87 protein-coding genes and 1 tRNA gene (1 of these 88 cut by a window edge) are annotated in these 85,679 nt (G+C 41.7%); 50 read left to right on the top strand and 38 right to left on the bottom strand.

Going from position 1 to position 85,679, the window contains the following annotated elements; genetic code table 11:
• Positions 1-232 precede the first annotated feature (232 nt).
• A complete protein-coding gene (locus tag PR766_RS06100; RefSeq protein ID WP_036979330.1) occupies positions 233-703 on the top strand; it encodes a GNAT family N-acetyltransferase in 471 nt (156 codons plus the stop codon).
• 326 nt (positions 704-1,029) lie between these two features.
• Here PR766_RS06100 and PR766_RS06095 read toward each other — a convergent pair whose 3' ends face one another.
• Both PR766_RS06095 and PR766_RS06090 read right to left on the bottom strand, forming a co-directional pair.
• Positions 1,030-1,266, bottom strand: coding sequence for a helix-turn-helix domain-containing protein (locus tag PR766_RS06095; protein ID WP_006661912.1), 237 nt, complete (start codon positions 1,264-1,266; stop codon positions 1,030-1,032).
• A gap of 126 nt (positions 1,267-1,392) precedes the next feature.
• Positions 1,393-2,088, bottom strand: coding sequence for an aspartate/glutamate racemase family protein (locus tag PR766_RS06090; protein WP_154636644.1), 696 nt, complete (start codon positions 2,086-2,088; stop codon positions 1,393-1,395).
• A 392-nt stretch (positions 2,089-2,480) separates the two neighbouring features.
• Between PR766_RS06090 and sra the strand changes: the two genes are divergently transcribed.
• From sra to PR766_RS06065, 5 genes are all read left to right on the top strand, one after another.
• Positions 2,481-2,699, top strand: coding sequence for a stationary-phase-induced ribosome-associated protein (gene sra / locus PR766_RS06085; protein ID WP_224050982.1), 219 nt, complete (start codon positions 2,481-2,483; stop codon positions 2,697-2,699).
• Positions 2,700-2,961: 262 nt separating this feature from the next.
• On the top strand, positions 2,962-3,741 hold the full coding sequence (locus PR766_RS06080) for a YaeF family permuted papain-like enzyme (RefSeq protein WP_006660029.1): 780 nt from the start codon (positions 2,962-2,964) through the stop codon (positions 3,739-3,741).
• 447 nt (positions 3,742-4,188) lie between these two features.
• Positions 4,189-4,617, top strand: coding sequence for a universal stress protein (locus tag PR766_RS06075; RefSeq protein WP_006660028.1), 429 nt, complete (start codon positions 4,189-4,191; stop codon positions 4,615-4,617).
• A 124-nt stretch (positions 4,618-4,741) separates the two neighbouring features.
• Positions 4,742-5,080 (top strand): hypothetical protein, encoded by a 339-nt coding sequence (locus PR766_RS06070; RefSeq protein WP_006660027.1) that lies wholly within the window; start codon positions 4,742-4,744, stop codon positions 5,078-5,080.
• Positions 5,081-5,258: 178 nt separating this feature from the next.
• Positions 5,259-5,708 (top strand): universal stress protein, encoded by a 450-nt coding sequence (locus PR766_RS06065; protein WP_006661909.1) that lies wholly within the window; start codon positions 5,259-5,261, stop codon positions 5,706-5,708.
• A 56-nt stretch (positions 5,709-5,764) separates the two neighbouring features.
• Here PR766_RS06065 and PR766_RS06060 read toward each other — a convergent pair whose 3' ends face one another.
• Complete coding sequence (locus PR766_RS06060) at positions 5,765-6,058, bottom strand: DUF5339 domain-containing protein (RefSeq protein ID WP_006661908.1); 294 nt, start codon at positions 6,056-6,058, stop codon at positions 5,765-5,767.
• 246 nt (positions 6,059-6,304) lie between these two features.
• Between PR766_RS06060 and PR766_RS06055 the strand changes: the two genes are divergently transcribed.
• Positions 6,305-6,712: a hypothetical protein gene (locus PR766_RS06055; RefSeq protein ID WP_230086865.1), complete on the top strand. Its 408-nt coding sequence runs from the start codon at positions 6,305-6,307 to the stop codon at positions 6,710-6,712.
• Positions 6,713-6,728: 16 nt separating this feature from the next.
• Here PR766_RS06055 and PR766_RS06050 read toward each other — a convergent pair whose 3' ends face one another.
• Entirely contained in the window at positions 6,729-7,358 is a 630-nt protein-coding gene (locus tag PR766_RS06050) for a TetR/AcrR family transcriptional regulator (RefSeq protein ID WP_036962216.1), read from the bottom strand.
• A gap of 148 nt (positions 7,359-7,506) precedes the next feature.
• Here PR766_RS06050 and PR766_RS06045 point away from each other — a divergent pair, with 148 nt between their 5' ends.
• From PR766_RS06045 to phoH, 4 genes are all read left to right on the top strand, one after another.
• Positions 7,507-8,319, top strand: coding sequence for a threonine/serine ThrE exporter family protein (locus tag PR766_RS06045; RefSeq protein WP_006660022.1), 813 nt, complete (start codon positions 7,507-7,509; stop codon positions 8,317-8,319).
• Positions 8,319-8,780, top strand: a complete 462-nt coding sequence (locus tag PR766_RS06040) for a threonine/serine exporter (RefSeq protein ID WP_006660021.1) — start codon at positions 8,319-8,321, stop codon at positions 8,778-8,780. Before PR766_RS06045 ends, PR766_RS06040 begins: the two co-directional genes overlap by 1 nt.
• A 323-nt stretch (positions 8,781-9,103) precedes the next feature.
• Positions 9,104-10,057: an endonuclease gene (locus PR766_RS06035; RefSeq protein ID WP_154636665.1), complete on the top strand. Its 954-nt coding sequence runs from the start codon at positions 9,104-9,106 to the stop codon at positions 10,055-10,057.
• Between the two features lie 489 nt (positions 10,058-10,546).
• Entirely contained in the window at positions 10,547-11,332 is a 786-nt protein-coding gene (gene phoH / locus PR766_RS06030) for a phosphate starvation-inducible protein PhoH (RefSeq protein WP_006660018.1), read from the top strand.
• Positions 11,333-11,383: 51 nt separating this feature from the next.
• Here the strand turns inward: phoH and PR766_RS06025 are convergent, their stop codons facing one another.
• The 4 genes from PR766_RS06025 to PR766_RS06010 form a co-directional block, all read right to left on the bottom strand.
• On the bottom strand, positions 11,384-12,223 hold the full coding sequence (locus PR766_RS06025; protein WP_006660017.1) for a siderophore-interacting protein: 840 nt from the start codon (positions 12,221-12,223) through the stop codon (positions 11,384-11,386).
• Between the two features lie 151 nt (positions 12,224-12,374).
• The gene (locus tag PR766_RS06020; RefSeq protein ID WP_036975873.1) at positions 12,375-12,554 is read right to left on the bottom strand and encodes a DUF2474 domain-containing protein; all 180 of its coding nucleotides are present in this window, start codon (positions 12,552-12,554) and stop codon (positions 12,375-12,377) included.
• Positions 12,511-13,521, bottom strand: coding sequence for a cytochrome d ubiquinol oxidase subunit II (gene cydB / locus PR766_RS06015; protein ID WP_006660016.1), 1,011 nt, complete (start codon positions 13,519-13,521; stop codon positions 12,511-12,513). The genes PR766_RS06020 and cydB overlap by 44 nt, the downstream gene beginning before the upstream one ends.
• Positions 13,511-14,848, bottom strand: coding sequence for a cytochrome ubiquinol oxidase subunit I (locus tag PR766_RS06010; RefSeq protein ID WP_036962294.1), 1,338 nt, complete (start codon positions 14,846-14,848; stop codon positions 13,511-13,513). The genes cydB and PR766_RS06010 overlap by 11 nt, the downstream gene beginning before the upstream one ends.
• Before the next feature lie 244 nt (positions 14,849-15,092).
• On the opposite strand from PR766_RS06010, the gene PR766_RS06005 reads away from it, so the two are divergent.
• Positions 15,093-16,511, top strand: a complete 1,419-nt coding sequence (locus PR766_RS06005) for an aminotransferase-like domain-containing protein (RefSeq protein ID WP_006660014.1) — start codon at positions 15,093-15,095, stop codon at positions 16,509-16,511.
• Between the two features lie 52 nt (positions 16,512-16,563).
• On the opposite strand, the gene PR766_RS06000 is transcribed toward PR766_RS06005, so the two are convergent.
• A complete protein-coding gene (locus PR766_RS06000; protein ID WP_154636643.1) occupies positions 16,564-17,175 on the bottom strand; it encodes a LysE family translocator in 612 nt (203 codons plus the stop codon).
• 150 nt (positions 17,176-17,325) lie between these two features.
• Here PR766_RS06000 and PR766_RS05995 point away from each other — a divergent pair, with 150 nt between their 5' ends.
• On the top strand, positions 17,326-17,850 hold the full coding sequence (locus tag PR766_RS05995; protein ID WP_006661901.1) for an Lrp/AsnC family transcriptional regulator: 525 nt from the start codon (positions 17,326-17,328) through the stop codon (positions 17,848-17,850).
• A gap of 118 nt (positions 17,851-17,968) precedes the next feature.
• On the opposite strand, the gene PR766_RS05990 is transcribed toward PR766_RS05995, so the two are convergent.
• Positions 17,969-18,427 (bottom strand): hypothetical protein, encoded by a 459-nt coding sequence (locus PR766_RS05990; RefSeq protein WP_006661900.1) that lies wholly within the window; start codon positions 18,425-18,427, stop codon positions 17,969-17,971.
• 119 nt (positions 18,428-18,546) lie between these two features.
• Complete coding sequence (locus PR766_RS05985; protein WP_006661899.1) at positions 18,547-18,978, bottom strand: SgcJ/EcaC family oxidoreductase; 432 nt, start codon at positions 18,976-18,978, stop codon at positions 18,547-18,549.
• 193 nt (positions 18,979-19,171) lie between these two features.
• Here PR766_RS05985 and PR766_RS05980 point away from each other — a divergent pair, with 193 nt between their 5' ends.
• On the top strand, positions 19,172-20,167 hold the full coding sequence (locus tag PR766_RS05980) for an acyltransferase family protein (protein WP_006660009.1): 996 nt from the start codon (positions 19,172-19,174) through the stop codon (positions 20,165-20,167).
• Between the two features lie 87 nt (positions 20,168-20,254).
• Here the strand turns inward: PR766_RS05980 and PR766_RS05975 are convergent, their stop codons facing one another.
• The 3 genes from PR766_RS05975 to PR766_RS05965 are packed head-to-tail and all read right to left on the bottom strand — an operon-like array spanning position 20,255 to position 24,830.
• On the bottom strand, positions 20,255-21,490 hold the full coding sequence (locus PR766_RS05975; RefSeq protein WP_006660008.1) for a c-type cytochrome: 1,236 nt from the start codon (positions 21,488-21,490) through the stop codon (positions 20,255-20,257).
• Positions 21,487-22,038, bottom strand: a complete 552-nt coding sequence (locus PR766_RS05970; RefSeq protein ID WP_006660007.1) for a (2Fe-2S)-binding protein — start codon at positions 22,036-22,038, stop codon at positions 21,487-21,489. Before PR766_RS05970 ends, PR766_RS05975 begins: the two co-directional genes overlap by 4 nt.
• Positions 22,035-24,830, bottom strand: a complete 2,796-nt coding sequence (locus PR766_RS05965) for a xanthine dehydrogenase family protein molybdopterin-binding subunit (protein ID WP_006661897.1) — start codon at positions 24,828-24,830, stop codon at positions 22,035-22,037. Before PR766_RS05965 ends, PR766_RS05970 begins: the two co-directional genes overlap by 4 nt.
• A gap of 207 nt (positions 24,831-25,037) precedes the next feature.
• Here PR766_RS05965 and PR766_RS05960 point away from each other — a divergent pair, with 207 nt between their 5' ends.
• The 7 genes from PR766_RS05960 (at position 25,038) to PR766_RS05930 (ending at position 33,294) form a co-directional block, all read left to right on the top strand.
• Positions 25,038-25,604, top strand: a complete 567-nt coding sequence (locus PR766_RS05960; RefSeq protein WP_006660005.1) for a nucleotidyltransferase family protein — start codon at positions 25,038-25,040, stop codon at positions 25,602-25,604.
• A 19-nt stretch (positions 25,605-25,623) separates the two neighbouring features.
• Positions 25,624-26,610, top strand: a complete 987-nt coding sequence (locus PR766_RS05955; RefSeq protein WP_154636642.1) for an XdhC family protein — start codon at positions 25,624-25,626, stop codon at positions 26,608-26,610.
• Positions 26,611-26,803: 193 nt separating this feature from the next.
• The gene (locus PR766_RS05950) at positions 26,804-27,370 is read left to right on the top strand and encodes a cytochrome b/b6 domain-containing protein (protein ID WP_230086864.1); all 567 of its coding nucleotides are present in this window, start codon (positions 26,804-26,806) and stop codon (positions 27,368-27,370) included.
• A 1,222-nt stretch (positions 27,371-28,592) separates the two neighbouring features.
• Positions 28,593-29,282, top strand: a complete 690-nt coding sequence (locus tag PR766_RS05945; protein ID WP_154636641.1) for an ROK family protein — start codon at positions 28,593-28,595, stop codon at positions 29,280-29,282.
• Position 29,283: 1 nt separating this feature from the next.
• Positions 29,284-30,324, top strand: a complete 1,041-nt coding sequence (gnd, locus tag PR766_RS05940; protein ID WP_224050988.1) for a phosphogluconate dehydrogenase (NAD(+)-dependent, decarboxylating) — start codon at positions 29,284-29,286, stop codon at positions 30,322-30,324.
• Positions 30,321-31,757 carry a glucose-6-phosphate dehydrogenase gene (gene zwf / locus PR766_RS05935; protein ID WP_006659998.1) on the top strand — a complete coding sequence of 479 codons (1,437 nt, stop codon included), beginning with the start codon at positions 30,321-30,323 and terminating at the stop codon, positions 31,755-31,757. The genes gnd and zwf overlap by 4 nt, the downstream gene beginning before the upstream one ends.
• A gap of 157 nt (positions 31,758-31,914) precedes the next feature.
• A complete protein-coding gene (locus tag PR766_RS05930) occupies positions 31,915-33,294 on the top strand; it encodes a sugar porter family MFS transporter (protein WP_006661892.1) in 1,380 nt (459 codons plus the stop codon).
• 534 nt (positions 33,295-33,828) lie between these two features.
• Here the strand turns inward: PR766_RS05930 and ychF are convergent.
• Positions 33,829-34,920 carry a redox-regulated ATPase YchF gene (ychF, locus tag PR766_RS05925; RefSeq protein ID WP_006659996.1) on the bottom strand — a complete coding sequence of 364 codons (1,092 nt, stop codon included), beginning with the start codon at positions 34,918-34,920 and terminating at the stop codon, positions 33,829-33,831.
• A gap of 103 nt (positions 34,921-35,023) precedes the next feature.
• The gene (gene pth / locus PR766_RS05920) at positions 35,024-35,614 is read right to left on the bottom strand and encodes an aminoacyl-tRNA hydrolase (RefSeq protein ID WP_006659995.1); all 591 of its coding nucleotides are present in this window, start codon (positions 35,612-35,614) and stop codon (positions 35,024-35,026) included.
• 311 nt (positions 35,615-35,925) lie between these two features.
• Here pth and PR766_RS05915 point away from each other — a divergent pair, with 311 nt between their 5' ends.
• Positions 35,926-36,198, top strand: coding sequence for a DUF2583 family protein (locus PR766_RS05915; protein ID WP_006659994.1), 273 nt, complete (start codon positions 35,926-35,928; stop codon positions 36,196-36,198).
• A gap of 352 nt (positions 36,199-36,550) precedes the next feature.
• Here the strand turns inward: PR766_RS05915 and prs are convergent, their stop codons facing one another.
• From prs to lolB, 3 genes are all read right to left on the bottom strand, one after another.
• Complete coding sequence (prs, locus tag PR766_RS05910) at positions 36,551-37,498, bottom strand: ribose-phosphate diphosphokinase (protein ID WP_006661866.1); 948 nt, start codon at positions 37,496-37,498, stop codon at positions 36,551-36,553.
• Positions 37,499-37,566: 68 nt separating this feature from the next.
• Positions 37,567-38,442 carry a 4-(cytidine 5'-diphospho)-2-C-methyl-D-erythritol kinase gene (gene ispE, locus PR766_RS05905; RefSeq protein ID WP_006661865.1) on the bottom strand — a complete coding sequence of 292 codons (876 nt, stop codon included), beginning with the start codon at positions 38,440-38,442 and terminating at the stop codon, positions 37,567-37,569.
• Positions 38,439-39,110, bottom strand: a complete 672-nt coding sequence (lolB, locus tag PR766_RS05900; RefSeq protein WP_006661864.1) for a lipoprotein insertase outer membrane protein LolB — start codon at positions 39,108-39,110, stop codon at positions 38,439-38,441. The genes ispE and lolB overlap by 4 nt, the downstream gene beginning before the upstream one ends.
• Before the next feature lie 494 nt (positions 39,111-39,604).
• Between lolB and hemA the strand changes: the two genes are divergently transcribed.
• From hemA to PR766_RS05865, 7 genes are all read left to right on the top strand, one after another.
• A complete protein-coding gene (hemA, locus tag PR766_RS05895; protein ID WP_006659990.1) occupies positions 39,605-40,867 on the top strand; it encodes a glutamyl-tRNA reductase in 1,263 nt (420 codons plus the stop codon).
• A 31-nt stretch (positions 40,868-40,898) separates the two neighbouring features.
• The gene (gene prfA, locus PR766_RS05890; protein WP_006659989.1) at positions 40,899-41,981 is read left to right on the top strand and encodes a peptide chain release factor 1; all 1,083 of its coding nucleotides are present in this window, start codon (positions 40,899-40,901) and stop codon (positions 41,979-41,981) included.
• The gene (gene prmC / locus PR766_RS05885) at positions 41,981-42,814 is read left to right on the top strand and encodes a peptide chain release factor N(5)-glutamine methyltransferase (RefSeq protein ID WP_006661863.1); all 834 of its coding nucleotides are present in this window, start codon (positions 41,981-41,983) and stop codon (positions 42,812-42,814) included. Before prfA ends, prmC begins: the two co-directional genes overlap by 1 nt.
• 24 nt (positions 42,815-42,838) lie before the next feature.
• Positions 42,839-43,648, top strand: coding sequence for a transglutaminase family protein (locus PR766_RS05880; protein WP_006661862.1), 810 nt, complete (start codon positions 42,839-42,841; stop codon positions 43,646-43,648).
• Between the two features lie 44 nt (positions 43,649-43,692).
• On the top strand, positions 43,693-44,547 hold the full coding sequence (gene kdsA / locus PR766_RS05875) for a 3-deoxy-8-phosphooctulonate synthase (RefSeq protein ID WP_006661861.1): 855 nt from the start codon (positions 43,693-43,695) through the stop codon (positions 44,545-44,547).
• A gap of 12 nt (positions 44,548-44,559) precedes the next feature.
• Positions 44,560-45,462, top strand: coding sequence for a TIGR01212 family radical SAM protein (locus tag PR766_RS05870; protein WP_154636640.1), 903 nt, complete (start codon positions 44,560-44,562; stop codon positions 45,460-45,462).
• Between the two features lie 70 nt (positions 45,463-45,532).
• The gene (locus tag PR766_RS05865; protein WP_006659984.1) at positions 45,533-46,285 is read left to right on the top strand and encodes a tetratricopeptide repeat protein; all 753 of its coding nucleotides are present in this window, start codon (positions 45,533-45,535) and stop codon (positions 46,283-46,285) included.
• 94 nt (positions 46,286-46,379) lie between these two features.
• Here the strand turns inward: PR766_RS05865 and dauA are convergent, their stop codons facing one another.
• The 6 genes from dauA to PR766_RS05835 form a co-directional block, all read right to left on the bottom strand.
• Positions 46,380-48,095, bottom strand: a complete 1,716-nt coding sequence (gene dauA / locus PR766_RS05860) for a C4-dicarboxylic acid transporter DauA (protein WP_006659983.1) — start codon at positions 48,093-48,095, stop codon at positions 46,380-46,382.
• A gap of 280 nt (positions 48,096-48,375) precedes the next feature.
• Positions 48,376-48,774 (bottom strand): hypothetical protein, encoded by a 399-nt coding sequence (locus PR766_RS05855; RefSeq protein WP_154636639.1) that lies wholly within the window; start codon positions 48,772-48,774, stop codon positions 48,376-48,378.
• On the bottom strand, positions 48,771-50,111 hold the full coding sequence (locus tag PR766_RS05850; protein ID WP_154636638.1) for a phosphatase PAP2/dual specificity phosphatase family protein: 1,341 nt from the start codon (positions 50,109-50,111) through the stop codon (positions 48,771-48,773). Before PR766_RS05850 ends, PR766_RS05855 begins: the two co-directional genes overlap by 4 nt.
• A gap of 161 nt (positions 50,112-50,272) precedes the next feature.
• Positions 50,273-52,039 carry a bifunctional alpha/beta hydrolase/class I SAM-dependent methyltransferase gene (locus PR766_RS05845; RefSeq protein ID WP_039862095.1) on the bottom strand — a complete coding sequence of 589 codons (1,767 nt, stop codon included), beginning with the start codon at positions 52,037-52,039 and terminating at the stop codon, positions 50,273-50,275.
• A gap of 9 nt (positions 52,040-52,048) precedes the next feature.
• A complete protein-coding gene (locus PR766_RS05840) occupies positions 52,049-52,672 on the bottom strand; it encodes a CDP-alcohol phosphatidyltransferase family protein (RefSeq protein WP_154636637.1) in 624 nt (207 codons plus the stop codon).
• A 232-nt stretch (positions 52,673-52,904) separates the two neighbouring features.
• Positions 52,905-53,729 carry an AraC family transcriptional regulator gene (locus tag PR766_RS05835; RefSeq protein ID WP_154636636.1) on the bottom strand — a complete coding sequence of 275 codons (825 nt, stop codon included), beginning with the start codon at positions 53,727-53,729 and terminating at the stop codon, positions 52,905-52,907.
• A gap of 152 nt (positions 53,730-53,881) precedes the next feature.
• Here PR766_RS05835 and PR766_RS05830 point away from each other — a divergent pair, with 152 nt between their 5' ends.
• From PR766_RS05830 to PR766_RS05810, 5 genes are all read left to right on the top strand, one after another.
• Complete coding sequence (locus PR766_RS05830; RefSeq protein ID WP_006661854.1) at positions 53,882-54,832, top strand: 4-hydroxyproline epimerase; 951 nt, start codon at positions 53,882-53,884, stop codon at positions 54,830-54,832.
• A gap of 8 nt (positions 54,833-54,840) precedes the next feature.
• Positions 54,841-56,088 (top strand): NAD(P)/FAD-dependent oxidoreductase, encoded by a 1,248-nt coding sequence (locus PR766_RS05825; RefSeq protein WP_154636635.1) that lies wholly within the window; start codon positions 54,841-54,843, stop codon positions 56,086-56,088.
• A gap of 15 nt (positions 56,089-56,103) precedes the next feature.
• Entirely contained in the window at positions 56,104-56,970 is an 867-nt protein-coding gene (gene dapA, locus PR766_RS05820; protein ID WP_006659975.1) for a 4-hydroxy-tetrahydrodipicolinate synthase, read from the top strand.
• Positions 56,971-56,981: 11 nt separating this feature from the next.
• Positions 56,982-58,466 (top strand): aldehyde dehydrogenase, encoded by a 1,485-nt coding sequence (locus PR766_RS05815; protein WP_036962256.1) that lies wholly within the window; start codon positions 56,982-56,984, stop codon positions 58,464-58,466.
• Positions 58,467-58,550: 84 nt separating this feature from the next.
• Positions 58,551-60,065 carry an alanine/glycine:cation symporter family protein gene (locus PR766_RS05810; protein ID WP_036979345.1) on the top strand — a complete coding sequence of 505 codons (1,515 nt, stop codon included), beginning with the start codon at positions 58,551-58,553 and terminating at the stop codon, positions 60,063-60,065.
• A 13-nt stretch (positions 60,066-60,078) separates the two neighbouring features.
• On the opposite strand, the gene PR766_RS05805 is transcribed toward PR766_RS05810, so the two are convergent.
• Positions 60,079-60,166: transfer RNA gene (locus tag PR766_RS05805), tRNA-Ser, on the bottom strand.
• 341 nt (positions 60,167-60,507) lie between these two features.
• On the opposite strand from PR766_RS05805, the gene ghrA reads away from it, so the two are divergent.
• The 3 genes from ghrA to PR766_RS05790 all read left to right on the top strand — a co-directional run bounded on the left by ghrA (position 60,508) and on the right by PR766_RS05790 (position 63,174).
• Positions 60,508-61,449, top strand: coding sequence for a glyoxylate/hydroxypyruvate reductase GhrA (gene ghrA / locus PR766_RS05800; RefSeq protein ID WP_006659971.1), 942 nt, complete (start codon positions 60,508-60,510; stop codon positions 61,447-61,449).
• A 365-nt stretch (positions 61,450-61,814) separates the two neighbouring features.
• Positions 61,815-62,375 carry a TorD/DmsD family molecular chaperone gene (locus tag PR766_RS05795; RefSeq protein ID WP_006659969.1) on the top strand — a complete coding sequence of 187 codons (561 nt, stop codon included), beginning with the start codon at positions 61,815-61,817 and terminating at the stop codon, positions 62,373-62,375.
• A 79-nt stretch (positions 62,376-62,454) separates the two neighbouring features.
• On the top strand, positions 62,455-63,174 hold the full coding sequence (locus PR766_RS05790; protein WP_154636634.1) for a YnfC family lipoprotein: 720 nt from the start codon (positions 62,455-62,457) through the stop codon (positions 63,172-63,174).
• A 124-nt stretch (positions 63,175-63,298) separates the two neighbouring features.
• On the opposite strand, the gene PR766_RS05785 is transcribed toward PR766_RS05790, so the two are convergent.
• Positions 63,299-63,859, bottom strand: coding sequence for a lipoprotein (locus PR766_RS05785; RefSeq protein ID WP_006661850.1), 561 nt, complete (start codon positions 63,857-63,859; stop codon positions 63,299-63,301).
• Between the two features lie 39 nt (positions 63,860-63,898).
• Positions 63,899-65,104, bottom strand: a complete 1,206-nt coding sequence (mdtH, locus tag PR766_RS05780) for a multidrug efflux MFS transporter MdtH (protein WP_154626683.1) — start codon at positions 65,102-65,104, stop codon at positions 63,899-63,901.
• Positions 65,105-65,645: 541 nt separating this feature from the next.
• Between mdtH and rimJ the strand changes: the two genes are divergently transcribed.
• Positions 65,646-66,233, top strand: coding sequence for a ribosomal protein S5-alanine N-acetyltransferase (rimJ, locus tag PR766_RS05775; protein ID WP_036965661.1), 588 nt, complete (start codon positions 65,646-65,648; stop codon positions 66,231-66,233).
• A 78-nt stretch (positions 66,234-66,311) separates the two neighbouring features.
• On the top strand, positions 66,312-67,850 hold the full coding sequence (gene murJ / locus PR766_RS05770) for a murein biosynthesis integral membrane protein MurJ (RefSeq protein ID WP_006661847.1): 1,539 nt from the start codon (positions 66,312-66,314) through the stop codon (positions 67,848-67,850).
• Between the two features lie 71 nt (positions 67,851-67,921).
• Here murJ and amtB read toward each other — a convergent pair whose 3' ends face one another.
• The 3 genes from amtB to argS all read right to left on the bottom strand — a co-directional run bounded on the left by amtB (position 67,922) and on the right by argS (position 71,528).
• A complete protein-coding gene (gene amtB, locus PR766_RS05765) occupies positions 67,922-69,214 on the bottom strand; it encodes an ammonium transporter AmtB (protein WP_006659962.1) in 1,293 nt (430 codons plus the stop codon).
• 12 nt (positions 69,215-69,226) lie between these two features.
• Positions 69,227-69,565, bottom strand: a complete 339-nt coding sequence (locus PR766_RS05760) for a P-II family nitrogen regulator (RefSeq protein ID WP_006659961.1) — start codon at positions 69,563-69,565, stop codon at positions 69,227-69,229.
• Between the two features lie 232 nt (positions 69,566-69,797).
• Positions 69,798-71,528, bottom strand: coding sequence for an arginine--tRNA ligase (argS, locus tag PR766_RS05755; RefSeq protein ID WP_006659960.1), 1,731 nt, complete (start codon positions 71,526-71,528; stop codon positions 69,798-69,800).
• A gap of 190 nt (positions 71,529-71,718) precedes the next feature.
• On the opposite strand from argS, the gene PR766_RS05750 reads away from it, so the two are divergent.
• The 3 genes from PR766_RS05750 to PR766_RS05740 all read left to right on the top strand — a co-directional run bounded on the left by PR766_RS05750 (position 71,719) and on the right by PR766_RS05740 (position 73,940).
• Entirely contained in the window at positions 71,719-72,273 is a 555-nt protein-coding gene (locus PR766_RS05750) for a VOC family protein (protein WP_154636633.1), read from the top strand.
• A gap of 177 nt (positions 72,274-72,450) precedes the next feature.
• Complete coding sequence (cutC, locus tag PR766_RS05745) at positions 72,451-73,212, top strand: copper homeostasis protein CutC (protein ID WP_006661844.1); 762 nt, start codon at positions 72,451-72,453, stop codon at positions 73,210-73,212.
• A 299-nt stretch (positions 73,213-73,511) separates the two neighbouring features.
• Complete coding sequence (locus PR766_RS05740; RefSeq protein WP_006661843.1) at positions 73,512-73,940, top strand: hypothetical protein; 429 nt, start codon at positions 73,512-73,514, stop codon at positions 73,938-73,940.
• A 105-nt stretch (positions 73,941-74,045) separates the two neighbouring features.
• Here PR766_RS05740 and cmoB read toward each other — a convergent pair whose 3' ends face one another.
• From cmoB to PR766_RS05715, 5 genes are all read right to left on the bottom strand, one after another.
• Positions 74,046-75,017 (bottom strand): tRNA 5-methoxyuridine(34)/uridine 5-oxyacetic acid(34) synthase CmoB, encoded by a 972-nt coding sequence (gene cmoB, locus PR766_RS05735; RefSeq protein ID WP_006661842.1) that lies wholly within the window; start codon positions 75,015-75,017, stop codon positions 74,046-74,048.
• Positions 75,018-75,019: 2 nt separating this feature from the next.
• On the bottom strand, positions 75,020-75,769 hold the full coding sequence (gene cmoA / locus PR766_RS05730; RefSeq protein ID WP_154636632.1) for a carboxy-S-adenosyl-L-methionine synthase CmoA: 750 nt from the start codon (positions 75,767-75,769) through the stop codon (positions 75,020-75,022).
• A gap of 94 nt (positions 75,770-75,863) precedes the next feature.
• Positions 75,864-76,262 carry an MAPEG family protein gene (locus PR766_RS05725; protein WP_006659953.1) on the bottom strand — a complete coding sequence of 133 codons (399 nt, stop codon included), beginning with the start codon at positions 76,260-76,262 and terminating at the stop codon, positions 75,864-75,866.
• 92 nt (positions 76,263-76,354) lie between these two features.
• Positions 76,355-76,759, bottom strand: coding sequence for an NUDIX hydrolase (locus PR766_RS05720; protein ID WP_036963543.1), 405 nt, complete (start codon positions 76,757-76,759; stop codon positions 76,355-76,357).
• A gap of 53 nt (positions 76,760-76,812) precedes the next feature.
• Positions 76,813-77,148 (bottom strand): DUF4377 domain-containing protein, encoded by a 336-nt coding sequence (locus tag PR766_RS05715; RefSeq protein ID WP_036963545.1) that lies wholly within the window; start codon positions 77,146-77,148, stop codon positions 76,813-76,815.
• A 452-nt stretch (positions 77,149-77,600) separates the two neighbouring features.
• Between PR766_RS05715 and aspS the strand changes: the two genes are divergently transcribed.
• The 7 genes from aspS to PR766_RS05680 all read left to right on the top strand — a co-directional run bounded on the left by aspS (position 77,601) and on the right by PR766_RS05680 (position 83,674).
• Complete coding sequence (gene aspS, locus PR766_RS05710) at positions 77,601-79,370, top strand: aspartate--tRNA ligase (RefSeq protein ID WP_154636631.1); 1,770 nt, start codon at positions 77,601-77,603, stop codon at positions 79,368-79,370.
• Positions 79,370-79,804, top strand: a complete 435-nt coding sequence (gene nudB / locus PR766_RS05705; protein WP_006659949.1) for a dihydroneopterin triphosphate diphosphatase — start codon at positions 79,370-79,372, stop codon at positions 79,802-79,804. Before aspS ends, nudB begins: the two co-directional genes overlap by 1 nt.
• Positions 79,805-79,833: 29 nt before the next feature.
• A complete protein-coding gene (locus tag PR766_RS05700; protein ID WP_006661839.1) occupies positions 79,834-80,577 on the top strand; it encodes a YebC/PmpR family DNA-binding transcriptional regulator in 744 nt (247 codons plus the stop codon).
• 225 nt (positions 80,578-80,802) lie between these two features.
• On the top strand, positions 80,803-81,324 hold the full coding sequence (ruvC, locus tag PR766_RS05695) for a crossover junction endodeoxyribonuclease RuvC (protein ID WP_006659947.1): 522 nt from the start codon (positions 80,803-80,805) through the stop codon (positions 81,322-81,324).
• Between the two features lie 84 nt (positions 81,325-81,408).
• Positions 81,409-82,026 (top strand): Holliday junction branch migration protein RuvA, encoded by a 618-nt coding sequence (gene ruvA, locus PR766_RS05690; RefSeq protein ID WP_006659946.1) that lies wholly within the window; start codon positions 81,409-81,411, stop codon positions 82,024-82,026.
• A gap of 16 nt (positions 82,027-82,042) precedes the next feature.
• On the top strand, positions 82,043-83,053 hold the full coding sequence (gene ruvB / locus PR766_RS05685) for a Holliday junction branch migration DNA helicase RuvB (protein WP_006661838.1): 1,011 nt from the start codon (positions 82,043-82,045) through the stop codon (positions 83,051-83,053).
• A 258-nt stretch (positions 83,054-83,311) separates the two neighbouring features.
• The gene (locus tag PR766_RS05680; protein ID WP_154636630.1) at positions 83,312-83,674 is read left to right on the top strand and encodes a hypothetical protein; all 363 of its coding nucleotides are present in this window, start codon (positions 83,312-83,314) and stop codon (positions 83,672-83,674) included.
• Positions 83,675-83,757: 83 nt separating this feature from the next.
• Here the strand turns inward: PR766_RS05680 and znuB are convergent, their stop codons facing one another.
• Together znuB and znuC are read right to left on the bottom strand one after the other, a co-directional pair.
• Positions 83,758-84,543: a zinc ABC transporter permease subunit ZnuB gene (znuB, locus tag PR766_RS05675; protein ID WP_006659943.1), complete on the bottom strand. Its 786-nt coding sequence runs from the start codon at positions 84,541-84,543 to the stop codon at positions 83,758-83,760.
• Positions 84,536-85,303, bottom strand: coding sequence for a zinc ABC transporter ATP-binding protein ZnuC (gene znuC / locus PR766_RS05670; protein ID WP_154636629.1), 768 nt, complete (start codon positions 85,301-85,303; stop codon positions 84,536-84,538). Before znuC ends, znuB begins: the two co-directional genes overlap by 8 nt.
• 73 nt (positions 85,304-85,376) lie before the next feature.
• Between znuC and znuA the strand changes: the two genes are divergently transcribed.
• Positions 85,377-85,679, top strand: the 5' end (the start) of a protein-coding gene (gene znuA, locus PR766_RS05665) for a zinc ABC transporter substrate-binding protein ZnuA (protein WP_154636628.1). The gene runs 657 nt beyond the window's last position; the window shows 303 of its 960 coding nt (coding positions 1-303); it begins with the start codon at positions 85,377-85,379; its stop codon lies off the right edge, out of view.

Here is an 85,679-nt window from a genome sequence, read left to right as displayed (position 1 = left end):
TCAGCTTCTCAGTAGAGAATGGCGCAAAAGGTCCAGCGGCTGTAAACGTCGTAGCTCTTTAATATACCAGCTTAATACAGCGCTTAAAATTTCAAACCCCTGCCAATTGGCGGGGGTTTTTCGTTTATAGCTATCAGTAAATCGCATCCACATAAACTAATTGTTGCAGTAGTGTCATTCTCTTCAGGTAATGGTATGGTGAAATTTTCATAATCACCAAAAAGGTGTGACCATGAATATGCTTTCAGCCACAGAAGAATGGAATAAGAATGATTATCTGATCAGCACAGATAAAAACAGATTAGATATTCACGCGATACAACACTATCTAACAAGATCTACGTGGGCGAAAGGCATTGATGTTGAAACCGTTCGTTTATCTATTGAGCATAGTCTTAATTTTGGTGTTTATCGTAATGAGGTACAAATAGGATTTGCCCGTTTAGTCACAGATTACTCAACTTTCGCTTATCTTTGTGATGTATATGTGCTTGAAGAATATCGAGGGCAGGGGCTTGGCAAATGGCTGATAAGTTGTATTCATAGCCATCCAATTTTTCAAAAACTACGTAGAATCACTCTATTTACAACAACCGCAGCATGGCTATATGAACAATTTGGTTATGAGCCTGTCAACAAACAAAATTATACATGGACGATTAATCGACCTGATATTTATATTCATGAAAAAAGTAAAAGTTGATTAAATAACTCAATGTAAATTTAAAAACTCACTTGAGGCATAATTTGCTCTTAATCCTATAGTTATATTTACCTAGTCAAGATATTGTACTCAAAAGAGGAGAATAAGTATGCCTGTATTTAGTCCAATAGAAATAATCGCGGACGTTATGATGAGCACGATTAATATGGTTGCAGTACCTTTTGAGTACCTACTTTATAGTGGGAAAATCTCAGAGATATTTATGATGGGTGTATTTTATATGTAACACTAGAGAGTAAAATTAAGAAATAACGTTTAGCATAAAGTCAGGTATGGCGCTTTATGCTAAATAAAAGATGAAAGCTCTATTTTTCTGGATTTAAATACGCTTCAAAAAATAATTGAAGGTCAATTTTTAATATTGAACTTAATGCGACAAGATGCTCAATATAGATAGACACTGAACCTTCTTCATAGTGGGAGTACACTCGCTCTGAGACGGAAATTGCTTGGGCGATTTCCGTGGTAGTCATTTGGCGCGCGAGCCTCTCTTTTTGGATAAATTTACCCAACGAGAGGTTGTTGGGTTTTCTTTCGTTCATAATTCCCTATCCTAGAATAATCGTGAAGCAATAAGTAACATATTTGCTTTGATTTTTCATAGGGGAATATCTGTATTTTGTGATGGTTAGGATAATTAGTGAAAATTATCCTAAGATTCATTCAAATTAAGCTTTCAGTGCATATTCTACCGCACATTGTGCGTGAATAGCTGTCGTGTCAAATACAGGTACAGAAGTATCGCCAGCATTCACCAGTAGGGTGATCTCAGTACATCCTAAGATAATTCCTTCAGCGCCATGTTCGACAAGTGTTTTCATGATGCGTTGGTATTCAGTGCGTGAGGTATCGGAGATGATCCCTAAACAGAGTTCATGATAGATAATATCATGGACGATTTTTCTATCTGCTTCATTTGGGGTTATCACCCTTAAATTAAATTTATCGGTCAGACGATCTTTATAAAAGGCTTGTTCCATCGTAAACGCAGTACCTAACAAACCAATAGTTTTAATGCCAGACTGCGTTATTTTTTCACCTGTAGCGTCAGCGATGTGTAGGAATGGAAGTTTTGATTTTTCCTCAATTTGAGGGGCAACTTTATGCATTGTATTGGTACAGAGAACCAAAAAGTCAGCACCAGCAGCTTTTAAGCTCGCTCCTGCACTCGCTAAATGTTCACCGGCAAGATCCCATTGTCCATGGGATTGAAAATGCTCAACTTCAGCAAAATCAATGCTATATAAAATAACTTTTGCAGAATGCAGCCCACCTAGTTGTTGCTTTATGCCTTCATTGATCTGTTGATAATAGAGTTGAGTTGATTCCCAACTCATACCTCCAATCAATCCTATAGTTTTCATTTATTGACGCCTCGTATGCGTTTTTTCCTTACTATACTGAGTGAATTTATTGGGAGTCAATGAATTAACTTAAGTTTTTATCAGTGGCGGTAAATTATTAGAAGTTTAATTTATCAACCTTAAAATAAGAAATATAGGCTTATTAGCATTGAATTATCGAATCATAAAAATATTTCTATACTAGGTTAGTCTACACTATTTTTAATTATTAATTAGTCACTCAATGGGACTATCCAGTAAATCTTCATTAAATAAAATATTATTACTGCTATACTACTAAAGTTACTTATTTTATTTTTTAGTTTAGTGAAAATGAAATAAACCTAGTGACCTACACTGACTATTTTTTTGATGTTCAGTTTATGAATTTAAATTTTTTAGTTAAGGAGTTTATGATGGTAAGTAATAATCAGGCTCGCCGCCTGTTAGGTATGTCATTTAAATTGAGTCGTTCTAAGCGCAATATACAAGTTTCTGTGATTGCAAAAGAAAAAGCGACGACTCTGCCAAAAAATCTGGAAGATAAGCCATTTGTTGCAATGCAAAAAAATAAAGCGACAGAGAAAAAAACCTATCACTCAGTCAGCGTTTTTTATCCAGAATATATTTAACTTTTAAGTAGAATAAGACCCTCTAGTAGCTAGAGGGTTAATGGTATTCCTGAATCATACCTTTCCTATATCCAAATCCGTTTTTTTGAATTATCTGATGGTGTGTTACCACACAATCAAGTCATGATTATTTTACGATTTTTTGTGACCACCCACTAAATTTCTTAGCCTTAAAGAAAATAAAATAGTGTGGTAGTTATATTCTGTCGATAGAATCAATGAAGAGAATAATGATAAATACAATTAAAATGGATATATGTAGATGAAATTATGCCAATGGATGCTGTTTTTGTGTTTTATATTTATAAATGGTTGTTCTACGCAATTTAAAGCGGATGATGAGTCAAATAAGCTGAAATTTAGTATCCAGCATGCCAATACCATTCCAATTAAGGACTCGGTGGAAGCACTGACGGTTGCAGATATGCTACCCGGTGATATTCTTTTGTCTTCAGCAACAGGCATGAACTCATGGGGGATCCGCTTATTTAGCGTAAGTGGCGTGAGCCATGCTTCTATTTATCTGGGTTTCGGTCAGGTAGCGGAGTCGGTTGGGAGTGGCGTCAGAATAATTCCTTTGGATCAAGCTATCACTGATTCTAATAATATGGTGGTCTTGAGGCATAATTTATTAACGTCATTTCATGCAGAGAAATTGCGTGAATTCTCTGTCGCTAATGATGGAGGTAAATATAATATGAAAGGGATTGTTATGATTGCACCCTGGATGCTTACCAAACGTGTTTGTGAGCTGCCACTCATTGGGCAATCTATCCGAAGCTTTTGTCTAAAAACATTGGCGAGTGTGCAGTTAGGGGATGATATTGAACAAGCCAATGGATTCTTTTGTTCGCAGTTTGTCCTAGATGCGTACAAATATGCAGGAGTACCTTTATTTGAAGGAAATTCATCATGGATTACGCCAGCAGATATTTTGCATATGCGTTCAGGAGATGTGCCGACCTTTATGCCGACAGAACGATTAACTTATGTTGGGCATTTAAAAAATTGGAGTTTTGGTGGTGCAATCCTCAATAAATGATAAAGCATAAAAAAAAGGCCAACTCAAATGAGTTGGCCAGCTAAACTGGAAGCAATGTGAGCAATGTCGTTGTGAAAAAGTTGAGTAAAACGCTCAACTATTCACGAGGTAAAAGATAACCATTCTCATTTAAGAAATCAACCCTTTTTTTCATATCACTATTCAATCTCTTCATCTTATCGCACATGATAAAAATACATTAAAAAACAATTGATTTGGAGATTTTACCCAGTTTCGTTACTATGGTTTAATGTAATCGGAGCGAAAAAATTTTATTATTTTTTACTTTTATTCTGAGGATTCAGGTGCGGCAAAACATGTGCAAGGAAATATTGTTGTTAATTTGTAGCCAGAGATCTCATTTATCTTTTTAGATAAGAGACATTTATGCACAGTTGATTATAATTTTATTGTTAATGTTTATTCGACAATTTATCAGGAGGGCTTATGTACAAAACGATTTTGGTCCCTATCGATCTCACTGAAGAAGAGCTGACCAGCAAAGCAGTTCGCCATGCGGTAAATTTAGCGAAACAGTCTGGTGCGAAAATTCATTTGATCCACGTTCTGCCTATCTCTTCGGCAATTATAAATGCATATGCTTTGGGCTATATGGAAATTAAAGACCGAGCAACCGTGAAAGCGGAAGAAGATATGAAAATGCTGATGGATTCGATTGATCTTCCTCATGATGATGTGAGCTACACGATTACGTTTGGCTCACCTCGTGACGAAGTGATTAATACAGCAAAAGATATCAACGCCGATATCATTGTTATTGGTTCTCGTCGCCCAAATATTACGACGCACCTGTTAGGTTCAACTGCGGCAGGAATTGTCCGCTACGCGGAAACATCTGTTCTGGTTGTTCGCTAGTTTGTTTTCTTTTAAAACCTATGCATTTTTGCATAGGTTTTTTATATTGCTGATGAGTCAATAAAACGATAGATATTACTGGTATGAGCATCGTTTCTATCAGTATGGATGTATTGGGATTTTTATGGAGAAATTCACTAAAGAATTAATAAGTGTTGAGCATTTTGTATTACGAATTCTACGCTTTTATTTTTTAGCGTTGTTGGTGTTTTTTATTGGCTTACTACCCGGAATTATTGGATTTTATTTTATCGAAGGGCATTCAATAATAGAATCCATGTTAAATGCCTTATCAATGTTGAGTGGTCAAGCACTAGAGCCAGCGCCTATCACTCAAGCAGGACGTTTCTTTATCGCTATTTACGGTTTATTTTTACAAAGTGTATTCATTATTAGTATTGGATTAATCGTCACACCATTTATTCATCGCATATTACATAAGTGGCACTTAGAAGAGGATTAAATTGAATAAAATTGTAATCAATTTACTGCGTCTATTCTCAGATTAGTAAATCAGTTCACGACATTTTTATTTAATTCAGGCTATACTTTTCTGGACAAAAATAACCATTAAACCGCTATCTCGTCTATTCAAAAAACGAATAAATTGAATGAGAGATACATCCTTGAGAGGGGCTTATATGTATAAAACTATTTTGGTTCCCGTTGATATTTCTGAAGATACATTGACTGAAAAAGCATTAAAACAGGCTATTCATTTAGCAAAAATGGATAATGCTAAAATCCATTTATTCCACTCAGTACCGGATGTTTCGAGATTCTCGATGAGTTATAGCTATCATTATGATTTGCTGTCATCATTTACTAAAAAGGCGGTAGAGCGCTCTGAAGAGCAGCTTGTTGAATTAGTTAATCGTATTGTTAAAGAGATGGATTTTCCAGCGGATCGTATCTCTTATAAAGTGGAATTCGGCTCTCCGAGAGAAAAGGTATTAGACGAAGCTGAAAAGGTACAGGCGGACCTAATTGTTGTTGGGTCTCGTAATCCGAGTATTTCGACTCACCTATTAGGCTCGAATGCTTCAGGTATTGTTTCTTATGCGAAAATATCAGTTTTAGTGGTGAGATAATTCTATTATCTGATAAAAAAGACCTGATTTGTCAGGTCTTTTTTTTTTAGAAAAATTTATGATTTATTCACTGTTTCTTTGGCGTGCGCAATGGCGGTTAATGCTTGGCTACATGCTTGTTCTTGAGTATCTTCAGGGTAACTAGCAAGTGTTTTTTTAGCATCTTCTAATTGAGATTTCATTAATGCAATTTGTTCACTCGCATTCGGCTCATTCTTATATTGTTCTTCCGCTTGTTGAACCAGCGCATTCATTTCTTTGAAATATTTATCACAAACTTGTCCTGCACTCGCATTTAATGCAGTCAGTGAGACAAATAGACCCAATGCAATTGGCAGAATATTTTTCATCATAATTCACTTTTAAAAATCCTATTTCGACCAGCATATCATCTCATTTTTTAAAAAGACATCAGCGAACGCTGAATATTTCAGAGAGTTTTAATTTTTATCAAATTAAATGCTGCAAATTTTGAAAGTAGGTAAATAGTATAAACTGCAAATTACAAATGAGAATCATTCTTGACTGGTTGTGTGAGTAAAATGTACATTTCAGTACACTTTATTGATGGCACATACATAGAGAGAGGAATGATAATGAGCAATAATGTAATAATTAACACCCAAGATTGGCCTTGTTGTTCGATGAATCGATTTCCATCAACGATGGTAGAAACACAATCATGGCTATCGGAACTTGAGCAATTATTAGAGAAAAAAACATCATTTGTTTTAATTTATCCGCCGATGGAGCCTAAAGGAAAGCCGACAACTGAAGATATGGAATGTATGAAATTTATACGTCGTTGGCTGAAAACAGAAAGGGAACTGATGGCTAAATATTGTCGAGCAATGGTGATTACGCTACAACCAGACGGTCGAGATAGAGAGGAAATGGAACGTACTGCCCCTGTGGTTTCATCATTATATGGACCCGATATTTTTCTCGTCGACAATTCTCAAGCCGCGCAGCAACGTGCGAGTGAAATTTTAAAGGCGCACTGATCTATTGGTACTGATTCTACGCGCTGATTTTACGAATATAGCTAGCGATGATATCAACAGAAAGACCTATCTGTTGGTTAATAAACTCGTCGCTAGGCTTAAAGTTTTCAACACAGAAGGTTTTGATAAATACATCCGCTTTTAGCATTTCTAAATAACGAGATGAAATGCTTAGTAATACGGCTTGATCTACTTTTACAGTCGGAATTTGTGCAAGCTTTTCGGCAAGGCGCTGATAGCTTTGTACGGGACCTTGTTCGAAAAAAAGTTGGCTAATATCAGGGAAGCGGTTGTATTCTCCCAGTATTAGGCGGTATAGCCCGATAGATTGAGGTTTAATCACATTGACTAAAAAACGCGAACCATAAAATGATAATACGGCTTCAATATTGTCTAAAGGTGGCTCTTTATGGTCTGGTTCAGTAAATATATCGTCGATCATATGCGCAACAACTGCCGCAAATAAGCCTTCTTTATCTCCAAAATTTTTATATAGCGTTGAACGAGAGCCTCCCGCTCGCTCGATGATCATATCTAATGTGGTGCCTTCAAAACCATATTGTAGAAAAATATCCGCCGCTGCTGTAATAAGTGCTTGATGACGACGCTGTCCTTTCGGGGTTTTGGCCGAGCGAGTTTGGTTCATGAAATCAATTTCCTAACAAAATGGCGGCATTGGACTAAATTATCTGAAAGAGGTCATAATTCAGTTTGTTATTTTCCTCTATGATGTATATGAATATTATCATGTTTAAATCAATATCTGAATTTTTGTCAAATCCTTGGGGGAGAGAATGAAGGGTTGCATGGTTGATGAAAAGGCGCAGGGAGAGGAACGCATTCTTGATGGACAGCGGGAAATTACAAAGCTGTGTATTGAATGCGGTTTGTTGCTATTGCAACATGGCGCGGAAAGTATGCTGGTGGAACAGCTGACAACTCGTCTGGGGATTGCCTTGGGGGCAACTCAGGTGGACAGTGCTATTTCATCTAACTCGATAGTATTAACAACAATCATTGATGGGCGTTGCCTAACCTCGACTCGGCGAATTATTGACCGTGGCATTAACATGCATGTTGTGACGGAAGTTCAGCATGCGGTGATCCTTGTTGAACATCACTTGCTTGACTGCAAACAGCTGCAAAAGAAATTAGCGGGAATCAAACCATTACGCTATCCCCGTTGGTTAATGGTGGTGATGGTTGCGCTTTCTTGTGCGTGTTTTAGTTCTCTTAATGGCGGTGGTTGGGAAAGCGCAGTAATCACGTTTATGGCAAGTGGTTGCGCGATGTATATCCGGCAAATATTGACTTCTCATCAGATTAACCCATTGATTAATTTCTGTATTACAGCTTTTGTTGCCACATCGGTTTCTGGCTTATTACTCAAAGTACCGTATTTGAATGTCACTGAAACAATCGCGATGGCGGCAAGTGTTCTGTTATTAGTCCCCGGATTTCCATTGATTAATGCGGTCGCAGACATGTTTAAAGGACATGTTAATACCGGTATTGCCCGTTGGATGATGGCAAGCTTGCTCACTTTGGCTACTTGCATTGGCGTCGTGCTGGCAATGATTATCTGGAATTTGAGGGAGTGGGCATAATGTTTATTGTCGAGCTGATTGAAAAAATGGTCTTAGCGGCGATCCCAGCCGTTGGTTTTGCCATGGTGTTTAATGTTCCTGCAAGAGCATTGAAATTCTGTGGATTATTAGGCGCGATTGGCTATGGCTCACGTATGATTCTGATGTCTTTTGGCTTACAAATTGAGTGGGCGAGTTTTCTTGCCGCAATTCTTATTGGCATGATTGGGATCCAATGGTCGCGTTGGTGGCTTGCTCATCCCAAAGTCTTTACTGTGGCGGCCGTTATTCCTATGTTTCCGGGGATCAGTGCCTATATTGCGATGATTTCAGTGGTAAAAATTTCTCAGTATGGTTATACACCTGAATTAATGGAAACCCTCGTGACTTACTTTTTAAGAGCATCCTTTATTGTTGGGGCGCTCTCCATAGGGATTTCATTACCTGGATTATGGTTGTACCGTAAAAAGCCAAGTGTTTGATACTCAATGATGTTTTATTGCTAGAACCCATTAAGTAATAAACCACGCAATAGCAAAAGCGTTAATTGATAGTGATTAACGCTTTTTGTTAATAAAGTTTGTTATCTATTCTTTGTATATTATTGCGCAAATTCCGATATTGTTTTTGATGTAATAAAATTGAGTACCAATTGATATCAAAAAGACTTATATTTCATTCAACTAGCGAGTATACATAGTGTATTCGGCGATTTTTGCATGAATAACTTGCGTGTTGTATTTAATAAATTGCTTTTTTTCCTATCAATGGTGTTATTTTGAAACAGATTTTTTATTTTTCGCGCATGATTATTGCGTTAGTATGTTTTTCCTCGTTATTTATCTCTTCCGTTTATGCTGCACCGAGCAATTTCACTGAAGCGAAAACATCCAGTAAAAACCTCGTTTATGGTGATCAAAATCACCAAGGACAAGGAACGCTATATTGTGGTTGTGAGTGGGAGTGGACAGGTAAAAGTGGTGGGCAAGTTGATTTATCCTCCTGCGGCTACCAAGTGCGCAAACAACAGAGCCGTGCAGAGCGTATTGAATGGGAACATATCGTTCCTGCTTGGGTGTTTGGTCATCAAAGACAGTGCTGGCAGAATGGCGGTCGTAAAAATTGCGTCTCAACTGACCCTGTGTTTTCTCGAATGGAAGCAGATATGCATAACCTTGCGCCTTCAATTGGGGAAGTGAACGGTGACCGCAGTAATTGGAGCTATGGTCAATTACCTGCTAATGCGCCTTATTCTTACGGTGCATGTCGTAGTCGTATTGATTTTAAACAGAAAATATTTGAGCCGCGCGACGAGGTGAAAGGACAGGTTGCTCGGGTCTACTTCTATATGCATGACCGCTATAATTTATCCATGTCACGCCAACAGCAGCAGTTATTTATGGCGTGGGATAAACAGTATCCAGTAGATGAGTGGGAACAAAAACGTGACCAGCGCATTGCTAAGTCGATGGGGCACCATAACCCATTTGTGACGGGCGCAAGAACATGGAGTTTAGGGCATAAAAATAGCGGCGATGGCTTAAAAATGAGTGATAAGCCCAGTGAAATAGTCCCTCAGTCTATCCCAAACCAGGAAGGTGAGACGCAGGTAAAAGGTAATCGTAATTCAAAAAAATACCATTTATCGCACTGTTCTGGATTTAAAACCTTATCAGATAAAAATGCTGAGTTGTTTACAAGTGAAGCCGACGCTCAAGCAAAAGGTTATCAATTAGCCGGTAATTGCAAACCGCGTTAATCAAAGTCTGGCTGTAATAATGCAATATATGGCGCGGTGTTATTACAGCTTTTATATGATATTTCTCACATTTTATCTTATGGATAGGTGAATTTACACATTTTCTGTTAACTTAATGTTGCAAATTTAAAAAAACTCGCGCTATATTTAATGTAAGGAAACTGTGTAGGTTGATGATATTCAGGTCAATATAATATTTGCTCTCCCGTTCGAATTATTTTTTATATTGTCATAATATTGTCATACAGATTATTTAGTTTACGAGTATCGCCTGTATAGGAGAGACTAATGAGAACTAGGTGTTTGTTAATGAGTACGCGGAACCGGTTACCACTCCATCATGAAACTGACATGATGAGATTGCTAACCGGTTTTTTTATATCTGAATTATCAACCTATGTGACACAAGAGCTTGAAGGGAGCTCCTCTCTGTTTTGAATAGTTCGTCATCTGAAATTGACATCATCGATACCTGGAAGGGTTAATACTATGAGTAGACAGAAAGCTGCAACAAAAGCACGTCGTGAAATGAAACGTACATCACGCAAAGACCGTTCAGGGAGGTATGATATGAATAACGTCACCTCCTTTGCCGAATTTACAGGCATTGAGCCGATAGGTATGGCGAAAGAACGCCGCGATGAAACTCCGATAACACCACGTAATGAAGCCCAGAAGCTCTATATTAGTTCGATCAGACATAAACAGTTAATTTTCGCTAACGGTGAGGCGGGATGCGGTAAAACTTACATCAGTACGGCGTTAGCAGCGGATGCCTTGATTAATAAGGAAATCAGTAAAATTATTGTGACTAGACCTGTGCTACAAGCGGAGGAAGATCTTGGTTTCTTACCGGGGGATATGTCTGAAAAATTTGCGCCATATTTCCGACCTGTTTATGACGTTCTCATGAAGCGATTAGGCGCTTCGTTCTTACAGTATTGTTTACGACCTGAAATTGCGAAAGTTGAAATTGCACCATTCGCTTACATGCGAGGTCGCACATTTGAAAATGCCATTGTCATCCTCGATGAAGCACAAAACGTCACTGTCACTCAAATGAAGATGTTTTTAACACGTTTGGGTGAAAATGTGACGGTCATTGTTAATGGTGACGTTACTCAGTGCGACCTACCAAGTGGGGTACAGTCGGGGTTAGGTGATGCATTGCAGCGTTTTAGTAGTGATGAAATGGTGTCAATGGTGAACTTTACGATTGATGATTGCGTGAGATCGCAACTGTGTCATAAAGCTTTGCTAGCTTATAATGATTAACTAAAAATATTTATGTGTGGAACTGCCCCGTTTTTCGGGGCAGTTTTATGTTTAATCGTCAGGATTATCCATAACTGCATGGCGTTCATGATGATAACCTTCTTCATCATAGCCATATCGCCAGTAAGGGATTGCGTAGATATCATCGCGATTAACTCCTTTTTCACGGCGAACAAAACGGCGTAATTCACGAATAATTTGGTCTTCGCCTGCAATCCAGAACCCTGTATTCTCTGTTGGAATATCCCACGACTTAAATGTATTAATCAGGTCAGTGGTTTGACTGACATCGCCACAAATCCAATCAATCTCTATGCCAGCCGGCTTGGTTAACTCTCGAATATCGTCTTGGTGGTCGAGACGCAAAACGACGCGACCTGTTGCTGTTGCAGGCATTTTTTCCAGTAATGCAGTAATTGCAGGTAAAGAACTTGAATCCCCAGCCATAAAGTAGTGAGCACGGATAGGTAAAAGTGGATCTGGACCACCAGGGTTGGTGATCCCCAACCAATAACCCGGTTTTGCATCACGGGCGAACAGATACGCAGGTCCTGTTACGCCTTCATGCATAGCGAATTCAATGTCAATTTCGTTGAGTTCGGGACGGATCGCGCGAACGGTATAAGTCCGTACAAAAGGGCGCGGCTTATCTTCGGGCCAACTGCGTCCTTTTTCGGTTAAAACGGGAAGCGCAGGTTGGCTTTGGTGGTCAGGGGCAATAAAGATCTTGATATGACCACCTTCACACTTTGTCGGGTAATTTGCTAGCTTTTCACCCGTAAACGTAATGCTACGAATAGACGGGCTAATATCGACGATAGATTTTACTTGAATGAGCTGTGGGGGGGCAGGACGGTAGATATTTTTTTCAACAGTTTGTTCACTAGCCACGAACCGTCTCCTTTCTTAATGATAATATTATTATATGTTAATTATTATCATTATCATATCATGAATGTTTATTAGAAGACTAATCAAAGATACAGAATTCTTGAATGTAAAAATGAATATGCCGCAGCATTGAATACTGCGGCATCGGTGTTTATTTCACTTTCATTCCCGCGGCGGTCATTAACAATCTAAATAAGGATGAAAATGCAAAGAGCGCCAATACACTTCCTAACCAAATTGCTGCCATCCAACCGAGCTTTTTCCACCAAGGAGAATTAACTGAAGTATCAGTGATAGCCTTGATCTGGGGTAATTTTTCCTCTGAAGACATAGTAACTCCAATAGGTGTAAACCAAAATGACAGGGATGATGAATAGGGCACCAACCAGCATAAAGCCGAGGCTTTCTGATGGACCTGCTGCATCACGGAATGTAATTGCTGGTGGGATCAGGCTTGGCCAAATACTGATGCCTAAACCCGTAAACCCTAAGAAAATCAGCATTAATGCGGCTAAAAAAGGCACACTATCATAGCGTTGGCGCTTGGCGCTTTTTAAAATTAGCCACACACAGCCGAGCACTAATAATGGAACGGGTAAAAAGAAAAACAGGTTAGGTAAGCTAAACCAGCGTTCATAGATAGCGTCATTTAACATCGGTGTCCATACACTGAGCACCCCTACAACCGTTAACATGGCGAGTGTTAATACGGGTAGCACGCGGTACATAGTTTTGCGCAGGTGTCCTTCAGTTTTCATGATTAACCAGCCGCATGCCAGTAGGGCGTAGGCAATCACTAAACCGAAGCCGCAGAACAGTGGGAATGGTGCGAACCAATCAAAATATCCTCCCATATAGACGCGATTTTCAACATGGAAACCTTGAATGAAAGCACCAATGACAACCCCTTGTGAGAATGTGGTGAGAATTGAGCCCCAAATAAAGGCATGATCCCAACGCCGACGATGGGATTCATCTGCACGAAAGCGAAACTCAAAGGCGACGCCACGGAAAATCAACGCAAATAACATAAAGGTCAGTGGAATAGACAAGGCGTCTAAAACAATGGCATAAGCGAGAGGAAATGCACCAAATAACGCTGCACCACCGAGGACTAACCATGTTTCATTACCATCCCAAACTGGGGCAACACTGTTCATCATTAAATCGCGGTCTTGGCTCTCTTTCAGAGCGGGGTACAGAATTCCAATTCCTAAATCAAAGCCATCCATCACGATATACATCAACATGCTAAAGACAATGATGACAAACCAAATCAGTGGTAAATCAATGCCCATGAGTTGCCTCCTCGGAAATACCTTTACGAATTAATTTCATCATGTACATGTAGCCAATGCCAAATACGCTGCCATACACCACAAAGAAGGCGAGCAAGCTAATACTCATGTGCATTTCTCCATGAGCACTCACGGCATCCGCTGTGCGTTGTAACCCGTAAACGACCCAAGGTTGACGCCCGATTTCAGTGGTAAACCAACCCGCTAAAATAGCGATTAAACCAGACGGCGCCATGACAAACATAAAACGTAGAAACATTTTGGATTCATACAGTTTTTTACGTGAACGTAGCCATAATCCCCAAACACCGGCAGCAATCATCAATAGACCGAGTCCCACCATCACTCGGAATGACCAGAACACCATAAACACATTCGGGCGATCTTCCGGTGGAAATTCTTTTAGCGCAGGAACTTGTTTGGTCGTACTGTGCGTTAAAATAAGACTCGCCATATACGGAATTTCAATGGCATATTCGGTTTTTTCTTTTTCCATATTAGGAATACCAAATAAGATGAGCGGTGTTGCCTCACCCGGTTTGTTTTCCCAGTGGCCTTCCATTGCTGCAACTTTCACTGGCTGATATTTTAAGGTATTCAATCCATGAGCATCCCCAATCAAGGCTTGGATCGGTGCTAAAATCAGAATCAACCACAAGGACATGGAGAACATTTTCTTCATCGCGGAGGAGTTATTGCCCTTGAGTAAATGCCATGCGCCGGATGCGCCAATGAAAAATGCTGCCGCTAAGAATGCAGCGGTGGTCATATGCAGTAATCGATAGGGGAATGAAGGGTTGAATATTACCGCCAGCCAATCGACAGGAACAATCCGCCCATCGATAATTTCAAATCCCTGTGGTGTTTGCATAAAGCTATTGGAGGCGAGGATCCAGAAGGTCGAAATGATGGTGCCCAGTGCAACCATACAAGTTGCAAAATAGTGCAGCTTTTCACCAACACGGTTCATACCAAACAACATTACACCCAGGAATCCCGCTTCTAAAAAGAAGGCAGTCAGAACTTCATAGGTTAAGAGGGGACCCGTGATCCCACCTGCAAAGTCTGAAAAAAAGCTCCAGTTAGTCCCAAATTGGTATGCCATCACCAATCCAGAAACAACGCCCATACCGAAATTGACCGCAAAAACCTTCGACCAAAAATGAAACAGTTTTATATAGTCAGTATCGCGGGTTTTTAGCCATAAACCCTCGAGTACAGCCAAAAAACTGGCAAGCCCGATGGTGATGGCGGGAAAGATAATATGGAACGACACCGTAAACGCGAATTGTATACGGGCAAGTTCCAGCGCAGTTAGTCCAAACATATTGACCCCTGAATGGAATTGATTACGACACGCCACATTTTCAGCCATTGCGAAGTAATTTTTGGCTGTTCCTTAGCAATAAGTAATTGATTTCGCTGGATTGTTAACACTCATAAATCCAACTAAAAATGTTTTGTGGTTATAGTTAAAAAAAGTCAGGTGAATGTGTGGATAAGTAGAACATGAGACGATAAACTATAATAGTAACAATTTTTGGCAAATCACCTATAACAGTGAGGCGGTAATGACGAGATATGAACAGCTAGCAGCACAAATTCGTCAACAGATTGAAGATAATATTTGGCAGGTTGGAGACAGGCTGCCTTCACTTAGGGAAAGTGTTAAGCAGTCAGGTCTAAGCTTAATGACGGTAGTTCAAGCCTATCAGTTACTTGAGAGTCAGGGGTGGGTCTCAGCGCGCCCGCAGTCAGGTTATTATGTGGCAAATCGTAATAACGCCTTTGCGGCTGCAAAAGGGGGAAAAGGACTCCATTTAAACGAAAATGTGGAGATAAACGCATCGATTTTTGGTGTTTTACAAGCTTGCAAAGACCCCGATATTATCCCTTTTGGTTCCGCTTTCCCTGAGCCCGCCTTACTGGATGACCCCAAATTAGCCAAATCTCTCGCGTCAGTGGCGCGACGTTTATCGAAAACGAATACGACGACGAACTTACCGCCGGGTAACGAACAGTTACGTCGAAATATTGCCCAGCGTTACGCAACTCAAGGGATCCACGTGGCTCCCGATGAAATTGTGATCACCGCTGGAGCGATGGAATCCTTGGTGCTTAGTTTACAAGCAGTCACCCAACCGGGTGATTGGGTGGTCATTGAGTCACCTGCATTTTATGGCTCATTGCAGGCTATTGAGCGTTTAAAGCTCAAAGCGATTGCGATAAAAACGGATCCGTTATTTGGAATCGATCTCGATGCCTTGGAAAATATCGCCGATAAGTATCCGATCAAAGCGTGTTGGTTAATGACCCACTACCAAAATCCGTTAGGGGGAACGATGCCTCCCGCCAATAAAAAACGGCTGGTCGATATCTTGAATAACCACAAAATTGTGTTGATCGAAGATGATGTCTATGGCGAGCTTTATTTTGGTAATCAGCAGCCTATTCCCGCTAAGTCATTAGATTCACAGGGTAACTTTTTTCACTGTTCATCATTTTCGAAATGTTTAGCGCCGGGATACCGTGTAGGCTGGGTAGCTGCGGGTCATCATGCGACCAAAATTCAGCATCTACAAATGATGAGTACAGTCTCTGCGAGTGTGCCAACACAGCTAGCGATAGCCGAATATTTATCCCAAGGGGGATATGATAGCCACTTGCGAAAATTACGCCAAACAATGGAGCAGCGCCAACATTTGATGTTGAGCGCAATTGCCAAATACATGCCACCGACAGTGAAGGTGAATACACCAAAGGGCGGGTATTTCCTGTGGCTTGAGTTTGAGCCACCATTTAATGCTCTACAGCTCTATCAGTTAGCACTGAAAGAAGGAATTAGTATTGCGCCGGGGAGTATGTTTTCAACCAGCGATCAGTTTAACCATGCTTTTCGATTAAATGCATCATTTACATGGAATGACCGATTAGAGCAGGCGATGAAGGTTCTTGGGCGTTTGTGTTATCGATTAACGGGGCATAAATAACCCGCGATGCAGATGGGGGACGGAAGGGAACCCGCCCCTAAATGTGACATAGTTAACTGTTGGCAAGTCCGATGGCGGCGAATGTGAGCATGCCACCTGACACACCTTCTGTAATCCGGCGCTTTTTGTCATTGTATTGGTGCTTGCTATGCATGGAGGCGAATACCATACCAATTGTACCGTAGATAATGATGCACGATGTGATAAAAGTCGCTGATAAGATTAAAGATTGTATTGCAACGCTTTCAGAAACATGGATAAAATTAGGTAAAATCGCGAAGTACACCAGTAACCCTTTAGGGTTAAGAAAACTTGTAAGAAAGGCTTTGCCAATCACTGCTTTTGTGGAAACTGTGTTAAGCTGGAGCGCTTTCGATTTTAGGGCGGATAGCAGCATACGGACGGCCAAATAAGCAACATACGCAACGCCCACCCATTTGATTGTGTGGAAAATGAACGGGGATGCGGCAACAATAGCGGCGAGCCCAAGTGCCGCTAAAATAGCGTGAGCAACATAACCTAGGATAATGCCCAAATTGGCTTTCCACGCAGCAGAAATGCCGTCAGATAATCCTTGTGATGAGATAAATAAAATATCGGGTCCCGGTGTGCAAACCAGAGGGATTACGGTTGCACTAAACAGCAATAACGTTTGTAGCTCCATCCAAACACCTCTATTTATTATTGTTTTCTTATGAAGAGAAAAATGTTTGGTTATTATAGCTATTTTCCTTTGAAATTTGGTTGTTTTGTTGCTTGTCATGGATGTTTATTTGACATTTAATATCAAAAAATAAAAACAAAAGAGGTTCGCATGCCAAAGAGTACAGGCGCACATCAATCTGAAAAGCATGAGCTGGAACACAGCAGTTCATCGCCTATCAAGTTAGATGCAATTGATAAGCATATTTTGCAGGTACTTCAACGAGATGGAAAAATCCAAAATGTTGAATTAGCGAAAGAAGTTGGGTTATCCCCATCCCCGTGCTTAAGGCGCGTTAAATTGCTTGAAGACGCAGGCGTGATTAAGCACTATGTTGCGGTGTTGGATGGCACAAAAATTGGTGCGGGATTATCACTGTTCGCGAGGATTTGGTTCAAAACGCAAGATGCACAAACAATCAATCAATTTGTTGAGGATATTCAGGGGATGCCTGAGGTGGTGGAGTGCCATCTCATGGCGGGTGAATGTGATGCGTTAATCCGTATTGTGACGGAGGATATGGCATCTTATCGTCGTTTCCATGCTGATTATCTGACACAAATTCGCAGTGTACAGAGTATAAAAACCGAAGTACCAATGGAAACGGTCAAAGTGACCTATGCATTGCCATTATAGACTGAACAGTTTAACGTATTTGTCTTCTTACACTGCTCAATAATATCGATAAATATTACTGAGCAGTTTGCTGATCAGTGCTGAATGCCCTTAACGGAATCATTATCTTGCAAAAAGATTATTCAGGACGTTCAGGGATCTCTGAAAGGTGCTCATAAATATTATCAACAACAGTATTTGGCACACAAACAACCTTTGTCAGTCTTTTATCTTTGTTATACACCTCAACACCTGATTCTATTTTAGAGCCTGAATGGTTTGTAAAAATGGTATAGGTATAAGTCCCATTTTTAAAATCAATTTCTTGAGAAGCCGCATATCCAGTATCAGTATCTGCATAACGGGTTTGGAAAAAGCCCTGCGTAAGCTGTTTAGGACTTCGGGTAATTTCAATGTCCGGTTGCTGATTTAATTTTCCAAATTGATACTGATACTGACCATTAATCAATGTCACTTTGACTTGACGGTCATTCTTGTTAACGCATTGAAATACAGTCACTGTATGTGAATCTGCCAATACGGGGGCAGACATTAATATCGGTAATACTATAGCTATAAATGTACGGCGAAGTTTCATGGGGTCCCTACCAATTAAAGAGTCATCAATGTGTTATGTTATCGGCATCTTATTCATATGCTCAATGGTCATTTTAGCATTTAAAATTAAGCTAAATGTATTAAGGGTGAAAAAGCAGACTATTCCACATCTCTTAGTTTGATATGTCCTGTTCTGGGATTTACCAAGGTCACGTTTTCCAAAGCGCGGATTTGCCATGTTTCATCTTGCTTAGCTAATACCGCCATAATTAAGGTATCAATTTTATGTGGTCCGATAGGGTGTGCCTCACCTGCAGCTAGACGGCTCCAAAAATGGGTGATTATATGACTTTCATCTAATGGGATAATATCGATAAGCTCATTTTTCATGATGGAATCAGAATAGATAGTTTTGTGAAGGGGAATATGCAACTCGATGATTTCGTTGATACCTTTTACATAGTGTCCAAATCGGTTCACAAAGGTAGCCTCAGGGTGAAATAGCTGACCAAAGACATTCATATCGTGATTATTCCACGCAGATTCAAAGGCTAAAGGCATATCTTCGGCGTTTTTGACAGTAGGGTGCATTGAAAATGCCTATATTGGTTAAGTAGGGTTTGCTATCAATACTAGATCAAATGTACGAGTGCGAAAGTCAATGGCGAAAATTTTTTCAGATTTTCGGCTAGGGTTAGATTATTACGATGGTGTTTGTTAAATTAGGGGGACGATTTTAAACGCGCGCGGATGTTAATCAAATAAGGGCAATACAGGGAAAAACATGAGTGATAACGCTCTGACCATACAGGTAAAAAATCAGCATTTACCTAATTGGCAAACATTAAAATTAATATTGAGTTCTTTGATTGTTTTTAATTTTTATTTAAATATTGTACCAAGTGTGAAATCTGATTATTCAATATTAATCAACTTATTTGATTTAGTGTTAATTCCTATGTTTGTTTTTATTGCGGCATATACAAGCAGAGGAATTTCATGGCAGGATTGGCGTGCACATTTAATCCCACCGTTGATTATCTATGTGACTTTCCAATCGATAGATGCGATCCCACTTTATTTCACGAATAGATTAAGCGTCGAAGAGTATTTGCTGTTTCCTCAAAACGGTGTTTGGTTCTTTTTAGCCGTCCCAATATGGCAAGCCATTTTTCTATTACTGCCTCCCTTTATCAAGAACAAGGCGAGGGGCGTGTTTCTTATTTTGCTGCTGTCTCTTGGTATTGCATATGTTTCGAAAATCTATTTATCTGATATAACAGGTTTTTCATCTATAATTTGGTATTTTCCATTCTTTGTTATGGCTTACTTTTGTGATGATAAAAAAGTCCTTTGGTTGAGGCAACATGCATTTTCTATCGTATCAAGCGTGATTATGCTGGTGACGATTTATCTTTATTTTCAAGTGGAAATCGAATCAGGATTAATAAACGTCTTCGGTAGTCATCTATTCATTCATCATTTTTGTCTGTATGTTTTTGCCTTTCTAATAGGGGTGTTGATCTCGATAGCGATTATTTGCCTTTCATTATCGACTGAACGTTTTGTGAAAATAGCGAATAATGCATTAGGGGTTTATTTGATTCACCCGATCATCTGTTTTGTGTTATTGGCGGGTTTAGGCTCACTCGAGATTGACGCTAGTCTGCCGCTCTTAATTTTATTGGCTCTTTTTACGATTGCGTTAGCATTATTTCTTGCCAAAAACCGGATCATTCATTGGTTTTTGAATCCAGAAATAAAGCTGAGGAAAGAGTAAAGTGAAATAAAGCTGAAAATGAAAGAGTTCGATAAAATAAAGGCTTACCTAATACTCGCGGTAAGCCTTTATGAAGTACAGTATACGTTATTTACGCAGCGCTTTAATTTGCTCAGGGGTAACATCTGCGGCTTGACCACCCCATTGAACTCGGAGGAAGTTGACCAAATCCGCAATTTGTTGGTCATTAAGCTTGTCAGCAAAACCCGGCATACTTTGCATGTTTTGGTTATTTGGGAACGCTTGTTCCGGCAAACCATCTAAAACAGCATTGATGAGATTGGTGCTATCCACATCACGCAACGTTGAGTTCCCTTTCATTGCGACCGCAACATTTGGCTTACCTTCACCATCATAAGAGTGACACCCTGAACAGCTTTCAAGATAAACCTGTTTTCCTTGTGGATTGCCTTCACCCATTTTGAGCGGTAATGTGGCTGGTGGATTATCACCCATCAGGTATGTGGCGATAGCTTTGTTATCTTCCGGAGTGAGATGTTGAGAGCTGAGATAAATAACAGGGTGCATATCGCTGTAAGCGGAACCTTGCGGCGCAAGTCCTGTCATGAAGAATTGTTGCAGATCCTCTTTTGTCCAGCCACGTGCTGCAAGGGCTTCAGGTGTAATGTCTGGGGCTGTAAAACGACCCAGTGAGCCACCTTTCATGTACTTATCTAACTCCATTTCACCGAAGACGCCCCTTGGGGTATGGCACTCAGCGCAGTGTTCTAACACATTAACCAAATATTTTCCGCGCACCCATTCAGGGGAGCTACCTTGTGAGCTATTCGGTAACGGTGTGTCATTGAAAAATAATAGATTCCAACCAATCATCGCCATCCGTTGGTTCAGTGGGAAAGGAAGTGAATTTTCAGGTGGTGCGACATCGACCGCAGGGCGGCTCATTAAATAGCTATAGATCGCATCAGAATCACTGCGACTGATGCCTTTATATGAGGTATATGGCATCGCTGGGTAAAGATTTTTACTTGGCGGCGAAATTCCCTCTGTGAGGGCTTTGTGAAATTCGTCTTTCGTCCAACGGCCAATACCATAATCGGCAGAAGGTGTTAAGTTGCTGCTATAAATGGTACCGAATGGGGTATCAAGAGGAAAACCGCCAGCTAGTGGCGCACCATTCGCACTGGTATGACAGGCGGCACAATCACCTGCTAGTGTGAGGTAGCGACCACGCTCAATTTCTTCCGCGCTGGCGGTGACTTTTTGTACTGGGCCATCAGGTTTGCGGCTTTCATACCAATAAAGAACCGCCAAGACCACAATAGCTATCGCTATCAGCCATAAAATAATACGTTTGATCATTTTATCGCCTCCTTGATTAGTCCTGGGGTACTCATGACGACATCACGCACGGCTTCATAATAACGGACATAGCCAGTACAGCGGCAAATGTGGTTATTCAGGGCGGTTTTGATGGCTTCTTCTAAGTCTTCTTCGGCAATAGGATTACGTTGCAATTCTTCAACAAAAATCGTTGCAGCATTCACAAAACCAGGGGTGCAGTAACCACATTGGAAACTAAAGTGGTCGACAAACGCTTGTTGAACAGGGGATAACTTAACTTCCCCATTTTCTTCTTTCGTTGCAGCACCCTCAACGGTGCGAATACTTTTATTGTTAAAGAAGTGCGCGCCTGTAATGCAAGTACGTACTTCTTCACTGGTGCCTGATGGGTTATCTAAAATCACCACACAAGCGTGGCAGATACCTTGACCGCAGCCAAGGCGAGAACCGGTAAGATCAACATACTCATGAAGAAAATCAATCATCATAAGACCTTCAGGCACATCCATCGGTCCATATTTTTGACCGTTAATGTTGATGGTGAGTGGCAGATAATTTAGGCTCATGATAATACCTCTAGAATGTCTTTAGGGCGAACAGGCAAACTTAAGAAATGGTGACCTGTTGCATCAGCAATAGCATTAACGATAGAAGAAACGACCGGGATCATAACAACTTCAGCAACCCCTTTCGGTGGATCGGTTTCGGATAACCCAGGCAGAACCTCGCTAGTTTGTTTCCAAACTGCAACGTCACTCGCAAGTGGTAAACGGTAACGGTTAAAGTTCCAAGTTCCGTTCCCCGGTCCATCTTCATAGAGAGGTAAATATTCATGGAGGGCATGACCAATCCCCATCGCCAATCCACCTTGAATTTGTCCTGAAACGAGTTGTGGAACGATTAAATTACCACACTCGACAACGGTATGATGGTCGAGCAATTCAACATGACCAGTTGCTTTATCAATGGCGAGTTCAGAGATGGTAGCCACTGCGCTGTAATAGGTCACACCTGCATTATTTCGCTGTGTATCAGGATAATAGGCTTTTTGGCGTTTCCAAACTTGATAATCTTTGTTGGCAAAACGCAGAGAAAGACCATCCACAGGAAGGCGGCGAGTTTCATGATTGATTTCGAAATCAGCTTCAGCCCATTCCCAGCGGTTAAAGACATGGCAAACCGCACCTGTTAGACCGCCCATTTCAAACGTACGATCAATGAGGCGTTGTAAACTCAGGACTTCGAGCCCATCGGCTGTGAGGCCATTGGCGACCCAGCGAGCATCTTCACGGCGGACGACTAATGGCGCAGCTTGTCCTCCACCAATCCCTTCTTGCCAAATGGACATTGCAGCAGGCCAAAGACCATATTCGAAAACTAATCGAGCTGCTTCTTCTGTACTGTGGGTAAAGTAATAAGCAGAGTTACTGGCACTTGCAGGAGAACAGTAATTTGGTGTCCAGAGCGGGTTCGCTGCAAGACGGTCTTGCTCATCCTGTGCCATGGCAAATGGATTACCCGTCGAAATCATTGGGAGCACGGACCAATCCACCACTGAGAAATGCGCTTCTTCGGCCGGTTTACCTAACCATTTAGCACATACCACCGCTTGGGATGTCGACATTCCCGTACCAATCTCTGCACCACTATGATAAATCGCGATTTTACCTTCAGGGGTGAGCTCAACGCGTGCAAATGAGGATTCAGCGCCTGTGCCGAAGTCTTTTTGCACACAGGAAATGCCAGTACCAAACAGTTTACCTGCATTTTTGGCTTCAAAATCGGTTTTCCGTTTTGCTCTTTCTTTCCACATCGGGTGTTCAGCGCAACGGGTGAGAACTTCATCGGCTCGAATAGCACCACCGGGGATGGCACCTTGGGTATTTTTCATTCCTGATTGGATAATATTTTTCAGGCGAAATTCGATAGGATCGGCATTCAATAATTTGGCTGCTTCTTCCATTAGCATATCGGTCGCTGCCATGGCTTGTAAGGTACCATAGCCACGGGCCGAACCTGCATCAACGGCACGAGAGGCGATACCGACAGCTGATAAATCACTGCGAGGGATATAGTAAATTGCTTGAGCGCCTGTCGCGCCAACCATTACGACAGACGGGGTAAAGTTACATCGCCCACCACCATCCCCAATAAATGAGGCGGAAAGTGCTTCAATTTTATGGGTTTTCTTATTGACGGCAAGGGTATAGTCCATATCGAACGCGTGGCGTTTGATGGTGGATTGAAACTGTTCATAGCGATCATTAGCTAAGCGAATAGGAACTCCATCACCATAAAGGGTTGCCATTGCACCATAATATGGGAACGGAGTGTGGTCTTTTGAGCCATAACCTACGGTAAAGCAAGGGTGTAAGAAAATTTGCTTAATCGGGAATTTGGTTTTTGCCAGCATTTCAGGGAGTGATGCCGCCACTTCTTGAGGTGATTGTGTCGGGATCACTAAATGAAAGGATTGTGTGCTAGCATCGTACCAGCCATTGGCGTTATCTGGTTCCAGTGCACAAGTGTCGATGGACTGTGAAAAGTATTTACGCTTGATAATCAGCCAGTCTTCAGGGGGATTTTCCAGTTGTTTTGCCAGCTCATCGGCATAATACATACCTTCCTCATCCAGCTTCCCACCTTCACGTCCTTCAGGCCAGATTGGTAGATGTTTTTTCATGCCAATCGGGGAAATCGGCATATCCTTCATGCTGGAATAGACATCAGGGGAGAATGGATTTTCACCGCCAATACGAACGCCTCGGTAACTTCCCCATGGGTCACGTTGTAATGGACCGGTATACGCGCCATATTGAATGACGTCATCGTGGAATTTAAGCGTTTCTTTCGCAAAGCTAAACTTGGCAAAATCATGGTAAATCAGTAACGCGACGGCTTGTCCTAAATAAGCGGGGGTTTTTCCCGTTGGTAGAAGTAAATCTTCTCCATAAAATTCAGGAAAGGCGACCCCATCTTTTTCTAAATCGCTAGCGGTGACAATTCGATCAGGCATTAAGCCATCATTGAGTCGCTCGAGATTAAAACCTTCGTAAATTTTATCGGCCTCGGTGACGCGCAGAAGAAAGGCATGACCTTGTTGTTTAGGCCAATGTGGGATATCTCGCGCTCGAATATCTCTAGCAAAGACTTTTTCGCCTTGGACTTTGGCATAGCCATCGATACGAAATTTAATTTTTTTATCGACGGGATTCCAATCTGGGGCTTGGAGAATTTTTTCCTCGAATAGCACATCAAAAGCTCGGCTATACAAAGGGGCGATATAACAAGAGATCCCAGCAACGACAGCACATTTAAGAAAGTGTCTGCGGGATAGTCCGACATGATTATTGCTCATAATATACCCTTACACTTATTTTTCATTGCTTCAATTTATTATTTTTTATTTTATTGCCAGTGTCGTAATGTAAATTTTTATATATCCAAAAATAATTCATCTAAATGTGATTAGAATTGGCGACCGTCACAACTAATAATTGTAGTGATCATTCTTATATATTATTTATAATATAAACAATAAATATAACTATGTATAATGTAAACCATGAATATAGGCATATTAATATTAGCAGCAGGAAAAAGTGAGCGTTTCCAAAGCACTGGAGGACGTGGAAGTAAACTCAACCACTTGCTTGATAAACAAACGGTTTTTGAAAAAACACTTTCAAATTCAATGAGTAGTGGGTTGCCTCTTCACGTAGTCACTCGCGCTGATAATGATGGCGTTATTAATAATTGTTTACAATTTAATATTCCATTTTCCGTGTTAAACAGCTACGGATTAGGTGAGTCTATTGCAGTCGGTGTGCAAAATACCCCTAATTGGCATGGCTGGCTAATTCAATTGGGGGATATGCCCTATATACCCCGTGAAATATTTATCCGAATTGCTGATGAATTAAAAAATTACTCATTAGTGCGCCCTGTATATAAAAATATACCGGGGCATCCCGTCGGTATATCAGAAAAATATCGGCAAAATTTAATTCATTTAGTGGGAGATGATGGTGCAAAATCAATCTTACGACATCAGTTTGTTTATGAAATAGAGATAAACGATGAAAATGTCACTAAAGACTTTGATTATCTTCCCCATAAAAATCAAGAATAAAAATGAATAGGATTTCAATATGCTACGTGAAGATGTTTCTGTTATCTCTCAAGCTATTCGCTGGATCAAGGTGGAGCCAGTTTGGTTATGTACGGTACTAAATACTTATGGCTCTTCACCACGAAGCCCAGGATCGCTGTTAGTCGCTAAGGGAGATGGGAGCTATACGGGATCGCTCTCTGGTGGATGTATTGAGGAGGATTTTCTTCAACGTATTCAACAAGGACACTACTTAGAAAATAGCCAAGTTGTTCGCTATGGTCAGGGGGGCGTGGAAGCCAAAGTGAATTTACCGTGTGAAGGGAGTTTAGATGTTCTTATCGAGTATTTACCCTGTAATGAACGTTCTTACCAATATCTCACACAAATTCAAACTGCATTACTTGGCTATACGGCAATTATCAAGAAACTCACGTTACCTAATATGAGTGAGATTACAACGATTCCAAACTCACAACATCCTACTCAGATTGAGCGCAACGGTGATGATATTCAGTTTTATATCATGGCACCGCCAAAACTGATTATTGCCGGGATTTCTAATGTTGGAGTGTATTGTGCGAACTTTGCGGTGACGCTCGGTTTTGAAGTGATTATTTGTGAGCATAGAGATGATGAGTTATTGCGTTTTGCGGGACAAATTGCAGAACAAGTCGAGATTAAAAAAATATTTCCGGCTCGTTTTTTAGAAGAGAATCCAAGCGCAGCCAATACCGCCATCGTGTCGTTGACCCATGATCCGCGCATTGATGATTTAACCTTGATGGAAGCGGTTAATACCTCTGCATTTTATATTGGCGCCATGGGATCAACCCGAACCAGCGCTAAGCGTCGTGAGCGGTTATTAAATTCAGGTGGCTTGACGGTTGAAATGCTAGACCAGATCCATGCGCCTATCGGTATCCCAATTGGCAGTAAAACACCCCCCGAGATTGCGTTAGCCATTATGGCGGACATTGTGGCTCATAAGAATGGGCGGGAGCTTGCAACGAGCCGGAGCCATTAATATTAAAGCCCATGAATGTAAGTGACCCTAATAGTTGGGCGTTCATCACAAAAGGAAGGTCATAATCAACCAGTGGGTGTCTGCGGTTTTTGATATAAGGTGTTCTATGGTTAGAGCTTCAGTCTATATGACAAATGGGTTATAAGCTATAAAGCTATATCCGATCGAATAATTATAAAAAAGGAGAGTCATTGTGAGCATATTTAAATCAATTTGGGATTTTTTTGGGATTTACCAAACTAAAAAAATAAGAGTTTTACATGCGCTAATTTTACTTTTGGTGATACTGCAAATCATAGTGAGTAATTGGATGACTGGAACAAAGTCAGTTGTTCCTCCTTTTTTTGATGTGACTTATTTATTCACTTGGGTGCATATTGTTTCCGGTTTTGTACTTTTTTTCTTAACATTCTTTTTAGTTGTATCGTGCTTTAATCAACGCGGCCTTAGGTATTTTTATCCTTATCTCTGGGGCGACTTTAAACAAATCAAAGAAGATGTAAATTCTCTTTTAGCTAAAAAGCTACCAGACAGCTCTCCTAAAGGACTCGCCGCAACAGTTCAAGGGTTAGGACTAGGTGCTTTATCAATTGTTATTTTGTCGGGCATTGCATGGTTTATTCTATGGTTACAGCAGTCTCCACTTGCATTAGAGGCTAGGAGTATTCATAAATCACTTACGATTTTAATTGAGATTTATATTTATGGTCATGGTGGCTTAGGCATTATTCATTTTGTCATTTGGAAGAAAAGTAAATAGGCTTATTTGATACTCTCATAGACAATATGGGCGATGAGTTGCCCATATTGTCTACCCATCTGATATTTTACCAAGTACCCGTAATACCAATAAATTACCGTAGCATGAATGAAAAAACATGTTGTTATCTATTGCCATTGGCCACTGAAGAGATGACCAACTCTTGCTATTCTGTTTTGTGGCTGACTTAAGCTTACGTAATTAGTGGTATTTTCATTTTATCGACCCCATAAAGTTTAATGTAATCAATTTGTTATATATTTACAAAGGATTATGTCGCATCATCATGGCTAAGTTAATGTTTAACTTCTCCCTCATCATTAGAGTTATTATCTGTATATTTGGTGTTCAACTTGTATTTTATATTTATTAATGGCTTAAATATTTTATTTTGTGATGGTATTAACATAAAAAGTCAGAAATGAGAAATGTAAAATTAGCGAAGTTCAGAATATTAAGAATAGTCATGACGGTCTCTGAAATAGCTAAAGCAGTCACAGGTAACGTTATCGCTACAAAGACTGTTAAGGTTGAAAACGACAAGCGTAGCCAGTACCCATTAAAGAAAACGAGTGACATACAATATTGATGTCATTGTTTAACGATGGCTTGAGCAGAGAAGGTGAATTAGAAGTTATTCGATATGCTTCAAGCAATCGGATTTTTGATGATCTAATTCTTTGTTTTTATGATAAAATTGAAAAATAAAATCATTTTTTAGTATTTTAGAAGAGATACGTTATATATGTATAATTTTACGAAGCTAATAAAATTATTAATTGTTATCATACTCTTAATAATACTTCTTCAAAATTTTATTTTCAAAAACATGCATTATATAGAGGAATATATCATAAATAACTTTTTGTTTTGATGTTTATATTAAGTTGTTAACTTCATAAGTCGAGACTATTAATGTAATTAATTTTCAATCTCATTATACTATTGTAATAGTCTTATTATGATGTGGTGGTCGTGTATTATATTAAATGATTCATCAACAGGTTTGTATTTCTTCTTTCAATCGATAGATAAATTTGTATTATTAAATTAAATGTTTTTGATGATCTAATCTTAATTTTTTATTGTCCTCAATTTAAAATTGGATTTATTGAATATATTAGTAAATAAATTTTAAATTTATTAGGCTGGTCATGTCTATTTAAATGTTTATTTTGAAATTTTTATGTGAAATTGAAATTGAAATATGGAGGGATTGTTGATGGTATCATCCAATCAGAATGTTCAATATTTCTTTAAAAAAAGAAATATCTTAGTTATTGATATAGGTGGAACTTTCATTAAGGTTTATTCTTCTGATTTAAATAATGTGATAAAAATAAAATCAGGTCTTTCAATGACACCACAAAAGTTTATCCATGAATTAAATGAAAATCTTTCTTTTTCTCATTACGCGGGTGTTAGCATTGGTTTCCCATCACCAATTATTGAAAATCGAATAATGAAAGAGCCTGCTAATCTAGGTTATGGATGGGTGAACTTTGATTTGGAATCTGCATTTAACTGTCCTGTTAAGATAATCAATGATGCCGCAATGCAAGCGACAGGAAGCTACGATGGCGGGAAAATGCTTTTTTTAGGATTGGGGACAGGATTAGGTAGTAGCTTGGTCGTGAATAATGAAGTTATCTCTCTAGAATTAGGACACCTTAATTATTTAGATCATAATTATGAATATTTTACTTGTGATGCTTACCGACAAAAAAATGGGAATAAAAATTGGGAAGATGAGGTTTTAAATATTACCGATGATTTCTATCAGGTATTCATGCCAGATTATATTGTTCTTGGTGGCGGCAACGTAGTAAGACTTAATAATCTGCCTGAATATGTTAGAAGAGGTGGTAATGATAAAGCATTTATTGGTGGAATGAAAATGTGGAATGAATAAGATGAATATGAAAAAACAAATAGGTTTTATCGGTGTAGGAAGAATGGGCGCTGCGATGGTTAGACGTATTTCTTGTTCTGGTATTTCATGTGTAGTTTATGACAAGAATATTGAAGCTCAAGCGAACATACCCCAAAAAATAAAGTTTACAACAAATTTAAATAATTTTATTGAAAGTTTATCTGAACCTAAACAAATATGGTTAATGCTTCCGGCAGGCATCGTTGATACGGTTATTACTGAACTTAAACCATACTTAAAAAATGGTGACACTATTATCGATGGTGGGAACTCTCATTTTACTGACGATATCCGTAGAGCAAATGAATTAAAAAATGACGGTATAAATTATTTAGATGTGGGTGTTAGCGGTGGCGTTTGGGGGGAGAAACGAGGATATTGTCTCATGATAGGTGGATCCAAAAACGAGTATGAATTCCTTGAACCCGTATTCAAAGCTTTAGCGCCTGGAGTTTCAGGTGCTAAAAGGACTCAAGGACGTGAAAATGAGCCATCACCCGCAGAGAATGGATATTTATATTGTGGAGAGAATGGCGCAGGGCATTTTGTGAAAATGGTCCATAATGGCATTGAATATGGATTAATGGCAGCATATGCAGAGGGGTTTAGTATTTTAAAACATGCCAACCAAGGATTAGATAAAACAGATGTGGATGCGGAAACAGCCCCCCTTGAATCCCCGATGAATTATAAATATGAATTACCATTAAAAGATATTAGTGAGCTTTGGCGAAGAGGAAGTGTGATTAGTTCTTGGTTGTTAGATTTGATTGCACAAGAAATGTTTTTCTCAGAAGACTTAGATAACTATACCGGAAAAGTTTCTGACTCAGGCGAGGGGCGTTGGACATCTATTGCTGCGATTGACTTGGGTGTACCAACACCAGTATTAACGACCGCATTATATTCTCGTTTCTTTTCACAGCAAAGCGATTCATTTTCAAACAGAGTACAATCTGCAATGCGTCATGCTTTTGGTGGTCACCAAGAAAAAAATACATTAAATGGTGGTGAAAAATGAAACCATTATCTTTAGTTATTCTAGGTGCTAGCGGTGATTTGACCAAAAGACTTTTAATGCCTTCGTTATTTAGATTGCATCAGTTAGGTTTGATTTCTAAATTAAATATAATTGGATACTCATGCGATCAATGGAATGATAACGATTTTATTGAGCATGTTCATGATGCGCTTAGTGAGTTTGTTCTTGATTTTGATGATGAAAAATGGATTAGTTTCAGCAAGTGTTTGAGCTTTATTAGTGGTTCACTTGATGTAAAAGATCTGGCTACTTTAAGTAAAAAAATTGATGGCTCAGCTCTTTTTTATTTAGCACTACCACCTACGTTATTTGCTAAAGCCGCAGTTAAAATTGGAGAAGCTGGTCTATCAATAGAATCCTCAAGTTATTGGCGGCGTATTTTAATTGAAAAGCCATTTGGCACTGATTTAGATTCGGCACAGTTTTTACATAGTCAAATTCATTCTTATTGGAATGAATCTCAAGTCTATAGGATTGACCACTTTTTAGGTAAAGAAGCCACTCTCAACCTGATGATTTTTCGTTTCGCTAATCGTGTATTAGCGCCTATATGGTGTTCTGAACATATTGAACAAGTACAAATTACCTATGCCGAAACTCTGGGGGTTGAAAATAGATCCGTTTACTATGACCATGCAGGTGCGATGAGGGATATGCTGCAAAATCACTTAATGCAGTTATTAACATTGACCGCAATTGAACCATTAGGACATTGGGATAGTGAAATACTTAGAGATCATAAAGTTGAAATATTAAAATCAATTCGATTGGTGAATGATACAAATGTAGATACTTGGGCTGCAAGAGGACAATATACAGCTGGAAAAATAAATGATAAAGACACCATTTCTTACCGCGATGAAATAGGGATTCCTGCCAATAGTAATACAGAAACTTTCGCTGCATTACGGATAGATATTGATAATTGGCGCTGGAGAGGTGTGCCTTTTTATTTACGTAGTGGAAAGAGATTAGCTCGCAATTATGCAGAAATAGCAATTCAATTTAAAGGTCCATCAGAAGCACTGCCTGACGATATCAGCGTTGACAATAATTGGCTGGTTTTTAGATTACTTCCTAATCTACAAATAGATATGCAGGTGACAGCTAAGTTACCTGGGATGAAGTTAAATACACATAATATAGAACTCACTGCACCTTATACTCATGCGGGAGAATACGAAGTATCTGCTTATGAGCAATTAATATTAGATGCTTTAAAGGGAGAGAAAAGTAACTTTTTACGATTCGATGAGGTTGAGTGGGCATGGCGAGTCATTGAGCCAATTATAAAATCGTGGCGTCATGGAGAACCTGACCTTTATCAGGCAGGAACGGAAGGACCTAACTCTCAGAATAAAATAATGCAGAAAAATCATTCTTGGCGTTCAATTAATTATGGTAATCAATGAAATATATTTTTTTGTGAATTTTTAATTTTACATGTACATAACAGGAAAATATTTTTACTGTATTTTATAAAATTAAGGTTTATTCGAATTGTAAGTAATTATTGATTTAATTAGTGAAATCAACGATGAAATATATTAATAACAGGATGATTTTATAATGAAAACAAAACATTCGATAAATGTCATGGTGTTTTTTGTTGGATTATTAGCTGCGCTTGCAGGACTATTCTTTGGGTTAGATACCGGAGTGATTTCAGGAGCGCTTCCATTTATTAGCCGAGATTTTGAAATCTCGTCAACATTACAAGAATTTATTGTTAGCTCTATGATGTTAGGTGCTGCATTGGGTGCATTGATGAGTGGGTGGCTTTCATCTCGTAATGGAAGAAGGAAAAGTCTAATTATTAGCTCTGTATTATTTATAATTGGAGCTTTAGGTTCTTCACTATCACCAAATGCTTATTTTCTTATATTTTCTAGAGTTATATTAGGCCTCGCGATTGGTATATCTTCATTTACAACTCCTGCCTATTTATCTGAGATTGCCCCTAAGAAAATCAGGGGTGGCATGATTTCTATGTACCAACTAATGATTACTATCGGTATATTATTAGCTTTTATATCAGATACGGGTTTTAGTTATGATCATGCTTGGCGTTGGATGTTAGGGATTACGGCTATTCCAGCTGTATTATTATTTTTTGGTGTTACATTTTTACCTGAAAGTCCACGTTGGTTAGCAAGCAAAAATAAAGTTGAAGAAGCTAAAAAAATATTATTCAAATTGCGTGAATCCAAAGAGGAAGTAGAACAAGAACTTGGTGATATTCTCAATAGCTTAAAAGTGAAACAATCGGGATTTAATTTATTTAGAGATAATAGAAATTTTCGAAGAAGTGTATTTTTAGGTATTTCATTACAATTTATGCAACAACTTACCGGCATAAATGTAATTATGTATTATGCGCCTAAAATATTTTCTTTAGCTGGATTTGCTTCTACTTCTCAGCAAATGTATGGAACCGTTTTAGTCGGTATTGTTAATGTAATTGCGACATTATTTGCTATAGCAATAGTTGACCGTTTTGGTAGGAAAAAACTATTATTAGCTGGGTTTTCTGTTATGGCTATCAGTATAGCATTACTTGCTCATATACTGTCTTATCAAACACATACTCTATTTTTACAATATATTAGTGTATCGTTATTATTATTATTTATCATCGGTTTTGCGGTTAGCGCGGGTCCTATCATATGGGTTCTTTGCTCTGAAATTCAGCCATTAAAAGGCAGAGATTTTGGAATAACATGTTCAACGACTGCGAACTGGGTGGCTAATATGTTAGTGAGTGCGACATTCTTAACATTGCTATCATTGTTAGGAGATACAAATACATTTTGGATTTATTCAATACTTAATATTATATTTATTGTCATTACATTATATTATGTGCCTGAGACTAAAAATGTGGCGCTTGAACAAATAGAAAGAAAATTAATGGAAGGAAATCGTTTAAAAGATATAGGTAGAGTGTAATACCTTACTTTCTATTTTCTTAAAATGAGTTGGATATTGATGTATAAAATATCCAACTTTTTATTACTGGCGCCTATTATTGTTTAATTACTACAAGTAAGTATATTGTATTTACAATTCAAATCAGCTACTTGTGCTATATGAATTACTCTGATATTGCATGGATTAAAAATTAAAACTTCGCAACGGCAAGTCGTGGTGACGCGGGTGCTCAAATTATAATCGGGTCCGATTATGACTTTGGTAACGGTGCTCCCAAAGATTTTAAAACAGCGGACGATTGGTCATTGAGTGGTTTCATAAATCAGGTAAGCAGGAGAATGTAGGTGCTCAATTCCGTCTTGGCGCTATCTATGAAGACGATGATGGTGGATTTCAACGAAGATAAATAAGCGGTACTCAGTTATATATTCATTCAGTTGTAGGTTTTCATGAATCGTCTGAGAGACGATAAACAGCATAAAACCAAGTTAATCTCATGAATTTTATGCTGTTTTATTAAGAGATGAAACGGTGTGAAATTAAAGTGTAAGTTTACACATTAAACAAGAAATTCAACACATCACCATCTTTGACGATGTAATCTTTGCCTTCCGCGCGCATTTTACCCGCTTCTTTTGCACCTTGCTCACCACGGTATTTGATGAAATCTTCAAATGCGATAGTTTGTGCGCGGATAAAGCCTTTTTCGAAGTCAGTGTGGATTTTACCTGCCGCTTGTGGAGCTGTTGCGCCAACAGGGATAGTCCATGCACGCACTTCTTTCACCCCAGCGGTGAAGTAAGTTTGCAGGTTTAATAACTCATAACCCGCACGGATCACACGGTTCAAACCTGGCTCTTCAATGCCTAAATCTGCCATGAATTCATCACGCTCTTCATCGTCCAGCTCGGCGATATCGGATTCGATAGCGGCACAAACAGGAACAACAACAGAACCTTCAGCTTTCGCGATTTCGTAAACTTTGTCTAAGTAAGGGTTATTTTCAAAACCATCTTCATTGACGTTGGCAATGTACATGGTTGGCTTCAGCGTTAAGAAGCTTAAATAACGGATAGCGGCTTTGTCTTCAGCCGTTAAATCCAGTGAACGCAGCATACCCGCTTGTTCTAAGTGTGGCAGGCATTTTTCCAGTGCTTCTAATTCCGCTTTTGCGTCTTTATCGCCGCCTTTTGCGCGCTTTTGTACGCGGTGAATAGCACGCTCACAAGTGTCTAAGTCAGATAGTGCTAATTCAGTATTGATAACTTCGATATCCGCCGCAGGGTCAACTTGACCCGCAACGTGGATGATATTGTCATTTTCGAAACAGCGAACAACGTGACCAATCGCTTCGGTTTCACGGATGTTAGTCAGGAATTGGTTACCAAGACCTTCACCTTTTGATGCGCCTTTTACTAAGCCAGCGATGTCAACGAATTCCATCGTGGTTGGTAGAATGCGCTGAGGCTTCACGATCTCAGCTAATTGATCAAGACGTGGGTCTGGCATTGGCACAACACCCGTGTTTGGTTCAATCGTACAGAAAGGGAAGTTGGCTGCTTCGATGCCGGCTTTGGTCAATGCATTAAACAGAGTGGATTTACCCACGTTAGGCAGACCAACGATACCGCATTTAAAACCCATATGTTTCTCACCTTAATAGCGAGGGGCAGGCGTGTGCTGCCCCTAATGTTTAGAAAATTGGCGCTGATTATACACAAAAACTTGTGTTTGATGAAATCAACTCTTAGGCAGTGGCTTTAAAACCATGTAAGCGATTGATAGCTTTATCCATTCCATCTGATAACAGGATGTCCGTACAGCGCACAGATTCATCAATCGCATCATCAATAAGCTTCTGTTCAGACAGCGGTGGTTTGCCTAACACGAAACCAACAACTTTGTTTTTATCGCCTGGATGCCCAATACCAATGCGTAAGCGGTAAAAGTTCGGGTTATTGGCAAATTTGCTTTGAATATCTTTTAAGCCGTTATGTCCGCCGTTGCTACCACCCAGTTTCATTTTTGCAACGCCCGGTGGTAAGTCGAGCTCATCATGAGCGACTAAAATTTCATCAGGATTGATTCGATAGAAATTGGCCACTGCGGCGACGGATTTACCACTTAAATTCATAAAAGTCGTTGGTACTAGCAAACGAATATCATTGCCGCCAATATTGATGCGCGCTGTATAGCCAAAAAACTTAGGCTCTTCTTTTAGTGATTGGTTATGGCGTTGTGCCAGTAAATCAACATACCACGCACCAGCATTATGGCGGGTTTGCGCATATTCAGCGCCCGGATTGGCTAATCCAACAATTAATTTTATTTTACTCACGGGGACTTTTTCACTGTCAATGTATAGAAATTGGTGACTAGTTTACCTCGTGTCGGGGTGGATGTACAAAATTGTCAGAGAGAAGATTTTTGTAGTGATAATTAGCTTCTGAATTATTCGGTAAAGCTATAAGGCAAGTTTATAGTTTGATAAAAAGCATTTTTTGAGTAGATATCCTTAAACTCTTCTATACATGTGAAGCTTATCGCAAATAATTTTACTTAAAGAGCTATACTCTTTACATAAATATAAAGTTTTATCGAACTTTTCTTCAATGCTTGCTTATCAGTTTACTGATATTGGAGGTAAATATGAAACGGAAAACGGTTACATTCATCGGAAATGGTTTAATGGGACTGGGCATGGTCGTCATGGGAGGGAGCATTGGTTTAAACCTGTTTTCTCATATTGTGGACTTAGGCTTATCCGATGACATCATTAACGGTTCGTTGTTTGGAATTTTTATTGGTGCATTAGTTTGGTTAGTGGGTGCGAGAATGGGTGGTAGGGAAAAAGTGGAAGATCGTTACTGTTTAGTAAAACGCCAATTTCATTCCCGTAATGATAACCATCGTTATCCATGACAAGTTAACGTCAAATCCCAACAGTGTGAAATTAACTGTTGAGAGCTGACTGCAGAAAATAATGCGCTCGGTGAGCGGAAGCATGATGAATATCATGATGAATATAAATAAGAGTGAAATTATTGACTAAGAATTTCACTCTTATTTTTTGTTTAGAAATTATCTTAATATCACATACAAAAAATAAAGCCCCTACGGTTGATGGACAACAGTAGGGGCGCTACTTATAAATTTTTGTATCGTGACCACAATGAATGTGGTGCGATAAAGCACATTTCTCGCCTCAATAATTTAATGAAAAACGACTGAAACCAGTATGTTAAAACGGGGTCATTAAGACCCCGTTTTAGAATTAGTGCTCGAACATCGCAGAAATTGACTCTTCATTGCTGATACGGCGAATAGCTTCGGCCAGCATGCCTGAAAGGGTCAGGGTGCGAACTTTGTTCAGCGCCTTGATTTCAGGAGAAAGAGGAATTGTGTCACAAACAATGACTTCATCAATCACAGAGTTTTTGATGTTGTCTACAGCGTTACCGGAGAAGATTGGGTGAGTTGCATAAGCGAATACACGCTTAGCACCACGCTCTTTCAGCGCCTCAGCTGCTTTACACAGTGTGCCACCAGTATCAATCATATCGTCAACTAAAATACAGTCACGACCTGAAACGTCACCAATGATATGCATGACTTGAGAAACGTTTGCGCGTGGGCGACGTTTATCAATGATAGCCATATCGGTATCGTTCAGTAATTTCGCGATTGCTCTAGCGCGAACGACGCCGCCGATGTCTGGAGAAACAACGATTGGGTTTTCTAAGTCTTTCTGCAACATGTCTTCCAGAAGGATTGGGCTACCAAATACGTTATCTACAGGAACATCAAAGAAGCCCTGGATCTGCTCTGCGTGTAAGTCAACGGTAAGAACACGGTCAACACCTACACTAGACAGAAAATCGGCAACAACTTTAGCGGTGATTGGTACACGGGCAGAACGTACGCGACGATCCTGTCTTGCATAACCGAAGTAAGGAATAACAGCGGTAATACGACCAGCAGATGCACGGCGCAGGGCATCAACCATCACAACCAGTTCCATCAGGTTGTCATTAGTTGGTGCACAAGTTGACTGGATGATAAAAATATCACCACCGCGAACATTTTCATTAATTTGAACACTGACTTCGCCGTCGCTAAAACGACCAACAGCCGCGTCTCCAAGATTAGTGTAAAGGCGGTTAGCAACACGTTGTGCTAGTTCCGGTGTAGCGTTACCAGCAAAAAGCTTCATATCGGGCACGAGAAAAACCTCAGGCTTGCGTCCAGAGAGATATTGTTGACCAACAGCAATGATGGATGGGTCATTACTTATTGGTGCAATACACGGGTTATCCCAGCGCGGAATTTGTGCACAGGAGAAACATTCGCTCCTTGAGCGACGAATCCGTGCACCCACGATGGGGCTTTATTTAACACCTTCAGGGCATCCGCTTGTGTTTCGAACTCAGAAAAGACACAAGCGCCTGTTCCTGTTAGGCGAGACGGAGCATATTGTAACAGCCAAGAAACGAGCTGTTCAACCTCACGAAAACGTTTTCTTGCAATTGGTTCGCAGTCATTTGCATACGGAGCCAGTAATAATGCGGCTAAAGCGCGTTTTGGAGAATTTCGATTTAATTCTGGATCTGTGAAGATCATCGGGGTTGAGATTTCAATTCCGGGGTGAGCGACTAAATACCAACGCTCTTTTGGTTCTGCCGGTGTTAAAATTTCGCCAATCCCTTCTGCAAAGGCAGCATGACCACGAACAAAAACAGGTACATCTGCACCCAGATGTTGACCTAATTCTGCTAAAACATCATCAGAAACGTGGGTTTGCCAGTGTTCATTTAATGCAATAAGCGTAGTGGCCGCGTTGGATGAACCACCACCAATACCGCCACCCATAGGCAACACTTTGTTAATACAAATATCGGCACCCAAAGGACCCTGATGGTTTAGTGACTCACGACAATAGGTCTGTAAACTTTTGGCAGCGCGAATAATTAAGTTTTTTTCGACATCCACGCCCACCATTGGAGTGAGTAAATTAAGGTGATCATCAGAACGTGCAGTGAAGGTAATTTCATCACCATAATCTAAAAACTGAAACAAGGTTTGTAGCTCATGGTAGCCATTAGCACGCTGCCCGGTAATGTATAAGAATAGATTCAATTTTGCCGGTGATGGCCACGTTAATGTCATTTTTTCAGTGTCCAACTATCCATTTTTAACTTGATGATTTTATCTTTTTGATGCAATTCCATCTGATTCGGTAACATTGGTGTGGTTTTGGTATCGTAAGAGAGATAATCCAAATTCCATGTTTCACCATTGACTTTAAAAGTGACTGATTTCAACAGGTGGTTACTATCAAGGGTGTATTCTGACGCTCGACCGGGTGAGCCGACTAACCACGCGGTGAGTTCATCAATTGGGATATCCATACCCGTTAGTTGATAAATTAGCTCACTGGGTACATCGCTCATATGCGTTTGACCGTCTTTGGTGATTAACTTGGTTAAATCGGGCTCAACGCTGAGTTCCAGTTCGCGAGTTCCTAATGGATTGGTGAGCAACAAACGGTATTTTTCAGGCGTGTATTGTTGCCAGAAAAATTTCGCGTAGGTTTTGGTTTCCGTGCCAGTTCCTTGTCCGCCGATATACACAAAGGAGCCTCGAGTTTGGTAATCTCGCAATTCCGAAACTTGAGCCTGATGTTTTTGCCACTGTTCATCAGAAGATGAAGAGGTTTCTTTTGTGGTGTTTTGTGACGTTGTCACGCAGGCGGTAAGAAATAAGGCTGAGAGGGGAATTAATCGCAAAAAGCCTTTGGCTGGGCGAATAAACGACAGAGCAGAAAAAAATTGCATATCGATTCTCAACATAGAGTGAATAGTAATGACATTGCAGATGAAACCACAAACAGGGTCGTTATTTTAACCATTTTCTGGTTTTCTCAATAGAGAATTAAATTTATTTTAGACATCATTGCCTATTAAAGCTATCGAAAACACCAGAGTGCTTTAATGGGATGCTAACGTTAAAATGAGATATTTTTCAGGGATATTGCGCCAATCTTATTGGCTTATCAATGATAATATGATGAAAAGTATGGATTTGCTTTCTGTGCGTAATAAATGCATTCTTAAAGCATCTTATTGATATTTAAGGCAGCTAGTCAGATAATTACTTCATATTTTGGGGTTAATCATCTTTCTGGCTGTTAGCCATTGAGTACCCGTAGAAACAGAAGCGTTAATCATCTACAATATACGCATATAAATCTCAGCAATGAGCTAGGTTACTAGTATCAGGCTGATAAATAAATTAGCAATGTGAGCAATGTGAGTAAGTCGTAAGCACAATGACCTTATTAGCCTTAGGCATTAATCATAAAACAGCGCCGGTAGCTTTGCGTGAGCAAGTCGCTTTTGGTCCTGAAAAAATCGACCACGCACTTGAGGAACTTTTAAAACAGCCTCAAGTGCGTGGCGGTGTTGTGCTGTCTACCTGTAACCGAACTGAACTGTATCTAAGCCTTGAATCTCAAGAAAAAGCGCAAGAACAGTTAACAAAATGGTTATGTGATTTTCATGGGATCACCGCTAAAGACCTACAACCCAGTCTCTACTGGCATCAAGATGCACGCGCAGTAAGTCACCTTATGCGCGTGGCGAGTGGGTTAGATTCACTGGTTCTCGGTGAGCCTCAAATTCTCGGTCAAGTGAAAAAGGCCTTTGCGCTTTCGCAAGATAACCATTCACTGTCTAGCGAATTAGAGCGCTTATTCCAAAAATCTTTTTCCGTGGCAAAACGTGTACGAACAGAAACCGATATTGGTGCGAATGCCGTTTCTGTCGCATTTGCTGCTTGTACACTCGCGAGACAGATTTTTGAATCACTCAAACATTTGAATATTTTGTTAGTCGGTGCAGGTGAAACTATTGAATTAGTCGCGCGTCATTTACGTGAGCATGGCGTGCAGAAAATGATGATAGCTAACCGAACCCTTGAACGTGCACAACTGCTCGCCAAGGAAGTTAACGCACAAGTTATTTCATTAGCGGACATCGATAACCGTTTAGCTGAAGCAGATATCGTGATCAGCTCGACAGCCAGCCCATTGCCAATTATTGGTAAAGGAATGGTCGAACGTGCGATGAAAGCACGTCGCAGTAAACCTATGTTATTGATTGATATCGCTGTACCTCGTGATATCGAACAGGATGTAGAAAAACTCAGAGATGTTTATCTCTATACTGTTGATGATCTTGAATCCATCATTGCCCAAAATTTGGCTCAGCGTAAGGCCGCGGCGGTTGAAGCGGAATTTATCGTTGAACAAGAAAGCGGTCATTTTATGGATTGGTTGCGCTCACAAGCCGGAGTCTCTACAATTCGCGAATATAGAGAACAGGCGGAAGCAATTCGGGCAAGCATGACCGAGAAAGCACTTGCAGCCATTGCCCAAGGTGCCAACCCTGAGCAAGTAATTATGCAATTATCACAACAGTTAACCAACCGCCTGATCCACGCTCCGACTAAATCTTTGCAGCAAGCTGCGGGAAATGGGGATGTTGAGCGTCTAAATCTACTTAGGGACAGCTTAGGGCTGGACCATCAATAACCACTTTTTAATCATAGGTCTGATATAACGAATGAAGCCTTCTATTGTCGCAAAACTAGAAGCATTACAAGAACGCTACGAAGAAATTGAAGCGCACCTTGCTGATGCGGGTGTGATTGCTGATCAAGACCGTTTTCGTGCTTTATCAAAAGAATATGCTCAGTTAACGGATGTCGCGAAGTGTTTTACTGCGTGGCGCACCGTTCAGGATGATATCGAAACAGCCCAAATGCTGTTAGACGATCCTGAAATGAAAGAGATGGCTCAAGAAGAGCTTAAAGAAGCAAAAGAGCGCAATGAAGAGCTGGAACAGCAATTACAATTGCTGTTACTTCCAAAAGATCCTGATGATGAATATAACTGTTTTGTGGAAATCCGCGCTGGTGCGGGTGGCGATGAAGCAGCGATTTTTGCGGGTGATCTATTCCGTATGTACAGCCGCTATGCAGAAAGTAATCGCTGGCGTGTTGAGCTGATGAGCACCAGCGATGGTGAGCACGGTGGGTATAAAGAGGTGATCGCGAAAATCTCGGGTGACAGTGTTTATGGTCGTCTGAAATTTGAATCAGGTGGTCACCGAGTACAACGTGTTCCTGAGACTGAGTCGCAAGGTCGTATTCATACGTCCGCATGTACTATTGCTATTCTGCCTGAGTTGCCAGAAGCTGAATTGCCAGAAATCAGCCCAGCGGATCTGCGTATTGATACTTTCCGTTCTTCTGGGGCGGGTGGTCAGCACGTTAACACCACTGACTCAGCAATTCGTATTACCCACTTACCAACGGGTATTGTGGTTGAGTGTCAGGATGAGCGCTCACAACACAAGAACAAAGCGAAAGCGATGTCGGTGTTAGGTGCACGTATACGCCAAGCAGAAATGGATAAACGTCATGCTGCGGAAGCATCTGAGCGCCGTAACTTGTTAGGTTCTGGTGACCGTTCTGACCGTATCCGGACATACAATTTCCCACAAGGTCGTGTGACAGATCACCGTATCAACCTGACACTGTACCGTTTGGATGAAGTGATGGAAGGGAAACTGGATACATTAATCCAGCCTATCATCAACGAATACCAAGCTGATCAGCTTTCTGCATTATCTGAGCAGGACTAATGCGTTATAGCGAATGGTTACAGCAGGCAGTCGTAAGGCTGTCTGCCAGTGATAGCGCTAAACGTGATGCGCAGATCCTGTTGCAATACACGACGGGGCGTAGCCGTACTTATATTCTAGCCTTTGATGAGACGGAACTCACGTCAGATGAACAGACCCAGCTTGACGCTTTATTAATGCGTCGTGAACAGGGGGAGCCAATAGCATACATTGTCGGCGAACGTGAGTTTTGGTCTTTACCATTGTATGTGTCGCCAGCGACGCTGATCCCTCGCCCTGATACCGAATGCCTTGTTGAGCAAGCGTTAGTGCGATTACCTAACGCGGAGTGCCGAATTTTGGATCTTGGTACTGGCACTGGCGCGATTGGATTAGCTTTAGCATCAGAGTTGCCGAATAGTTGTGTTATCGGCGTAGATTTTAACCCTGAGGCTGTGGCGTTAGCACAACGAAATCAACAACGCTTAGCGCTTCCAAACATTCAATTTTCGCAAAGTGATTGGTTTGCTTCACTACCAAATGAACTATTTGATATGATTGTGAGTAATCCTCCTTATATTGATGAGGGTGATATTCACTTGAGCCAAGGTGATGTGCGTTTTGAGCCATCAACCGCGTTGATTGCTGATAACCACGGTTTTTCAGATCTAGAACACATTATTGCCACATCAAAACAATACTTAAAACAACAAGGGTGGCTGCTGCTTGAACATGGTTGGCAGCAAGGCTCAACAGTCCGAGAGCTATTTAATGAAAATGGGTACACCAATGTCGAGACTTGTCTCGATTATGGTGGTAAAGAGCGAGTTTCTCTTGGTCAATGGAATGGTTAAGTGGGCAATAGTAGTGGAATTGTAATGAAAACAATAGCAAATATTGAGTTTAATCAGTTACCGTTAAGCGAAGGCATTATGATGGTTTCTCAAATCATTCGTGCCAATTTTCCTTTTATGCAGGTACAAGCGCAATTAGATGAACTTGTCGCTAAAGCGCGAGATGCTATAGATTTGACTGCGGATAATCAGTCAAAAATAGAGCAGCTGATTACTCTGTTTTATTCTCAGTGGAAATATGGTGCTGCGGAAGGCATCTATGCCCTGTCGGATATGTTGTGGCTGGATAAAGTCTTATCCTCCAAACAAGGTACGCCTGTCTCTCTTGGTTCCATTTTTTTATTTATCGCTGAGCAACTCGACTTGGATGTTGACGCCGCGATTTTCCCGACTCAGTTGCTATTTGTTTCGACAAAGCGCGATGGTTCTCAATGGTTTATTAACCCTGTCAATGGTGAAACCCTATCTCAGCATACATTAACAATGTGGTTGAAAGGGACGGTCGATCCATACTCTGAGTTTATCTTTGATGAGCTAGATGTCGCTGAACATAGTGTCATCGTACGCAAAACTTTTGATACATTGAAAGCGGCGCTGATGGAAGAGAAGAAAATGGAGATGGCATTAAAAGTCTGTGAGACGTTGCTAATCCTAGATCCTGAAGATCCCTATGAAATTCGTGACCGAGGACTTATCCTCGCGCATTTAGACTGTAATCATGTGGCACTGAGCGACCTTAACTATTTTGTTGAGCATTGCCCAGAAGACCCAGTGTCCGAAATGATTAAGATCCAAATTTATTCGCTGGATAATCTTCCAGTCGTACTGCATTGATTAACGTATAGACAGTTTACTGTCTTCCTATGAAGGGTAAGAGTATGCAACAGAAAGTAGTCAGTATCGGTGATATTAAGGTCGCAAACGATCTGCCATTTGTTCTGTTTGGTGGCATGAACGTACTTGAATCTCGCGATATGGCGATGAAAGTGTGTGAGCATTATGTCACTGTGACACAAAAATTAGGCATTCCGTATGTGTTTAAAGCCTCTTTTGATAAAGCTAACCGATCATCTATTCACTCTTATCGTGGTCCGGGTCTGGAAGAAGGGATGAAAATCTTCCAAGAAATCAAACAGACTTTCGGTGTAAAAATCATTACAGATGTGCATGAGCCTGATCAAGCACAACCTGTTTCTGAAGTGGTTGATGTTATCCAATTACCCGCTTTCCTTGCTCGCCAAACGGATTTAGTCGCTGCGATGGCAAAAACGGATGCAGTGATTAACATCAAAAAACCGCAGTTCATCAGCCCAGGACAAATCGGTAACATCGTTGAGAAATTCATTGAAGGTGGCAACGATAAAATTATTCTGTGTGACCGCGGTGCAAACTTTGGTTATGACAATCTCGTGGTTGATATGCTTGGCTTTAATGTCATGATGCAAGCGTCTAAAGGGTGCCCAGTCATCTTTGACGTGACACATTCACTGCAATGTCGAGACCCATTTGGTGCGGCTTCTGGTGGTCGTCGTGGTCAAGTGGCGGAATTGGCAAGAGCTGGCATGGCAGTAGGTTTAGCTGGTCTATTCCTCGAAGCGCATCCAGATCCAGAAAATGCACGTTGCGACGGTCCTTCTGCACTACCATTGCATAAATTAGAGCCATTCTTGCAACAAGTTAAAGCGATCGACGAAGTGGTAAAAAGCTTCCCTGCACTGGATACTAACAGTTAATCTCGGTTCCAAATGCAATTAAACGATGTTGTTTCCATGTTCGGCGCTGATCTTCAGCGCCGATATGGTGAAAAAATTCACAAAGTCACCTTGCACGGTGGCTTTAGCTGCCCAAACCGTGATGGCACGTTGGGGCGGGGTGGCTGTACATTTTGTAATGTGTCATCCTTCAGTGATGAAAACCAATCTGAGCAATCCATCAGTTTGCAAATTCAACAGCAAATTTCTCGAATATCCCGCGCAAATCGCTATTTAGCGTATTTCCAAGCTTATACCAGCACCTATGACGAAGTGCATAGATTAAAACTATTGTATGAAGAAGCGCTACAACAAGCTGATATGGTTGGGTTATGTGTAGGTACTCGCCCTGATTGCGTACCTGATGCTGTGCTCTCTTTACTGGCTGGGTACCGTCAACAAGGTTATGAAATTTGGTTAGAGCTTGGGTTACAAACTGCTCATGATAAGACGTTACACCGCATAAATCGTGGGCATGACTTTGCGGCTTATCAAGCAACAGCGCAAAAAGCTCGCGCACTTGGACTCAAGGTATGTACGCACTTGATTTGCGGTCTGCCAAGCGAAAATGCAACCATGAATATGCAGACATTAGATGCGGTTTTGGTATGTGGCACGGATGGTATAAAGCTGCATCCATTGCACATTGTTGAGGGCAGCATTATGGCAAAAAGTTGGCGTGCAGGACGCTTAGAAACGCTATCTTTAGAAGAATATACAGCCACTGCCGGTGAGATGATCCGCCATACTCCGACCGATATTTTATATCATCGCATCAGTGCTAGTGCGAGAAAGCCAACATTGTTAGCACCGCAATGGTGTGAAAACCGTTGGGTAGGTATGAACAGTTTATACCAATATTTGCTCGTAAATGGGGGACAAGGGTCAGCACTGTAATGCAGAGATTTTTAACTGAATTTTTTGAAATACTGATTCATAATAAATTTAAAAAAATAAAAAGGTGCCTATGTATCCGATAATCTCAAGTGTTAAACACGTTAGTCGTCAACTTTGTTTAGGGGCGGTAGGCTTGGTATTTTCTCTACAAGTTTCAGCGCAATACGATATTACACCTGAAAATAAGAAAGTATTCGAACACACTAAAATTGCGGCTCAAAATAATGATGCTAAAGCGCAGTATGAATTAGCAGGCATGTATTTATCGGGGGTTGGTGTATTACAAAACCAAAATAACGCTAAGTTATGGGCAGAAAAATCAGCACAATCAGGTAATGCGGATGCATATTCATTATTGGCGGATATTACGTTAATGAGTGGTGATAGAACGTTCACTGAAGAATTTGTCAAAGCCCGCGAATATGCAAGTAAAGCCGTTGATGGTGGAAGTATTCGAGGAAAAATTAGTTTAGCTGAAGCTTTAATTACGCCGGAGTCTGGCGCTGTTGATTATCCGCGCGCCATTGCACTACTTGAGGAAGTCAGTGCGTTAAATGACAAAGATTACTTCAACGCGCCATTATGGTTAGGCATCATTTATTATGATGGTCATGGCGTACCACAGAATGAAAAAAAGGCGTTAGAGTGGTTTGCAAAAGCGGATGCGTTAACTTTCTCAGGTTTTGCTGAAGGAATGGCATCATTTCAATTTAATGATGGCAACAATGGTACTGTCAGAGATGACGAGCAAAAAGCCACGAAACTCCGCGCAATGGCATGTGAGCTAGGTAAAAAAGAGAATAACGAAATGTATTGCTACTAGTTTTAGGTATAGAATGAATAGAAAATGCCGCGCTTGTTTAGCAAGTGCGGCATTTTTATTGTTAGCTTCAGTTATAATTTAAGTCTTCGCCTTTTTAAGACGTAAGGGACCTTTTAGCCTCTTGAATGTGCTGAACTTCGTCTAAAGCACTATCCAGTGAGTTTTGGAAACTGAGCGCGCCATCAATAGGACGAACATTCGCACGAGCTAATGTTTTCAGCGGTTGGAATGGGATATCACACACAATAATGTGAGTATCTTTACGTACGATATCAATAAATTTCTGGAAGGCTTCTAAGCCACCCGCATCAAAGACAGGTACCGCATCCCACTGCATAACAATAATTTCATAGCCATGACTTTTTACTCGCAGTTCATCAAAAATACGTTCTGCGGCAGCAAAGAACAGTGGACCATTCACTCGGACAACTAACACGCTCTTATCTTCTTGAGTCTCCGGCAACTGTGTGACTCGTGTCATATTGGCAATACGTCGCATAAACAGCAACGAAGCAATAACGATACCGACGGTAATGGCGATCACCATATCGAATAGAACAGTTAAAGACATACATAACAGCAATACAATAATGTCATCTTTAGGTGCGCGGCGGATCAAGCTAAAGACTTTACCCGCTGCACTCATGTTCCAAGCCACGATCAAGAGCAGTGAAGACATGGCGGCAAGCGGTAAATACGACAATAAAGGCGCTAAAATAAGCAGTGTCAGTAGCACTAAAATCGAGTGTATGATAGCTGAGATAGGAGAGGTTGCACCGGCTCGAACGTTTGCAGCAGAACGAGCAATTGCAGCCGTTGCCGTGATCCCCCCAAAGAATGGGGCGGCAATATTTCCTAGCCCTTGACCTATCAATTCACTATTGGAGTGGTGCTTTTTCCCCGTCATATTATCGAGCACTACGGCACACAGTAGGGACTCAATCGCACCTAGCACCGCCATCGATAGTGCGGCAGGCATAAGTGCTGTGATCATCGCCCAGCTAATGGGGGCACTGCCTGGTAACTCCCATGGCAATATAAATTGCGGTAAAATTGGCGGAATACCACTTCCTTCTGTGCCGTCAGGAAGCAAATAGCTAAATTTAGAACCGATCGTTTCCACATGAATATCAAACAGCGTTAATATCCACATAATTAAGGTCCCAACAATAATTGCGGGTAGATGCCCAGGCAGACGAACCTTAAGTTTAGGCCAGAAGATTAAGACAAGTAATGTGGCAAGCCCAATCAACGTATCGCTATATTGTAAGGTTGGAAAAGCTTTGCTTAGAGCAATAACCTTATCAACATAGTTTTCAGGAACATGCTCCATTTGCAGACCAAAGAAATCCTTGATTTGCATAGTGGCAATCGTAATAGCAATCCCAGACGTAAATCCCAGCGTTACGGACACGGGAATATATTCGATGAACTTACCAAACCGAGCAAAACCCATTGCCAGCAAGATAATGCCTGACATTAATGTTGCGACTAATAAGCCACTGAGCCCATATTGCTGAGATACTGGGTATAAGATCACCACAAACGCCGCGGTAGGACCGGATACGCTATAACGGGAACCACCAGAAATGGCAATTACAATCCCAGCAATTGCAGCGGTGTAAAGTCCATATTGCGGGGGAACGCCACTGGCTATTGCGAGCGCCATCGCCAATGGAATTGCAATAATCCCAACGGTAATACCCGCAATTAAGTCCTTCATGAAACGCGCTGCGGTATATTTCTCTTTCCAACAGGAGTCTATTAATGCGCTAAAAGGGCGCAATCTATTAATATTTTTTGTACTCATTAAAACCCTACCAAAATAACAGGGTGAAAAATAAACGAAATGAAGAGATGAGGATACGCCTAACTGAATCAAAAAAATGTGTTATTTATCAATGAAACTACAATTATCATAACGCTTTCAGTATCAAAAGTAAAAAATCGTTATTTTCTACGTTAAATATCATTAAACGTATTTAAAATAATTATTAACTATCGATTTTCTATTTTAAACAGTGAGTTAAAAAAGATAATAATTAATTAATAGTCAATTTACCTCTGATTTAAATATGACCCAAAATAAACTAAAAAATAAGCGAAAATAATAACCATCCCCATAATAGCGTAACGGCATAACTGGCACGCTGAAATAATTTGCACGTACCTGCCCATCGACTTTCCATACTGCGACCCGCTGATGATTGAGGGAATAGATGCCCAAGTGCATCATCGAAGGCTTGTGTATCTCCTTGGCGATAAATCAGGATAAAGAAATGATGATCAAGGCATAAGCGGAAAATAAAATACTGGCTAGCAAAAAATAGCATGACCCCCACAGCTAGACTCAAGTGTGATATCGAACCATGGAACAACAATGCGAATTGCCCCAGCAATGCTAGGATGGCAACTATCGCCAAATAGCGCCAACTCCCCGTGAGCACGACAATGACATCTCCACGGTCTTTATCCAGTAATGAACTCATTGGTTTTCTCTTTGTACATGAAATTGCTGATACCAGTGATGTAATTGTTCAATGGTCGCGGAATTTAAAATGACCTGAGGACGAACGCGTTCAACCTGCGCGATTGCATCTTCAATGTTTTTTGCCATATTTTGGTGTACTAACCATGCCACAACAACCGTTGCACTTCGAGAATAACCCAATTTGCAGTGAACATAGACAGTTCCACTTTGTGCGAGTTTGTCCATGGTTCTAATGGCTTTTTCAATATCCTCTGGGCTTAGAGGTAACAAATCAATTTGTGGCTGGCTACAATAATTTTTCCCATAGCTGTAAATATTGCGAGACCACTCGCAAGTCATATCGAGAACGGCTTGCGTTTGCAATGGATATAACGGGCGTCCTCCCAAAACAATTTTTTCATTCACGATACTGGGTTGCTGGCAGCGCTTAGCATAGTAATGATAAGTACCCCAAGCAATAAGGCGATAAGGGAGTAATACTAATATAGCGGATGGAGAAACGTGACCTTCAGCTGTTTTCTGGAATACAGAAGCTCCAGCCCCTAAATAGCCTAATGTGACAAAAGCTAAGGCGAGTGCAGGCCATAAAAACCACCACAGAGCGCCTTGTAATAAAAAGGCGAGGGCGAAGCACAGCACTGTACTTAATCCATAGTTTTTAGCAATTTTTAGGCTTCGAGGACTTCCTGTGTAATGCCATTGCCAACGAGTAGTAATAGGTAACAAATAGCTGATGATGACACCAACTGCGAACCCAGTGATCACATCAATAAAATGATGTTGCCATGTCGTGAGGACAGAAATAAGAATCAGAATTGACACGCTATGCAACAGCCAGCGCCATTGAGTTGGTGTATGGGAGCGGAAACGCAACCACAGTAACCACAGTAAAATAATATGTAATGAAGGGGCTTGGTTGTACGGTAAATCAAACAGCTCTAAGCTGTCGAACATCCAGCCAAATGCGCCATGGGTATCAGGGCGAGGAAAACTAAATTTAAGTGGGAAGAGTAAAAAGCCAACACAGGCAATAAGTGATGCTGCGATTAAGCGTAAGCCATGGATGCACTGCTCACGGCGAGAGGTACAGATGAACAGTGAAATCCCGTAAAATAGGTCGATGCTCCAATAGGGAATAATTGTCCAAGGTAAAAAAGGGATCTGTTTTTCCCAGCTATAAACATAAGAGGGTACATTGGGTAATGTAGCGGTATAGTTGTTGACTTGCCCGTACGTTAAAAAGAAAAAGGGTGCTAAGAAGAGCAACCAAAATAGCCCATAAATCCAAATTTGGCGTCGTGATGCCGTGCGCGTATCTTGGGTGTTGAGGGTCATATAATGGGTTCCTATCTTAATTTATTCATTGCTTTGTTCTAGATGAATCGTGCCCATATCACCGTTGACTGGCTGTTTTTCAGCCGTATCGGTATGAGATAAATAAAAATACAGGTTACTGGTGATGATACCAATAACCTGTAAATTAAAGAGAAAAATAATTAACGGCGTCGAGCAAGGGACACGCTAAAAATACCCCAGTTATCGATAGATTGAGTGATTTTTTCGAACCCAGCCTCTTCGACTAAGGCATCCATTTCGCCTTGGCTACGGCAGCGCATGACCCATGCTTTCCCACCTTGGTGACTGGGTAATACTCGGGCGATCATTTCAACCTGAGGATGCCATGGTTGGCAGGTATAGATAAGCAAGCCACCGGAAGGAATGGCGCGAGAAAGCCCATCCAGTGAGGCTCGGATCAGTTCATTACTTGGGAATAGCTCATACAGACCGCTGACAATACCTAACGTTGGCGCTGGAGAAACAGCAGCAAGATCATCAGCATCGAACGCATTACCTTCTTCGAAACGGATTTTATCTTCTAGGTAACGTTCTTTGATGTGTAAGCGACCTTGTTCAACGTTAATTGGGCTATAGTCACGGAGTAGAACGGAATCCACTTTCCCATAATCATTGATAGCATCGAAGATGTAGCGCCCTTGACCTGCGGCGATATCCATAATGCGGACGGGTTTTCCGCTATTGGATAGCTCTCGAATGGCTTGGCGAATAATATTTTCAATATTTACTTTGCGCTGGCGGATCCCTTGCCAACCAATACTGTTGAGGTATTGCCTATCGATAATTCGTCCAAATAGACCAGAACCCTGTGCCTGATTGCGATAGACATAATCAAGTGTTGAGCCAGAATCAAAGCCCTTATCGTAACCAATACGGACGCCTTCAGAGGCTTTACCTAAAGTACTCATGGATTTGCTCATGATTTTATAGGCAATGTTTTTTGGGCAATATTCAGGTAATGGCACGCTTAATGAACGGTAGGCATCCGCACTGGTGCTCCATGTATCTTCAAACTGGTAATCATGTTGATACAAAGGAAGCGCGAATAATTTATCAATAAACTGACGAATTTTTTCGATAGGGATATGTCGGTCTTTTTCACCTAATGTGTCGTGATAAAAACCTGACAGAATATGCTTCTCTTTAATTGGCGTATTTAATCGCTCATAAAATTGATGTTGTGGCTTATGGTGTACCACATGGTCGCTACCTGAAATAAATAACTGGGTTGGCAATGTGATTGCCGCAGCATCTGCCACGATACGATCCGCCGTGGTATAGAGCTCCAGAAGAATATTGACGGCAATAGGGCGAGTGATCAGCGGGTCATTGTTAAATGATTGAATGCGCTGCTCATCATGGGTTAAAAACTTGGCTTTCACATAAGAGTTTACGTAGAACAGTCCACGCAATTTTTGCATGAGTCCCAAACCGGTGCGAGCAAATGGGACATATAATTTAACTTTAAATGCGGGAGACGCAAGCACCATTCCGCGAATTTTTGGGGCATAGTCATGTACCCATGCAGACACTAATACTGCGCCAACACTTTGACCAATAACAATAATATTTTCGAATGGGATTTGATATTGCTCGGATACGTAATGGACAAACTCATCAACATCACTAATGGACGTGCCCAGTGATGGGCTATAGCCCCGCGGACCTTCATTACGGCCATGTCCTCGAGCATCCCATGCGAACATAGCAAAATCAGAAAGGTTTAATTCATCCACTAAATGAGAGACACGACCAGAGTGCTCATGACCTCGGTGAAACAAAATAATGGCTTTATCGGTGATGTGTTCAGTAGGCCAATAACGGTAAAACAAGTTCGTATGATCACTGGTGGTGAATTGAGATTCGACGACAGGACGTTGTGTCGAATAGTCTGTTTGTGTGTTCATTATCATTCCTTAATTATTTTCCGATACTGCGCTTAACTCAGTCAGTGCACGGCGAATACGGTTATAGCAGGTATAGAACAACAGCAGGGAGAGGACGGCAAAAAGGATATTTATCCAGCTTGCAACTACCAGTTGTGGAAAAATACAGACAAATAATCCTAATGCACCAAAGACAAATGCACGATCACTTTTACCGACAGGGCCATCATAACGGCGAGATGCGCCCATTGCTTGAGCGATGACGCCGATAAATTCAGTTAATACAGAGAGAAAGAGGCTCAACAAAATCCACCAAAAAGCCTGCGGGAAAATGAGGACGAAAGGTAGGTACAAGGCGACATCGGAAATGACATCGCCCAGTTCATTCAGCATTGCTCCGAGATGGCTTTTCTGGTTGTGTTCGCGAGCAAGCATACCATCAATGGCATTGAGAGCCATGCGGATAAATAAGACGAATGGGAGCACGATAAATAAGTAGGGAGTTGGAAAAAGCGCTAATAAACAGCCTACAATAATGGACAAGCCTAATGCAGCAAGGGTCACTTGGTTTGCCGTGATCCCCGCATCAAATAGCTGACGAACAATGGGGCGTAGCAGATTCTGAAATTTAGGTTTCAGATCATAAATGGTCATTCACTCATCCTTAAAATATACCGCAGTAGGGGGCAGTTTAGTGCTATATCAATACGCGATTATGTTTTAGCTACAATATGTTTTAGCTACAATAAGAGCTGTCCTAAGTTCCTCGTTATCACGATGAGGACAGCAACTATTTTACCATTGATGATTAGAGGATAAGTCAGGGAAAAAGTTCGCTCGCCTGAGTAAAGACCCAGAATTGAGGGGGACATACATCGTTCAACGATTAGATGGAATAAGCAATCTCCTGTTCATTCACTGTCTTTTTATCGATATTAGAACGCATTCGTTTAAATTGGCTGGGAGTCATATTGGTCAGTTCTTTAAACTTACGACAAAATGCACTGTGATCGGCATAAGCACATTTAATTGAAATATCTGTAATAGAATAGTCTTCTTCTAATAATTCGATAGCATGTTCAAGGCGCTTCTTCTGAATATATTGCTGAGGTGTAATATGAAAAACTGTTTTAAATTGACGATTAAGTTGAGATAACGACAACCCTGAAATTTCAGCCAGTGTTGTTATTTTAATTGCGGTATCAAAATGCTGGCTAATATATTGTTCAACTCGACCTAATTGATTATTTAATTTAGTACTGACTGATTTTTCATCTTGTAAATCCACCGAAATTCCCGCAACACCGATAACCTGATTTTTAGTATCAAAAATCGGCACCTTGGTTGTTAAACACCAGCCTAATAATCCCGCTTTATAGAGATGCAATTCCAATTTATTGATAACACTTATTTTTTTCTGCATCACCAAATAATCTTGAGAGCTATAACTCTGCCCCAAATCCGCGTGAAAAATATCTTCTGCAGTTTTTCCTATTACGCCATTGCGCTGATCAACTTTACATCGTTTAGCAAGGTTGTCATTGGCAAGCAAGTATTTGGCATTACGGTCTTTAACGAAGAAAGTCACATTAGGAAGTGTATTGATTAAAGGCATGACCAACCCAAGATGATTTAACAAATTATTAATATTATCCACGGGGAAAAGCATGTTTTCCTGACTAATCAACAACAGTTTATTTAAATCAATCATATTGCGCTCCAATGCATTCAACTAATTTTAATAGTTATCTGAAATGTTTTTAAATTGTGCAGAAATACGCATAGGTTGATTCGAAAGATATCAAGAGTTGTTTACATAAATCAAGCATTCTATTAACAAATGATATTAATAAGGATGAACTGATGCAGAGTAAATATAAGAAAATTGAGGTTATAGACTCTCATACCGCAGGGGAACCCACACGTTTAGTGATTGATGGTTTTCCTGATTTAGGGAATTCAGACATGGCGTCGCGCCTACAAACGTTACGCACAGAATATGACCATTGGCGATGCGCAACCATTTTAGAACCTCGAGGTAATGACATTCTAGTTGGTGCATTACTGTGTAAACCCGTTAACCCTAAAGCTGCGGCGGGCGTGATTTTCTTTAATAACGAAGGCTACTTAGGTATGTGTGGTCACGGTACCATCGGTTTGGTCGCATCATTACATTACTTAGGGCGCATTGGTTACGGTGAGCATTTAATTGAAACCCCAGTGGGGGATGTGACCGCTAAATTACATGAAGATGGTAGCGTGAGCATTCAAAACGTTTATGCATATCGCTATCGCAAAGCAGTTCAAGTTAACGTGCCTGAGGTTGGGCTAGTGACTGGGGATATTGCATGGGGCGGGAACTGGTTTTTCCTCGTCGAAAATTCACCACTTGCTATCTTGTATGGGAATGCGAAGGCGCTGACGGAGGTCTGTTTAAAAATCAAACAAGCCCTCGTTGATCAAGGCATTTTTGGTAAAGATGACCAAGAAATTGACCATATTGAATTGTTTGGACATTGCGATGGTGCAGATAGTCAAAGTTTTGTGTTATGTCCCGGAGGGGCATATGACCGCTCGCCATGTGGTACGGGCACCAGCGCGAAATTAGCGTGCCTTGCTGCGGACAACAAGCTTGAGGAAGGTAAAATTTGGCGTCAGGCAAGTGTTATTGGTAGCCAATTTCAAGCCAGTTATCAAGTTGCGGATGCTAACGGCATCATTCCAACGATTCGTGGTAATGCTTACATCAGCGGTGAAAATACCTTACTGATTGATGAAAACGATCCATTCCGTTTTGGTATCACGGTGGAGTGAGGTCGACGATGGATAACAGATATTCCGTCATTGTAGTCGGTGGGGGCATTGTTGGGCTCAGCATTGCGTTATCCGTACAACATCACGGCACGGACGTTTTATTGCTCGATAAAAACCAAATTGGCTCAGGTGCTTCTTTTGGTAATGCGGGGCATATTGCAACTGAGCAGGTATTTCCTGTTGCCGATCCGTCAGTGTTAAAGTCCATTCCCAGTATGCTACTTGATCCTTTAGGCGCTTTGCGTATTGATTGGCGCTATATCCTACCATTAGCACCTTGGCTATTGAAATTGTTAGGGAATATGCGCCATAAACCATTTCAACATATTCACCGTGTACTTTCTGTGCTAAATGCTGCGTCATTACCCTCTTGGCAAGCATTTTCAAAGCAATGGCAGCTGGAGGATTTGGTCAAAATTCAAGGTTCATTGCTGGTAGCAGAAAAAAATGCCACTCTGGAAAAGCTGCGTCGCCATGGGGAATATTTGAACAATATGGGGGTGCATAATCAGCTATTGGATCAACCCCAATTGCTCACACAACAACCTGAACTCGCGACTAACCAAATTGGTGGATTGTTCTATCCCGATACTGGACATGTAGTGGATCTCGCACAAATGCACGAACGCTTAACACAGGCTTTTGTGAATTTAGGTGGGAAAGTACTGACAGAATGTGAAGTGACCGCCATTGATTCTTCCTCAGCAAATCAAGCACGAGTGACGACACCTCAAGGGACGTTTATTGCGGATAAAGTCGTGATTGCTGGGGGCGCATTTTCAAAGTCATTAGTGAAAATGGTGAGTCGCATCAATGTCCCTTTGGAAACCGAGCGCGGTTACCACTTGATGTTACCAAATGAAAAAGGGCGTTTGTCCATTCCGATTTCCAGTATGGATCGCCGTTTTATTATGACGCCAATGAACGGTGGGTTGCGCCTCGCAGGCACTGTTGAATACGCAGGTTTGAAGCGTCCACCCAATATGCAACGTGCCCGCCACTTTTTACCGCTGGCGAATCCAATGCTGAAAACACCATTAGATAGCCAAAATACCAGTGAGTGGATGGGTTTCCGTCCCACTATCTCAGACTCCTTACCGGTCATAGACCAAAAAGGTCCGTATGTATTTGCCTTTGGGCATCAACATTTAGGGCTAACACAAGCGGCAATTACCGCAGATATCGTCAATAACATGATCCACGGGCAACCGACACCGCTCGATTGCTCGCCTTTTTCGATTAAGCGCTTTCTTTAATTCAGGAGAATTATAATGAATTTCCATGGCATTCTTGTTCCGTTAGTCACTCCATTTCATGATGATCTTTCATTAAATATCACTGCGTTAGCAGAGTTAACCGAAAAACTGATCGCCAGTGGTGTGACGGGGTTGGTGGTCTGCGGCACCACGGGTGAATATTACGCGTTAAATGAAGACGAACGTAAAACCGTATTAACCACGGTCAGTAAAATTGCCAAAGGGCGTGTGACGCTGATTGCAGGAATTAATGACTTATCTACCGAGGGCGCAATTAAACGCGCAGCACAGGCGAAAGAACTGGGTTATGAAGGGCTGATGTTATCACCACCACCGTACAGTTTACCGGATCAAAACGGGGTTTATGCTCACTATGAGAAAGTCGCAAAATCAACTTCATTACCCATCATTATGTACAACTTCCCAGCCCGTATTGGCATTGAGATTGAGTTAGATACCGTCGTGAAACTGGCGGAAATCGACAATATTGTCGCTATCAAAGAGAGTAGCGGTAGCTTTAGTCGCGCCCTGCATTTACTCCAAACACCGTTTAAAAACTTTGAGGTCATTTGCGGTTGTGATGACCAACCTGTGGATTTCTTCTTCTGGGGTTCGAAAAGTTGGATTGCCGGTGCAGGCAACGTGTTCCCAGTAGAGCAAGTTGCCATTTTTAATGCGGCGCAGCAAGGCGATTGGACAAAAGCTAAGCAGATTATGCAAGAGATTTATCCTGCGATTTACTCTATGGAATCAGGTAACTATAACCAAAAAGCTAAAGCTGGCTGCTTAAAAGGAACCTTTAATGTAGGACCTGTTCGCTTACCTCTGTCCAATATTAGCCTGCAAGAACGCCATGAATTTCTTGCACTGATTAAGCCATAGCGGGGTTGTTTATGTTGATCACTAAAGAGCAAATATTTGAGCGAGCGAAACAGAGCCAACTCTGGGCGGGCAACTTGATTGCGGGCCACCAAAGTGGGAGTGCCAAGCTTAAAAATTATACCCCCATCGATAATAGTTCGATTGGTTATATCGCGGATGGCAGTGCGCAAGATGTTCACGCGGCGGTTCGCATTGCTCGTGAAACCTTTGATGAGGGCTGCTGGAGCGGTTTGTCCCCTCAAGAACGTAAACAGGTCATGTTACGTTGGGCGCAATTAATTGAAAAACATAGCGAAGAACTAGCGGCATTGGATTGCGTCGATGCAGGTAAGCCTATCACTGAATGTTTAAATACGGATTTACCCGCAACAGTCGAAACGTTTTATTGGTATGCAGAAGCTATCGACAAACTGTTTGGCAAAATTGCGCCAACTGGGCGTCAAGAAATGGGGTTAATTGTTCATGAGCCTATCGGTGTCGTGGGCGCTGTTTTGCCATGGAACTTTCCTGCACAAATGTTTGCCTGGAAAGTCGCGCCGGCGTTAGCGGTTGGTAATTCTGTGATTGTGAAACCTGCCGAATTAACCTCATTGAGTGCTTACCGTATGGTTGAACTTGCTTATGAGGCGGGTGTGCCGAAAGGTGCATTAAGTTTGGTTTGCGGGTTGGGCGAAAAAGTGGGGGAAGCGTTAGGGCGTCACCCTGATGTTGATATCGTCTCATTCACAGGGTCGACAGAAGTAGGGCGTTTATTTTTGAAATACTCCGCAGAAAGCAATCTAAAAGAAATTGTTTTGGAATGCGGTGGAAAAAGCCCACAAGTGGTCTTTGAGGACGCAGATTTAGATGCAGCTGTTCCGCATATCATGGCGGCCGCTTTCTGGAATATGAGTGAAAACTGTAGCTGTGGCTCGCGGTTAATTGTGCACGAAAATATCAAAAAGCCCCTGCTCGAAAAATTAGTTGCCGCAGTATCAACATGGCAAGTTGGGGATCCGCGTGATGCGTCTGTGTCAATCGGTCCCATGATTGAACAGGCACATTTTGAAAAAGTAGGATCGTTTTTAGAAACCACCCTTAAAGAGGGAGGGAAACTTATCACAGGAGGAAAAATACACAGTGACCTCGGTTCAGGGTGGTACATAGAACCGACAATTTTTGATGCTGTTACGCCAGAAATGTCTCTCTTTCGACATGAAGTTTTTGGTCCCATTTTAGCCGTTACATCATTTAAGACGGATGATGAAGCGGTGAATTTAGCCAATGACACTCACTACGGGTTGGCGGCTTCGTTTTATAGCCAAAATGTCCATCGAGTGATGAATATTGCACGTCGTATCAATGCGGGGACCGTGTCGGTCAACGGATTTAGCGAAGGTAATATCACCACGCCATTTGGTGGTTTCCGTCAGTCAGGTTTTGGGGGGAAAGACAACGGCTTAGAAGCCTTTGAACAATACACCCAAACAAAAGTTATCTGGTTTATCAATCAGTAAAATGACATTGACCTGAACCTTGCGAGGTTCAGGTTTCGACCCTTGCAAATACACAAATACAATTACAATCGTCGAGGAGTACATATGGAAGCCATCGTGAATACCATCGTTGGTTACATCTGGGGTAATGCTCTCGTATTCTTATCTCTGGGTGTCGGTCTCTACTTCACATTAGCAACACGCGGTGTTCAGTTCCGTTACATCGTAAAAATGGTCTGTTTATTAAAGGAAAATAAAGCGTCAAAAGATGGGATTTCCTCTTTTCAAGCCTTCTGTTTAGCCTTATCTGGGCGTGTCGGGGTTGGTAACATTGCTGGGGTGGCAACCGCGATTGCCGCGGGAGGACCTGGAGCGATTTTCTGGATGGTCGTGATGGGTTTATTAGGCGGTGCCAGTGCCTTTATTGAATCCACCCTTGCGCAAATTTATAAGCAGCGCTCAGATGATCAGTATCGTGGCGGTTCACCGTACTATATTGAAAAAGGATTGAAATTAAAGCCTTTTGCGATTTTTGTCGCGGCTGTTATTTGTTTATCTTACGGTGTATTAGTCCCTGGGATCCAAGCCAACACAATTGCGGACTCCTTCCAAACCGCCTTCAATATTCCGCCAATGGCAACAGGTGCATTAGTCACTGTGTTGATGGCATGGCTGATTTTCGGTGGCGTTAAACGTATTGCGAGTGCAGCAGATAAAATCGTCCCGATTATGGCATTAGCTTACATTGTCATGATGGTCATTATTCTAAGCAGCCATTGGGATAGCGTACCGGGCATGTTTAGCTTGATTTTCCGCAGTGCGATGGGAATGGATGCAGTATTCGGTGGTATTGTGGGCACCGCAGTATCATGGGGTGTACGCCGTGCGGTGTTTTCAAACGTGGCAGGGGCGGGTGAAGCAACATTCAGCTCCGCAGCCGCAGAAGTTAGCCATCCGGTAAAGCAAGGGTTGATCCAAGCATTTTCTATCTATATTGATACGGTCGTGGTATGTACGGCATCAGGGCTGATGATTTTAGTCACCAATATGTACAACGTATTCCCTGACGGTGCGGCGATTGCGCTTGTGGAACATGTTCCTGGGGTAGCAGCAGGAACGGCATGGACTCAGATGGCAGTATCCACGGTATTTACCTCGGCAGGGGCTGGATTTGTCTCTATTGCAGTCTTCTTGTTCGCTTTCACAACCTTAATGGCGTACTACTATATTGCAGAAACCACCATTGTTTATCTTGATCGTAAGCTTAAATATCCCGTGCTTAAGCTGATTTTGAAATTCGTTTTCTTAGTGATTGTCTTTATGGGAAGCGTGCAATCGGTCAGTATCATGTGGGGACTTGGTGATATCGGTTTCGGCAGTATGAGTTACTTGAACTTGATTGCGATTGTCTTCTTATCGAAACCGGCATTAAGAGCATTACGTGACTTTGAAAGACAAACCAAATTAGGCGTCGATCCTGTGTTTGATCCAAAAGCTGCGGGAGTTGAAAATGCAGAATTATGGGAAGAAATCAGTCGTGAGTATCATGCCCAAGGTGTTGGAATTGATAAGATTGATGGAACTGGGAAGATAAACAAGAAATTAGTCGAGGAAGAATAATCTAGATTAGAAATGGCGGTGAGGGAGGGATTCGAACCCTCGATACGTTGCCGTATACACACTTTCCAGGCGTGCTCCTTCAGCCTCTCGGACACCTCACCGTTTTTCTAAATTGTGGTTGTAGAAATTGTTATAAATAACTTGTCCTGCAACGGGGCGCTACTATAGGGAAAAGAGCGCCTTCCGTCAACTCCCAATTAAATAAAAACCGAATTTTTTCTATCGTTTAGCTAAATAAAAACCAATTTGATTACTCTCTAATCTTAAAAGATTATTCCTGGTTAGAAATTGATAATAAATTGTTTATTTAAACTTCAAGCGATTAATCTAGATTCCGTTAACTCCTTAACAAAATCCTCATCTTATGGAAGTAAAATGCGGGTCTTGACTTGAAAATAAACCTCAATACGCACACTCTGGTAGAAACCTATAAGGAGTTGCCATGAATATTCTATTTTACCATCCATTTTTTGATGCCAATCAGTGGATTGATGGCATGCGTGCTCGATTGCCTCAAGCCAATATTCGTCAATGGAAGCCGGGAGATACCCAACAGGCAGATTATGCCATGGTATGGCTTCCACCTTATGAATGTCTGGCGGGTCGTCAAGACCTAAAAGGTATTTTTGCGTTAGGGGCGGGTGTGGATGCGATTTTGAAACAAGAACACGATAACCCAGGCACATTACCCGCAGGGGTTCCGCTGATGCGCTTAGAAGATACTGGCATGGCAATTCAAATGGAGGAATATGCAGCGGCAAAAGTGTTGTATTACTTCCGTCGTATGGACGAATACCGCCAATTACAATCCCAGCGTCTGTGGAAACAATTACCTGCGTATACCCATGACCAATTTGTGGTAGGTGTCATGGGGGCGGGGGCATTAGGTCAAGCTGTCGCAAAACGCTTAGAGAGCTTTGGTCTTAAAGTCAGAACGTGGAGCCGCTCTGAAAAGCAGATTCCGAATGTGAAGAGTTACTATGGTCAAGAGCAGTTAGCGGATTTTTTATCGGGAACCCGAGTGATTGTCAATTTACTGCCGAGTACACCGGAAACGGTGGGTATTTTGAATCATCAATTATTTAGCCAACTTGAGCCAAACGCCTATATTATCAACCTTGCCCGTGGCGCCCACTTAATTGAGCAAGATTTGTTGGTTGCGCTAGAAAAAGGTCAAGTTGCGGGCGCATCTCTCGATGTTTTTGCCACTGAGCCGCTTCCCCATATGCATCCATTTTGGACGCATCCGCGCATTGCAATTACACCACATGTTGCCGCATTTACATTACCTAATGAAGCCATGGATATGATTGCGAGTAATATTCAACGCATAGAAGCTGGTGAACGTCCTTTAGGTGTTGTCAATTTAGCCCAAGGCTACTGATTTCCCGTTCTAGTTTTTGCCGTCATGTTGCTAGCTGCGTCAGCACACCCTAGACACATACTTGTGTATGCTCCTAGGGATGTGCTTTCTGCCGCCTAGTGACAACAAAAACTTGTTAGGGAAATGTTCGCTATATTTATGCGATTACGCGATTTCCCGCACCTAAGGTTGAGGGAACTGTAGCGTGAATTATTTTGAGGATACTTCAGTTAGCTGATTTTTTATTTGAGAAATCATCATTAGCGACTATCAGCGGCATATATAGAATTGAGCAAAGCGTGGGTTTTCTGTTTTTTCAGGTATACTGCACTGCATGATGATCACGAAAAAGTGATTGCAGGAAATTTGCTAACAGGAAGAAACTCATGAATGAATTTTCAATCGTCTGCCGTATTTTAGGCACTTTATTTCAACGTTCTCCAGACGATGCTCTCGTGAAGCCGCTTATCGATATGATTGCTCAAGATAAGCTAAAAGCTTCATGGCCATTAGAGCAAGATGAGTTGTGGGGAAGAATGGCTAAAGCCATGGATCACAAAGCGATTACTGCGGATTATCAAGCCATGTTTGGTCATGAGCCAACCGTGCCACCTTTTGCCCATCGTTATGATGAAGAGATCACGGAAGCAGAAATCCGTGAATTTCTTGTCACGCGTGGCATGACGTTAACCGATGCGCCTGCTGACGCATTTGGTGCGTTATTACTCGCGGCATCATGGTTAGAAGACCAAGCTGCGGAAGATGAAACTGCGGCGCAAGAAGAGCTATTTGATAGCTATATTCTGAGCTGGTATGGCGCTTTTCTGGGTAAAGTTGAGGCTCATGCGACAACTCCGTTTTATCGTACACTCGCGCAAATTACTCGCGATGCGGTGATTGCTCTGCGTGATGAGCTCGATTCTGAATCAGAAAGTGACAGTGAATAAGTGACGGTGTCACGAATTGCGTGGAAAGAAAGTGGATATCGTTTCTTTCTTTCCACATAAGACCTAAAGGATAGACACAATGACTCCGACAAAACTTCACGGTTTAATGTTTCTCTTTATGTCACCGATGGCGCTGGCGCAAGTGGATAATGAATTGCTTAACTATGATAAACGCATGGTTAATTACAGTACTGAATTTCAATTTGACCCGCTTTATGGAAAAGTCAAAGAATTGACTCAAACCATGAACGATGACAAAGGGCTCAGAAAAAGGGTGTCAGTGTCATTTAACCCCCATGGCTGTCTCAACGAGTTAACCTATTATAATAAAGACAGCGAAACGGAATTTACGATCGTCAGAAAATCTAAACAGCTTTACTTTTTGATTGATAAGCAAAAACTCAAAGGTTACCGCATCGATAAAATGTGTAATTTACAAACCGGAGAATTGTTGAATTGGAAATACCATTACCGTAATGGTTTGGTGAATAAGATCACTCAAGGAGATAAGGACATTGCTACGTTTGTCTATGGTAGCGAGCTTTTACCAATCGAAACTCACTATTTCAATGAAAATGAAGTTACTAATACAAAAAATGAGTATTTCTTCACGGATGGTTTAGTGACAAAAATTCTTTTTCATGCCACGAAAAATCAGCAGCCCTATTACGAAATTGTCCAAAAGTGCACTCATTATGATGATCATAAAAACCCAACTTCGTGCACCAGTGTGATGACATACAGTGATGGGCGAGTGGATAAATTCACGTATGACTATAAAACGACTTACTACGAGTAAGAATACAGAGTTAAATAATTAGTGATGTTGTGGAAATTTGTCCATAAAAAAAGCAACCTAGACCTAAGGTTGCTTTTTTCATTTTACGATTATTTATTTATCAATCGAAAATATTTATGGTCAATCAATCCACCATGGGGATCACCAATTTACCCGGTTTAACTTCTAGTCCTTTAGCTAATTTTTTAGCTGTCGCTTCTGCGGCACTATTATCAGGGTTCAGGACATACACAGGTTGAGTCGAGAAGAAGGTTTCAAGGGAGCTATTTAAATAAGGGATCACGGCGGAAATGGCAGTGTCCATATTTTCTGGGGTAATTTTATATTGAGTAATTTTTAGCTCTTTCAAATAGATAGAACCAGTCTGTGCATCAAAGACAGGGCGGGCAGTTAGTGTTAATGCAATATCAGCCGCTGCTGCGCCAATCAATGAGTTCATTTTTACAGTGGCTTCGCCTTTTAATGCAATAATACCCGGTTCGCTACGACCAATTTCTGATTGCAAGTTATGTAAGGTGATATCCGCATCTGCAAACCCAGTAATACCAATGTTATTCTCGTATTTAACCTTGGTCGCAAGGTAACTGTTAATTTGTGATTCACTGATAGTAAATTCGGTTAATTTGTCACAACCCGTGAGAATAAATAGCAATCCAAAGATAGATGCCAAGAAAATGTTTTTCATAATCACTCCTTTATACAGTAATAACCCAAGTGTAACGTATTACTGCCCGCTCAACATGACTGTTTCAATTTTTTTACGGTTAAATTGGCGATGAAGCGCCCATAAGGTAATAAAACCAATAGTGCCGAGTAAGAACCAAGGAAGCTGGGGGATATTCCATTGATGCCCAATATCATACATCCAACCGCCACCGGTATAGCCAACAGCTCCGCCTAGCGCAAGACCGAGTCGGCTAAAGCCCATATAGCTGCCACGGGCGCGAGGGTCGGCAAGGGAGGCGCTCAGGGTTTCACGAGCAGGATCGGCGGTGATAGTGCCTAAATAGAAAATGCCAATCAACACAAACAGAATATTGACCGATGTGGTCATACCGATAGGGAACATGCTTAGGCTCATTAAAAATAGCCCGGCCATCAAACGTTGTTCTAAACGGAAATGTTTTTCGCTCCAACGGGCAATCGGATAAAGCAACGTCAGTGAAATTGCCGCTTCAATGGCGTACATCCATTTCACCGCGGTTGGTGTTCCTGCCAATTCGTTAACGGCGATAGGGAACATCAGCATCACTTGTACCGACAACATAAAGTAACCAGAAAGTGTGATCACATAGGTCACAAAGCGGGTGTCTTTCAAGACGCGATGCATTCCATCACGAATAGGGGCTTTGATAGTAGAAATGCGATAAGCCGGGAGTAGCCAAGCATTAAGTAGAGCCGCAATCACAAACACTGCCGCGCCAGCCCAGCAAACATAGTGGAAGTCATATTGTAAAAGCCAGCTACCAATGAGGGCACCAATCACTGCTCCGGCGCTGTCCTGCATAAATAATAATGAGTAAAAACGCCCACGCTCATAAGGACGGGTCAATTTAATCACTAATGCAGTACGAGGAGGGTCAAACAAGGTGCCGCCAAGGGCAGACAACACACAAGAAAGCCATAACACCCAAGGGTCATAAGCCAAAGCCATCAAGACAAAACCCGCAGCGCGTAACAGCATCCCGATAATAATTAACGGTTTAGCACCGAATCGGTCGGCAATCGCACCCCCAAAAATGCCAAAACCTTGCTGCACAAATTGACGTAACCCAAGGGCAAAACCAACCACCACGGCAGCCCAGCCAAGCTGTTCAACAAATCGAATTGAAATTAAAGGAAAAACCACGAAAAAGCCAAGAACAACCAACATATTGTCCAGTAAAAGGAAATATTTACCAAGGCTTCTTGCCCGCGACACCTGTGCCATAAAACACCATAAAAATTAGTAACGGAAGGAATGATTCTTATTAATAATATCAGGAGTTTGGGGGGAATGATGGGATGTGTACCATGATATTTTTTTATCGATAAATCCGTCATATTTCTCATTATAGGGGTGTTGGCTGCGCTCGCTCGCCCTCGTCACATACTTATGTATGCTCCAAGGGACTCACTGACTTGTCGCCTACCTCTAATGCGAAATCTTTAGGATTTATGGTGTGAATATTTCCTATGATAGGGGTGTTGGCAGCGCTCGCTCGTCCTCGTCACATACTTATGTATGCTCCAAGGGGCTAACTGACTTGCCGCCTACCTCTAATGTGAACTCTTTAGGATTTATGGTGCGGATATTGCCCATGATGCATTCACCTTATTGCATATTCCTAATGCTTGAATAGAACTTAATAAACTAATCGCTCAAAAAATGACTTAATTATGGAGATAATTGAATTAGTTAAGTGATAAATTTAAGTTATAATTCAAGCATCGAGAGTAAGACTGGTAACACTACTAATTAAGGGCTAACGATGTTTGGTTATCGTTCAAATGAACCCAAAGTGCGTCTAATGACTGACAGAATGATTATCCGTTTGGCCTATGAACGCGATAATTACCGACTAGCGGACTATTACAGTTTAAATAAAGAATTTTTGACGCCATGGGAACCAACCCGTGACAATTCCCATTTTAACCCCTCTGGTTGGAATAATCGGTTACATGCGATGAGTGAAATGCATCGTCAAGGTAGCGCCTTCCATTTTGTATTACTGGATAAAGACGAAAACGAAGTCATTGGTGTGGCAAATTTCAGTAATATTTTACGAGGATCATTCCATGCCTGTTATCTGGGGTATTCACTGGGGGAAAAATGGCAGGGGCAGGGATTAATGTATGAAGCGTTAACCCAAACCATCCGATATATGCAAAAAAATCAAGGGATACACCGTATCATGGCGAACTACATGCCGCATAATATGCGCAGTGGTAATTTATTGGCGCGCTTGGGCTTTGAACGTGAAGGCTATGCAAGGCAGTACCTTGAAATCAATGGGGAATGGCGTGACCACGTACTCACTGCATTAACGGACGATACGTGGAAATCGACTAAAGCCTAAACATTTACTCTACAATCGTAGTCAGTCTAGCCATCCGCTGTTAAACTGCTACGATTGTCTTCTTTTAGTTTAGCTATCATGAATTTATTAAAATCTTTGGCAGCAGTCAGCTCGATGACGATGATGTCTCGAGTCTTGGGTTTCATCCGTGATGCCATTATTGCCCGTGTGTTTGGTGCGGGGGCTGCTTCCGATGCCTTCTTTGTTGCCTTCAAACTCCCGAATTTGTTACGCCGAATTTTTGCAGAAGGGGCGTTTTCTCAAGCGTTTGTCCCGATTCTTGCGGAATATAAAAACCAGCAAGGCGAAGAGGCGACACGAACGTTTGTCGCTTATATTTCGGGGCTGCTTACCTTGGTTCTGGCAGTTGTTACGGTTATCGGGATGATTGCTGCGCCTTGGGTCATTTATGTTACTGCGCCAGGCTTCACGACAGATGCTGACAAATTTGTACTGACGACGGATTTATTACGGGTGACATTCCCGTATATTTTCTTAATTTCGTTGGCTTCGCTCGCGGGTGCGATTTTGAATACTTGGAATCGTTTTTCGGTACCCGCATTTGCCCCCACGTTACTGAACGTCAGTATGATTTTCTTTGCAGCCTTTGCGGCACCGTATTTTGATCCACCAATTATGTCGCTGGCATGGGCGGTATTAGTGGGTGGTGTGCTGCAATTAGGTTACCAATTACCGCATTTAAAGAAAATTGGCATGTTGGTATTACCGCGTTTGTCATTCCATGATAGTGGCGTTTGGCGTGTTATGAAAATGATGGGACCCGCGATTATCGGGGTATCCGTGGCGCAAATCTCATTAATTATTAACACGATTTTTGCTTCATTTCTGCAATCAGGCTCAGTGTCATGGATGTATTATGCAGATCGCTTAATGGAATTGCCGTCAGGGGTGCTGGGCGTAGCGCTTGGAACCATTTTACTCCCATCATTATCAAAAAGTTTTACCAGTGGAAACCACCAAGAATATCGGCATTTAATGGACTGGGGCCTGCGCTTGTGTTTATTACTGGCCCTACCTTGTGCCATCGGATTAGCGATGTTATCGGAAGCGCTGACAGTTTCACTTTTCCAATATGACAAGTTTACTGCCCATGACTCTTTGATGACCCAGTATGCATTGATGGCGTATTGTGTGGGCTTAACTGGCATGATTTTAGTGAAAATTTTAGCACCTGGATTTTATTCTCGTCAGGATATCCGTACACCTGTGAGGATTGCAATTGTTACGCTGATTATGACCCAGTTAATGAACTTAGCTTTTATTGGTCCAATGCAACATGCAGGTTTAGCGCTGTCTATTGGGCTGGCTGCGTGTTTTAACGCTGGAGCGTTATATTGGCAATTACGCAAGCAAGATATCTTCCAACCACTGGCGGGTTGGCGTGGTTTCCTTGTGAAGCTACTTATCGCATTGGCGGTGATGGTTATAGTGTTATTTGGCGTGTTGCACTTTATGCCACCGTGGCAAGACGGCAATATGCTGATGCGCATGTTACGTTTAATCGGTGTCGTGATTATCGGGGCGGGTAGCTATTTTGTGGCACTGTATGTGTTAGGTTTCCGTCCTCGTGATTTTATGAAACGCAGTGTTGCGTAATTTCACTTAACAGGTATTGAGTTGCTATAGATGCCAACAAACTCCCCCCTCAACAGAGGGGGAGTAGACAATTACTGATGGTACGCACTTTCACCATGGGTGGTAATATCCAGCCCATCACACTCTTCTTCAGGGGAAACCCGCAAACCGACAAGTTTATCCGCTAATTTAAAGGCGATGAATGCCACTACGCCTGACCACACAATCGTCACGGCAACACTCTCAAGCTGAACAAAAACTTGATGAGATAACGTGACGCCGTCACGGTAACCTAAGCCACCAAGCATGGTTGATGTAAATACTCCAGTCAATATACACCCTACAATCCCGCAGGTACCGTGGATACCAAATACATCACAGACATCATCGGCTTTTAGCCAACGTTTTAGGACCACAACACCCCAAAGCCCGATCACGCCGCCAACAACACCGATAATTAATGCGCCGATCGGTCCAACCGTCCCCGCGGCTGGTGTGATTGCGACTAATCCGGAGATACAACCTGAACAGCTGCCGAGCATGGAGGGTTTTCCACGAAGTACCCATTCTGCAAAGGTCCATGAAAGGATTGCGCCAGCTGTCGCAATGATGGTATTGATAAATGCGAGTGCGGCAATGTTGTTGGCGCTGCCAGCAGAACCTGCGTTAAAGCCAAACCAACCAATGTACAGGACTGCCGTACCCATAAACACCATTGGTAAGTTATGGGGTTTTAACACTACTTGGCTGTAGTCGCTACGTTTTCCGAGTAAATATGCACCAACGAGTGCGGCAACTGCGGCATTAATATGCACAACAGTTCCACCAGCAAAGTCCAAAGCGCCGTCATCTGCTAACCAGCCACCTTCAGCCCATACCATGTGCGCGATAGGAACATAAGAAAAAGTAAACCAAATGACGGTAAAAATGAGTAACGCTGAAAAACGAACTCGCTCACCTAACGCTCCGACAATTAAGGCTAACGTGATCACGGCAAATGAGCCTTGGAACGCAACATGGATATATCGGTTGATGGAGCCCGATAAGTCATCGATAGACATCGCGTTTAAGAAAGTTAATGAACCGTCCCCAAACACTTTGTTTCCAGCAGTGAATGCGAGGCTATAGCCGAACACAAACCACAAAATAATCACTACGCTAAAAATCAGCATGACTTGAGTGATCAGCGATAATACGTTTTTACTGCGTAATAATCCCCCATAAAACAATGCGATACCGGGTATGGTCATAAAGAAGACTAATGCAGTACAGATCAACATAAAGGCGTTATCTGCTTTATCAACGGTATTCACTTCCGACGCATAGGCGGGAAGGGCTAAAGCGCTTAAGGCGAATAGTGCGGTGGATAACCAAAATCGTCTCATTGTACGTCTCCCTTATAGTGCGTCATCGCCCGATTCGCGTGTGCGAATACGGACTGCTTGTAGAAGTTCAAAAACAAATAGCTTTCCATCTCCGACTTTACCGGTATCTGCGGTACGCATAATGGCATCGAGGGCGGGTTCCAATAGGTCATCGCTAATAGCAATTTCCATTTTGGTTTTAGGTAGAAAACTCACTTCATATTCGGCACCCCGGTAAAGCTCCGAATGACCTTTCTGCCTGCCATATCCTTTGACTTCACAGATGGTCATTCCTTGAATGCCTAGCTCAGTAAGTGCTTCTCGAACATCTTCTAATTTGAACGGTTTAATAATTGCGATGATGTACTTCATAAATCCCCCTGTCTTTTTGAAAAGGCAAAAGAGATAAAGCAAGCATCATGCCAAATGTTAATTTTTTGTTTTTTTAGTAAGGAAGGCGCTAAATAGAGAGAATAATGAGATATTGCTCACCAAATAAGTGCAAACTTAAGGTAAGTTACAAAAAAAATGTTCAAAAAGAGTGCAACTTAGGCGACAAAAAGTAAAAAGCCCACCGAAGTGGGCTTTAAGCAAATCAACGGGCTTACATTCTTTCGACGGTTTCAATACCGAGTGTATCGAGACCCACTTTTAAGGTTTTTTGTGTCAATAATGCCAATTTTAAACGGCTTTGGCGTTGAGCATCGGTGTCTGCGGACAGAATAGGGCAATGTTCGTAGAAACTGGAGAACAGTCCTGCTAAGTCATATAAATAAGCACACATGACATGTGGAGTCCCTTCACGAGCAACCGTTAAGATAGTCTCTTCAAACTGCATCAAGCGTGTTGCCAGCGCCATTTCGTGTGGCGCTTCTAACACGATAGGTAGAGTTAAATCCGATTCGGTAATATCGGCTTTCTTAAAGATAGAGGCAACACGGGTATACGCATATTGCATATAAGGGGCGGTGTTACCCTCAAATGCCAGCATGTTATCCCAATCGAAGATATAGTCTGTAGTACGGTTTTTAGACAGATCAGCATATTTGACAGCCCCAATCCCGACGACATTCGCCAGATTCAGTAATTCGTCTTCCGCCATATCTGGGTTTTTTTCACGGATCAGCGTTTGTGCGCGTTCAACCGCTTCATCTAATAGGTCGGAAAGGCGAACAGTACCGCCAGAACGTGTTTTGAATGGCTTACCATCTTTACCTAACATCATTCCAAACATATGGTGTTCAAGCGCCATTGATTCAGGAATATAGCCCGCTTTGCGGACGATAGTCCAAGCTTGCATTAAATGTTGATGCTGGCGGGAGTCGATGTAATACAAAGAGCGATCGGCATGCAACGTTTCATAACGGTATTTGGCACAGGCGATATCGGTAGTCGTATACAGGAAGCCACCGTCCTTTTTCTGAACGATAACGCCCATCGGTTCGCCTTCCTTGTTTTTGAATTCATCAAGGAAAACAACAGTAGCGCCTTCGCTTTCTACGGCTAAACCTTTGGCTTTAAGATCAGCAACGATACCCGGTAGCATGCTGTTATACAGGCTTTCACCCATCACATCGTCTTCCGTCAAGGTGACGTTTAAACGGCGATAAGTTTCTTGGTTCTGTTGCATGGTGATATCAACCAGTTTACGCCACATTTTACGGCAGTATTCATCACCAGATTGTAATTTTACGACGTAACCGCGAGCACGAACGGCAAAGTCTTCGTCTTCATCGTAATGTTTTTTCGCTTCACGGTAGAACTCTTCGAGGTCTGCCAGAGCCATATCGCTGGCATCTTCATTTTGTACTTTTTCTAAGTAAGCAATCAGCATACCGAATTGCGTACCCCAGTCACCGACGTGGTTAGCACGAATCACTTTATGACCGATAAATTCTTGAGTGCGCGCGGCAGCATCACCAATAATCGTTGAGCGTAAGTGACCGACGTGCATTTGTTTTGCAACGTTAGGCGCGGAATAGTCAATAACGATAGTTTCAGCTTTGACGGGAGCAAGACCTAAGCGGTCGCTGGTCAGTGCTTTTTCTGCGTGAGCCGCAATCCACGTTGGGTCGATAAAAATATTGATGAAACCGGGACCGGCGATTTCAACTTTAGATGCAATACCTTCGAGATCTAATTGGCTAACAATTTGCTCGGCCAGTTGTCGGGGAGGCATGCCCATTTTTTTCGCTGCGCCCATCACGCCGTTAGCTTGATAGTCACCAAATTGCGCTTTAGCTGATTGACGAACAAGGGCATCACAGCCTTCTGGAGCTCCCGCTGCTAGCATTGCAGCACTGATTTTATCTGAAAGAATAGCCTGAATATTCACCGGATTACCTTAAATAACGAACATAGTTACCGCATTGTGCCATTTCATGGGCGTAACTAAAAGGTGGAAGAGAAAAAACGGCAGGTTTTATACCATATTTTGGGGGAGTCGTGCTACAGTCTGCCGCTTGTTTCGCTTTTTATTATCCCTGCTTTTTATTGACGCAGGGGGTTCAACGAGAGTCATGTGAATGTTAGATTTCGATAAAATCCCACAATTAAACGATTTATGGTGTGACTTACCACATTTTGAGCAAAATCTGCTGGCGATGGCACAGACTTTACATGTCTCCCTGACAGATTATATTATCGACCATATTTCGGTACGCTGTCATCATCAGGCAACGGCAGAACGCTGGCATGAGGGATTGCTACAATGCGCTGAACTGCTTTCGGATAATCTAATTAATGGTCGTCCTATTCGTCTTTATGATTTGAAAAAACCAATTCAGGTGGCTGGGCAGGATGTCTATATTATTGAGCTGCCTTTTCCAAAAGATAAAACCTACCCACAAGAAAGTTGGGAACATATTGAAATGGTAATTGATGTCGCACCAGAAGCACTTGCCGAAACGGCTCGTCGTTTGTTGCCAGAGTCACTACCTGAAGGTTACTCCTATAAAGTTAGTCAGCCGAAAGGTCAGCAAGAAAGACTGCCAAATCCGACTTTGGCCGTGACAAACGGCTTAATTACTCTCAAATATCACCCATTTTCCCTTAGAAACATCGTTGAAAGCGAAAAATAAGTGATGCAATTAACGTTATTGGTCATTACTCAGATATAACTCTAAACGGTGTGATATCACGCAGATAACATTTAATAAAAAATGGCATAGTTAGTTGAATGTCTAATAAAAAGCACGTTTTGGCCCTCAATTTTCAGCTCTTATTCTACTGAGCTTATGACCATTTTGGAGATCTTCATGGCGAAACTGGAAATTTGCTGTTTTGGTATCGAATGCGCCCAAGTTGCGCAAGAATATGGTGCAGATCGTATTGAACTCTGCTCGGGGGCAGCGGATGGGGGATTAACACCCAGTTATGGTTATTTAAAACTGGCACGCGAGAAACTTCATATTCCCGTTCATCCAATTATTCGTCCACGTGGTGGGGATTTTTGCTACAATATGAGCGAATTTGATGTGATTCGCGAAGATTTGCAGATGATCAAAGAGATGGGGTTTCCCGGCGCTGTGGTGGGGATCTTGGATCCTGAAGGGCGTATTGATGTTGAACGCATGCAAACTTTGATGGAAATAGCGGATGGTATGGCAATAACTTTCCATCGTGCTTTTGATATGTGTATCAATCCGTTATTGGCTTTAGAACAACTCAAAAACCTAGGTGTGGCACGTATTTTAACGTCCGGTCAGCAGCAAAGCGCTGAATTAGGTTTGCCATTACTCAAAGAGTTACATGAAAAAAGTCGTGAAATAGATGGCCCAATCATTATGGCTGGTGCAGGGGTTCGATTGGCTAATCTGACCAAGTTTATGGAGATTGGCTTAACTGAAGTGCACAGCTCAGCAGGTAAAACCGTTCCTTCCAGTATGAGTTATCGCAAGGCGGGTGTGACCATGGCATCGAACAGTGAAACCGATGAGTTCACGCACTACTGTGTGGATGGACCCACGGTAGAAGCCATGATGGACTTTATTTCAATCACGGAAAAAGTGCCGGCATAAGTCGCAAATTCAGAATAGGACTGACTGAATTTATGATAAGGAGAGTTAAGATAGGGAGGTTAAATACCTCCCCGAGGTTGATGACAAAGAGGGATAAAAACGTGGTTTTTCCCTCTTTGTGTTATCAGGCGAAAATCAATAAATTGATTTTCCTTGTTAATTTTACAACCCAAAAGAGCCATTTCCAAACCTGATGGGTTTGCTCATGGTCTGAGGGAGGTTAAATACCTCCCTTTGTTTTTAGATTTTTTTACATTGTAAAAACTAAAAACGACTGAATGAATTTTAAGGAAAAAATCATGCTGAAAAAAGTTATCTTAGCGTCGTCGCTTGTTCTCTTCACTGCCTCCTCATTTGCATATTCATTAGCTGAAAAAGAGAAGCATCAAAGGTATGAAACGGAAGTTTCCTCTCAAGTCTCGGCATTAAATAAAACGTGTGGCTCTGAGATTAAAGTGAGTTTTGATTGGTCGACCTTCACCAAAGAGCAACTCGATACCATCGGTATTGATGGCTATAGCAAAGAGATGCTTAAGGGGATAGCCAATGTCTGTGAACACTCTGAGCTCGCAAAACAATCAGTCGGTGAGAAAATCAAACATATTACCTATTCCTATACAAAACCTAGAGTGATTGAATTGAAAGAGGGCTCATTATCACTAGGCATGGATTTTGATGCGGCGAATGATACTAAAGCGGTAGAAGAGTATTTGATGAATAATTTATAAACTGGAATACCGTTGTTCAAATAAAAACAAAAACGTCCGAGAATTGAATATCAGCTCTCGGGCGTTTTACACATAACGGTATTAAAAACCGTCACGGGGTCTATTTTACGGTTTTTTCGCGACTAAGATCGCTCGTAAAGGCGCGGGATAACCTTCAATCGTTTTGGTACTATCATTAGGATCTAAAAACTCAGCTAATGAATCCGTTTGCATCCAATCGGTGCGGCGCTGCTCTTCTAATGAAGTGACCGCTTGGTCAACAATGCGAACATCCACAAAACCACATTTTTCTAGCCACACTTTGAGCATTTTGGCGGAAGGAATAAAGTAAACATTGCGCATCTGTGCGTAACGGTCGCCAGGGATCAGGCATTGGAATTCATCACCTTCTACCACTAAGCTCTCTAATACTAATTCTCCCTCACTGACTAATTGGTCTTTCAATTGCCATAAATGATCAAGCGGAGAACGACGATGATACAGAACGCCCATAGAGAATACGGTATCAAAGGCTTTCAATGCGGGGAGTTGCTCTATACCTAAAGGGAGTAAATGTGCGCGTTGATCATCGCCTAACAGTTTTCTTACGGCTTCAAATTGGCATAGAAATAGTTCAGTTGGATCGATACCGACCACAAACTCAGCACCTTCACCCAACATACGCCACATGTGGTAACCACTCCCACAGCCCACGTCTAATACGTGGCGACCTTTTAATGGGGAAATATGTGGTAGAACACGATCCCACTTCCAATCTGAACGCCACTCAGTATCAATCTCGACGCCATACAGGGAGAATGGACCTTTGCGCCATGGTTTTAATTGCCCTAAAATATTGTTTAAACGGCGAGTTTCGCCCTCGGTTAACTCAGGGTCGCGTAGGGCGGTGACACTGTTTTTGATATCGAGCTGGGTTGGTGTCATTACGGGAAGGTTATCTAACATTTTCTCCCATGAAGAGAACCCGCCATGCAAACCGTCTTTTTTCCATTCCGCTAGCTGCGCAGGTAACGTTTCTAACCAATGGCTAAGAGGACCAATCGCAATTTGTTGATAGAAGCGACCAAAATCGATCATAACTACCCCTCTTTTAAGGCTAATAAGGAACCGAAATTAAAGCATTGGAACCAGACTTCACAGTGGGTAAACCCGACACGCTTTAAACGAGTTTTATGTGCCTCAACAGAATCAGTGAGCATCACATTTTCCAACATGCTGCGTTTTTGGCTAATTTCAAGCTCGCTATAGCCGTTGGCACGTTTGAAATCATGGTGCATATTGAACAGTAATTCACCGATTTGCTGATCTTCAAAATTAAATTTTTCAGATAGCACTAAGATTCCACCCGGTAATAATCCTTGGTAAATTTTAGTGAGCAATTTTTCGCGGTCATCAGGATTTAAAAACTGCAATGTGAAGTTAAGGATGACCATTGACGCATTTTCAATGTGAATATCGCGAATATCCCCTTCGATAACATCCACCGGTGTTTCGGCTTTATAAGCATCAATATGCCGGCGGCAGCGCTCGACCATTGCTGGGGAGTTATCAACCGAAATGATTTTGCAGTTTTCCACGGAGATATTTCGGCGCACAGATAGTGTTGCCGCACCAAGAGAGCATCCAAGATCATACACTTGGCTATTTGGCGTAACAAAACGACCCGCTAACATTCCAATCATAGTAATGATATTCGAGTAGCCCGGTACGGAACGTTGAATCATATCGGGGAAAACTTCAGCCACTTTTTCATCAAACTTCCAGTCACCCAAATTGGCGATTGGTGCAGAAAAAAGGCTGTCTTTATGGTTTGGATCCTGACTTGACATAGACTTGTATTAAATAGAAGAACAAAAGTAGTGGCGGATTGTAGCAGAAAGCAACTGAACCTGAAAACCAATCCGCACAGAAGGAAGGGTAAAATTAAAGCGTAAAGGAAACCATTTGCAGCCATGGTAGATAATACGCATTGGCAAGGAGCATTAACCCGATAGCGAGATATGTCCCCATCATCCCCATTCGTCGTTGTGAATAATCATGATTTTTTAAACCATAAGAGTGCAGAATGCGGCTCGCAATGAGTACAATTCCACACACATGGATCATCCAAACTTTGGCACCATTCATCTCCATTAACAGTAATAAAATTAATGAAATTGGAATGTACTCGATAGCATTACCATGCACGCGAATAGCCGTTTGTAATTCAGAAAACCCACCATCGCCAACAGACACACGGTACTGATTTCTAAGCTTTACTACATTTAGCGATAATCTCAGTAGCAGTAAGGCACCTAGTACAGCGTATAAAGAGCTGACCATTTTTTTGCTCTACCTCCATGGAGATAAATTAAATTTTCTAAATTTTAAAACCTAATCAGTAAATCTACAAATAGAAATAATTCATTTTTGAGTTATTGAATAAGATTATCGGCTTTAAGCTGTTTCAATATTTCAATGGCAGTCGTAGAGCAGCGGTCGGCGTCAGTAGAATCTAACCACGCCAGTTCCGCAATTTCAGCGGCAGGCTGGGGCGTGCCATCATAGTTAGCCTGATAACAACGAATACAGACTTGTGTGCCATCTTGCTTGCCATCTGCCAGCCCGACAAATTCACCGTAAAACTGGATAGAGTCGGGATGCAGGGTTAACGTCAATTCCTCATCGACTTCACGGGAAAGGGCTTGTTGGTCTGTTTCACCATGCTCACGTTTTCCTCCTGGGATATAAAATAGAGTTTTATTATGAGAGCGGACCATTGCCACTTTACCGTTTTGGACAGTAATTAAACCTAACTTATCAATGATTTTAGTGCTCATGATATTGCCTTTGAGTGCAGTAAAAAGCAGGCGTAAAACCACCTGCTTCAATCTTATTTTTTCTCGATAATTTTGACCAACTCATAACGGATACTTGATGCATCAGCGGGAGGGTTAGGGATATCAAATTGTTGAACTTCTACTACGTAGTGATAACCAGGTTCGTAGTTAAACCCTTGAATTGAGCTATAAAAATACTGCCATTCATCAGTTGGTTTTTCTTTTACTTTCATGCATTTCATTGGTGCAACACCAACGCAGTCAGCGAGAGAGGAATCGATATAAAAGACTTTGTTATTATTAGCAGGCTTCATCGTATTGGCATTGGTTCCGTTTTGACATCCTGCAAGCAGAACAAGAAAGGATGATGCGAGTAGAATTTTTTTCATAAAGTGTCCTCTGATTTCAGGCGAAAGTGTCTGAATATGAGTAATTATAGCAAAATGAAATGGGTAATAATTCCCAAAAAAATGATGATCTGACAAACAATCAAATTTTAATCATCAACTCGATATGCAATCTTTTTCATCTGCTGAGAAGGTCGCGTGAGAATCGTTTTTCTGGGTAAGGACAGTTTTTATTGATTATAGATAGTTTTTTTGTATCAATTTCGCAGTTAAGCTATAGAGCAAACTGTTTGTCTAATAGAATTTCCTATATAATGTCTGCCTTTTTTGACATTCTGAATTTTCAGCTCCGTGTTTCTTAACGATTGGTTTTATAAACAATAGGTTTCGCAAACACAACGTTTAGCAAATGGGTTCAGCAAAATGCCAAATTCCCGCAGCAAACTAAAGCACAATACGCTGAGTAAACAATAAGCTGAGTAAAAGGATAGAGTATGCGTACTAATTATTGTGGGCAATTAAACATTGCTCATGAAGGCCAGAAGGTCACTCTTTGTGGATGGGTAAACCGCCGTCGTGACTTAGGTGGTTTGATTTTTATCGATATGCGTGACCGTGAAGGTATCGTTCAGGTTTTCTTCGATCCAGAACGTAAAGACATATTTGAGAAAGCGTCAGAACTGCGTAATGAGTTCTGTATCCAAATCACAGGTACGGTACGTGCGCGCCCAGATAGCCAAAAAAATAAAGACATGGCAACGGGTGAGATTGAAATCTTTGCTGAAGGTCTGGACGTTTTTAACAAATCTGAACCTCTTCCGTTAGACAGCAACCAAACTAATACAGAAGAGCGTCGCTTAAAATACCGCTATTTAGATTTACGCCGTCCAGAGATGTCAGATCGTCTGCGTACTCGTGCGAAAATCACCAGCTTTGTTCGTAACTTTATGGACAAAGAAGGCTTTATGGACGTTGAAACACCAATGCTAACGAAAGCGACGCCAGAAGGGGCGCGTGACTATTTAGTGCCTAGCCGTGTCCATAAAGGCAAATTTTATGCCTTACCACAATCTCCTCAGCTGTTTAAACAATTGCTGATGATGTCTGGTTTTGACCGTTACTATCAAATCGTAAAATGCTTCCGCGATGAAGACTTACGTGCTGACCGTCAACCTGAATTCACCCAAATCGATGTTGAAACGTCGTTCATGACGGCGGAACAAGTTCGCGAAGTGATGGAACGCATGATCCGTAATCTGTGGATCGACGTGAAAGACGTTGATTTAGGCGACTTCCCAATCATGACTTTCGCCGAAGCGATGCGTCGTTATGGCTCCGATAAGCCAGACCTGCGTAACCCGATGGAACTGGTCGATGTGGCAGACATCGTTAAAGATGTTGAATTCGCCGTATTTGCGGGGCCAGCAAATGATCCTAAAGGTCGTGTCGCGGCACTGAAAGTGCCTGGTGGCGCAGTGATGACCCGTAAGCAAATTGACGAATACGGCAATTTTGTGGGTATCTATGGTGCGAAAGGCTTAGCGTGGATGAAAATCAACGAATGTGCGAAAGGCTTAGAAGGCATCCAAAGCCCAGTCGCGAAATTCCTGAGCTTAGAAATCATTGAACAAATTATCGAGCGTACGGGTGCAGCGGATGGCGATATCATTCTGTTTGGTGCAGGTGCGAAAAATGTTGTGACTGACTCTATGGGGGCACTACGCCTGAAAGTGGGTCGTGACTTCGAGCTGACGGACTTAAATAGCTGGCAACCACTGTGGGTTATCGACTTCCCAATGTTTGAAGAAAACGGTGAAGGTGGCTTAACGGCTATGCATCATCCGTTCACGTCACCAAAAGATTTCACTCCGGAAGATCTGGCGAAGAACCCTGAAGATGCAGTAGCGAATGCCTACGATATGGTTATCAATGGTTACGAAGTGGGTGGTGGCTCTGTCCGTATTCACCGTAGCGAAATGCAACAAACTGTATTTGGTATTTTAGGCATCAACGAAGAAGAACAACGTGAGAAGTTCGGCTTCCTGTTAGATGCGCTGAAATACGGTACACCACCACATGCAGGCTTAGCATTTGGTTTAGACCGTTTAGTGATGCTGTTAACTGGAACTGATAACATCCGTGATGTTATTGCATTCCCGAAAACCACCGCAGCGGCATGCTTAATGACCAATGCACCAAGCCATGCAAACCCAGATTCGCTGGCAGAATTAGCGATTGCGGTTGTGGCGAAAGAAGAAGAGTAATGGAAAATTATAAGCGCCCAGAATCGGTATTAGTCATTATTGTGGCTGAAAAAACGGGGCGGGTGCTTATGATGCGGCGTAAAGATGACCCTGACTTTTGGCAGTCTGTGACCGGGAGTCTGGAGCATCATGAAAATAGTGCTGCCGTTGCAGCACTTCGCGAAATCAAAGAGGAAACGGGGTTTGACCCGCAACCAAATCAATTACATGATTTGTCGAAAAGTATCATCTTTGAAATTTTCCCGCATTTCAGGCATCGTTATGCACCGGATGTGACCCACTGTAAAGAACATTGGTTTAAATTGGTGCTCAGCGATGAACAAACGCCATTGCTGACTGAACACACTGAATTTCGTTGGCTTGACCCGCAACAGGCGGCGGAGCTAACAAAATCGTGGAGCAACAGCCAGGCTATTTTAGAATTTGCTGTTTAATTATTTATTGACGTTTTTGGAGATATTTCATGGCAGGTCATAGTAAATGGGCCAACACCAAACACCGTAAAGCGGCACAAGACGCGAAACGCGGTAAAATTTTCACTAAAATTATTCGTGAGCTGGTGACTGCTGCGCGTTTAGGCGGCGGCGATCCGGCAACTAACCCTCGTTTGCGTGCTGCTGTGGATAAAGCATTATCAAACAACATGACGCGCGACACCTTAAACCGTGCTATTGCGCGTGGTGTGGGTAATGATGACAACGATAATATGGAAACCATCATTTATGAAGGTTACGGTCCCGGTGGCACCGCGGTTATGGTTGAATGCTTGAGCGATAACCGTAATCGTACAGTATCGGAAGTTCGCCACGCGTTTACCAAAACGGGCGGTAACTTAGGCACTGATGGTTCTGTATCTTACCTGTTCACCAAGCGCGGCGTAATCACTTACGCACCGGGTGTGGACGAAGATGCGCTGATGGAAGCGGCACTCGAAGCCGGTGCAGATGACGTTGAAACATATGATGATGGTGCAATGGATGTTTACACCACCTTTGAAACGTTCGGTGCCGTTAAAGACGCACTAGATGCTGCTGGTTTCACTAGCGAAGCCGCTGAAGTTTCTATGATCCCATCGATTACAGCTGAACTTGATGTTGAAACAGCACCAAAATTAATGCGCCTGATCGACATGTTAGAAGATTCAGACGACGTCCAAGAAGTTTATCATAACGGTGATATCTCTGATGAAGTTGCTGAGCAACTGTAATTAAGATGATGTCTGCGTAGAGAAAGCGGGCTGTGTCCAGCCTGTTTTCTCTAACGCCTCTTCGACCTTCATTTTTTCTTTTATTTGCTATATTTATGATTAAGCGAACGCTATTTACACTGTGATTGCGGTGGGAATGGTGATATTCCTATGTTGCCATTGTGGCAGTCATTAGATGGCGATAAGATGATATGAAAATAAATAAAGAGCAACTATAGGTTTTATATGGCGATTATTCTAGGTATTGACCCTGGTTCGCGGATCACAGGATACGGTGTTATTCGCCAACAAGGTAGACAATTACTTTATCTAGGAAGCGGGTGTATTCGCACGCAAGTTGATGATTTACCAAGCCGTCTGCAACGTATTTATGCGGGAGTCTCGGAAATTATCACCCAATATCAACCGGATGTTCTATCCATTGAACAAGTTTTTATGGCAAAAAATGCGGATTCAGCGCTGAAACTAGGGCAAGCCCGTGGTGTGGCGATTGTGGCGGCGGCAAACCAAAATATCCCCGTTTTTGAATACGCAGCTCGCCAAGTCAAACAAACGGTCGTCGGTACAGGATCCGCAGAGAAAAGCCAAGTTCAACATATGGTGAAGTCGATCCTAAAATTATCGGCAAGCCCCCAAGCCGATGCAGCAGATGCATTAGCGATTGCCATTACACATTGTCACTTTAATCAAAACTTGTTGAAAGTCGGTGATCCTCGTTTAGTGCTAGCCCGCGGAAGATTAAGATGAAAGCTGGATATGCATCCAGCATTTTTTATGGTATAAACAGCAAAGTTAAAATTTAGGACGCTAATCAAATTTAAGGGGTTCAGTGTGATAGGTCGTTTACGTGGCATTGTATTAGAAAAGCAACCACCCATTGTGTTACTTGAGCTGCAAGGTGTTGGCTATGAAGTTCATATGCCAATGACCTGTTTCTATGAATTACCCGAAATTGGTCAGGAAGCTATTGTTTTCACACATTTTGTCGTGCGAGAAGATGCACAGTTACTGTATGGTTTCAATGACAAGCAAGAACGCGCACTATTTAAAGAGCTGATTAAAGTTAATGGTGTAGGCCCTAAACTGGCACTCGCGATTTTATCGGGTATGTCCGCTCAGCAATTTGTGTCTGCCATTGAGCAAGAAGCCATTTCCTCTCTGGTGAAACTACCGGGTATTGGCAAGAAAACTGCCGAGCGTTTAGTGGTCGAAATGAAAGACCGCTTCAAAGGCTTGAATGGGGATCTTTTCAATTCAGTGAGCGATATTGATTTACCAAGCGTGAAGAGCCAAGGGCCAAGCCAAGCAGATATTGAAGCCGAAGCGGCTGCTGCCTTGATTGCGCTGGGGTATAAACCGCAAGAAGCTAGCCGTATGGTGAGTAAAGTCGCGAAACCTGATAGCGATTCTGAAACCCTGATCCGTGATGCCTTACGCGCAGCACTTTAATTGAGAGATTAATACGATGATTGAAGCTGATCGCCTAATTACTGCTGAAGTGCTGCATTCTGAAGAAGAAGCCATTGATCGTGCGATCCGCCCTAAATTACTGGATGAGTATATTGGGCAACCGCAAGTTAAGCATCAAATGGAAATATTTATTCAGGCAGCCAAAATGCGGGGTGATGCGCTTGATCATCTATTAATTTTTGGGCCTCCAGGGTTAGGAAAAACCACATTAGCGGGTATTGTCGCCAATGAGCTTGGCGTTAATTTGCGGACAACGTCAGGACCTGTATTAGAAAAAGCAGGGGATTTGGCAGCAATGTTGACTAACCTTGAGCCGCATGACGTTTTATTTATTGATGAAATTCATCGCTTGTCTCCTGTGGTTGAAGAGATATTGTATCCCGCTATGGAAGACTACCAATTAGACATCATGATTGGTGAAGGTCCTGCTGCCCGCTCCATTAAGATTGATTTGCCACCATTTACATTGATAGGCGCAACCACGCGCGCAGGTTCATTAACGTCACCTTTACGTGACCGCTTTGGTATCGTACAGCGATTAGAATTTTATCAAGTTGATGATTTGCAGCATATCGTGAAGCGTAGTGCCCAATATATGGGGCTGGATATCACCGAAGAAGGCGCCTTACAGGTTGCGATGCGCTCTCGTGGAACACCACGTATTACCAACCGTTTATTACGACGCGTGCGTGATTTTGCGCAAGTTAAAGGCAATGGCAGTATTGATGAGTTGATTGCGAGCCAAGCACTGGATATGTTGAATGTGGATGCTGCCGGCTTTGACTATCTTGACCGTAAACTGCTGGTGGCCATCATCGATAAGTTTATGGGTGGACCTGTTGGCGTCGATAACTTAGCTGCTGCTATCGGAGAAGAGCGCGAAACCATCGAAGATGTGCTAGAGCCTTATCTTATTCAGCAAGGGTTTATTCAGCGAACCCCAAGAGGGCGGATGGCGACGGCTCATGCCTATTTACATTTTGGATTAACGCCTAAAGAAATTTAGCTTTAAACGTATTGATTAATACAAAATTGCTATAATTGAAATAATACTAAAGCTATACAAAATGAGATGACCTCAGTGATTGATTCCCAGTTACTGAGGTTTTTTATATCCATCTCTTACTTGATTGAGAAAGGATTCCTGTTTAGTGAGTAAAAAAGGTCATTGAGATTGTATTTCAGCAGGTTTTAAAATAGATGCATTGATAATAATTTTTATTATCATGTGGTATTTTTTCTCTTATAGAAGGTTAAGCTCAATATGAATAAAATCTCTTACAAACTAACGCTTGCTGCGCTTTTATTTACAGTCGCAGTGTCTGGTTGTACAAAAAATACAACATCCATCACGAATAAAGAAACTATTGAGAGTTGCTCTCGATATCTGCCTGAAGGGTCAACATATTGGGTGAGTATCGAGGGTGAAATAGATCTTAATAAGAAATTCCATGGCGATTTGAATGTTAATGTACCCGACGATAAATCAGACGATCCAAAATATTCAGGTGAAGGATTCAAAGTAAAGGTAAATCAATTTATGAATTGTGTCGGTGGATTTATAAACGATAGTATTGGCGATATAGAAGTAACTGTTAAAAATGGAACACAGAAAGTGGAACAATAAACGACCTTGAGTTTAACTAAAAACCCGCTAAATGAGCGGGTCTTCTAGGATTGACTTTTATTAAGATACTCAGTGTTATACAACTAGTTTTTTGTTTTTACACATAAACTCAAGATAAACAAAATGGCGGATGTGAGCACAACGGAAGGACCTGCCGGAGTATCGTAAAATGCCGATAGGGTTAGCCCACCAGTAACTGAAATCATGCCAATCCCAATCGCGGTAAGTGCCATTTGTTCTGGTGTTTTTGCAAAACGTCGAGCGGTAGCGGCAGGGATGATCAGCAAAGAGGTAATGATCAGCGCACCAACAAATTTCATTGCGATCCCGATAGTTAACGCCGTTACCATCATCAACAATAAGCGAGAACGTTGTAAGTTAATACCATCCACAAAAGCCAATTCTGAGCTGACTGTCATGGATAAAAGCGCCCGCCATCGATAAAAAAGCAACCCGCAAACGACAACCACACCGATTAAAATCGTTATAATATCTTCATATGTTACTGATAACAAATCACCAAATAGATAAGCCATCAGGTCAACACGGACATTTGCCATTAGGCTGACAACCACTAATCCCAAAGAGAGTGAGCTGTGAGCCATAATACCGAGTAATGTGTCGACGGCTAACTGAGGTCGTTTTTCTAGCCACACAAGAATTAGGGCTAATAATAGAGTCACTGCGATAACGGCATAGAACGGGTTGATATTCAGTAGTAAACCGAATGCAACACCTAATAAAGACGCGTGGGCGAGAGTGTCACCAAAGTAGGACATGCGGCGCCAAACCACAAACGAGCCTAAAGGACCCGCAGCAATCGCGAGTAACATACCTGCAATCCAACCAGGTAGTAATAACTCAATCATGTTGGCAGTCCTTGCTGTGTTGGTGGGTTCTAATCACATTACCTTCTAAATCATGTTGGTGATTATGCTGGTGGCGATAAACGCCTAATTGCTGTGCTCCACGGTAGCCAAACATAGCAACGAATTCAGGGTGATTAGACACGACGTCAGGGGTACCCGAACAACATATATGCCCATTAATGCATAAAACTTGGTCCGTTTTTGCCATCACTAAATGCAGATCGTGAGAGACCATGAGAACCGCGCAACCCAGTTCAGTTCTCAATTGATTGATTAAATCATAAAGTGCGACTTGCCCGTTAATATCGACACCTTGGGCGGGTTCATCAAGAACCAATAAATCGGGCTTATTGAGTAGTGCGCGTGCGAGCAGAACCCGTTGAGTTTCACCGCCAGATAGCTTTTGCATAGGTTGGTCAATGAGATGTGTCGCTTTGACGCGCTCAAGTGCGGGGACTAAATGTTCCACGCGGACACCTTGCTTTAACATCATAAATCGCTTGACGTTTAAAGGTAGGGTTGTGTCCAAATGCAGTTTTTGGGGCACATAACCAATCGCGAGAGATGAGGCTCGGTTGATTGTACCTGACGTTGGCGATAGCAAGCCTAGTACCACGCGGACAATCGTCGATTTACCAGCACCATTAGGACCCAATAATGTCACGATATCACCTTTGTTCAGAGCAAAAGTGACATCTTTTAAAACGGGTTTATCGCCAAATGAAACAGAAATTTTATTTAAAGATAGTAGTGGTTGCATATGAAAACATCTTGCAGAAATCAAGTTGTGTTATATTATAACATTTCAATTTTAAGATCACGGAAAAATGTTCATGATACACAAATCGAAACTTATTACCCGTAAATTCATCTGCAAAGCCACGTTAGCCTCAGTTTTAACTGCATCGATATTGCCGATGGCAAATGCCGATGTCGTTACATCTATCCGTCCTTTAGCCTTCATTGCCGCTGGAATTGCGGATGGGGTGACGGATACACAAGTTTTACTTCCGGATGGTGCTTCGCCACATGATTATGCACTGAAACCATCGGATTTAAAAAAGATAAAACAAGCAGATTTGTTTGTTTGGGTTGGTCCTGAATTAGAGATGTTTTTAGAGAAGTCGATCAATGGG

It is taken from the genome of Providencia sp. PROV208 (assembly GCF_028479465.1).
Lineage (GTDB): Bacteria > Pseudomonadota > Gammaproteobacteria > Enterobacterales > Enterobacteriaceae > Providencia > Providencia alcalifaciens.
The sequence above is the reverse complement of the archived record's forward strand: the minus strand, read 5'-3'. Positions and strand labels throughout refer to the sequence as shown.

Bases quoted from the DNA above. Each gene is read 5' to 3' on its own strand.
- gnd (WP_224050988.1), top strand. From the start codon at position 29,284: ATGAATATGAAAAAACAAATAGGTTTTATCGGTGTAGGAAGAATGGGC.
- ruvB (WP_006661838.1), top strand. From the start codon at position 82,043: ATGATTGAAGCTGATCGCCTAATTACTGCTGAAGTGCTGCATTCTGAA.
- kdsA (WP_006661861.1), top strand. From the start codon at position 43,693: ATGCAACAGAAAGTAGTCAGTATCGGTGATATTAAGGTCGCAAACGAT.
- PR766_RS05740 (WP_006661843.1), top strand. From the start codon at position 73,512: ATGCTGAAAAAAGTTATCTTAGCGTCGTCGCTTGTTCTCTTCACTGCC.
- PR766_RS06060 (WP_006661908.1), bottom strand. From the start codon at position 6,058: ATGAAAAATATTCTGCCAATTGCATTGGGTCTATTTGTCTCACTGACT.
- PR766_RS05915 (WP_006659994.1), top strand. From the start codon at position 35,926: ATGAAACGGAAAACGGTTACATTCATCGGAAATGGTTTAATGGGACTG.
- zwf (WP_006659998.1), top strand. From the start codon at position 30,321: ATGAAACCATTATCTTTAGTTATTCTAGGTGCTAGCGGTGATTTGACC.
- nudB (WP_006659949.1), top strand. From the start codon at position 79,370: ATGGAAAATTATAAGCGCCCAGAATCGGTATTAGTCATTATTGTGGCT.
- PR766_RS05985 (WP_006661899.1), bottom strand. From the start codon at position 18,978: ATGCACCCTACTGTCAAAAACGCCGAAGATATGCCTTTAGCCTTTGAA.
- PR766_RS06100 (WP_036979330.1), top strand. From the start codon at position 233: ATGAATATGCTTTCAGCCACAGAAGAATGGAATAAGAATGATTATCTG.
- PR766_RS05995 (WP_006661901.1), top strand. From the start codon at position 17,326: ATGCCAAAGAGTACAGGCGCACATCAATCTGAAAAGCATGAGCTGGAA.
- phoH (WP_006660018.1), top strand. From the start codon at position 10,547: ATGAGTAGACAGAAAGCTGCAACAAAAGCACGTCGTGAAATGAAACGT.
- PR766_RS05870 (WP_154636640.1), top strand. From the start codon at position 44,560: ATGCAATTAAACGATGTTGTTTCCATGTTCGGCGCTGATCTTCAGCGC.
- PR766_RS06005 (WP_006660014.1), top strand. From the start codon at position 15,093: ATGACGAGATATGAACAGCTAGCAGCACAAATTCGTCAACAGATTGAA.
- dauA (WP_006659983.1), bottom strand. From the start codon at position 48,095: ATGAGTACAAAAAATATTAATAGATTGCGCCCTTTTAGCGCATTAATA.
- cutC (WP_006661844.1), top strand. From the start codon at position 72,451: ATGGCGAAACTGGAAATTTGCTGTTTTGGTATCGAATGCGCCCAAGTT.
- PR766_RS05760 (WP_006659961.1), bottom strand. From the start codon at position 69,565: ATGAAGTACATCATCGCAATTATTAAACCGTTCAAATTAGAAGATGTT.
- PR766_RS06050 (WP_036962216.1), bottom strand. From the start codon at position 7,358: ATGAACCAAACTCGCTCGGCCAAAACCCCGAAAGGACAGCGTCGTCAT.
- PR766_RS05975 (WP_006660008.1), bottom strand. From the start codon at position 21,490: ATGATCAAACGTATTATTTTATGGCTGATAGCGATAGCTATTGTGGTC.
- dapA (WP_006659975.1), top strand. From the start codon at position 56,104: ATGAATTTCCATGGCATTCTTGTTCCGTTAGTCACTCCATTTCATGAT.
- PR766_RS06095 (WP_006661912.1), bottom strand. From the start codon at position 1,266: ATGAACGAAAGAAAACCCAACAACCTCTCGTTGGGTAAATTTATCCAA.
- PR766_RS05960 (WP_006660005.1), top strand. From the start codon at position 25,038: ATGAATATAGGCATATTAATATTAGCAGCAGGAAAAAGTGAGCGTTTC.
- cmoA (WP_154636632.1), bottom strand. From the start codon at position 75,769: ATGTCAAGTCAGGATCCAAACCATAAAGACAGCCTTTTTTCTGCACCA.
- sra (WP_224050982.1), top strand. From the start codon at position 2,481: ATGATGGTAAGTAATAATCAGGCTCGCCGCCTGTTAGGTATGTCATTT.
- PR766_RS05700 (WP_006661839.1), top strand. From the start codon at position 79,834: ATGGCAGGTCATAGTAAATGGGCCAACACCAAACACCGTAAAGCGGCA.
- prmC (WP_006661863.1), top strand. From the start codon at position 41,981: ATGCGTTATAGCGAATGGTTACAGCAGGCAGTCGTAAGGCTGTCTGCC.
- ruvC (WP_006659947.1), top strand. From the start codon at position 80,803: ATGGCGATTATTCTAGGTATTGACCCTGGTTCGCGGATCACAGGATAC.
- znuC (WP_154636629.1), bottom strand. From the start codon at position 85,303: ATGCAACCACTACTATCTTTAAATAAAATTTCTGTTTCATTTGGCGAT.
- PR766_RS06020 (WP_036975873.1), bottom strand. From the start codon at position 12,554: ATGTCTTCAGAGGAAAAATTACCCCAGATCAAGGCTATCACTGATACT.
- PR766_RS05825 (WP_154636635.1), top strand. From the start codon at position 54,841: ATGGATAACAGATATTCCGTCATTGTAGTCGGTGGGGGCATTGTTGGG.
- PR766_RS06090 (WP_154636644.1), bottom strand. From the start codon at position 2,088: ATGAAAACTATAGGATTGATTGGAGGTATGAGTTGGGAATCAACTCAA.
- PR766_RS06075 (WP_006660028.1), top strand. From the start codon at position 4,189: ATGTACAAAACGATTTTGGTCCCTATCGATCTCACTGAAGAAGAGCTG.
- PR766_RS05965 (WP_006661897.1), bottom strand. From the start codon at position 24,830: ATGAGCAATAATCATGTCGGACTATCCCGCAGACACTTTCTTAAATGT.
- cydB (WP_006660016.1), bottom strand. From the start codon at position 13,521: ATGGGCATTGATTTACCACTGATTTGGTTTGTCATCATTGTCTTTAGC.
- PR766_RS05715 (WP_036963545.1), bottom strand. From the start codon at position 77,148: ATGAAAAAAATTCTACTCGCATCATCCTTTCTTGTTCTGCTTGCAGGA.
- PR766_RS05945 (WP_154636641.1), top strand. From the start codon at position 28,593: ATGGTATCATCCAATCAGAATGTTCAATATTTCTTTAAAAAAAGAAAT.
- PR766_RS05795 (WP_006659969.1), top strand. From the start codon at position 61,815: ATGAATGAATTTTCAATCGTCTGCCGTATTTTAGGCACTTTATTTCAA.
- PR766_RS05720 (WP_036963543.1), bottom strand. From the start codon at position 76,759: ATGAGCACTAAAATCATTGATAAGTTAGGTTTAATTACTGTCCAAAAC.
- PR766_RS06040 (WP_006660021.1), top strand. From the start codon at position 8,319: ATGTTTATTGTCGAGCTGATTGAAAAAATGGTCTTAGCGGCGATCCCA.
- prfA (WP_006659989.1), top strand. From the start codon at position 40,899: ATGAAGCCTTCTATTGTCGCAAAACTAGAAGCATTACAAGAACGCTAC.
- cmoB (WP_006661842.1), bottom strand. From the start codon at position 75,017: ATGATCGATTTTGGTCGCTTCTATCAACAAATTGCGATTGGTCCTCTT.
- PR766_RS06070 (WP_006660027.1), top strand. From the start codon at position 4,742: ATGGAGAAATTCACTAAAGAATTAATAAGTGTTGAGCATTTTGTATTA.
- znuB (WP_006659943.1), bottom strand. From the start codon at position 84,543: ATGATTGAGTTATTACTACCTGGTTGGATTGCAGGTATGTTACTCGCG.
- PR766_RS05725 (WP_006659953.1), bottom strand. From the start codon at position 76,262: ATGGTCAGCTCTTTATACGCTGTACTAGGTGCCTTACTGCTACTGAGA.
- PR766_RS05835 (WP_154636636.1), bottom strand. From the start codon at position 53,729: ATGATTGATTTAAATAAACTGTTGTTGATTAGTCAGGAAAACATGCTT.
- PR766_RS06010 (WP_036962294.1), bottom strand. From the start codon at position 14,848: ATGTTTGGACTAACTGCGCTGGAACTTGCCCGTATACAATTCGCGTTT.
- PR766_RS06035 (WP_154636665.1), top strand. From the start codon at position 9,104: ATGATTATTGCGTTAGTATGTTTTTCCTCGTTATTTATCTCTTCCGTT.
- PR766_RS05990 (WP_006661900.1), bottom strand. From the start codon at position 18,427: ATGAAACTTCGCCGTACATTTATAGCTATAGTATTACCGATATTAATG.
- PR766_RS06045 (WP_006660022.1), top strand. From the start codon at position 7,507: ATGAAGGGTTGCATGGTTGATGAAAAGGCGCAGGGAGAGGAACGCATT.
- PR766_RS05865 (WP_006659984.1), top strand. From the start codon at position 45,533: ATGTATCCGATAATCTCAAGTGTTAAACACGTTAGTCGTCAACTTTGT.
- ghrA (WP_006659971.1), top strand. From the start codon at position 60,508: ATGAATATTCTATTTTACCATCCATTTTTTGATGCCAATCAGTGGATT.
- ychF (WP_006659996.1), bottom strand. From the start codon at position 34,920: ATGGGTTTTAAATGCGGTATCGTTGGTCTGCCTAACGTGGGTAAATCC.
- PR766_RS05880 (WP_006661862.1), top strand. From the start codon at position 42,839: ATGAAAACAATAGCAAATATTGAGTTTAATCAGTTACCGTTAAGCGAA.
- rimJ (WP_036965661.1), top strand. From the start codon at position 65,646: ATGTTTGGTTATCGTTCAAATGAACCCAAAGTGCGTCTAATGACTGAC.
- PR766_RS06055 (WP_230086865.1), top strand. From the start codon at position 6,305: ATGAGCAATAATGTAATAATTAACACCCAAGATTGGCCTTGTTGTTCG.
- PR766_RS06065 (WP_006661909.1), top strand. From the start codon at position 5,259: ATGTATAAAACTATTTTGGTTCCCGTTGATATTTCTGAAGATACATTG.
- PR766_RS05680 (WP_154636630.1), top strand. From the start codon at position 83,312: ATGAATAAAATCTCTTACAAACTAACGCTTGCTGCGCTTTTATTTACA.
- PR766_RS05810 (WP_036979345.1), top strand. From the start codon at position 58,551: ATGGAAGCCATCGTGAATACCATCGTTGGTTACATCTGGGGTAATGCT.
- ispE (WP_006661865.1), bottom strand. From the start codon at position 38,442: ATGACATTAACGTGGCCATCACCGGCAAAATTGAATCTATTCTTATAC.
- PR766_RS05830 (WP_006661854.1), top strand. From the start codon at position 53,882: ATGCAGAGTAAATATAAGAAAATTGAGGTTATAGACTCTCATACCGCA.
- PR766_RS05790 (WP_154636634.1), top strand. From the start codon at position 62,455: ATGACTCCGACAAAACTTCACGGTTTAATGTTTCTCTTTATGTCACCG.
- lolB (WP_006661864.1), bottom strand. From the start codon at position 39,110: ATGCAATTTTTTTCTGCTCTGTCGTTTATTCGCCCAGCCAAAGGCTTT.
- PR766_RS05845 (WP_039862095.1), bottom strand. From the start codon at position 52,039: ATGAACACACAAACAGACTATTCGACACAACGTCCTGTCGTCGAATCT.
- murJ (WP_006661847.1), top strand. From the start codon at position 66,312: ATGAATTTATTAAAATCTTTGGCAGCAGTCAGCTCGATGACGATGATG.
- mdtH (WP_154626683.1), bottom strand. From the start codon at position 65,104: ATGGCACAGGTGTCGCGGGCAAGAAGCCTTGGTAAATATTTCCTTTTA.
- PR766_RS05980 (WP_006660009.1), top strand. From the start codon at position 19,172: ATGAGTGATAACGCTCTGACCATACAGGTAAAAAATCAGCATTTACCT.
- amtB (WP_006659962.1), bottom strand. From the start codon at position 69,214: ATGAGACGATTTTGGTTATCCACCGCACTATTCGCCTTAAGCGCTTTA.
- PR766_RS06080 (WP_006660029.1), top strand. From the start codon at position 2,962: ATGAAATTATGCCAATGGATGCTGTTTTTGTGTTTTATATTTATAAAT.
- PR766_RS06000 (WP_154636643.1), bottom strand. From the start codon at position 17,175: ATGGAGCTACAAACGTTATTGCTGTTTAGTGCAACCGTAATCCCTCTG.
- PR766_RS05955 (WP_154636642.1), top strand. From the start codon at position 25,624: ATGCTACGTGAAGATGTTTCTGTTATCTCTCAAGCTATTCGCTGGATC.
- PR766_RS05840 (WP_154636637.1), bottom strand. From the start codon at position 52,672: ATGACCATTTATGATCTGAAACCTAAATTTCAGAATCTGCTACGCCCC.
- hemA (WP_006659990.1), top strand. From the start codon at position 39,605: ATGACCTTATTAGCCTTAGGCATTAATCATAAAACAGCGCCGGTAGCT.
- PR766_RS05750 (WP_154636633.1), top strand. From the start codon at position 71,719: ATGTTAGATTTCGATAAAATCCCACAATTAAACGATTTATGGTGTGAC.
- PR766_RS05930 (WP_006661892.1), top strand. From the start codon at position 31,915: ATGAAAACAAAACATTCGATAAATGTCATGGTGTTTTTTGTTGGATTA.
- PR766_RS05850 (WP_154636638.1), bottom strand. From the start codon at position 50,111: ATGACCCTCAACACCCAAGATACGCGCACGGCATCACGACGCCAAATT.
- PR766_RS05815 (WP_036962256.1), top strand. From the start codon at position 56,982: ATGTTGATCACTAAAGAGCAAATATTTGAGCGAGCGAAACAGAGCCAA.
- PR766_RS05970 (WP_006660007.1), bottom strand. From the start codon at position 22,038: ATGAGCCTAAATTATCTGCCACTCACCATCAACATTAACGGTCAAAAA.
- aspS (WP_154636631.1), top strand. From the start codon at position 77,601: ATGCGTACTAATTATTGTGGGCAATTAAACATTGCTCATGAAGGCCAG.
- PR766_RS05855 (WP_154636639.1), bottom strand. From the start codon at position 48,774: ATGAGTTCATTACTGGATAAAGACCGTGGAGATGTCATTGTCGTGCTC.
- PR766_RS05785 (WP_006661850.1), bottom strand. From the start codon at position 63,859: ATGAAAAACATTTTCTTGGCATCTATCTTTGGATTGCTATTTATTCTC.